Consider the following 112,616-nt stretch of genomic DNA (forward strand, 5'->3'; position numbering starts at 1 on the left):
GCGCCAGGTCGAGCAGCCGCCTCCGCTCCACCTCGGCGATCCGCAGCCGGGGGTCCTCGCCAAGCACGGCTCGGACCAGCGCCGGGGAGCCGCGGTCCACGGCGTGCAGGAGTGGTGTCGTCCCGTCCGGCAGCACACGGTCCGGGTCGGCGCCGCCTTCCGTCAGGGCCTCGGCGGTCTCGTGGTCGAATCCGGCCACAGCCGCGCAGAGCACCGGCAGGCCGTCGGGGCCGGGTGCGTTCGGGTCTGCGCCCTCGTTCAGGCACGCGCGTACCGCGTCGACGTCGCCCGTAGCCACGGCCACCACAAGCCGCCGGTCCGCGTCCTGCGCCGCCACCGCCATCCGTTCCCCACCCTCCGCTCCTCCGCCGGACTGCACGGTATCGGACTCACCTGCCGCCGGGTGGGCGCTGCTGCTGCGACTCCGATCGTCGCGATCACCACGGAGGTGACCTGAGAGTCGCGTGTCCCCGGCGGCATGGGGGGCGCCGGTGCCTACCCTGGGCGCGGAGGTGGAGATCCGACGTGGATGAGAAAGCCGACGTGGTCCCGCTGCGGACGCCGGTGCGCGCACCGGCCCGCGCGCCGCTGCGGGTGCTGCCGCTGCCCGACCACGACCGGGTCGGCATCGTGCTGGTCTGCCGCAGCCGCACCCTCGCCCAGGCGACGCTGGACTTCAGCGTCCGGCTGCTGCCCACCGGCGACCCCGCCCCCGTGGCGGCGGTCGGCCCGGCGGCGGAGGGGGTGGTCGCCGCCGCGCGCCAGGTGGACCAGGGAGTCGGGGTCGCGGTGCTCTGCGACCTCCCCGACACGGCACGTTCCGTGCTCGCCCTCCTGGACCGGGCCGAGGAGTTGACGCTTCCCTTTCCGATCCGGTTCTGCGACGCCCCGATCGTGGAGGGCGCGGTCCCCGCCGTGGCCACCGCCGCCGCGGGCGGTGACCTGGCCGCCGTGGTCGAGGCCGCCGAGGACGCCTACCGGGTCCGCAAGCGCCCCGACCACCCCCACCCGCACGGCTCACCCCTCAGCTGAGCCCCCGTCCGCTCCGCCGGTCACGTCGCCCGCCGAGAGCGCGAACCAGGTCCGTTCCTCGTCCGTCAGCGCCTGCTCCAGCCGTTCCAGCTCGAACGGACGCAGGCCGGCGGGCAGGTGCTCCGGTGGGAACCAACCCACCTCCAGCGACTCGTCGTCGTTGACCCTGGCCTCGCCGCCGGTCAGGCGGCAGCGGAAGGTCAGGGCCAGGTACTGCGCGTGGTCGCCGTTGGCGTGGACGATCGGGGGGTCGACGGAGACGCTGACCAGTCGTTCGGGGACGACATGGACGCCCGCCTCCTCCCAGGCCTCCCGCACCACGGTGTCGGCCGGTTCCTCCCCCGGTTCGACGATGCCGCCGAGCAGGGCCCAACGGCCGCTGTCGGCGCGGCGGGTGAGCAGGACGCGGCCGTCGTCGTCGAGGATCACCGCGTTGATCCCGCTCATCCAGAGGGGGCGGGTCCCGATGTGGCTGCGCAGGTCGCGGACGAAGTCAGGGATGGGCATGGGGACCACACTATGCGGGGTCCCGACCGGTGACATCCGGCCAAGTCCGGGTCTACGGTGGACCGGACCGGCAGGTGGGGGACGGGCGAGCGGGGGACGCCGATGTCGGACGACACCGCCGTGCCCTCCCGGGACGGCGCGCGCTGCGACATGGTCGGCCTGCTGCTGCTGGCCGCCTGCGCCGCCTGGACCGTCCTCAGCGCCGAGGGGCGCCAGGCCCGCCCCGAAGGCGTGCTGCTCGGGCTGCTGGCCGTCACCACCGGCTACGCCATGGGCCGCATCGCCGGGGCCTCGCTGCCGGTGACCGGTCTGCTGGCGCCCGCCGTCGGCGTCGCCGTGTTCGTGCCGGCCTTCGGACGACCCGTGCTGGGCGAGGACGCGCAGGCCGCGCTGCTCGCGCTCTCCGTCGGCGCGGCCTGCTGTGCGGGCTACTCGGCGACCGGCCGGGTGCTGCCGCGGGCCTGCGGGGCGCTGGCGCTGGTCCTGGCCGCCGAGTCGCTGCTCACGTACTCCCTCGTGGGCGCGCTGGCCTGCGGGGGCACCCTGCTGGTGGCCGGATCCGTGCACCGGACGCACGGACGGGCCCGCGCCTCGGCGCTGCTGGCGATCTGCGCCCTGGCGGCCGTCGGGACGACGGTGGTGCTGGCCCGCACCGGCGCGGGCGGCGCCCCCGTACCCGCTGACCGGCTGACGCTGTGGCGGGAGGCCCTGACCGACCTCGGCGAGCAGCCGCTGCGCGGCGTCGGACCGGGCGACTTCGGGAGCGGCAACGCGTCTTCGGCGGCGCTGCAGGCGGCCGCCGAGCAGGGCTGGCCCGGGGTGGCGCTGCTGGGCTGCGCCTTCGCCTGGACGCTGTGGGCCCTGGCTCGCTCCCCCCGGCCGACCCCCGCCGCGCTCAGCGCGGCGGGCGCGCTCACCTCGCTGGCCGTCCTCGCCTCGGTCACTCCCGTGCTCGGCGCACCCGCTGTCGCCGTCGGCGCAGGCCTGCTGCTCGGCCTGGGCGCGGCGCGCCCGTAGGGCCGGCCGGGCCTAGTACTCCAGCAGGACTTTGCTATCTGACCTGGGGCGATGCAGGCGGAGTGGAGTGTAGTCAGGGTGCCAGGCGTCAGGGGCGGCTTCGTGTGGGCTGCCCCTCGATCGTGTGACTGCGCCGTCGGTAGTGGCTGCGGCGGGCGACGGCCTGGCGTCGTCGACGCCAGGCGGACCAGCTCAGCGCGTGAGTGCGGGGCGAGCGCCGTGGCGGACACGGGCCACCGCCGCCGCCAACTGCCAGGAGCCTGCGGATCTCCGCCACGGTGAGGTCGACCAGGGTGCCGGAACCGTTTCTGCAGCCCCTTTTGACGCCGCGGCGGCCGCCATCGCGGCCAAGAACGCGTGCGCGAGCATGGCGAGCGTGATGTGCCGCATCCAGCCGGTGTAACGGCGGACTTCGTACTGATCCAGACCGCATTCGTTCTTCGCGGCCTGGAAGCACTCCTCGATCGCCCACCGCATCCCCGCGATCCGCACCAACTCCGTCACGGTGGTCTCCGGCGGCGCGTAGGCGAGGTAGTAGGCGATCTCGTCCGGCTTGGCGATGCTGCGGCGGGCCATCGCCCAGCGTGCTCGGACCAGGACCTCGCCCTGGTAGTCGTACTCCGCCACGGCCCGCAGCCGGATCGCCGCCCAGTCGTAGACGCGCGGGCCCTTGGCGCCGTCACCGCACGACATCCGCTCCCAGGCCTCGTCCGGGGCCTGCGCGAACAGCCAGTCGATGCGGGGACCGCCCAGGCTGAACTGGGACTTGGGCACCGCCAGGACGTAGCCGACACCGGATTCCTCCAGCAGCCGGCGGAAGCGTCCCTCCTGCCCATAGGCCGAGTCCGCGGTGACCCAGGCGATGGGCAGATCGGAGCCCAGCGCCCGCAGCACCAGCCGCTTCGCCAGCTCGCCCTTGGTGCAGAACTCCCGCTCGTCGGGGATCCTCGCCGCACGGCAGCGATCGCGGTCTTCGGTCCATGACTTGGGCAGGTAGAGCTCACGGTCGACCAGGGCCCGGCCCCGGACGGAGGCATAGGCGGCGAACACTCCGATCTGGCAGTTCTCGGTCCGGCCGGCGGTGCCGGAGTACTGGCGCTGCACCCCGGCGGAGGTGGTGCCCTTCTTCACGAAGCCGGTGTCGTCGAGGATCAGTACCCCGTCAGGCTCGCCCAACCGCTCGGCGACAAATGCCTGCAGGTCATCGCGGATCTCGTCCGGGTCCCACGCGGCCCCGGCGAGCAGATGCTGCAAGCCGTCGGGGGTGCGGTGACCGGCCTGCTCGGCCAGCTGCCAGCTGTTCTTCCTGGCGACTGGAGCCAGCAGGCCGCGCACGTAGTCCCGCATCCGGCGCCGCGCTTCGACGCGACGGAAGCGGTGTCCCACGGTCAAGAAGAGTTCGTCCAGTTCGCGGTCCCACGTCTCGGCGACGGTCTCGGTGATCACATCGAGAGGCTGCCCCGCCGCAGCCACTACCGACGGCGCAGTCACACGATCGAGGGGCAGCCCACACGAAGCCGCCCCTGACGCCTGGCACCCTGACTACACTCCACTCCGCCTGCATCGCCCCAGGTCAGATAGCAAAGTCCTGCTGGAGTACTAGGGCCTGTCTGGAGTTGTGATCAGTCTTGCCCGGTTCGCCCTCGCGAGCTGGGCCGGGCTGGTAGAACGCTCCTGTGACGCGACGCGAACTGAGCGACAGCGAGTGGGAGTTGGTCGAGCCGTTCCTGCCCATCGGCCGGTTCGGCCCGTATCCGCAGCGGCTTCGTGACCAGTTCGAGGGCGTCATCTGGAAGTTCCGCAGCGGTGGCCAGTGGCGGGAGATGCCGACTGAGTTCGGTGCTTGGCAGACGGTCTACGACCGCTTCGCCCAGTGGCGTGACGCGGGTGTGTTCGCCGCGCTGATGGAGGCGATGATCACGGAGGCCGCTCGGCGCGGTCAGGCGGACATGTCGCTGGTCAGCGTGGATTCGACCGTGGCTCGCGCGCATCACGACGCGGCGGGGATGGTGGTCGACCCCGAGGTGCTGGCGGCGTTGGAAGAGGCCGCAGCGGAGGAAAAGGGGCATCGGAAACCGGGCAAACCGCCCCGGTGACCACGACATCAGCAGAGCTGGAGACGAAGCGGGCTGAGCGCCGGAAGTTACGTCGGCGCCGCCGTGCCCGACTCAAGGCAGCGGCGCTCGGGCGTTCTCGTGGCGGACTGACCAGCAAGGTTCATCTTGCGGCAGACCTGCGCTGTCGCCCGTTGGCCTTCGTGCTGACGCCCGGGCAGGCCGCTGACAGCCCTCGGTTCGTTGCCGTTTTGGAGGGGATCAGGGTGTGCGGGCCCGTCGGTCGTCCGCGGACCAGACCCGATGCGGTGGCCGCCGATAAGGCGTATTCGTCGCGGGCCAACCGGGCCTACCTGCGCAGACGCGGTATCAAGGCAGTGATCCCGGAAAAGGCTGACCAGGCGGCGAACCGCAAGAAGCGCGGAAGCGCCGGCGGGCGACCGGTCTCGCACGACGCCGACCAGTACAAGGACCGCAACACGGTGGAGCGCTGCATCAACAAGATCCGGGCTTGGCGAGGCTTGGCAACCCGCTACGACAAGACGCCCGAGAGCTACATGGCGGGGCTTCAACTCCGCGGATCCATCATCTGGATGCGCAGTCTCGACCCCGCCACGTGATCACGACTCCAAACAGGCCCTAGTCCGAGGCGCCGGGGCCCAGGCCGCGCATGCGGCCGTAGGCGTAGACGCATCCGGCGAGGGCGAGGTCGGAGAGGAGCATGAAGCCGATGGCGTAGGACTGCTTGGCGTTGTAGACCGCGCCCATCACCAGCGGCGGGACGAAGCCGCCGAGGCCGCCCATCGCGCCGACGATGCCGGTGACGCTGCCGATCTGGGCCTGCGGTGTCACCCGGGACACCAGGGTGAACACCGAGCCGCTGGCCGCACCGAGGCCGGCCGCGGTCAGCAGCAGGCAGATCGTCGCGCCCGGGGTCAGCGGCGGCTCGAAGGCCTGGACGACCGCGAGCAGCGCGACGGCGCCGAGCGCCCAGGCGGTGACGACGGCGGGGTGGATCCGGTCCGCCAGCCATCCGCCGATGGGGCGGAAGATGACGGTGACGACCGCGAAGCCCGCCGCTTTGGTGCCCGCGTCGGTGGCGCTGAGCCCGTACCAGGTCTTCAGGTAGGTGGGCAGATAGACGCCGAACGCGACGACCCCGCCGAAGGCGAGGGCGTAGAGCGCGGACAGCTCCCAGGTGACCCGGAGCCGCGCGGCCTTGCCGAGGCGGGCGGTCAGCGGGGCCGAGGGCACCGGCCGGTCGGGCCGGTCCCGCAGCAGGGCGGCGGCGAGCAGGGCGTAGGCGCCGAGGGCGATCGCGAGGAGGACGAAGGGCAGGCTCTGCCCGTGGTGGTAGAGCCTGGGCGTGAAGTAGCCGGAGAGCGCGACGCCGCCGGTGCCCATGCCGAAGACGCCCAGCGCCGCGCCCCGACGGGCGGGCGCGAACCAGGAGTTGACGAGCGGGACGCCGATGGCGAAGGTCGTGCCGCCCAGGCCCAGGAAGAACCCGACGGCGATCAGCGCCGGATAGGACCCCTTGGCCGGGATCAGCAGCAGCACCGGCACGATGGTCAACGCGCTCACCAACGGGAACATCAGCCGCGCGCCGTAACGGTCGGTCAGCGCCCCCACCGGCACCCGCCCGATCGAGCCGACCAGCACCGGCACCGCGACCAGCACGGACTGCGCGAACGAGGTCATGTGCAGCTTGCTGTCGAAGCTGCCGGCTAGCGGGGCGATCAGGTTCCAGGCCCAGAAGTTCAGGGCGAAGCCGAGCGTGGCCACGGCGAGGTTGAGCCACGCGGTGCCCGAGGGTGCGGCGTTGCCCGTCGACGTGCCGTTGCGTCGCTCGACGTTCCGGTCGGACCCGGTCAGAGGCTCAGTCACATTCCCGATGATCAGCTGGGGGTCGGGTCACCGCATCCCGGGGTGCGGCGCGCTACGCCATCCCGAGCGCGTCGGCCATCTCCTCCACGGTGTGCGCGAAGAACTCGTCCGCCGGTTCGAGGGTGCCGACCAGGTGACCGAACAGCTCGAAGCTGATCATTCCGAAGAGCTGGGCCCAGGCCGCCAGGCCGCGGGTCAGCAGACCGGCGCCGACCTCGGGCGCCCAGGCCGAGACCACGGCGGCGATCTGCTCGGCCAGCACGCCGCGCAGCGGGCGGACCGGGGCGGTGGGTCGCGCCTCGCCGGCGCCGGAGCGGAGCACGGAGATCAGCGCGAGCGCCACCCTGGCCGCCGGCCCGACCGTCTCCGCGGGGGCGGCGTAGCCGGGGACCGGGGTGCCATAGAGCAGGGCGTACTCGTGCGGGTGCTCCTTGGCCCAGGTCCGGACGCTGGAGCACAGGGCGCGCCAGCGGTCGCGGGTGGCGTCGGCCGGGCAGGCGGCGACAGCCTGTTCGGCGCGCTCGCCGACCGCGTTGTAGGCGTCGACGATCAACGCCGTGAGCAGGTCGTCACGGCTCGGGAAGTAGCGGTACAGCGCGGAGGAGGCCATGCCGAGCTCGCGGGCGACGGCGCGCAGGGAGAGGCGCTGGGCGCCCTCCTCGGCGAGCTGGCGGCGGGCCTCCTTCTTGATCTCGAGAGTCAGCTCCTCACGGGCTCGCTCCCGGGCGGTTCGGATCACAGGTGGCATGGCCCAAGCATGCCACAAACGAGAGCATCGCCCCCATAGTGGGGCGCCGCACCAAAACGAGAGCACTGCTCTTGACAGCGCACAGCGCACGCGCCATAGTCGTACCAGGCAAACGAGAGCACTGCTCTCGAAGCAGAACTCCGATCTCTCACTCCGAGGAGTCCACCATGAGCGCCACCACCGCCGCCGCGGCCGCTGCCGTCCCCGCCACCGCCCCCCGCCTCGTCAAGCCGCAGGGCCGCATGATGATCGCGATCGACCGCCTCACCCGCCGCGCCATGATCTGGCTGACCTACCGCGGCATCAGCGTGCTCGACTCCCGCGTCCTGGCCGTCCGCGGCCGCAAGAGCGGCGAGTGGCGCACCACCCCGGTCAACCTGCTCACCGTCGACGGCGAGCGCTACCTGGTCGCACCGCGCGGCCACACCCAGTGGGTCCGCAACATGCGCGCCGTCGGCGGCGGCGAACTCCGGCTCGGCCGGAAGGCGGAGAGCTTCACCGCCGTCGAGCTCGCCGACACCGACAAGCCGCTGATCCTGCGCGCCTACCTGCGCCGCTGGGCCTGGGAGGTCGGCTACTTCTTCGGCGACCTCACCGCCGACTCCCCCGCCGAGGAACTGGACCGCGTGGCCCCCGGCTTCCCCGTCTTCCGCATCACCCCGGCGTGACGCGCGACGCGTGACGCGTCAGAGGTTCTCGCGCACCCAGCGCGCCAGCTCCACCGCGCAGCCGTCGACCGACTCGCGCCAGGCCTGCGCCGCCCCCTCGCCCGCGTCGTCGCTGACATGCTTCACCAGCCGTACCGGCAGCCCCGTCTGACGCACCGCCTGGGCCACCGCGTAGCCCTCCATGTCCACCAGGTCCGCCTGTTCGGCGAGACGCGCCCTGGCCGACTCCTCCGCCACGAAGAGGTCGCCGGTGGCGAGCACGGGCCCGCGCCCGGTCAGACCGATCGGCGCACCGTAGGTGACGCCGGTCAGCGAGGCCAGGACCTCGGAGGCCAGATCGTGCTGGATGACCGCGCTCACCTCGTGCGTCGTCCCCGCGAAACCGGACTTGAGCGCCCCCGCCGTGCCCAGGTTCACCACCGCGGTCGGACGCGGACCCCGCGCCAGGACCGTCGCGACCGCGGTCGCCGCGTTCACCTTGCCCATGCCGGTGAGCAGCACCGGCAGGTCGGTGGTCAGGTGGGCCGCCTCCTCGGCGACGGCGAGGACGAGCAGCGGACGGGTGGGGTCGATCTCTCCGATGAGGCGCATGGAGCCATGCTAACCAGCGCGGCGACCGCCCCGGCGAGCACCGAAATGCCCTCGTCCGCAGCCTCCGAGCGGTTAGGTTGGCAGTCATGAGCACCCAAGAGACCTGGACAGCTGTCGACGACTACCTGACCGCCACACTGGGCCTGCGGGACCCGGCACTCGAGAACGCGCTCAAGGCCAGCGAGGCCGCCGGACTCCCGAAGATCGAGGTGTCCCAGCCCGCCGGCCGGCTGCTGAACCTGCTCGCCCAGATCCAGGGCGCGCGCCGGATCCTGGAGATCGGCACCCTGGGCGGCTACTCGACGATCTGCCTCGCCCGCGGCCTCGCCGAGGGCGGACGGGTGGTCACCCTGGAGTACGACCCCCGCCACGCCGAGGTGGCCGCCGCCAACATCGCCGCCGCGGGCCTCGCCGACCTGGTCGAGATCCGCATCGGCAAGGCCCTGGACACGCTGCCGCAACTGGAGTTGGAGGGCCGCGAGCCCTTCGACCTGGTGTTCGTCGACGCTGACAAGGAGAACAACCCGCAGTACGTCCGCTGGGCGCTGCGGCTGGCCCGGCCCGGTGCGCTGATCGTCGTGGACAACGTGGTCCGCGACGGCGCCGTGCTCGACCCGAACGGCAACGAGGCCATCCAGGGCACCCGCGGGGCGCTGGAACTGATCGCCAGTGAGCCGCGTCTGTCGGGCACCGCGATCCAGACCGTCAGCACCAAGGGCTACGACGGCTTCGCCCTCGCGCGCGTGCTCTCCTGAGCCGCGGCGGCGCCAGGCCGCTCAGACCGCGAACGCGCCGTCCGGCGGCGGCGGGGAGGGGACGGCCGTCGCGTCGGTGACCGGGTCCGCGCCCGAGGCGAAGGCCGTCAGCCGTTCCCCCGCCACCACCCGGGCGGGGAACGGGTCCCCGGCGGTCCGCCGGGTGAGCGCCTCGAGCGGCAGCGGAGCCGCCGAGGCGACCAGCACCAGATTCCCGTAGCGCCGCCCGCGCAGCACCGACGCCTCGGCCACCAGGGCCCGCTCGGGGAAGACCGCGCCGACGGTGGCCAGCTGTCCGCGGACGAAGTCGAGCGGCGCGCCGTCGGCCAGGTTCGCGGCGTAGAGCCCGCCGGGACGCAGCGCCCGGCGGACCGCGTGGACGAACTCGAACGAGGTCAGCGCCGCGGGGATGGTGTGTCCGCCGAAGACGTCGGCGACGACGAGATCGGCCCCGGCCGCGGGCGCGCGCCCCAGTGCCTCGCGCGCGTCGGCCGCCTCCACCTCCAGCGCGAGGCCGGCGTCCCAGGGCAGCCGCTCCCGCACCAGGTCGATCAGTGCCGCGTCCAGCTCGGCGACCCGCTGCCGCGAGCCGGGACGGGTCGCGGCGAGATAGCGGGGCAGGGTGAGCGCGCCGCCGCCGAGGTGCAGCGCGTCCACCGGAACGCCGGGTTCCGCGCACAGGTCCACCACATGGGCCAGCCGCTGCGTGTACTCGAACTCCAGGTGGAGCGGGTCGTCCAGGTCGACGTAGGACTGCGGTGTGCCGTCCATGGTGAGCAGCCAGCCGCGCGGCCGGTCCAGGTCGGGGAGCAGACGGGCGGTGCCCAGGTCGACCTTCCTGACGATGGGGGTACTGTTCGACTCGTCGTCCGGACGATCGGTCCACTGCTCGCTCATGCGGACATTCTGGGCCGTCCCGACACCTCACGGAAAACTGTCCGCAAAAAACTCGGACCGCGTACAACCTTCACGTCGAGGCGGGTGTCTTCCTTGTGTCCGGTGCCGCGACCGAAAGGAAGCCCGTGCGACAGCCGACCCTCGCCACCACGGTGCCGCTGCTGCGTGCCCGCACCTCCCGCAGGCTCGCGGTGCTGACCTTCCGCGACATCCCCGACCGAACGGTCTTCGCCGCGCAGCTCGAACGGCTGCAGCGCACGGCCAACCCGGTCTCGGTGGCCCAGGTCGAGCGGGCGATGACGGGCGGCGCGCCGCTCCCCCCGCACAGCGTGCTGATCACCTTCGAGCACGGACACCGCGACGTCGTCGCCAAGGCCCTGCCGCTGCTGGCCGAGCGCGCGGTGCCGGCGCTGGTCTTCGTCGTCGCGGGCCTGGTCGACACGGACCAGCCCTACTGGTGGGACGAGGCCGAGTACCTGGTCGGCGAGGGCGGCTGGGCACGCTGCCTGTCCGGCCGCGCCGGCGGTTCGGTCGCGGCGGCGCTGGCCGCCATGCCGGATCCCGACCGCCGCCGCACCCTGGCCGAGCTCAGAGTCACCGCACGCCACCGCGCGCCGTCCGCCCCGCAGCCGACCAGCGCCGATCTGGCGTCCCTGCTGGACGCGGGCATGGCCATCGGCAGCCACGGTCTCGACCACGCCCGCCTGGACCGCTGCGACGACTACGCGCTGCGCGAGGAGATCTCCGGCGCGCACGACCGCCTCACCAAGCTGACGGGCGGCCCCGTCAGCTCCTTCGCCTACCCGGACGACGTGCACGACCTGCGCGCGGTCGCCCTGCTGCGCGAGCTGGGCTACCGCAGCGCCTTCCTCAACGACGGCCTGCTGGTCGATCCGCGCGGCGGTCTGCCGGACCTGCTCTGCGTCAGCCGCCTCCGGGTCGACGCCCGCACCACCCGCACCCGCCTGGACGCGGCCCTGGCCGCCTGGTCCCCCTCCGGCGCCCGCGCCGGACGCCGCCTGCCCGCGCTCAGCCGCTGAGGCCGAGCAGCCCCCGGCCCTCGGGGTAGGCCAGCGCCGCCGCGGGCAGCGCCTCCTCGCGCCCGCTGCGCAGCACCGTGAGGCTGCCCTCGCCCCGCTCGCGCAGCGGCCGGGCCCGGCGCAGCGCCTGCTCGGCGACGGCCCGGGCGGAGCCGAAGAAGACCAGGTCCGGGCAGGCGTCCGCCAGCGCGGCGCGGATCTCGGCGGCGACCAGTTCGTAGTGGGTGCAGCCGAGGACCAGCGCGCGGGTCCCCTCCGGGGTGAGCGCGGCGGCCGCGGCGACGCTGGTGGCGATCTCGTCCGGCCTGGCGTACTCGACGGCGTCGGCCAGTCCGGGGCAGGGGATCTCGGTGACCTCCGCGCCGCCAGCGAAGTCGCGGATCAGGCCGCGCTGGTAGGCGCTGCCGGTGGTCGCCGGGGTGGCCCAGATCGCGACGCTGCCGCCGGACGCCGCGGCGGGCTTGATCGCCGGCACCGTGCCGATCACCGGGATGTCCGGCTCCAGCTCCGCGCGGATCGCCTCCAGCGCGTGCACGGAGGCGGTGTTGCAGGCGACGACCAGCGCGTCCGGCTTCTGCTCCGCCGCCGCCCTGGCGACCGCGAGCGCGTGCGCCGTGATGTCCTCGGGCGTCCGCGGGCCCCACGGCATGCCGTCGGGGTCCTGCGAGACCACGAGGTCGGCGTCGGGGCGCAGCGCCCGCAGCGCGGCGGCCGCGGGGAGCAGGCCGATCCCGGAATCCATCAGTGCGATCTTCACGGGGCGCAGTCTACGTGTGGCCGAACACATGGCCCACGGATCTGTCGCCCGCGCGCCCGGATCCGTATCGTGCCGCCATGACGCCCGACTCACCCTGGTTGCGGCTGGAGCAGGTCACGGCCGCGAACGTGGACGCCGCCTGCGGTCTGACGGTGCGCCCCGAACAGAGCGCCTTCGTCGCCCCGGTGGCACGCTCGCTCGCCGAGGCGTACGCCCACGGTTCCCACGCCTGGCCCCGGCTGGTCTTCGACCGCGATCTGCTGGTCGGCTTCGTGATGGGCAGCTTCGATCCCCGCAGCCCCGTGGAGGCGTTCCGCTGCGGCGTCTGGCGGCTGAACATCGCCGCCGAGTACCAGGGCCGCGGCTACGGCCGCTTCGCGGTCGCCGCGATATGCGCCGAGGCCCGCAGCCGGGGCGAGCGACGGGTCAGCGTGCTGTGGCTCCCCGGCCGGCACGGCCCGGAGTACTTCTACCAGCGCCTGGGCTTCCGCCCGACCGGCGAGCTGTTCTACGGCCAGGTGGCCGCCGAACTGCGCCTCGCCTGACAGACCGGCGCGGCCTGGAGGCGCCGAGGCGCCTGACGCGCCGAGGCGGCAGATCACGGAGACGCTGTGGAGCTCGCGCGAAGCTGTTCGGTTCCGTCGGTCGGCCTGACCCCGCCTCGGGGCCGGGTGCGGCATACTCGCGCGGGTGACCGTGCTGAGCTTGATCGCCTGCGTGTCCCTGCTGGCCTGGCTGTGGCTGACCTTCTGCCAGGGCGACTTCTGGCGCACCGACCTGCGGCTGCCGCCGCGCGGCGCGGACGAAGGGACCCCGCGGCCTTCGGTGGCGATCGTGGTGCCGGCCCGCGACGAGGCCGAGGTGCTGCCGGAGAGCCTCCCCTCGCTGCTGGCCCAGCGCTACGCGGGCGACGCCCGGGTGATCCTGGTCGACGACGGCAGCACCGACGGGACCGGCGACCTGGCCAGGGAGCTCGGCGGGCGGCCGGACGCGCTGCTGCCGCTGACGGTGACCTCGCCGGGCGAGCCGCCCGCGGGGTGGACCGGCAAGCTGTGGGCGCTGCGCCACGGCGTGGAGATCGCCGGGGACGTGGAGTACCTGCTGCTCACCGACGCGGACATCGCGCACACCCCGGACTCGCTCGACGCGCTGGTGGCCTCCGCAGAGGGCGGCTCCGACGGGGGCTACGACCTGGTCTCGCAGATGGCCAGGCTCAGCGTGCGGACCCGCTGGGAACAGCTGATCGTCCCGGCCTTCGTCTACTTCTTCGCCCAGCTCTACCCCTTCCGCTGGAGCAACAAGCCGGGTTCGCGGACCGCCGCCGCGGCCGGCGGCTGCACGCTGGTGCGCCGCGAGGCGCTGGCCCGGGTGGGCGGCGTGGCCGCGATCAGGGGCGCGGTGATCGACGACGTGAACCTGGCCCGGCTGGTGAAGCGCGGCGGCGGACGCACCTGGCTGGGCCTCGCCGACCGCGTGGACAGCGTCCGCCCCTATCCGGAGCTGGCGCAGCTGTGGCGGATGGTCTCCCGCAGCGCCTACGCGCAGCTGCGGCACAACGTGCTGTTGCTGATCGGCACGGTGCTCGGGCTGACGCTGGTGTACCTGGTGCCGCCGGTCCTGCTGCTGACCGGCCTGGTCCTGGCCACGCCCGGCGTCGCCGCGCCCGCGTTCGCCGCCTGGCTGCTGATGGCCGCGACCTTCCGGCCGATGCTGGCCTACTACGGCCGTCCGGCCTGGGAGGCGCTGCTGCTGCCGTTCACCGCCGCGCTCTACCTGCTGATGACGGTGGACTCCGCCGTCCAGCACTGGCGCGGCCGCGGCGCGGCCTGGAAGGGCCGCACCTACCCCGCGCCGGACCGGCAGCAGTCCCGGAACGGGCGGAGGCCGGATCTGTCACGGAATCCGTGACAGATCCGGCCTCCGCCGGGCCTGTGGGCCGGTGTGGCTACAGCGCGACGCCCATCAGGGCGTCGACCGTGCGGGAGACGAGGCCCGGGGCGCCGGTGTCCTCGCCGCCCTCGGCCTCCTGCCGGGCCGCCCAGGCGTCGACCGCCGCGAGCGCGCTCGGCGTGTCGAGGTCCTCGGCGAGCGCCGCCCGCACCTGGGCGAGCAGCTCGGCCGCGTCGGGGCCGTCGGGCCGGGAGACCGCGGCACGCCAGCGGGCCAGGCGCTGCTGCGCGGTGTGCAGGTCGGCCTCGGTCCACTCCCAGTCGCTGCGGTAGTGGTGGGCGAGCAGCGCCAGCCGGATGGCCGCCGGGTCCACGCCCTCGCGCCGCAGCGCGGAGACGAAGACGAGGTTGCCGCGGGACTTGGACATCTTCTCGCCGTTGAGCGCGACCATGCCGGCGTGCATGTAGTGGCGGGCGTAGGGGTGGCTGTCGGTGGCGACGTGGGCGTGCGAGGCGCCCATCTCGTGGTGCGGGAAGACGAGGTCGCTGCCGCCGCCCTGGAGGTCGAAGCTCATGCCCAGGTACTGCAGCGCGATGGCGACGCACTCGATGTGCCAGCCGGGCCGGCCGTGGCCGAGCTCGGTGTCCCAGGCGGGTTCGCCGGGGCGGGCCGCGAGCCAGAGCACCGGGTCGAGCCGGTTCTTCTTGCCCGGACGCTCCGGGTCACCGCCGCGCTCGCCGAAGAAGCGCAGCATCTGCTCGGCGTCGTAGCCGGAGACCTCGCCGAAGTGCGGGTCGGAGGCGACCGAGAAGTAGATGTCACCGTCGAGCTCGTAGGCGGCGCCCTTGGCCAGCAGGTCCTGGACCAGCGGGACGATCAGCGGGATCGACTCGACCGCGCCGATGTAGTGGGCGGGCGGCAGCATCCGAAGTGCCGTCATGTCCTCGCGGAACAGCGCGGTCTCGCGCTCGGCCAGCGCCACCCAGTCCTCGCCGGTGGCCACGGCGCGTTCGAGCAGCGGGTCGTCGACATCGGTGACGTTCTGCACGTAGACAACCTGGTGGCCCGCGTCCAACCAGATGCGCTGCACCAGGTCGAAGGCGTTGTAGGTGGCGGCGTGGCCGAGGTGGGTGGCGTCGTACGGCGTGATCCCGCAGACGTAGAGCCGGGCGGTCGGCCCGGGGTGCGTCGTCTGCAGACCGCCGCTCGCGGTGTCGTGAATGCGCAGGGGGTGCCCCGTGCCGGGAAGCAGGGGAACCTCGGAGGCGGGCCAAGCATGCATAGCCCGACTCTAACCGGCTGATCATTCGATCCGCTAACGACATTGTGCCCGGAGCGTCGTCCCGGCGGGGGCGGACGCGCGGGCGCCCGAAACGCTTGGGACGGTCTCCGCCAGGGAAATGGCCCACCAGCGCGCCCTCCCGCGGCGGATCGTACGGATCTTTGAGGCGGTCGCCCGTGACGGACACCATCCTGGTCGTGCAGCACGAGGACGGCACCGGCCCTGGCCTGGTCGGCGCGGCGCTGGCGGCGGACGGCTTCGGGCTCGACCTGCGCCACGCCTGGGCGGGCGAGGCCCTGCCCGCCTCACTGGCCGCCCACGCGGGCCTGCTGGTCCTCGGCGGCGCGCCGAACTGCGAGGACGACGTCGCCGCGCCCTGGCTGCCGGCGGTGCGCACGCTGGTGCGCGAGGCGGTGGCGGACGAGGTCCCGCTGCTGGGGATCTGTCTGGGCGGGCAGATCGTCGCGGCCGCCCTGGGCGGGAAGGTCGCCCCGCGCACCGCCGCCCCCGAGGTCGGCGCGGTCCCGCTGCGGCGGTTGCCCGGCGCCTGGGGCGATCCGCTGTTCGACGCGGTGCCCGAGGGCGCGCGCGCCGCGCAGTGGCACTGGGACGACATCGTCGCCCTGCCGGCTGGCGGGGTGCCGCTGCTGACCGGCGACGACTGCCTGCACCAGGCGTTCAGGCTGGGCAGGGCGGCGTGGGGCGTGCAGTTCCATCCGGAGGTGCTCTCGGCCCAGGTCTCCGACTGGTCGCTCTCGGACGGCCCCGCCGTCCGCGCGGCGGGCGGCGATCCCGACGCGGCGGTCACCACGGTCCGGGCCGCCGAGGCGCAGCTGCGCACGGTCTGGTCGGCGATGGCCCACGCCTGGGGCAGGGTGGTGACAACCAGGGGTTGACAGCGTCAATCAGGGGTTGTCGAATGGGAGCCATGACAGCCGAGAGCGACGTACCCGGGTACCGGTCGACCATCGAGCAGATCAGGGAGGCGCGGGCCCAGGCGATCCACCACACCCGCCTGGCCCGCCAGTTCGCCGTCCAGCGGCGCGACCTGATGCAGAGCCTGCTGGCCCGGGGCGTCTCCCAGGCCGACATCGCCCGCGAGTTGGGCGTCTCCCGCCAGGCGATCCAGAAGATGCTGGCCTGCTGAGCCCCGCGCGCTCAGCTGCCGCCGATCGCCTGCCCGACCCCGACCGCCACGCCGACGGCCAGCACCGCCAGCGCCACCACGGCCGTGCTGCGTCGCATCCTCGCGAAGTACTTCATGATCCCCCCTCAGGAACGGTGTGCGGAACCAGTCTTCACCGCCCGACCCGCCGGAGGAAACGGCTCCGCGTAGCCGCTGGGAGGCTGCGCGGACAGCGGCGGAACCCCAGGAAGCTTGCGCGGTGCTTTCTCACAGTTCAGGACCGGCTTTCGGGAGCGGCCTGAGTCTTGGCCGCGGCACCGGCCCGGGAGACCCCGTCCACCGCGACGCAGATGCCGAAGACGCGGTCGTGGCTCGTCCAGCCGTTGACCCGGCCCCGGTTGTTGCTGATCTGCACCCGTCTCCTGGTCGGGTCAAGGGACGACACCAGGTGCAGGTACACGGATCCGGCGACGCGGGCGAGGACGATGTCGCCGAGCTCGAGCTTCGACGGGTCGACCGGGGCGACGACCACCAGCTGCCTACTGCGTATCAGCGGGACCATCGAAGACCCGCTCGGCCGGAATTCGACCACGGCTCCACCGGCGACCCTGGCCGCCACCCCGTCCAACGCACCCATCCGGTGATGGTCGCAGATGCGCCTCGGCCGGCCCACGGATTATGCCGCTCCCCACGCCACCGATCTGGCGCACGTCGCCTGATGCGGCGCCAGGCCCTGTCCGGGGAATCGCTCCTGTCCTGCCCCCACGGCCGGGCACGCATCGTCGGAGTCTTCGTCCGCCCCGAGGCCCGTGGAGGCGGCGTGATCGACGACCTCTTCGAGGCGGCGTAGTCGAACGCGTCTACCGGCGGCACGGATTCGCGCCCTCCGGGGAGGCAGCCCCGATGGAGGGAGACGGCTCAAAGGTGGAGCGAGAGACGTTGGCGCACTAGATCGGCGGCCAGGGCACCGAGGGCCACTCCTGGGAGGGAAGCGGGTGGTGGCCCTCCTTGAGGAGGAGGTACACGCGGGTGCGGGTCGCGGCGATCTCCCGCGGCGTCAGGAGCGGGGCCAGGGAGGCGCCGAGGGAGCCAGGGGCGTCGTCGAGGTCGGCGCGGAGACGGGTGAGGACGGCCGTGGCCTCCTCGTCCAGGGGCTCGCCGGCCCAGCCCCACAGGAGGGTGCGCAGCTTCCCCTGGACGGCGAAGGTCACCCCGTGGTCGATGCCGTAGAGGCGGCCGTCCGCGGCGGAGAGGAAGTGGCCGCCCTTGCGGTCGGCGTTGTTCAGGACGGCGTCCAGGACGGCGAGGCGGCGCAGGCGCGGGTCGTCGGCGTGGACGAAGAGCGCGGTACGGCCAGGACCGACCTCGGCCAGCCCGATGGCGTGCCAGCCGGGCTCGGGCGTGTCGCCGGGCTGCAGGCTGAGCAGCTCGGGCGCGTCCGGGTCCTCCTCGATCCATATCTGGCACATGCCCTGGCCGAACGGCCCCTCACGCAGCACCGTCGGCGGGATCAGGTGCCAGCCGCTGGCCGCGGAGACCAGGTAGGCGGCGGTCTCCCGGCCGGCCAGGGTGCCGTCGGGGAAGTCCCACAGCGGGCGCTCGCCCCGCACCGGCTTGTAGACGCAGACGGCACTGCGGCCGTCCGCCTCGACCGTGCAGTAGAAGGCCGCGTTGGAGGCTTCCGTCAGCCGGCCGTGGACGGTCAGCTCGCCGTCCCGCAGCAGCGGGAGCGCGGTCGCGGGGTCGGCGGCGAGCGCCGCGCTCGCGGCGGCGTCGGCCTCGGGGACCGGCACGGGCGCGCTCAGCGCCGGTAACCGTTCTGGCGCGGGCACACGTGGCCCTCCGGGTCCAGCGGCAGGCTGCAGAACGGGCACGGCGGGCGGCCGGCCGAGACCAGGTCGAGCGCGCGCTTGGCGAAGACGCGGGCCATCGCGCCGCTGAGGCGGACCCGCAGCAGCGAGGGGCCGTTCTCCTCGTCCTCGAAGAGCTCGGTCTCCTCGCCCTCCTCCTCGCCCTCGACCACGGCCTGCGCCTCGACCACCAGCAGCTGCACCGATTCGTCCCAGGCCAGAGCCATGGTGCCGACGCGGAACTCCTCCTCGACCGGCTGGTCGAGCGGCGCGCTGTCCATCATCTCCGGGGGCGCGAGCGCGGGCACCGTGGTGCTGCCGCCGCTGCGCCGCACGACCTCGTCGAGCAGCTCGTCGACCCGCTCGGCGAGCGCGGCGACCTGACCCTTCTCCAGCAGCACGGTGGTGATCCGGCCGCGGGCGCTGGCCTGCAGGTAGAAGGCGCGCTGGCCCGGCTCGCCGACCGTACCGGCCACGAAGCGCTCGGGAGGGTCGTAGAAGAACACCTGGCGGGGCACGATGCTGGCTCCACGGGATCGAGAGGCTGACGCGGGCTTGACGGGCTGACTGTCGTGGTGTTCCACCCTACCTACAGGTCAGCGGGTTCCGGTGTCGCCCCCGACCACGGCGTCGTCGCCCTCCTTGCGCGGATGCGGGGCGAAACCGCCGAGGTCGCCCGTGTCGCCGAGCCGGAGCAGGTAGGGGCGGGTCGGGGTGTAGCGGATGGCGGTGACCGAGGCCGGCTCGACCGAGATGCGCTGGAAGAGGTCCAGGTGCAGCCCGAGCGCGTCGGCCACGATCGCCTTGATCACGTCGCCGTGGCTGCAGGCCAGCCAGAGCGCGTCATGGCCGTGCTCGCGCTCGACCTCGGCGTCCCACTCGCGGATGCTGTCCACCGCGCGGTGGCTGAGTTCGCGCATCGACTCGCCCTCGGGGCCGGGGAAGGTCACCGCGGAGGGCTGTGCCTGCACCGTCGCCCAGAGCGGCTCCTTCGCGAGCTCGGCCAGCGGGCGGCCGGTCCAGTCGCCGTAGCGGCACTCGCCGAGCCGCTCGTCGAGCCGCAGCGCCTGGCCGGGGCGGGCGGCGAGCAGCGGCGCGACGGTCTGCCGGCAGCGGTCCAGCGGGCTGGAGAGCACGACGCTCAGCGGCAGTCCGGCCAGCCGCTCGGCCAGGTCCTTGGCCTGTTGCTCCCCGTGCTCGTCCAGCGACACGCCGGGGCTCCAGCCCGCCAGGATCCCCGAGGAGTTGGCGGTGGAACGGCCATGGCGGACGAGCAGCAGGGTGGGCATGGATCCCAGCGTAGATCAGGGCCCGATCGGGCGCGGGCTGTCGGTGGCCGCTGCTACGTTCGGCCCATGACGACGACGCCGAACGTCCCGCACACGCATGTCGCCCCCCGCGACGAGAAGGCCATCCTGCTGCGCAGCATGGAGCGCCACCGCGACGCGGTGCTGTGGAAGCTGGAGGGTCTGGACGACGAGGCGCTGCGCCGCCCCATGGTGCCCTCGGGCACGAACCTGCTGGGGCTGGTCAAGCACCTGGCCGCGGTGGAGTACGGCTGGTTCTGCCAGACCTTCGGGGTCGAGACGGAGGAGCTCCCCTTCGACGAGGAGGACGAGAACGCGGATCTGCGGGCGGCGGAGGGCGAGTCCACCGCGGACGTGATCGCCTTCTACGACCGCGCCCGCGCGGCCTCCAACGCGGTGATCGAGACGACCGAGCTGGACGCCATGGGCACCTCCTGGGCCGGATCCCCGGTCTCGCTGCGGTGGGTCCTGGTCCACATGATCGAGGAGACCGCGCGCCACGCCGGACACGCGGACATCCTGCGGGAACTGCTCGACGGCAGCACCGGCGACCACAACCGTGGGACGCTTCCCTCATGACGGAGCGAACGGGCGAGGCCTTCGAGCTGGACGAGCACCTGACGGTCCTCGGCGACCGGCTGAAGGTGGGGGACGCCGCGCCGGCGTTCCTGCTGGACCTGATGGACGCGTCGGACGGCGCGATCCGCGGGGTCAGCCTGGCGGACTCGGCCGGTACCACCCGGCTGCTGAACGTGATCAACTCGATCGACACACCGGTCTGCCAGGTGGAGACCAGATCCTGGGAGCGCTCGCTGCCGGTCGACGACGGCCGGGTGCGGGTCTACACCGTGAGCATGGACCTGCCCTTCGCCCTGGACCGCTGGCGGCAGGCGGAGGACGCCGGTCACGTGCTGCTCTCCGCGCACCGGGACGAGGCCTTCGGCCGCGACTACGGGGTGCTCATCAAGGAGTGGCGCCTCCTCCAACGCGCCGTCTTCGTCATCGGCCCCGACGACAGGCTCCGCCACGTCGAGTACGTCGCCGACCAGATGCGCGAGCCGGACTACGCCGCGGCGCTGGCAGCGCTGCGGTAGTCGCAACTGTCAGGGGCGCGAGGTTCTGCCCGCGAGACCAGGCAGTGCCTGAGGGCGCGAGGAACTGCGCGAGAACCCACCCGTGCGGATGGCCCTGCGCGTCGAGGACTATCTGCTCATCGATGGCTTGTCGCGCACGCAGTTGATCAAGCAGAGCCTCGCGCCCCTGGACAGTGCAATCCGCCCTTTGCTCAAAGGCTCGCGTCCGCCGCAGCAGAGGCGCACCTCAGCAAAGCCGCGCGCGGCCTGCCGGCTACGCCGGCGGAGCCGCGGGTGGGGCGCCGCCGCGGAGGGCGGCGAGGCGGCGGTGGTAGTCGTCGACTTCGATCTCACCGCGGGCCAGCCGCTCCGCGAGCAGCTGTTCCGCGCTGGGCGGAGCCTGCGGCGGTGGCATCGCGCCGCCCGCCTTGGCCGCCCAGCGGCCCCGCGTGCGGCCGGTCACCACGCGCCAGAGCAACACGATCACGATGACCAGCAGCACCCAGAAGAGAATCATCGTGATGCCCGGGAAGATCCAGAACCAGCCGCCGTGATGGCCGGCTCCGCCGTGTCCGTACGGTCGCATCGTCATTCGCCTCGTCCAGAGGGCCGGGCTCGCCGCCCGGGTCTGCCCGGGTGATACCCACGCCGGGCGGGACCCCTATCTGAACGTCCGATGAGAATCAGGCCTGCGCGCGGCGCGGCAGCTTCCATCCGGGGCGGATGAAGTGGCAGGTGTAGCCGTTGGGGTAGCGCTCCAGGTAGTCCTGGTGCTCCGGCTCGGCCTCCCAGAAGGGCCCGGCCGGGGCGACCTCGGTGACGACCTTGCCAGGCCAGAGGCCTGAGGCATCCACGTCGGCGATGGTGTCCTCGGCGATCCGCTTCTGCTCGTCGTCCTGGTAGAAGATCGCGGAGCGGTAGCTCGTGCCGACGTCGTTGCCCTGGCGGTTCCTGGTGCTCGGGTCGTGGATCTGGAAGAAGAACTCCAGCACCGTGCGGAAGTCGGTCACCGCCGGGTCGAAGGTGATCTCGATCGACTCCGCGTGCGTCCCGTGGTTGCGGTACGTCGCGTTCGGCACGTCGCCACCCGCATAGCCGACCCGGGTGCTCACCACGCCGGGCTGCCGGCGGATGAGGTCCTGCATCCCCCAGAAGCAACCGCCCGCGAGTACGGCTGTCTGCGTCTCTCCGGCCACCAGATCCTCCTCGTTCCGTGTCATCCGACGTGACATGGGGTGCAACGCGAAACCACCCGACGCTCATTCCGCGGGCAGTGGACAGCGGCGCCCCGCTCCTGCAAGATCTTTCCGAAACTTGCAGGAGAGAGCGAGGGAGGGGCAGCGTGACCACCGGTCAGGAGATTCTCGTGCTCGGCGGCTCGGGCGTCGACACCATCGTCCGGGTCGACGAACTCACCGTCCCGGCAGGCGACTCCGTCGCCGTACCGGCCATCAGGGACTACGTCGCCCACACCGGGACCGGGGTGGCCCTCGGGTTCCACGTGCTGGGGCGGTCGACCGCCTTCCTCGACCTGATCGGCGAGGACGAGCAGGGCGAGCTGGTCCGGGCCCGCTACCGTGCCGCAGGGCTGGACTTCGCCTGGCTCCCCGCGCCCGCAGGGACCCCGCGCAGCGTCAACCTCGTGGACCGCCAGGGCCGTCGCTTCTCCTTCTACGACGGCCGCCATCCGGAGGACGTCCGGCTGCCCGCCGACTTCTGCCGTCCGCGGCTGGCCCGCGCCGCCCATGTCCACGTCTCCGGCCTGGGAATCTGCCGGGACCTGCTCGGCGAGATCCAGCGGTCGCCGGCCACGCTGTCCACCGACGTCCACGCCTGGGACGGCCACGCCGCCTGGGCCGAGAACTACGCCTACGGCTCGGACCTGGTCTTCATGAGCGCCGCCACGGTCGGCGACCGCGCCCCCGACGTGCTGCGGCGGATCCTGACCCGGGGCCGGGCCCGCGTCGCCGTGGCCACCGACGGCGCGAACGGCTGCTGGACGGCCACCCGCGAGCGGCCCGAGGCCGTGCACCGTCCGGCGGTCGCCCCGCCCGGTCCGGTCGTCGACAGCAACGGCGCGGGCGACGCCTTCGTCACCGCCTTCGTCGACGTCTGGCTGCGCGGCGGCGATGTCGAGGCGGCGGTCCTGGCCGGCTCCGCGTCGGGGGCCTTCGCCTGCACCCGGGCAGGGACCCACGAACGGCTGATCACCCGGGCCGAGCTCGACGAGGCGGTCGCCGCGCTGCGCTGAACGGGTCGCGTGTCATCGCCGTCGTTCCGGCTCCCGGGCGGCCGAGGCGGTAGTCAGGTAGGTGCCCCACCGACCAGGCGCCGTCCACGCCGCCCAGGAAGCCACGGAGAACCATGCCCGACGCCGCACCCCAGGCCCGCGCGACGGCGCTGCTGCGCAGCCCCAAGCTGTGGCTGATGCCCACGATCCTGACCGGTCTGCTCGCCCTGCTGCTGTCGCTCCTCTACATGGGCGGCATCGTGAACCCCAACCACGACCTGCACGCCCTGCCCATCGCGATCGTCGACGGCGACCAGGGACGTCCGCTCCCCGGACAGCAGCAGAACCTGGGCGCGCAGATCACCGCGGCCGTCACCGCCGACACCAGCGGCAAGGCCGAATGGCGCACGCTGACCCGGGCCGAGGCCCAGGACCAGCTCGACTCGGGCAAGGTCTACGGCGCCCTGGTCATCCCGGCCGACTTCACCGCATCCGTGGCCGCGCTGACCACCGCCCGCGCCACGGTCCGCCCCACGCTGACGGTGCTGACCAACCCCGGCAAGGGCAGCCTCGGCTCCTCGCTGGCCTCCCAGATCACCACCCTGGCCGCGCACCAGGCCTCGCAGACCATCGGCCGGCGGCTCACCGCGGCCGCCGGACAGGCCGACTCCACGACGAGACTGCTGCTCGCCGACCCGGTGAACGTGGTCACCCAGGTGGGACACCCGATCGGCGCCCACAGCGGACTCGGCCTGAGCGCCTTCTACTACACGCTGCTGCTCGTACTGGCGGGCTTTCTCGGCGGCAACATCATCAGTACCGGTGTGGACACCGCGCTCGGCTACGCGGACAGCGAGATCGGCCCCTGGCACACCCGGTTTCCCACCGTGCCGATCGACCGCACCCAGACCCTGCTGCTGAAGATGGTGATGACCGCGGCCATCACCGTGCTCAGCGTCAGCCTGGTGATGGCTGCGACCATCGGCATCCTGGACATGGACGCCTCGCACCTGCCGCTGCTGTGGCTCTACTCCTACTGCGCCTCGCTCGCGGTCGGCCTGGGCGTCCAGGCGATCAACGCCGCCTTCGGCGGGATCGGCCAGCTGGTGTCCATGTTCGTCTTCATCGTGCTGGGGCTGCCCTCCTCCGGCGCGACGGTGCCGCTGCAGGCCGTCCCCGGCTTCTACCGCTTCCTGTCGGTCTTCGAGCCGATGCGGCAGCTCAGCGACGGGGTCCGGGCCATCCTCTACTTCGACGCCCGCGCGGACGCGGGTCTGTCCCGCGCCTGGATCATGATCGCCGTCGGCACCGCCCTCGCCCTGCTGTTCGGCTTCGGGATGACCCGCTACTACGACCGCAAGGGCCTCGAGCGCCTGGCCCCGCAGCCGGTGCAGGCCTGATCGGCGGCTGTCACACGACCAGCGCGAGGCGGCGGTCCGCCGCGCCGATGCGGACGGTCTGGCCCCACTCCAGGGCCAGGCAGTCCGCCTCGATGCCGTCGCCGAACACCACCAGGCCCTCGCTCTCGACCCGCAGTTCGAGCCCGGCTCCGGAGTCCAGCAACCCCGCCGTCAGGTCCGCGCCGGTGACCGGGGAGGGCCAGGCCTCGCGGACGAACCAGCTGAGTGCGGGGTCGGTCGGGCCCGGCAGGGTCGGCGGCGCGACGCGCTGGCGGGCGGCGGACAGGCACCAGCCGGTCGCGCCGGTGCCGGTGCCGACCAGCAGGCCGGAGGAGGACTGGCGTTCCGAGCGGCCGTCGGGGAGCGAGAGCCGGTAGCGGGCCGACTGGTGGCTGCGGTGGCCCAGGTACACCTCGTTGAGCGCGATGAGCCGGTCGCCCTCCCCCGTCGCCGCGGACACCATGGTGCGCTGCTCGGTGCGGGCGCGCCCCTCGGCCACCGCGGGCAGCAGCGCGGCCAGGTCGCGCGCGGCGTGCCGGACCAGCACGCCCCAGCCCGCCCGTGGATCGGGGTTGACCCCGATCACCGGCTGCCCGTCCAGGTACTTGGCGGTGTTGGCGACCAGCCCGTCCTGACCGATGACCACGACCACGTCGTCCGGCTCGAAGAGGAACCGGTCGAGGTCGTCGCGGAGCACGCTGCCGCGCCGCCAGTGCTTCGGCACGGCCGCCGAGGCGAGGTGCATCGCCTCGGTGAACCGGTCGTGCCGCTGCTGCACCTCGTCCAGGGAGACCCCGCGCATCCCCTGGACGAACTCCGCCTGGCCCCAGGTGCCCTGCTCGGCGACGATCGTCTCGCGTTCGGTCCGCCGGTGGACCAGGACCGCCCGGGGGGCCGTCGCCATCTCAGCCCCCGTTCGGCCCGGCCAGGCGCGCCAGCGCGCTCGTCACCAGGTCAGGGGTGAGGTTGACGGTGCCGATCTCCGGCAGTTGGCCGGCCAGTTCGCGCAGGGCCAGGGCCAGCAGCAGACGCGGTTCGACGCCGGCGTAGGTGGCGAACCTGGCCGCCTCCGTCTCGGCCTCCGCCGCGCCGACCGCGCGGATGCCCGCCGCCTCGGCGTCACGCGTGGTCCGGGTGCGCTCCGCCTCGGCCTCGGTGGCGATCCTCGCGGCCTCCGCCGCCTCCTGGGCGCGACGCCGCTCGTTGGCGCCCTGCTGGGTGACCAACTGCTCCTCGCGGATGGCCAGTTCGATGCGGCTCTGCAGCTCGTTCTCGCTGATGGCGCGCTCCCGCTCGACGGCCAGGGCGCGGCGCTCGAAGCCGGCCCGGTCCGCCTCCTGGGCGATGAGCTCCCTCGCGGGGGTGCGCAATGCCCGCTCGACCTCGGCCTCGGGCTTGACCGCGACGACCCGGACGCCGACGACGCCGATGCCGGTCTCCGCCAGCCTGCTGTCGGCGGCCAGGCCCTCGCTGATCCTGGCCTGGATCGCGGCGGTTCCGGTGGCCAGGGCGGCGTTCAGGTCGAGGGTCGCCACCAGCCCGATCGCCTGCTGCTGGGCCAGCTCTGTCAGCAGCGTCGCCACCTGCTCCAGCGGCGCGCCGCGCCAACGGCCGCTGGCCGGGTCGATGGCGAAGTCCAGTCGGGTGGTCGCCAGCCCCGGGTCGGTGAACCGGTAGGTGACGCTGGCCTGGACGGTGACGTCCTGGAAGTCCGAGGTGCGGGTGTGGAAGAGCAGCGGCAGTTCGCGGTCGTCGATCGGCACCTCGGCGAGCACCGCGGTGAGCGGCCGGAACCAGAAGGCCTGACCAGGCCCCTGATGCACCATCCGGCCGCGCCGCAGGTGCACCACGTGGTCGGTCGGGCTGCCACGGAAGTGGCTGACGAACGGTCGTCTGACGATGTCGGCCATGGCGGCCCCCCTGGTCTCGGCCCTGCTGTCGGCGCTCGGCGGTGCGCGCGCGCAGTGGCACCGTAGAGCCCCGGGGCAGATATCGTCAATATGACGAGATGGTCAGCCCTCGCGCTGATGCCCGCGCCTGGCGTCACGGTCGAAGATGCCGAGGATCTCGCAGGGGCCGCCCTCGGCGCCGACGGCGTGGGGCAGCATCGTGGGGAACTCGGCGGCCTGGTCGGTCTCCACGCGGTACCGCCGGTTGCCCAGCAGCAGGATCGCGGTGCCGGACAGCACGACGAGCCACTCACGGCCAGGATGCGCCCGCAGGCGCGCGGGGTTGTCCGGCGGAGGTTCGGTGAAGCGCTGCCGCACCACCGTCACCCCCGGGTCGCTCCTGACGGACCAGCGCTTCATCCGGTGCACGGCGTCGATCACCGGGCTGCTGACCACGTCGTCGGAGGCGGTCTCCACCAGCTGGTCCAGCGAGGTGTCCAAGGCGCGGGCGAGGGTGACCAACTGGTCCAGTGCGAGACGACGCTGCCCGTTCTCGATCCGGGAGAGCGTCGACTGGCTGAGCCTGGCGCGCGTGGCCAGTTCCTCCAGTGACCAGCCCTGGGCGACCCGCAGGGCACGGACGCGCTTGCGCACCAGGCTGTCCAGATCGGCGTCTTCTTGCTCCATACGCAAGATGGTATGCGCTTCTCGCAAGGCGCGGTTAGCGTCGGGAGCATGAACGCTTCGAACGATCGGGGTCACGGCATGGCTGCCGGTATCGGAACCTACGCGAGCGACGAGCTGCCCGGCGGGACCGTCGACGCCGTGGTGATCGGCGGCGGCGCCGCCGGTCTCAACGGTGCGCTGATGCTCGCGCGCTCGCGGCGCAGTGTCGTCGTCATCGACAGCGGGACTCCCCGCAACGCGCCCGCCGCGGCGATGCACGGACTCATCGGCCTGGACGGCACCCCGCCCGCGGAGATCCTGGCGCGCGGCCGGGCGCAGGTGCGCGGCTACGGCGGCTTGGTCGTCCGCGGCGAGGTCGCCGCGAGCGCGCCGGCCGCGCCGGCCGCCGACGGGGACCTGCGATTCACCGTGGCCCTGGCCGACGGCCGGGCGGTCTCCGCGCGCCGGGTGCTGGTGGCCACCGGGCTGCGGGACGTGCTCCCCGACATCCCCGGCCTGGCCCGGCACTGGGGCCGCAGTGTGGTCCACTGCCCGTACTGCCACGGCTGGGAGGTGCGGGACCAGCCCATCGGCGTCCTCGCCGTCGGCCCCGCCTCGGTCCACCACGCCCTGTTGTTCCGCCAGCTCTCCGACGACCTGGTCTACTTCAGCTGCGGCACCGAGCCCGACCGGGAGACCAGGGCGCGCTTCGCGGCCCGCGGCGTCCGCGTCGTCGACACGCCGGTCGAGGAGGTCGTCCCCGCCGCGGACGGCGGCGTCGCGGGCGTGCGGCTGACGGACGGGCGGGTCGTGGCACGCCGCGTGCTGGCGGTGGCCACCCGGATGCGGGCCCGCACCGAGGGCCTCGAGGGGCTGGGGCTGCCGATGGAGAACCTGCCCGACGGCATGGGCCGCCGCTTCGTCTCCGGCACGGCCGGCAGCACCGAGGTGCCCGGCGTGTGGGTGGCCGGCAACGCCACCGATCCGACCGCCCAGGTCGGCGCCTCGGCCGCGGCGGGGGCCCTGGCCGGCGCCCACATCAACGCCGTGCTGGTCGCGGCCGGGCCCCCGCTCGCATGAGACGGCGCGTCAGAGCGGGCCGTGCTCCTTGATGACCCGCCGGGTCTGCGCGAACAGCATGCCGACGTTCACGGTCTTGCGGCAGACCACGACCGACACCAGGTCGTCCTCGCTCTGCATCCGGATGAACAGGTGGGCCAGGTTGTCGCTGTTGACCAGGATCTCCTGGAAGTAGTGCCGGTCGGTGCTGACCCCGCGCCGCTCCTTGAAGATGTTCTCGATCATCACCACGTTGCGGCCCTGGAACAGTTCGAAGGTCGCGGCGGCCAGCAGGTCGAGCACCTCCGCCGGGTGCGTGTCGACGGTCTCGACGGTGATCAGCATTCCGGTCGACAGGTCGATCACACCGGCCGCGAGGCAGTCGGGGACATCCTCGCGCAGGTGCTTCACGAGTTCGTTGACACGGTCGGACATGCTGGACGAAGCATTCATGACTTTCCCCATGGGTCGGTTTCCTTCGGTCATTTCCCGGAGCCGTGCAGGACCTGCTCCATCCGCGCGATCAGCGCGCCGCTCTCCAGATGCAGCCGTTCGAGGTCGAGACCCTCGTCGCCCAGCACCAGCAACAGCGCGGTGTCGCCGATCGCGTAGACGACGGCGCACCCGCCGCTGCAGTGGATGACGGCGCGGCGCAGCGCGCCGCGTCCGGTCATCGCCGCGGTGCGTCGGGCCAGGCCCAGGGTGGTGGCTCCCAGCGCGGCCAGCGTCTCCAGGTCCCGCTCGGGGACGGCGTCGGCGGCCACCAGCAGCCCGTCGACGGCCGCGACGGCGGTGTCGGTCACCCCGGCCGTCCGCTCCCGCAGCAGCCTCAGTTCGCCGGCCATCGCTTCCCTGCCCGCCGCGTCCCTGCTCAGCGTGTCCCTGCTCACTGCATCCCCGCTCACTGCCGCTCCCTTGCGGTGAAGGCCCGCCCTCATGTCCCGCTCGCACGGGCGTGGCGGCGCGGCAGGCGCAGCGGCCCGTCGGGGGCCGGCGCGTTGGGCGCCGAGCGGCGGGGCGCCAGCAGGGCGCGGACGCCGGAGTGCTCCTGGGCGGGCGGTTCGATGCGGAGCATCCCCTGGGCGAGCAGCCTGACCGCCTCCACCATGACCGGGTAGACCCCGCGGCCGACCTGGAAGGCGATGTCACGGGCGGTGCGCCGACCGTCGGCGAGGCGGAGGATGTCCGCTCTCAGTCCGTCGGGGCGGCGGACCTGCGGCTGTCCGTAGTCCACCGCAGAGAGCCGGTCGCGCCCCGGACTGAGGGGGGCGGACGAGCGGGCGAAGGCGGCGAGCCGCCGTTCCGCCTCCATGCGCAGCACCTCGGCGTCGACCGCGGTCACGGTCCGGGTCCAGCAGCGCGGCGGCGGGCCTCCCGGGGCCCAGGCGCACTGCTCCACCTCGCCCGCGGCGATGGCGTAGGTCGCGTCGTAGAGCGCCAGCAGGCAGACCGCCTGCAACTCGACGGCCCCGACCAGCCCGCGCCGGACCAGTTCGAACGCGATGTCGCCGTGCGCCGCACCGGCCTGCTGCGCGGCCACCCAGGAGGTTTCGAGCACCCGGCCCGAGCGCAGCAGCAGCCCCTCGACGCTGGGCGCTCCCGGGCTCTCCACCCCGACGACTCTGCCGCCCTCCAGATGCACCGCACCGCCCGGATCCCCGGCCACCAACAGGGAGCCGTTGACCCCGAGTTGACTCTGCCGGCTGAGCGCGACGGCGACGCCGCCGGGTAATTCGCAGATCACTCGATCTCGCTCGGACATCTACCTATCATTTTCGATCAGATTTACCCTGACGGGAATGAGGATGCAGAAAAACTGGCACGCCGAAGAGGCCTGCCGCATGCAGAGGACTGGCCGGGTGAATATGCCCGCCTATTCCGGCGGCCCAATTTCACCCTTGTGGGGGATCACGCGTCAAGTGCTTCGTGACGATTGGTGATTCCTGCGTGACGACCCGCCACTGACCAGGACGGATGACAGAGAGTGTCGATCAGAAACGGGCAGGTTCCGTCGGATTCGACGGATAATCAGCAAACAGGCATATGTCGTTCCGCTGCCTGCTCAAATGACAGGTCCTCGGGCGGGAGCGGGAGCGACTAAGGCGGCGGCGAGTGCGAACAACACGCGAGAAGACCTTTCGGGCACTGCTGGAGGCGGCGCCCGACGCCATGGTCATCTGCGACCGGGAGGGAGTCATCGTCCTGGTCAACGCGCAGACCGAGGCGCTCTTCGGCTATCGGCGCGCGGAACTTCTGGGCCAGTCCGTGGAGTTGCTGGTGCCGCAGCGATTCCGCCACGCACATGTGGGCCATCGCAGCGCCTACGTCGCCGACCGCAGGGTCCGGCCCATGGGGGCCGGACTCGATCTATTCGGGCTGCGCAAGGACGGCGTCGAGTTCCCCGTCGAGATCAGCCTCAGCCCGCTGGAGACCAGCGAGGGCACGCTGCTGTCCGCCGCCATCCGCGACGTGAGCGAGCGGAAGGCCGAACAGGCGGTGCTGGCCCGCCTGTACGAGGAGCAGCGCGAGGTCGCCCTGACCCTGCAGCGCTCGCTGATGGGCTCGCCGCCGCCGGTGCCCGAGGTGCTGACCGCCGCCCGCTGGCTGCCGGGCGGACGCGGCACCGGGGTCGGCGGCGACTGGTTCGACCTGGTGCCGCTCGGCGTCGGCCGCGTGGGCGTGCTGATCGGCGACGTGATGGGCCGCGGCCTGGAGGCCGCCGCCGTGATGGGCCAACTGCGCAGCGCCGCCCACGCGCTGGCCAAGACCGGGATGCCACCCTGGCAGCTGATGCAGGCGCTCGACGCGGTCGTGGAGGAGCTCCCCGACCAGCTGGTCACCTGCTGCTACCTGGTCCTGGACACCGACGCGCAGGAGCTGACGCTCTGTTCGGCCGGCCACCTGCCGGTGCTGCTGCTGGAGCCCGGCGGTCGCGCCCAGGTCCTGCCGGTGCCCGTCAGCGTTCCCCTCGGGGTCGGCGAGGTGCCGCATCAGCAGACCACGCTGCCGGTCGCCGCGGGCTCGGTGCTGGCCCTCTACACCGACGGCCTGGTCGAGACCCCGGACGGCGACCTGCAGGCGGAGATCGACGGCCTCGCGCTGACCCTGGAGAAGTTCCTGCCGTCGGCGCGGGACCTGGAACAGGTCGCCGACGACATCCTCGCCACCATGCTCCCCGCGCCGGGCGACAACGACGACGACGTCACCCTGCTGCTGGCCCGCGTCCCCGGACCGGCCCGCACCGCCGTCTCCTCCGACCTCCCCGCCGACGTGGGCGCCCCGGCGGCGGCCCGGCGGTTCCTGCGCACGGTGCTCGCCGACCTGCCGTGCACCGGCGACCAGGCGGACCAGGTGACCCTGCTCGCCTCCGAGCTGGTCACCAACGCCGTCAGGCACGCCTGCGGGCCGATCAGGCTCAGACTGCGGGTGGCCGACGGCGAGCTCGGCCTGGAGGTCACCGACGGCAGCCCGGTCCCGCCCCGGGCGCGCCGCGCCCGCAGCGACGAGGGCTCCGGGCGCGGCCTGCGCCTGGTCGACGCGCTCGCCACCTCATGGGGCTCCCGCGCCAACCAGGACGGCAAGACCGTCTGGCTCACCCTCCCCCACGCCTGAGCCCACGCCTGAGCCGCGGCGTCAGCCGCGGCGGCACCGCTCGCGCAGCTCGGCGATGACGGCCTTCTCGGCCGCGCTGACGGCTCCGTCCACGGCGGCGACCCGGCCGGCCGCGTCGAGGAGGTCGCTCAGATCGCCCGGCTCGGCGTCCAGGCGTCGCCACACCTCGGCGGGGTCGATGTCGACGAGCTGGGCGAGTTCGGCGTCGACCACCTGGTGATCGCTCCGGACCAGCCTCACCAGGTGCCGCATCAACAGCGCCTCCTCGTCCGCGATCCCGTCGTCCGCCCTGATCACCAGCCAGGCGACCCAGAGCATCGACCGGGGGTGCAGGCTCGCCCTGCTCAGTCCCTCCGCGAGCTCGATCACCCGCGCCTCGTTCCGGAAGACGGCCTGCGCGTGCCGTCCGGCGAGCAGCGTCGTGTAGCGGTTCAGCACCACCGCGAGGGGGACGCCGACCAACGGGATACCGATCTTGATGACATTGCGCTGGAGGAGGAACTTCCCGACGAACGGAAGACCCTTGGCGGCGTTCAGCACCGCCTTGGAGTAGAAGCGCTTGATCAACGGCCGGACCAGCGCAGGGACCGCCTTGACCACGCCCTCCCTGACCATCTCGCCGCTCTTGATCGTGAAGGCCACCCGGATGAGCTTCCACATGTCGTCCGGGTCGGAGAGGTCCAGCGGGACCCGGTAGAGGACCGCGATGTCGTAGGCCAGGCGCAGCTGGAGCCGGGTGACGAAGGCGACGTCGACCATCATCGTGACGATCGCGGCCGGGACGGTCGCCGGCGAGGCGCCGCCGAGGCTGCCGAGGGTGGCGACGACGGCCGCCGTGTAGGCCCCGGCGGAGAGGCCGCCCTCCAGCGCGGCGTACCGGGACGCCATCCTGATCCGCTGCTCGACCACGGCGTCCGCGGGAACGCCCTCGTACCGCTCCTGGAAGTACTGCCAGTCGACCTTCTTCGTGTAGGAGTTCAGCGCGTGCGCGAGGAGCTCCGTGAACCAGTTCCCCGACTTGATGTCGTCGGCGCTCAACCCCTGGATGAACTCCCGCAGTTCGGCCCGCTCGCGTTCCACGGCCTCCCGGTCGGCCGCACCGTCGGCGTCGCCGTCGGCAGGGACGTCGACGGGGACGGCGTCGGTCGGAGCTTCGGTCATGTCTGGTTCCCCCCAGGCGGTTCGACGCACGGTCAGGGCTGGCACCCTAGCGGGTCAGCAGGCCGGTGACGGCGTCGACCAGACAGGTGGTGTACGGCTCGGGGTCGCCCGGGGCGGTCTGCTGCTCGGCCTCCAGGTCGGCGAGGGCGGAGATGATCAGTCGCCCGGCCCATCGGGCGCGGGCGGCGGCCAGAGGCCCGGTCAGCCGCGGCAGGCGTTCCACGACGATCCTGGCGGTGGCGAAGGCCTGTTCGAAGCCGCCGATCCGGGCCAGGGCGGTCACCTCGTGGTCCAGATGGGCGAAGAGGCGGTCCAGGAACCGGACGTAGTGGCTGCCGGGCTCGACGGCCTGCGCGGCGAGGGGCAGCACCAGGGCCTCCACCAGCGGCCGCACGTCGTCGCCCGGCTCCGCGGGCACCGCCGCCAGCAGTTCACGGCGTCGCGCGTCGACGGTGTCGAGGCGAGCGCGCAGGACCTCCCGCAGCAGGGTCTGCTTGTCGCCGAAGTGGTAGTGCGCGGCGGCGGTGTTGCGCTGCCCCGCGTCCGCGCCGATCTGCCGCAGCGAGACCTCGGCGATGCCGTGCACGGCGAACAACCGCTCGGCACTGCGCAGAAGTTGGAGGCGAGTGGACATGGACCCATCGTAAAGCACGTGCTTTACTCGCCCCCATGTCGCGCCCTGCCACCCCTCGTGAGCTGACCGAGGCCGTCCGCAGCCACCCGGACGATCCGCGCCCCGCCGCCGACGCCCCCAACGTGGTCGTGATCCTGCTCGACGATCTCGGCTTCGCCCAGTCCGGCGCCTTCGGCTCGGACATCGCCACCCCACACATCGACCGGCTCGCCGCCGACGGCCTGCGCTTCAACCGCTTCCACGTGACCGCGATGTGCTCGCCCAGCCGCGCGAGCCTGCTGACCGGCCGCAACCACCACGCCGTCGGCATGGGCTTCCTGGTCGACCTGCCGCTCGCGTTCCCCGGCTACAACGCCCGGGTCCCCCGCTCGGCGGCGCCGCTGCCCCGGATCCTGCGCGACGCCGGGTACTCCACGATGGCCGTCGGCAAATGGCATCTGACGCCGCGCTGGGAGCGGTCGGCCGCCGGCCCCTTCGACCGCTGGCCGCTCGGCTACGGCTTCGAGCGCTTCTACGGCTTCCTCCAGGGCGACGCCAACCACTGGGCGCCCTCGCTGGTCCGCGACAACCACCACACCGAGCCGCCGCGCGGCCCGGACGAGGGCTACCACCTCAGCGAGGACCTGGTGGACACCGCGCGGCGGATGATCCTGGACCAGACCCAGGCCGCCCCCGGCAAGCCGTTCTTCCTCTACCTGCCCTTCGGCGCGATGCACTCGCCGCACCACGTCGCCCCGGAGTGGGTCGCTCCCTACCGCGGCCGTTTCGACCAGGGCTGGGAGCGCTGGCGCGAGGAGGTGTTCGCCCGTCAGATCGCTTCCGGCGTGGTGCCGGAGGGCACCGAGCTGCCGCCGCGGCCGCCGTGGATCCCCGACTGGCGCGCCCTCTCCGCCGACGAGCGCCGCGTCTTCGCCCGGATGCAGGAGGTGTACGCGGGCTTCCTCACCCACACCGACGCCCAGATCGGGCGGCTGCTGGACTTCCTGCGCGAGATCGGCCGCCTGGACGACACGCTGGTGCTGTTCCTCTCCGACAACGGCGCCAGCGCCGAGGGAGGGCAGCTCGGCACGCCCAACGAGCACCGGTTCTCCTCCCGCATGGAGGACACCACCGAGCGCAATCTCGCCGAGCTCGACGGGTGGGGCGGACCCGACACCTATCCCCACTACGCCTGGGGCTGGGCCTGGGCCGGCAACACCCCGCTACGGCTGTGGAAGCGCTACACCTGGCTCGGCGGCACCCGCGCGCCGCTGATCGTCCACTGGCCCCGCCGCATCACCGCGCGCGGCGGGATCCGGCAGCAGCTGACCCATGTGGTCGACCTGATGCCGACCGTGCTCGAGGCCTGCGGCGTCCCGGTGCCCGAGGTCGTGGACGGCGTGGTCCAGCAGCCGATGGACGGCCGCAGTCTGCTCCCCGTGTTCGACGACCCCGACGCGCCGGACCCGCGCCGAACCCAGTACTTCGAGATGCTCGGCTCCCGCTCGATCATCCACGACGGCTGGAAGGCCACCACCGACCACGTCTCCCGGGGCGTCCAGGACGAGGAGCGCCTGCTGCTGGGCAGCAGGGACTTCGCCACCGACCACTGGTCGCTGTTCCTGCTGGACGAGGACTTCGCCGAGGCCCGCGACGTCTCGGCCGAACACCCCGACGTCATCGCCGAGTTGGAAGGCCTCTGGTTCGACGAGGCACGCCGCAACCAGGTACTGCCGCTGGACGACACGCTGCAGAACCGCGTCGCCGCGCTCCTCATGCCCGCGTACGGGATCCCCCGGCGTGCCGTCTACCGCCGCGGCGGGGGCCCGGTCCACGACGAGTCGCTGCCACTGCTGTTCGGCGGCTTCACCCTCACCGCCGACGTGGAGGTCCCGCCCGGCGGCGCGGACGGCGTGGTGTGCGCGCTGGGCGACCTGATCGGCGGCTTCGTCCTGCGCGTGGCCGACGGACGCCTGGTCTTCGCCTGTTCCCGCGCCGGGGACCTGGACCGGGTCCAGGCGCCGGAACCGCTGCCGCCGGGGCCTGCCACGGTCGGGGTGCGCTTCGACGCCGGGGCGCGGACCTTTGCGCTGCTGCACGACGGCGCGGTGGTCGCGACCACGTCACTGGGTGGCGACTTCCCGATCGCCTTCCAGCACGGCGGCACCGGGCTCTGCGTCGGCCACGACCGCGGCCTGCCGGTCGAGGCGGGCTACCGGCCCCCGCACCCGTTCACCGGCACGATCCACCGGCTCGTCGTCGACACCGACCCGGGGCCCGCCCCCGACCTCGCGGACGAGGTCCGCACCGCCCTGCACAGCGACTGAGCGCCCGTCAGGCCAGCGGCGATTCCATGGCCGCGGTGCGTTCCAGCCAGGCCGCCGCCGCGGCGCTGCGCCGTTCGACGACCTCCTCCGGCTCGTCGTTGAGCAGCGCGAACGGGACCTGCTCCAGGCCGAAGGTCCGGTACCAGGTCCAGGCGCGGTGCAGCGTGGTCCTGTCCACGGCCGCGGCGACCTGGTGCCAGCCGTGCCAGCTCAGACAGGCGGCGTCGACGGCGGGGTCGAAGGGCTGGGCCAGGTCCCAGTCCAGCACGCCGAGCAGACGGCCGTCCTCGCCCCAGTGCACGTTGGCGCCGGCCAGGTCGCCGTGGACGAGGGAGGGCGGGACGGCGGGGAGGTCCAGCGCGTCCTGGACGCGGCGGCGGGCCTCCGCCTGCCAGGCTGCGGGCAGCCGGGGCACGACCTGCTGCTCCATCAACTCGGCCCAGCGCTCGCCGCCCGCGTACTCGTGCGGCGCGCCGAGCAGGCCCTGAAGGTCCCGGCAGTCCACCTCCCGCAGCGCGTCCAGCAGCTTGGCCAGTTCCTTCGGCTCGCCGCCCTCGCGCCGTCCGGCGGGCCGGCCCTCCAGCCAGGAGAGCGCGACGGCGGTGCGTCCCTCGGCCTGCACCACCTCGGTCAGCGGGACCGGCACGGCGAACGGGAGATCCGCCTCGGCCAGGCGGCGCAGCAGCTCGGTCCGGCGGGGCAGCGCGGCGACCGCGGTCGGGTTCCTGGCGACGCGCACGACCGCGACACCGGGCAACAGCACCACGTGGTGGGAGCCGCCGCCCTCCAGCGCGGCACGGCGCAGGTCCTCCCCGGGCAGCACGGCTGCGGCCACGGCGAGCAGTTCCTCGGGCACGGCGGCGTTCGTCACCTCGTCTCCTGACGCCGGCCGGACGCGAGCAGCGCCAGGGCGGGAATGTCGATCAGGCCGTCCCCGGCCACGCGCTCGGCGGCCAGGCGGTCGTAGGCGGACTTGATCCGGGCGACCGTCGCGGGGGGCTGCCCGGTGACCGTCATGCCGATGCCGGCCACCCCGCCGGCCGGTCCCGACCACCAGACCTCGGGGTGCTCGCGGTGGGTCCAGGCGAGCTCGCGGCCGACCGCCTCGGCCCATCCGGCCTGCTCCAGCAGACCGCGCAGGCCCTCGGCGGTGCGCGCGAAGTCCACCGGGAGCGTCGGGCGGGCGGGGCGCCGCACGCCGGCTTCGTCCAGGGCCAGGCCGAACAGCGACATCGCCGAGTTCTCCGTGCCGTGCCAGATCGTCACCGCGACCCGGCCCCCTGGGCGGACCACCCGGCGCAGCTCCCTCAGCGCCGCCCGCGGGTCCTCCACGTGGTTGACCACGAAGTTGGCCACCGCGGCGTCGAACGCGTCGTCGGGGAACGGCAGCGCGGGGAGCACCGCGTGCCGGACCTGCGCGCCGGGGGCGTTGGCGGCGGCCAGGGCCACCATGCCCGGTTCGGCGTCCACCGCGACGACCTCGGCCCCGAGGGCCAGCGCGGCCGCGGCGACCGTGCCCGGTCCGGTGCCGACGTCCAGCACCCGCGTCCCGGCCCGTACCTCGGCCGCGTCCAGCAGCGCCCCGGCCGTCGCCCCGCACAGGGCCGCGAAGCTCCCCGCGTACGCGTCGGCCGCCCCGGCCCACATCCGCCGCTCGTGCCCGTCGAACTCGCCGGCCGTCGTCTGCTCCCCCATGGCCTACAGGCCCAGGTCGGACAGCGACGGGTGGTCGTCGGGCCGGCGGCCCGGCGGCCAGTGGTAGAGGCGCTCGGAGGCGTCGATCGGCAGGTCGTTGATGGACGCGTGGCGGGTGCGCATCAGTCCGCGCTCGTCGAACTCCCAGTTCTCGTTGCCGTAGGAGCGGAACCAGGTGCCGGAGTCGTCGTGCCACTCGTAGGCGAACCTGACGGCGATGCGGTTGTCCTCGAACGCCCACAGTTCCTTGATCAGCCGGTAGTCCAGCTCCCGCGCCCACTTGCGGGTCAGGAACCCGACGATCTCCTGGCGGCCGGTGACGAACTCGGCGCGATTGCGCCAGCGCGAGTCCGCCGTGTAGGCGAGGGCGACCTTCTCCGGGTCGCGGCTGTTCCAGCCGTCCTCGGCCCGGCGCACCTTCTCGATCGCGGTCTCCCTGGTGAAGGGCGGGAACGGCGGGCGCTCATCGGACATCGTGGCTCCTTGCCGGGAGGGGGGAACGCCGCGCGAAGCGGCCGGGGCTGACGCCGACGATCCGGCGGAAGTGGCGGGTCAGGTGCGACTGATCGTAGAAGCCGGCCTCGGTGGAGACGGAGCCCGCGGGGAGGCCGTCCAGCAGCAGCGCGCGGGCCAGGTCCACCCGGCGTGAGGTCAGGTACTGGTGCGGGGCCATGCCGAACTCCCGGGTGAAGGCCCGGACCAGGTGCGCGGGGCCGGCGTACAGCTCCGCCGCCGCCTGCTCCAGGGACACGCCCTCGACGACGCGGGCGTCGATCAGCTCCCGCAGCCGGTGGGCGACGCCGCGGTCACGCGGCGGCGTCGGCTCGGGGCCCGTGCGGCGCAGCAGATGCCCACGCAGCCGGCCGCAGATCAGCGCCAGCCGGCTCTCGGCCTCCAACTCCTCCCCGGGGAACCGCAGCGCGTGGTGCAGCCGGTGCACCCGGCGGCGCAGCAGCGGGTCGTCCAGCGTGGGGGTGTCCACGGCGGCGCCGATCAGATCCGCGCCCAGCGCCTCCGGCTCCAGGTACAGCACCCGCTTGCGGAAGCCGAGCGCGGTCGCGGCCCGGCCGTTGTGCGGCACCTGGGGCGGCAGCAGGCTGACGCGGTCGCTCGGCGCACCGCGTTCGTGGCGGTCCAGGTCGTAGCGGACCGCGCCGTCGTCGACGATCAGCAGCGTCCAGGTGGCGTGGGCGTGCATCGGGTAGCGGTGCTGGACGAAGTGCGCGTGGAAGACCTCGGCGATGCCCGGCACCTCGGGATGCCAGGCGGTGACCTCCTCGGCGGCGACCATGCAAAGAACGTACAAGACCGTTGCCCCGGTCCGCGAACAGACTTCGGAGTATGGACTTCGACACCAAGATCGCTGTGCTGCTCCGCGACGACCTGCTGCCCTGGCAGCGCCTCAACGTGACCGCCTTCCTGGTCAGCGGGATCGCGGCGGCGCTGCCCGAGCTGATCGGCGGGCCGTACGCGGACGCCGACGGAACGCCCTACCTGCCGATGTTCCGTCAGCCGGTGCTGGTCCTCGAGGGCTCCAAGGAGACGATGACCGCCGCCCACGGGCGCATCCTCGGTCGCGACCTGCCCCGGGCGGTCTTCACCGCGGACCTGTTCGCGACCGGCAACGACGACGACAACCGCGCCGCGGTGCGCGCGGTGCCGCGCGACCGACTGGACATCGTCGGACTGGCCGTGCACGGCCCGAGGAACGTGGTCGACCGGGTGCTCAAGGGCGCCAGGATGCATCCCTGACGCCGCCCCGGCGGCGGCTCAGGTCGCGCGTCCCGGTTCGATCAGCAGGTAACGGGATCGGCCCGCCCGGTAGAGCAGGGCGTCCCACCCGGCGCGTCCGGCGGCCTCGGCGGCCTCCCCGAGCCGGGCCTCGCCGGCGTCGGCCGGGCGCTCGCCGCGCCGGCTCACCCACTCCGCCCGGACGACCCCCTGACGCTCCTCGCTGAGCCGGACCCCGCTCGCCACCACCGTGCCCTGGCCGTCGACCCCGGCGAAGTCGACGCCCATCGCCTCCAGGGCGAGACCCACCGCCTGGACGGGGCGGTTCCGCTCCCAGGGCGCGGGCAGCTCGGGCTCCTCCGCCTGCGTGATCCGGCGGATCTGCCGCAGCGACTCCCAGGCCTGCGCGACCTGGGCCGGCCGGTCGGCGGTCAGCTCCTCGGGCCGCTCGTGGCCGGTCCGCGCGGCGAATCCGGAGACGCCCGTCACCCCGACCTCCCGACCTCGGACCTCGCTCCCTGGGGACGATCGTCGCAGACCCCACTGTCAGGGGCGCTGCGGCGGGCCGGCGAGCGGGGTCCGCACCGGCGCCGCGGCCCCGACCAGGACCACCAGCTCGTGGCCGCCGGGATTGGTCTGCACCGGGACGGTGCGCCAGTTGTTGGCCAGCCACACGTTGCCGGACGGGTCGATCTGCAGGCCGGTGTTCCTGACCAGGCCGTCGCTGGTGTAGCCGGTGGCGGCCGGGGAGATCGGCTGCCCGGTCCGGTAGCCGGGCGGGCAGGCGCCGACCCGGACGCCGCAGAGCTCGGCGAGTCGGTGGCCGCCGAAGTTCGCGACCCAGACGTGGTCGTCCCCGTCGATCGCGACGCCCCACGGGAGCACCAGCCCTCCGTTGGTGAAGGGGGCGGGCAGGGCCGTGCCGTCGGGGCGGATCATCACCATCCCGGGACGCGCTCCGGCCGGCGGGGCGGCGTTCAGCGCCGCCGCGAAGTCCGCCGTGGTGCCGCCCTCGCAGGGCACCGGCAGGACCTGGTCGTCCGCGACCCAGAGGTCGCCCTCCTGATCGGCGGCGATGCCCAGGGGCCGGTGCAGGCCGGGCGGGGTGACGGTGCGCAGCGGTCGGCCGTCGGGGGCCAGTTCGACCACGTTGTCGCTGCCGTTGCCGGTGACCCAGGCCCGTCCCTTCGGGTCGACGGCGATGTCGAAGGGCTTGACCAGCCCGGTGCCGCCGAGGGCGAGGTTGCGGGCCGAGGCGGCGTGCCCGTCGGGAACGCGGGTGACGCTGCGGTTGCCGCAGTTCGCGATCCAGATGTTCCCCGAGCGGTCGGCGACGGTGCCCTGCGGCTGGCTGATCCCGCCGAACCGCCATCCGGTCGCCGGGGACAGTGCCCTTCCGTCCGGGGCGAACTCGGACACGGAGTGGTAGTGCGGGCTCGGGTCGACGGTGCAGCCACGGCCCTGGAAGCCGAAGTTGGAGACCCAGGCGTGTCCGCTCCGGTCCACCGCGATGCCGAATCCGGCCCCGTAGAGGCCGCCGCCGCGGTAGGGCGCGCCCGGCAGGTCGCCCCCGGTCGGGGTGAGCGCGAGCACGGTACGGCCGCCGCAGACAGGGGTGAGGGGGTCGAGCACGAAGGGGTAGTTGTTGCTGACCCAGGCGTTCCCCGCGGCGTCGAAGGCGATGTTGCCCGGCCCGTTGATCTCGTGGCCGTTCCCGGCGTAGCGCAGGGCCAGCGTCCAGGCGTCGGGGGCCGCGTCGAGTGCGGGCCGGTAGACGGGCGCGGTGCGGGCCAGGGCGAAGAGCGCGGCGACCCGGTTCCACGGTGCGCGGGCGATGTCGGCGGCGGCCTGGAAGCTGTCGCCCGGCTTCGGCTGTCCGGGCGGCCGGGCGAGCCGCAGCAGTGCGTCGCAACCGCGGCCGCGGGCGCAGGACGCGAGCAGGTCGGCGAGGGTGTCGAAGGCGGCCAGGGTCGAGGTCTGCCGCCCGTTGGGCGGGGCGGCCAGCAGCGGCGCGATCCCGCCGGTGCGGACGTCGGCCAGGTTGTGGGAGATCGCGGCGGCGTTCGGCAGTCCTGGGCTGCTTCCGGCGACCTCGCCGCCGCGGGTGAACTGCGCGAAGGCGTACGCGGCCGCGACGGTGGTGCGCTCGTTCACCACGACGTCGGTGCCGGCCGGACCGCCGAGCGCGGCGGCGAGGCGCAGCCCCGGCCGCCCGTCGGCGGTCAGGTACAGCACCGCGGCCGGGTCGCGGGGCTGACGGTAGACCAGGTGGAAGCGGCCTTGCGGTCCGCTGCAGGCGTGCGCCAGCTCCTTCGGGCGCTCCCCGGAGCGCGTGCCCGCCTCGAGGAGCGTGACCCGCGTGTCCCGCAGCGGCGTCGCACCGCTGCGGACGGCGCCGTCCTGGGAGACCTCCGCACCGGCGGGGACGGCACCGGCGGGGTGCCACCGCCCGCGGCGCCCGCTCCCGCCCCCAGGCAGGCGAGCAGGGTGGCGACCAGCAGGGTCCGACGACGTCGACGCATGAGGGTACTGTCACCCGGGCCCCGCCCGTCCGGCCGGGGGCACGCGCGCGGCACGTCACCGAATCAGCCGGTTGCCCCACCAGGCGGCAGGCAGGCCAGGGCCTTGCTGAGCCGGGCGGCCGCCTCGACCACGGGCTGCGCGAAGTGCGCGCCGGGGTGCCGGGTGAGCCGCTCGATCGGCCCGGAGACGGTGACGGCGGCCACGACCCGGTTGGCCGGGCCGCGGACCGGTGCGGAGACGGAGGCGACCTGGGGCTCGCGTTCGCCGACCGACTGGGCCCAGCCGCGCCGCCGCACCCCGCTCAGCGCGGTGGCGGTGAACCGTGCGCCGCGCAGACCGCGGTGGAGACGCTCGGGTTCCTCCCAGGCGAGCAGGATCTGGGCCGCGGAGCCGACCTGCATGGGCAGGGTGACCCCGACCGGGACGGTGTCGCGGAGACCGGACAGCCGTTCCGCTGCGGCGACGCAGATGCGGGCCTCGCCCTGCCGCCGGTAGAGCTGGGCGCTCTCGCCGGTGACGTCGCGCAGCCGGGTCAGCACCCCACCGGCGGCGGCCAGCAGGCCGTCCTCACCGGCGGCTGCCGACAGCTCGCCGAGCCGCGGGCCGAGCACGAACCGGCCCTCGAGGTCCCTGGCGACCAGGCGGTGGCGTTCGAGCGCGACGGCCAGACGGTGGGCGGTGGGCCGCGCCAGGCCGGTCGCCGCGACCAGTCCGGCCAGGCTGTTCGGGCCCGACTCCAGGGCGCCGAGGATCAGGCTGAGCTTGTCGAGCACGCCGACGCCGCTCGTGTTCTCCATGGGTGGGGTACTCCAGTCTCAAATCCGGTGAGCGGCAGATCTGTTGCCTGCGCCGGCCCGAGAACGGGTACGCGGGTGCACCGGGCGGGGAAGCGCCCGGGCGAAGGACAGCACTGGAAGCACCGTGTCTCCTCATCTTTCCCGCGCCACGTTGGCGACAGGCCGGAGTTGGCACTGATCCCTGACGTCCCCGCGCGCGGTTCGCGCGCGGGATCGACCGGGGAGTTGCCGGGGCTTCGTAGGGCCGGTCCCTCCACCCCTCTGGATGATTCGGGAGGAACCCTACAAGATGCCACCGGCCGCTCACCAAACGACCCCTGCGCGCATCGCTCCGTCACGACACGTTCGCCGTCCCGAGGTCCGCCGACCACCGGCGCGACATCGCGAAGTTGTCCAGACAAGTTGTCCTGGTCCGCAACCCGAAAGCCCCCGCCCCCGACGTGTGAGGCCCGCCCATGACCGAGCTCAGCCGCCGCCGTTTCCTCCAGCTGTCCGGCGCCACCGTGGCCTTCTCCGCGCTCTCGCAGAGCATCGCGCGGGCCGCCGCCATCGCCCCGCAGGGCACCACCGGCAGCATCCAGGACGTGCAGCACATCGTCGTGCTGATGCAGGAGAACCGCTCCTTCGACCACTACTTCGGCTCGATGAAGGGCGTCCGCGGCTTCGGCGACCCCCGGCCGGTCACGCTGCCCAGCGGCAAGTCGGTGTGGCACCAGACCAACAGCAGCAACAAGGAGACCCTGCCGTTCCGGCCGCAGGTCGACAACCTCGGCCTGCAGTTCGTCCAGGACCTCAACCACGACTGGGCCGGCACCCACCAGGCCTTCGACAACGGCAAGTACGACAAGTGGATCCCCGCCAAGACGGCCACCAGCATGGCCTACCTGACCCGCCAGGACATCCCCTTCCACTACGCGCTCGCCGACGCCTTCACCCTGTGCGACGCCTACCACTGCTCGCTGATGACCTCGACCGACCCCAACCGCTACTACATGTGGACCGGCTACACCGGCAACGACGGGACCGGCGGCGGCCCGGTCCTCGGCAACCAGGAGGCCGGGTACAGCTGGACCACCTACCCCGAGCGGCTGGAGTCCGCGGGCGTCAGCTGGAAGATCTACCAGGACATCGGCGACGGCCTGGACGCCGCCGGCTCCTGGGGCTGGATCAGCGACGCCTACCGCGGCAACTACGGCGACAACTCGCTGCTCTACTTCGACAACTACCGCAACGCCCAGCCGGGCAGCGCGCTCTACGAGAAGGCCCGCACCGGCACGAACGCCGCCGCGGGCGACGGTCTGTTCGACCGGCTGGGGGCCGACGTCGCGGCGGGCACGCTGCCGCAGGTCTCCTGGATCGTCGCCCCCGAGGCCTACACCGAGCACCCCAACTGGCCCGCCAACTACGGCGCCTGGTACATCTCGCAGGTGCTGGACGCGCTCACCTCGAACCCCGCGGTCTGGGCCAACACGGCACTGTTCATCACCTACGACGAGAACGACGGCTTCTTCGACCACGTCGTCCCGCCGTTCCCGCCCTCCGGCGCCGCGCAGGGCCTGTCCACCGTCTCCACCACCGCCGACTGGTTCGCCGGCAACAGCAGCTACGCCGCGGGCCCCTACGGGCTCGGACCCCGCGTCCCGATGCTGGTCGTCTCCCCCTGGAGCACCGGCGGCTACACCTGCTCGGAGACCTTCGACCACACCTCGATCATCCGCTTCATCGAGCAGCGCTTCGGCGTGGCCGAGCCGCACATCTCCCCCTGGCGGCGCGCCGTCTGCGGCGACCTCACCTCCGCCTTCGACTTCACCGCCGCCAACCCCGCCCCGGCGACGCTGCCCTCCACCACCGGCTACCTGCCGCCGGACCACAACCGTCACGCCGACTACGTGCCCACGCCGCCGGCCACCGGCACGATGCCGGTCCAGGAGACGGGCGCCAAGCCCACCCGGCCGCTGCGCTACGCGCCCTTCGTCGACGGCGCGGCGAACACCTCGGCGGCCACCTTCGCGCTCACCTTCAGCGGCGGCGCGAACGCGGGCGCACAGTTCCTGGTCACCGCGGCGAACCGGACCGACGGCCCGTGGAGCTACACCGCAGAGGCGGGCAAGAGCATCGGCGACACCTGGAACACCAAGTACTCCAAGGGCGTCACCGACCTGACCGTCCACGGCCCCAACGGGTTCCTGCGCCGCTTCCGCAACCCCGGCAGGACGGCCGGACCCGAGGTCACCGCGCGCCACAACGCCGCCACCGGCAACCTCGACCTGACGTTCACCAACGCGGGCACGGCGAGCGCGGTCCTCACCGTGACCAACGCCTACGCCGGTTCCCCGGTGACCGTCACCGTGGCCAAGGGCGCGACGGTGACCCGGTCGCTGGACCTCGGCGGCTGCCGCAACTGGTACGACGTCACCGTCACCCAGTCCGGGCAGGCGGACTTCGTCCGCCGCCTGGCCGGTCACGTCGAGACCGGCGCACCCGGCCTCTCCGACCCCGGCCTGATCACCGCCTGACGCGGCGCCGCGGCCCCGGAGCCACCACGCTCCGGGGCCGCGGCGTGCCGCCGGTCCGCGCGCGGCGCATCCCCATGTTCGCCGCGATCGCATGCCGTCCGTGTACTGTCAGATCGGGAGGACGTTGGCCGGACACTCCCCGGACGCTTCGCCGCCGGGGCTGGCCCTGCACGGAACAGCACGACCAGACTGCCCGGGGCGGCCGGACGAGTCTCGTTTCCCGTACGAGTCCGTACACCGCCTGCACCACAGTCCAGCAGGAACACGACTTCATGGGGGGCGTCGTGGGTGAGCAGCACGGAACGGTTCCGGATCCGGACCGAGCCGCGGATCTGGCCGAGTTCATCGGCGCGTTGGGGGAACTGCGTGTGTCGGCGGGGATGCCGTCCTACCGGGCGCTGGCCAAAAGGGTCGGGCCACGGATGCGGCCGCCGCGGGTGATGTCGCCCAACACGCTCGTGGACGCGTTCAGGCCCGAGCGGCGGCGTCTCGACCTGGATCTGGTGGTCGCGATCGTCGGGGCCCTCGGCGAGGACGAAGCCGCGGTCGACCGCTGGCGGGAGAGCTGCCTCCGGGTGCACCGCGACGCCAGGACGCAGGCCCCGGCGGGAGCCGAGCGGAGGAGGCGCGCCGTGGACGGGGCGCCGGCCGAACTGTCGGCGGATCTCACCGACTTCACCGGACGCGTGAGCGAGGCGGAAGAACTGGTCGCCGCCCTCGGGACGCCCCCGTCCGGGCCGGCCGCCCCGGTGGTCCTCTCGGCGATCAGCGGCGCGGGCGGGATGGGCAAGACCACGCTTGCCGTTCATGTCGCCCATCGGGTGCTCCGGGGGTTTCCCGACGGACAGCTCCAGGCCGACTTCCACGGCACCGAAGCCGTGCCGACGGCTCCCCACGACGTCCTCGCCCGCTTCCTCCGGTCGCTCGGCGTCGCACCGGCTCGCATCCCCGTCGATCCCGACGAGCGCGCGGCCCTGTACCGCAGCCTGCTCGCCCAGCGGCGGGTGCTGATCCTCCTGGACAACGTCAGGGACGCGGCGCAGGTGCGCCCGCTGCTTCCCGGCGCGGGACCGAGCCGGGTCCTGGTGACCAGCCGAAGCGCCCTCCCCGGCCTGGACGGCGCGCTCCGGATCACTCTCGGCGCCCTCGGCCCTGACGAGTCGTCGGAGCTGTTCACGAACATCGTCGGCCACCCTGTCGTCTCCGCGGAACCGGACGCCGTGCAGTCCCTGCTGGAGATCTGCGCGGGCCTGCCGCTGGCCGTCAGGATCGCCGCGAGCCGACTGGCGACCGGGCTCCACCCCAGCGTAGGCGAGCTGGCCCGACGCCTGGCCGACGAGCGGTCACGGCTGGACGAGCTCACGGTCGAGGACCGGGCGATCCGGACGACCTTCTCGGTCAGCTACCGGGGACTGCCCGAGGACCAGGCCCGGGCGTTCCGGCTGCTGACGGTCAGCGACTGCCCGTCGTTCACGGTCCCGGCTGCGGCCGCGCTGCTCGCCCTGCCCGCGGACGTCACGCGGCGGCTCCTGGACGCGCTGGTCGACATCCATCTCCTGCAGTCCTCGACGCCGGGACGGTACGTGTTCCACGACCTTCTCCGGCTCTTCGCGGCCGAGTGCGCCCAGAGAGACGAGACTCCGGCCGCACGGGACGCGGCCATGCACCGGCAGCTGCGCTGGCACCTGCACACCAGCGCGGCGGCGTCCCGGCGCATGAACCCGTCGCGCCGTCATGTCATCGTGGAGGAGCCGGGTCCTGGGTGGCGCCCACTGGACTTCGACGACTTCGACGCGGCACTGGCCTGGTTCGAGGCGGAGCGCACGAACCTGGGCTTCGCGGTCGCGCAGGCGGCACGGACCGGTTGTTACGAGATCGCCTGGAAACTGCCGATCACCATGTGGGACCTGTTCCACAAGCGGCTGTGGCAGCAGGACGGTATCCGGTGCTACGAGAGCGCACTGGCCGGCGCGGAAGCGCTGCAGGACCGCGCGGCCGAAGCCTGGGTGCTCGTCAGCCTCTCCAGCGCCTACCGGGAGGCGCTGCGGCTCGGCGAGGCGGCGGACTGCCTGGACCGCGCGCTGACGATCCGCAGCGGGCTGGGCGACCTTCAGGGGCAGGGCTCCTGTCTGATCAACCTCGGGTACGTGTACACGGAGATGGGCAGGGCGGCGGAAGCCGCCGACGTGCTGGAACGAGCCGTGCGCATCTTCCAGGGCCTCGGCCACCCGGCGGGTGAGGCCGCGGCGCACACCAACCTCGGCCTGGCGCTTCAGCAGCTGGGCGACCACCCCGCCGCTGTCGGGCACCATCGGCGGGCGCTCGCGATCAACCTGCGGACCCCCGACCGCTTCGCCGTCGGCAAGACGCTCACCAATCTCTCGGTCGCCCTGTTCCAGCTCGGCAGCCTCGACGAGGCGGCCGACCAGGCACGACGCGCCGTCGAGGTGACCCGTGACACCGGCAACTCGACCGACGAGGGCCACGCCCTGGACGCCCTGGGCCAGGTCCACGCCGCGCGGGGGCAAGGGCCGCTGGCCCACCGGTACTGGCGTGAGGCATACGTGATCCTCGACTCCATCGGCCACCCCCACGCCGCGGACGTCCACCACCGGCTCACCTCCCCGACCGGGTAGCCGTACGGGTTCGTACGGGAACCGGGACTCCGTCCTCTCCCCGGCACAGCCTGGACGTGTCGCTTCGTACCGGACCGGTCGAGCGGCACGTCCAGCGCCGACGCTCATGCTTCGGCCACACGGAACAGGGAGAGAGCCTTGTACGGAACGAAGGCAACCACGACGCGCCGCACCGTCGCCACGGCGGTCGCAGCGCTCGCGCTCGCCGGCGGCACGGCCCTCGGCGCCGCGAACACCGCGACCGCCGCCACCACCCACGCCACGCCGCACATCGCCTCGGCGCAGGCGTCCATGCCCGCGGGCGGGCTCACGGCGGGTCAGCTGGCCGACGGCGCCCACACCGAGCTCCTCCGCGGCGCGACGAGCGCCGTGACGCCGTCGGCGGTGCTCCAGGGCGTCGTCGTGATCGACAGCCTCTACACGGTGACGCACGGGCAGTGCCTCGACGCGGACGCCACCAACGGCGGCAACGGCACCAGGGTCCAGGCCTGGGCCTGCAACGGCTCCACGCAGCAGGAGTGGTACTCCTACAGCGACGGCAGCCTCGAGAGCGTCAGGTTCCCGGGAATGTGCCTGGACGCGGACACCAACGGCGCCGGCAACAACGGCACCAAGGTCCAGCTGTGGCAGTGCAACGGCTCCACGCAGCAGGACTGGTTCTTCCGCTCCGGCGACCTCGCCATGTACAACCTGCGGTTCAACAACAACCTCAACACCGTGCTGGACCGCAACGCCACCATCCCCGGCAACGGAGCACCGGCGCAGCTGTGGCAGAAGAACTTCCAGTCCCAGCAGTGGTGGAAGCCCGTCCTCGCCTGACCCACCCCTGACGCGCCACCAGTCCCCCCGGCACCGGCCGCCTTGGCGGCCGGTGCCGGGGGGACAGGGCTGTGGCCATCCGGGGTCAGGGGGTGACTCCCTTGTCCAGCACCATGCAGGTGCCGTCGTCCGAGACGGCGTAGGTGACCGAGACGAGCCGGAGGTCGGGCGTCGGGCTGGTCACCGTGGGGCAGGTGGTGCCGACGCCGCGCACGGTGACCGTGTAGGTCACCGGCCAGGTGCGCGTTTCGGTCCAGCCGACGGAGGCGCCCGCGCCCGGGCTGCTCGGCGTGTTGTCGGGGTTCGCGACGACGCCCAGCCCCTGGCTGGTGCACGCCGCGCAGCCGAACACGTGGATGAGGACGGCCGTGTCGTTGCTCACCGTCACCGATACGCCCGTGACGGCTCCCTGGTCGTCGGCTCCGCAGCCGGCGAGCAGAGTCGCCCCGCCCAGGCCGAAGAGCGACCACGCCGCCGCACAGCCGATCGCCCGTCCGAGACTCGCCACCACCGACACCCGACCTGATTCGCCCGCACACGTCACCCGAACGAGCGTGGATGCTCGCACGCCCGGGAGTCCGATGACAAGTGGGATCACGGCCCTGGTCTGCGAAAACACCGAGGCGCCCGGGCCGGTGATCTCCAACGGGTCCCGCCCGGCCCATCCGGCCTTCGGCCGGCTTCGGGACGCTCGAGCTGCGGGGCCGCAACATCCGCGCCGGGCGCGTTTCGTTTCGCGGACAGGCCGACGCTTCGCTCACGGGGCTGTCCAAGATCCTCTCGTGGCGCAGCCTTGGACGACGACTCCCGACCCGGGAGCCGAACGTGACAGGCGGTCCCCTCCATGCCTTCCCAGCTTTCCCCGGCACCCTTCGGGGAGACCTCGGCCATCGCCACCGCCCGCGCCGCGCTCCGCCGGGCCGAACTGGAACTGGCGGCGGGCTGCTGGCACATGTACCCCAGCGGTGTCGAGGCCGCCCAGCAGATCCTGCGCCCGCTCGACGCCCTGGCCCGGCTCACGCCCGAGCAGCGCGGCAGCGGAGCGGGGCAGCCGGAGGCCCTGATGCGCGAAGCGCTCGGGGAGATCGCCACCGCCGCGCTGCGGACCGAGGGCGGGCTGCGTCAGCTGGTCGCCGCCGTCTGCGCCGCTCTGGACCCGCTGGTCCAGCCGCACCCCGCCCTCCCCTGCGGCACCGTGCCGACCGTCGCCGACGACGCCGCGCGGCTCGCCGCGGCCGAGCAGATCCTGGAGCCCCTGCAGCGCCTGCTGCGCACCGCGCTGGCGCAGCACGGCGGGATCGACGAGGCCCAGGGCCGCCCGCTGCCGTGATCAGCACGGCCTTTCCCCGACGGGAGGGCGCGGGATCTGATGAGATGTGGTGATGGAGCAGTCGTTGTTCGAGAGCAGCAGTCTGGAGGCCACCGAGGCCTTCCTCTCGTCGGCGTACACCACGATGCGGATCAGCGGCCGGGAGACGGACGACACCCGGGCCAGGGTGAGCCGGCAGGCGCTGCCCACCGTGAGTGTGGACCAGCTCTCCCTCGGCTACGACATGGGCTACGACGCGGGCTGTCTGGGGAAGGTGGCCCTGGTCACCGTCGAGTCCGGCTCCCTGGTCGACCGCTCCGAGGGCCGGGAGGAGGTGTTCGGACCGGGCGAGACCTTCCTGGTGGCCCCGCCCGACCGGCCCTACCGGGGCGTGGTCCGCTCCGCGCGCTACACCGTGACCATGCTCGACCCGGCCCTGTTGGACCGGGTCGCCCGCGGCGGATCCCACGGGGCCCGGGTCGACCTCACCGACGCCCGCGCGGTGACGCCCGCCGCCGGCCGGCGGCTCACCTCCGCCGTCGGCTACCTCAGGGACCAGGTGCTGACCGACTTCGACGCGTCCGCGTCGGAGCTGGTGGTGTCCACCGCGCTCCAGCACCTGGCCGCGGTCGTGCTCACGACCCTGCCGAACACCTCGCAGACCCCGCCGACCAGGACCGACTCCCTGGACGCCGGGTACGGCACGCTGCGCCGCGCCGAGGCCTTCATCGACGACAACGCGCACCGCGACATCTCCCTCGCCGACATCGCGGCGGCGGCCTGCGTGACGCCCCGGGCCCTCCAGTACGCCTTCCGCCGCCACGCCGACACCACGCCGCTGGCCTACCTGCGCCGGGTCCGGCTGGCCCGCGCCCACGAGGAACTCGCCTCGTCGAACCCCCAGCGGACGACGGTGACCGCCGTCGCCCTGCGCTGGGGCTTCCTCCACCAGGGCCGCTTCGCCGCCGCGTACCGGCAGGCCTACGGCGTGGCCCCCTCGCTGACCCTGCGGGACCGGTAGGCGCCGAGGCGAGCCGCGGGAGCGACCGGATCCGACCTCAGGCGTTGAACCTGGTCAACGCCCACAGGATCAGCACGTCCAGCACCATCACGCTGATCGCCCACGCCGGGTAGTGGGGCAGGTACATGAACTGGGTGCCCAGACTGATGGCGGCCATCGTCACACCCATCAGGCGGCCCCAGCTCCGGCCCCCCAGCACTCCCACGCCGGCGACGACCAGGATGACGCCGACCACCAGGTGGATCCAGCCCCAGGAGGTCAGGCTGAAGCTGTAGGCGTACCCGGCCACGGAGAACAGGTGGTCGCGCGCGATCCCGGTCACGCCCACCAGAATGCTCAGCGGCCCGCTCACCAGCAGGACGATCCCGGCGAAGAGGGAGGGTCCGGGGATGGTTCCGTTGCTGCCGCGCGACTGCTCCTGCCGCGCCTCGGGCATCGTGGTCATGACTGCCACCTTCCTGACAGCGTGCTCTCCTGCAAGCGTGACCGCGATCGACGGCGCCCGCGACCGCGCGCCGTCCGGGTGGCCCGAATTCCCCGCGGCACGGGCCTTGGCTGTTCGCCCCCGAGTACTTACTGTCGAGTAGCTTGATCCGGACACCTCAACCCAGGAGGGCACATGCGGGGCGCTCGCACCTTACGCAGCGCGGTCGTGGTCACGGCCGGCGCGATCCTGCTCGGCGCGGCACTGACCGGGCCGCCGGCCGGGGCCGCACCCGCCGCCACGGCGGTGGCGGACGGGCTGCGGGACGTGATCGTCGTGGGCAACAGCCAGGCGGGCACCGTCAGCTTCGTCGACGCCCACACCTTCGCCGTTCTGGGCTCACTGAACGTCACGGCCGACGCGCAGCAGCGCATCGCCGCGATGGACCCGATCCAGTGGGCCGGATTCCAGACCGTCACCTCGGTCGAGGGCGGCAACCGTTGGGTGGACGACGCGCAACTGTCCCCCGACGGACGCCGGTTGTACGTCTCCCGGGGCAACCTCGACGACGTGGCCGGGTACGACCTCGCGACCGGCGCGCAACTGTGGCGCACCAGGCTCGACGGCTTCAAGGCCGACCACGCCGCGCTCTCCCCGGACGGCACCCGCTACGTCGTCTCCGCCACCACCGCGCAGAAGGCGGAGGTGCTGGACACGGCGAACGGCTCCGTCGTCGGCTCGTTCCCGACCGGCACCTACCCGCACCAGAACGACTACAGCGCGGACGGCCGCTACATCTACAACTCCAGCATCGGCGTGACCTCGCTGCCGAAGTCCCTGGAGTGGGCCAAGGGCACGTTCCAGCTCACCAAGGTCGACGCGCGCACCCTCCAGGTGGTGCAGACCTGGCTGTTCCCGCACGGCATCCGCCCCAACATCATCGAGCCGGACGGCCGCACGATGTTCACCGACCTGTCCTACCTCAACGGCTTCGCCCAGTTCGACCTGGCGACCGGCCGCCAGGTGCGGACGGTCCAGATGCCCTACAGCGCCGCGGGCTCGGCGCTGAGCCCCGACTCCTACCCGCAGAACTCGGCGCACCACGGGCTCGCCCTCTCCGGTGACGCCTCACGCGTGTGCGACGCGGGCACCATCGACGACTACACGGCGATCGTCGCCGCCGGCGACGGATCGACGGTGGGCACCGTCGACTACCCGACCGGCAGCCTGCCCTACTGGGCCACCAGCAGCGCCGACGGCACCCTGTGCTTCGTCTCCCTGAGCAAGGCGGGCGAGGTCTCCGTGGTCGACTTCGCCACGGCGAAGGAGCTCGCGCGAGTACCCGTGGGGGCGTTCCCGCAACGCGAGCGCACCGGCGCGATCGACCCCGCCGTGATCCCCGACCTGTCCCCCGCGGCGGGCTGAGTCCGCACCGGCGCCGTTGACATTTGTCATCAGGCGCCGGTGACGGGGCATCACTACCCGCGAGGGCGCTCACGAGGGGAGGGTGGCGACCATGGGGACGACACAGGCGGTGCTGACCGCCGAAGGGCTGCGGTACCGGTACGGGGAGACGCTCGCGCTGGACGGGGTCGGCCTGCGGGGCGACCCCGGGGAGTGCGTCGCGCTGCTCGGGCCGAACGGCGCGGGCAAGTCGACGCTGGTGGCGCTGAGCGTCGGGCTGCTGGCCCCGCAGCAGGGCACGGTGCGGGTGCTCGGCGGTGACCCGCGCCGCGCGGCGACCCGGCGACGGCTGGGCGTGGCGCAGCAGACGCTCGGTTTCCCCAACACGCTGACCGTCGGCGAGCTGGTGACCGGCGCCGCGGTACGCGGCGGCCTGCGGGCCTCGGCGGCCGCCCCGGTGCTGGCCGAGCTCGGCCTGGCCGAGCTGCGCGGCCGCCGGGTGCCGAAGCTGTCCGGCGGCCAGAAGCAACGCGTGCAGCTGGCCATGGCGCTGGTCACCGAGCCGGCCCTGCTGGTGCTCGACGAGCCGACCGTGGGCCTGGACACCTCGGCCAGGCGGCACTTCTGGAAGATCCTGGAGCGGCGCAGGGCACAGGGCGCCGCGGTGCTGGTGACCACCCACCTGATCGAGGAGTCGGCCGCGGTCGCGGACCGCGTGGTCGTGCTCGACCGCGGCCGGATCCTGGCCGACGCGCCGCCCGAGGAGCTGGTGTCCCGCCTGCCCGACCGGACGGTCACCGTCAGCACCCGCCTGGACCGGCGGGAGCTGGAGAGCCTGCCGGGGGTGCTCTCGGTCACCGCCGAGCACGGGCTGACGCGGATTCAGACCCGCTCGCCCGAGGACCTGCTGCGGGCGCTGCTGGCCAGGGACGAGCAGGTGTCGGAACTGCGGGTGCAGGACGCGGGCCTGGAGGAAGCCGTGCTCGCGCTGACGGACGAGGCGGAGGCGGCACTGTGAGCGGGCTGACGGCACGGGTCTTCGGAGTGGAGCTCAGGGACGAGCTGCGGGCGATCGTGCGCGAGCCCACCTCGCTGTTCTTCAGCATCCTGATGCCGGTCGGCTTCTTCGTGCTGTTCAACCTGCTCTACGGGCAGAAGACCACCCAGGGCATCTCGGCCGGCACGGCCATGGTGGCGACCTTCGGCACCTACGGCGTGATCACGGTGGCGGCGCTGCAACCGGGGATCGGCGTCGCGCAGGACCGCGACCTCGGCTGGCTGCGGATGAAGCGGGTCTCCGCGGTGCCGATCGGCGTCAGCCTGGCGGCCAAGGCCACGGCCGCGCTGCTCTACGCCGTGGGCGTGCTGGTGCTGATGGGCGTGACGGCCGCGGCCTTCGGCACGCTGCACGCCTCGGCCTGGCAGCTGGCGCGCGTGGCGGTGGTACTTCTGCTCGGCACCGTGCCGTTCACGCTCGCAAGCGTGGCGGTGGGACTGCGGTTCCGCACCAACGCGACGATCGCACTGCTCAACGCGATGCTCTTCCCACTGGCGGTACTGTCGGGCCTGTGGATCCCGCTCCAGTTCCTGCCCAGGACGGTCCGTCAGATCGCCAGGTTCCTGCCCACCTACCACCTGGCCCAGCTCGGTCTCGCGCAGCTGAGCTCCGGCAGTGTGCTGATCCACGTCTTCGCCCTGCTGGTGACGACGGCGGCGGCGCTCGGGCTGGCGATGCTGGCCTACCGGCACGCCCGGATATGAGCCGCCTGGCCGCCAGACTGCGGACCTGGGACTGGGTCTACCTCGGCTATCTGCTGTTCGTGCCCGCGCAGCCGTACTTCTCCCCCCGTCCGGCGTGGTGGGAGTGGCCGCTGGCCGTGGGGGTGTGCGCCGCCACGGCGGTGCTGTACGCGGTGAAGCTGCTGCGCGGTCCCGACGCGCGGCATCTGTGGACGGCGATCGTGCCGATGGCGGCCGTCGGCACGGCGGCCACCCCGTTCAACACCAACGCGAGCGTGCTCTTCGTCTACGCGGCGGCCGTGGTGGGCGACACCCTTTCCTGGCGCGAGGCGCGGCTGTGGTTCGCGGCGCTGACGGTCCTGGACAGCGCCGCGGCCGCGGTCTCACGGGTGCCGATGCCCTACCGACTGTGGGGTTTCGCGTCGGCGACCGTGCTGATCTGGGTGATCGGGCTGCTCGAACTGCGGCAGCGCGACCGGCGGCAGGAGTGGGAGAACCAGCGGCTGCGCACCGCCCAGGTGGAGCTGCTGGCCACCCTCGCCGAGCGCGAGCGGATCGCGCGCGACCTGCACGACCTGCTCGGGCACTCGCTGACCGCCGTGGTGATGCGCGCCCAGCTGACCAAGGAGCTGGTGCCGGTCGACGCGGAGCGCGCCAGGGCCGAGGCCGAGGAGATCGAACGCAACGCCCGCGACGCGCTCGCGGCGGTGCGCAGCACCGTCACCGGCTGGCGACGCACCACCGTCCGCGACGAACTGGAAGCGGCGCGGCGGGCGTTGGCGGGGACGGGGGTGACCCTGCGGGTGGACCTCGACGCCGACCCGCCGCTGGTCGCCTCGGTCGAGCACGCGCTGGGCCTGGCGATGCGCGAGGCCGTGACCAACGTGGCCCGGCACGCCCGGGCCACCCACTGCCGGATCGGACTGGACGCGGACGGCGGGCGGGTGCGCTTGGTGGTCGCGGACGACGGGATCGGCGGCACGGCCCCCGAGGGCACCGGGCTGACCGGGATGCGCGAGCGGATCGCCAAGCTCGGCGGCGCGGTCCAGCGCACCGGCGCGGCCGGCACGACGCTGACGATCACCGTGCCGATCCGGGCGGTGGCCGGGTGATCCGCGTGGTGCTGGCCGAGGACCAGGGCATGGTGCTGGGCGCGTTCGCCGCCCTGCTGGACCTGCAGCCCGACATCACGGTGGTGGCGACGGCGACCAACGGCGACGACGCGCTGACGGCGGTGCGCGCGCACCGCCCCGACGTGCTGGTGACCGACATCGAGATGCCCGGCCGCACCGGTCTCGACCTGGCCGCCGAACTGAGCCGCACCGGCGACCCGGCCCGGGTGCTGATCGTGACCACCTTCGCCCGCAGCGGCTACCTGCGCCGCGCGGTCGACGCCGGCGTGGCGGGCTACGTCCTCAAGGACGCCCCGATCGGCGAACTGGCCGCGGCCCTGCGCCGGGTGCACGCGGGCGAGCGGGTGGTCGCGCCGGAACTCGCGGTGGCCGCCTGGGACTCGGCCGACCCGCTCACCGACAGGGAACGCGAACTGCTGCGCGCGGTCGCCGACGGGGCCAGCAACACGGAGATCGCAGCCCGCCTCTTCCTGGCCGAGGGCACCGTCCGCAACTACCTCTCCACCGCGATGGCCAAACTGGGCGCCCGCAACCGCACCGAGGCGGCCCGCACGGCGCTGTCGCGCGGCTGGCTGTAACGCTGCGGCCTGGCGTACTCGACCGGGCCCGCGGCGCGGCGAACCCCCGGCGCAGCCCGTACCTGGCCCGACCGTCAGGCGGACGCATGGTGACGTCCTCGGTCCGGTCACGGCGCCCGGCCGGACCACGGCGAGGATCGGCCCCAGGCGCTCGGCCCAGAGCCTCGCCTCCGTCTACCAGGGCCAGGGGCGCGCGGGCATCGACTCGGTCCCTGGTGACCGGCCCGGGGGCGGGGCGAGGTGCGCGACGGCGGGTCAGGACAGCGCGAAGAGCAGGTCGTGGAGCGGGCGGCCGGTGCCGTGCCAGATGGAGAGGGAGTAGACGCTGATCGGGTAGTGGACCCAGCGCGGCGGGGCCCAGACCGTGCCGCGCACGGTGGCGCCCCGGCCGTCGGCGTCCAGGCTGGAGGGGACGTCGCCGGCGTCGACCAGCAGGTCCCAGGCCCGCCGGGGCACGGCGAACTCCGCCTCGTGCAGCTCGCCGCGCATGCTGGCGCGGAGAATCGTCGTCGCCGCGAGGTCCAGGCTGAGGGCGCCGTCGACCAGCGCGCGGTCGATCTCGTGGCCGGCGGCGGTCAGCCGGGCGCAGAGCCGGTCGACGGCGTCGGTGAGCAGGTTCCTCGCGGCGCGTTCGGTGCCCGCGGCCCGGCACAGCAGGGCCTGGAAGTGCACCTCCTCCGGCACCACGACCCGGTCGCCGATCACGGTCCGCAGCAGCGCCATGTCCACGTCCCCCGGCTCCCGGTAGCCGGCGGCGACGTTGCGGGCCACCGCGCGCAGGAACGGGTCGGCGCAGTCCTCCAGCAGGAACGACCAGAGCTGGTCGCAGAGTTCGACCATGCGCACACCGGTGGTCATGTGCAGCACGCGGAGCGCGCAGCGGAGCAGGATCTTCTGGAACAGTGTCATGGAGACGCGGAACGCCATGCCGTCGACCCACTCCTCGGTCGTCATGGTGTCGTGCGCGACGACGACCTCGGCGACGAGTTCGGGGTTGGTGATGTCGGCCGGCATCCACCGGGTGGTCAGTTTGTGCTTGTCCTGGAAGGACTCGCGCGAGTACTCGGTGTTGTTGAGCAGCAGCAGCGGATAGATCACCGGCGAGCCGCCCGCCGTCAGCACCTCCTCGGCCCCGGCCAGATAGGACTCGTGGGTCTCCCCCGGCAGGCCCCAGATCAGGTCGGTGTAGGTGGGCACGTCCAGCGCGCGGAAGCGGGAGAGCAGCCGCCGGTAGTGGTCGGTGCGGATGTTGGCCCGGTTGGCGATCTTCAGCACGTCCGGGTCGAAGGACTGCGCGGACAGCGTGATCGCGCCGGTGAGTTCGGCGGCGTGGAGCATGCCGGCGATCTCCACGATGCGGTCGTTGCCGTTCTTCGCCCAGTTGGTGCTGATGATCAGCCGCTTGTCGTGGCGCCGGGTGAGCTCCACGATGTGCTCGGCGATCTGCCGGTCCCTGGCGATGATCCCGAAGTTCGCGTCCGCGATGAAGAGGGTGGCGTCGGTCGGCATCAGCCGTACCAGCCGGTCGAGTTCGGCGAAGATCCGGTCCAGGTCGAACTGGCGCACCTTGGAGTTGGTGGCGCCGCCCCAGTAGCAGAAGGCGCACTTGTAGGGGCAGCCGCGGTTGGTCTCGTAGACGATCATCGACGAGCCGGTGATCTCCGCGTCGGAGTAGACCGGGGAGAGGATCGGCGAGACGACCTGCTCGAGGTCGGTGATCCGGTCCGCGTCCGCGTTGGTGACGACGGCGCCCTCGGACCAGTAGCTGATGCCGGGGATCGCGGCGAGGTCGCCCTCGGCCAGGAAGCAACCGATCAGGTCGCGGAACCGCAGTTCGCCCTCGCCGTGGACCAGCACGTCCACCCAGGGAGCCTCGGCGAACAGCGGATCCTGCTGGTAGCTCACGTCGTTGCCGCCGAGGACGACGCGGCAGTCGGGCCAGCGCAGCTTCACCCGGCGGGCCAGCTCCAGGGACTGGGCCCGGTTCCAGAAGAACACGGTAAGCGCGACGGCGAACGGCTCGTCGTCCCAGGAGTCGAGCAGCTCGTCCATGGCCTGCTCGCCGCCGCTCTGCTCGCGCACGCTGATGCGGAAGTCGCAGGCTTCGTCGAGCTCCGGGTCGGCGACCGCGGTGGCCTTGAGATAGCCGAGGGTGACGCTGTAGCGGACACCGTGCATCGCGGTGAACTCGACGAGCTGAACCGTTTTCTTCTTCACTGCGGCCACGGCCGGCCAGGTGGAGGTCATGGCTCCCAATCCGTGCAGTCGGCAACAGGCACACACGGTCGCAGCGCGGGCCGACGCAGTCAATAACGCTTCCTTCGAACCGTAAGTATCCCCGGTGATACCGACCGCCGAATTGAATACTTTGCCCCGGGAGCGGCCCGCCTGTCGGATATTGACGACTTCGGTGGCCCCCTGTAGCGTCGGCCAGGAAAGACCCCCCGGCTCCGCGCTCACAGAGGCCTCGGACCGTGTGGATGACCACCGCAGACGTCGATCTCGCGGATATCCCGGATATCCGGTTCAAGGAGTGGTATCGGTGCGCTTCGGGCTTTCTCTTCTTCCTGACTGCACGCCGGAGACCAAATCTCCGCAGGACTATTTCAGCGACGCGCTGGAATTGTCGGTGCAAGCGGAACTCGGTGGTCTTGATTCCGTCAAGATGACCGAGCACTATCTGCATTACTACGGCGGGTACTGCCCGAGCCCGCTGGGATTCCTCTCCGCCGTGGCCGCCAGGACGAGCTCGGTGCGGCTGATGACCGGCTGTGTGCTGCCGGTCTTCCACCATCCGATCCAACTGGCCGCCGAGGCCGCGCAGGTGGACGCGATCAGCGGCGGCCGGCTCGACGTCGGCTTCGCCCGGGCCTATCTGCCCGACGAGTTCGACGCGCTGGGCCTCGCGATGGAGGAGAGCACCGACCGCTTCAGGGAGACCATCCGCGCGGTGCTGCGCATCTGGACCGAGGAGAAGGTCACCGAGGACACGCCGTTCTTCTCCTACCGCGACGTCACCGGACTGCCGCGGCCCACCCAGCAGCCGCATCCGCCGGTCTGGGGGGCGGCGGTCCGCACCCCGGAGAGCTTCTCCTGGCTGGGCACCGAGGGCATGGGGCTGCTGATCACACCCCTGATCTCGCCGCACGAGTTCCGCGGCCACCTCACCCTCTACCGGGAGGCGTTCGAGGCCGCGCACGGCGGCACCGCACTGCGTCCCCGGGTCACGGCCAGCCTGCCGCTGGTGGTCGCCGACACCGACGCGCAGGCCGAGGAGATCGCCGAGACCTACCTGCGGCGCTACCTGGACGTGTGGGCGCTGGCGGTGAACGCCTGGGACCGCAGGGAGTCCTCGGCCTATCAGGGTTACTCCGGCTTCGGCTGGATGCTGCGCGGCCTCCAGCCGGCCAAGCTCTACCGCGAGGGCGGCGCGATCGTCGGCTCCCCGGCCACCGTCATCGACCGGATCCGCGCCTTCAACGACCACATCGGCGGCGTCGACCAGATCCTCTGGCAGATCGACTTCGGCGCGATGCCGCTCACCGAGGCTGGGCAGACCTTGGAGCTCTTCTGCAACAAGGTGCTGCCCGAAGTGAAATCACTGTGACGACTCGTCACCCGGAACGCGAGAGGGGGTGTGAAGACATGGAGGGATTCGAGGACCTGGTGCTGGACGACGGCGCCTTCGAGCTCGTCGACCTGGGCGAGGTGGTTCCCGCGTCGGTGACGGCCGGCTACGGCCTGACCGAGCTGTCGGCTTCCGGCGGCCAGAGCAGCTGTTGCTGCTGCTGCCCGTGCTGCTCCTGCACCTGATTCAGGGTGCCGGTGTTCCCACCGCACGTCACAGCGAGAAGGGGAGGAGGTGTAGAGACATGGAGGGATTCGAGGACCTGGTGCTGGACGACGGCGCCTTCGAGCTCGTCGACCTGGGCGAGGTGGTTCCCGCGTCGGTGACGGCCGGTTACGGCCTCACGGAGCTGTCCGCTTCCGGCGGCGCCAGCAGCTGCTGCTGCTGCTGCCCGTGCTGCTCCTGCACCTGATCAGGGTGCTGAACTTTCCGGCGCCTGTGCTCTAGCCGGTGCGTGCGATCGAACGAGGACCGGGTGGCTCTTGGTCCTCCTCCTGACCGGTCATCAGTCATGCCTGAAGAAGCGGTGGTCATGGAAGTAAATGTCGAGCGGATCCGGCCGCGCCTGCGTGGGGACGTCTACGTCATGCGCGTGCCCGAGGGCGCGTACATCCGCAGCAATCTGGGCGGGTCGATGCTCAAGGGCGCCTCGACCTACGAGTGGATCCAGCGGATCGCGCCGATGCTCGACGGCACCAGGACGCTCGGCGAACTGTGCGCCGGCGTGCCGGAGCAGAACCGCGCCGCGCTGGCCAAGCTGACCCTGCTGCTGCTCGGCAAGGGCTACGTCAAGAACGTGCTGGAGGACCGCCCGCACACGCTGACCGCCGAACTGGCCACGACCTACGCGGCCAACATCGCCTTCGTCGAGTACTTCGTCGACTCGCCGGAGCTGCGCTTCGAGCACTACCGCGAGGCCGCCGTGGTGCTGGCCGGCGCGGGACCGCTGCTCCAGGCGCTGACCAACGCGCAGCTGCGCGCCGGCGTGCGCACCGCACCTGTCGCGCCGTTCGCCGAGTCGCCCTTCGACCGCGAGCGCGTGGCCGAGCACCTGACCGCGGCCCGTGCCAGGGACCCGCAGCAGGAGCTCACCTGGGTCGAGACCGCCGACGACCGGCTGGTGGCCGGCGGCGACATGCTGCTGCACGTCGCCGACCGGCCGATGATCGGGCGCGCCCTGCGGCTGCCCGGGGTCGCCCGCGCCGCGGGCGCCGCCTTCGCCCAGGCCGTGGCGGTCGGCGACGAGGCGTGGATCGGCCCGGTGATCGCCAAGGACGGCGACGCCACGGCCTGGGAGTCGGCCTGGCGCCGGCTGCGCGCGCTGGCGCCCGAGCTCGCGGGCGCGGACCTGCGCGACCACCCCGAGCAGGCGCCGAGCGAGTTCCTGCGCGGCCCGACGGTCGCCCTGGTCGCCAACCAGCTCTGCTTCGCCGCCTTCCGGCACCTGACCGGCATCGACCAGGGTCAGGCGGCCGACCGCCTGGTCAGGTTCGACCTGGAGACCCTGGAGACGGCGACCCACGCCTTCCTGCCGCACCCGCTGGCGCTGCCCGCGCTCCCCGACGACCCGGCCCGACTGGCCCGGCTCGCCGCCGCGCCGCCCGTCGACGACGAGGAGCTCGGCCGCCGCGCCGTGGACTGCGTCGACGTCAGGACCGGCGTGTTCGCGGAGATCACCGAGCGCGACTACGAGCAACTGCCGCTGTTCGTCAGCGAGGTCGTGGTCTCCGACCCGGTCGGGCTGGCCGGCGGACCGTTCCCCGTGCACGGCTGCGGCGAGAGCGTCGTCGAGTCGCGTCAGCGCGCGGTGCGGCGAGCGTTCGAACGCTATGCGGCCGTGACGGCCGACCCCCGCAGGGGCGACCGACTGCACGGCGCGGACGTGCTGACCGGTGAGCCGGTCGAGGTCGAGGCCGCGGCGGTCCTCCCGGCGCGGAGCCCCGCGTCCGGCGGCGACTGGGCCGAGGCCGTGAGCGCCGCGGTCGTCGCCGCGGCCGGCGCGGGCGTCGGCCCGGCCCTCGCCGCCGCGACCGAGCCGCTCCCCCGGCTGGACCTGGACGGCGCCGAGCTGACCGGCCGCGGCGAGCGCTACCGCAAACTGCTGGAGATCGTCGACGAGCGGTTCGAGGTCTACGACCTGTCCGGGTTGCTCGGCCTGCCCACCTTCGCGTTCACCACCGCGCACGGCACCGTCGCCTGCGCGAGCGGACTCGAACCCGGGACGGCGCTGGAACGGGGTCTCGAGCAGACGCTGCTCGCCTACCAGTCCCGCAGCGCCGACCAGCCCGGCTACGCGCCGGAGCCGGTGCCCCAGCTGCCCGCGGAGCTGCGCGGCGAGCCGCGTGGGGCGGGCGCGTGGCCGACCCCGGTGTCCCTGGACGAGGTCGTGGCGCGGCTGACCCGCGACGGCGGCCGCGTGGTCGCGGTGCCGCTGGACCACGATCCGGCCGTCGCCGCGCTGTGTCCGTTCGTGGCGCAGGCCGCGGTCGTCCATGGCTGACCAGCCCCAGGTGCTGCTCGAACCCCATCAGGTGATCGTCGGACCGTGGCCGCCCGGCTGCCCGGACTGCCTGCGCACCAGGCGTACCGCGGCGGCGGGCGACGACCCCGCCGCCGGGCCGGTCGCCGAACCGTCGGCGGCGCCACGCCACGGACTGCCGAGCTTCCTCGCGGACACGGTGGCCCAACTGACCGCGACCGAGCCGCAGGAGCAGCGCTACCGGATCGTCGACGCCGCCACGCTCGCGCTGTCGCGGCACTCCTACCTCACCGACCCGCACTGCCGGACCTGTTCGACCGTCCTCCCCGACACCGAGCAGGGCGCACGGATCAGCCGGCAGGCCAGGACCAAGCTGTCCGACGGGTCGAGCCGCATCCGGGCGCTGGACCGGGCCGCTCTCGAAGCGGTCTACGTGGACCGGCGAAGCGGCCTGATCCCCTCCGTCACCTCCTACACCCATCACGCGTTCCCCTTCACCGAGGCCGTGCTGGCGGTGCCCGGCGTCGCCACCGAGGCGTCCGGTTACGGCCGCACCCGCGACTTCGCGTCCGCGCGGGCCGTCGCGGTGGCCGAGTCGCTGGAGCGCCTCGCGGCCTACACGCCGACGAGGCGCACCGGTGTGCGCGCGTCGTGGTCGGAGCTCGCCGCCGACGCGGTCGACCCCCGCACCCTCGGCCTGTACCCGGCCGAGCGGTACCGCGCGCCCGGCTTCCCCTACCGGGAGTTCACCGAGGACGCGATGGCGAACTGGGTGTGGGGCTGGTCGTTCGGCCGGGGGCGTCCGGTGCTGGTCCCGGAGAGCTTCGTCTACTACCGGCTTCCGAGGCACGGCGGGGAGGCCTCCTTCGCCTGCGAGATCTCCAGCGGCTGCGCGCTGGGCGGCTGTTACGAGGAGGCGGTGCTGCACGGCGTCCTCGAGGTCGCCGAACGCGACGCGTTCCTCCGGACCTGGTACGGCGGCGCCCCGCTGCCCGTGCTCTATCCGGCCTCCGTGCCCGATCGCAGGATCCCGCTGGTGGCCGAGAGGATCGAGCGGCAGGGCTACCGGGTGCGGATCTTCGACAGCACCCAGGAGCACGGCATCCCCTCCTTCTGGACGTTCGCCGAGGACGTCACCGGCACCGGGCGGCCCAGGGCCGTCTCGACCGGCGGCAGCGGGCTGCAGCCGGCCGAGGCGATCCTGGCCGCGCTGCACGAGCTCAGCCAGACCGTCGAGTACGTGACCCTGTTGGCGCTCGACCCCGGCTGGCGCGACCGGGCCCGGCATCTGGCCGGGCATCCGGACGAGGTGGTCTCGATGGCGGACCACCTGCTGTGCGCGGCCGATCCCGACAGCTTCGACCGGTACGGGTTCCTGCTGGACGACCCGCCCGCCTCGACCTGGGAACAGGGGCTCGCGCGGTGGCACTGGCCGCGCAACGCCGAGATCGGCGCGGACCTGGACGAGGCGGTACGCCGCTTCGCGGCCGCGGGCATGGACGTCGTCGCCGTCGACACCACCTCAACGGAACAGGCTTCGGGAGGCTTCACATGCGTCAAGGTGATCGCACCGGGCTCGGTGCCGATGACCTTCGGCCACACGGCCCGGCGGGTGACCGGTCTGCCCCGGCTGGAGCGGGTGCGCAATCCGCATCCGCACCCGTTCCCGTGACCGGGCGCGGCGGCGGCCTCGGCGGCGGCGCCGGCAGGGACTTCTGGCGGGTCAGCCTGGAGGACCTCGCCGAGGCGATGGAGACCAGGCAGTCCGAGTACGGCAACCCTGACGAGCCGCTGAAGTTCAAGATCTACCGGGGGCGGCCGCGCCGTCCGCTGACGACCAGGATCCCGTCCGGCCTCGACCCGGTCGACGCCCTGGACGAGCGGGCGCTGTCGACGCTGCTCCACTACGGCTACGGCATCTCCCGGCAGGAGTTCGACACCAACGGGACCTGGCCCTACCACCGGATGGTCGCCTCGGCCCGCTGCCTGTTCGGGGTCCAGCTCTACCTCTGCCTGCCCGAGGGCGTGTACCACTACGACGCCCCGCACCACGCGCTGGTGCAGCTGCGGGAGGGCGACCACCGCGAACTCCTCACGCGGGCGACGGGGACGGCCGGTCCGACGCCCGAGGCCGTGTTCGTGCTGTCCGGTCTCTTCGCCAAGACCGCCTACATCTACCGGGACTACGCCTACCGGCTGTGCACGCAGGAGGCCGGGCTGCTGGCCGGGAACCTGGACCTGGTGGCCGGCGCCATGGGCCTGCGGGTGCGGACGCACCATCAGTTCCTGGACGAGCCGGTCGGCAGGCTGCTCGGACTCGACGGCGACGAGGAGCCCCCGCTGCTGGTGCTGCCGCTGCACCTCTCCGGGGCCCCGACCGACGCCGACGCCTGGCCCTCGCGTCGGCCGGTCGCGGAGACGGCGACGGCGCTGGCGGCGACCATCGAGGCGATCGAGCCGCAGGTCGTCCCGAGCGGGCTGCGCGTCGCGCAGGCCTGCCCCACGCTGACCGAGGTCAACCGGGCCTCCCTGCGCACCGACACCGCGACTTTCGCGACGGCCGAACCGGCCGTGCCCGCCGACTCCGGCGCGGCCGCGCGTCCGCTGCCCGCGACCGAGCTCCGCGGGCCGGGCCTGGCCGAGGTGCTGCGGGCCAGAGACTCCGGGCCGGGGATCTTCCGTCCGCTGGCCTCGGAGGTCGACGGCGTCGACCTGTGGACACGGCTGGCCGGGATCAGGGCCGGGGTCGTCACCGACTCGGTCCCGCCCGGGGCGCCCGCCCCGCTGGAGGTCTACCTGACCGTCGGCGAGCTCACCGGCATCCCGGCCGGGGCCTACCGGCTCGACCACGCGAGCGGCGCGCTGCACCCGGTGGTGCGCGCGGACGGCGTCGAGCAGGACCCCGTCACCGCGATCGAGCGCGTCACCATCCCCGGGCCGGTCTTCACGCACCTGAACGCGATCGTCCACCTGGTCGCGGACCGCGACTGGGCCTTCGACACCTTCGGCGACCGCGGCTACCGCGTGATCAACCAGGAGGCCGGGCTGCTCGCGCACCGCGTCTGCGTGGCCGCGGCGGCCCAGGGCATGTCCGGCCGCGTCGTCAACGCGTACCACGCCGAGGGGGTCCGCGCGGCCCTCGGTCTGACCGAGCGGCGCCACACCCCGGTCTTCCAGATCCTGCTGGCCAGGACGGGACCGGGCGGACGAGTGATCGTGCCCGTCGAGCCGGAGGCGGTGGAGTGATGGAGAGTCTGCGAGAGGCAGAGCCGGGAGCGGCGCTGTACGGGCTGGGGCCGGCGGCCGTGGTCAGGTTCGCCGGAAGCCCGGTCGCCGTGCTCGAAGGCCTGCGCTGTGCGCGGAGCTGGGACCTCGCCGGGCGACTGGTGCGGCTCACGGGGGAGATCGCCGCGGCGAGCGGCGCGCTGTCGGACCTGCTGCACTCGGCGATCGGCGCCGCGGGCGACGGCGAACCGAAGGCCGGGCTGGTCGCGGTGCGCCGGGCCGTGCACCGAGGCCGTCGGGTCGATCCCGCCAGGCTGGCGGACCTGCCCGCCGAGCTCGCCGCCCCGTTGCGGCAGTGGTCCGCGCTGCTCGCCGAACGCGACCGGCTGCAGACGGAGTTGCCGCAGCAGCTGGAACAGGACTGGACGGCGAGCTGCCTCGCGCTGCGCGACGCGGCGCGGCTGCCCGACTTCCAGCTGGGGCTGGTGCACGCGAATCCCGACATGTTCCTGGCGCTGCACAAGTGGCTGGCCGCCGGACGCGCGCCGCAACGCCAGAACATCCTGCGGCTGGCCCAGTACCTGGCCCGCTCCGCCGCGAAGACCAGCCCCTACTCGACCTTCACCAGCAGCGGACTGGCCGCCTGGAGCCGGTCGGGGGAGCTCGTCGAGCTGTCCGGCCGACCGGCCGAGGGCCGGTTCGCCGCGGCGACAGGGACGGAGGTCAGCATCGGCTCGCTGCACCGGATCGCCCGCGCGGTGAGCGAGCGGCCCGAGGTCGTCGGCGGCTGTCTGATCCGGATCAATCCGAGCGTCACGGTGTCCGACGACACCCTGGTCTTCCTCGGCCGCCGCCCGGTCGAGCACGTCCACAGCCTCGCGCTGTCTCCGACGCTGCGCCGGGTGCTGGAGGTGACCACGGAAGGGACCACGCTGGACGACCTGCGCGGCGCCCTGCAGGCGCAGGCCACCGACGCCCGCCAGGCCGACGTGTTCCTGCGCCGTCTGGTGACGCTGGGCGTGCTGGAGCTGGTTCCGCCGCTGGCCGACCAGACCGCCGACCCGGTCGCCGAACTGCGGTCCTGGCTGCGCCAGTTGGGGCAGCCCGGGCTGGAGCGGCTGGACCGGACGCTGCACGGGGTGCAGGAGGCGCTGTCGGAGTACCCCACCATCGCCTCCCCGGGCGACCGGGTCGCCGTCCGCGACGCCGTGGTCCGCGGCCTGGACACGGCGCTGCGCGAGGCGGGCGACCACGCCCATCTGACCAGTCCCGGGCTGGCCAAGGAGTTCGCCCGGTACAGCTTCTACGAGAACGCGGTCCACCCCGGCACCGCCGCGGTACTGGGGTCGGAGCGGTGGCGGCCACTGCTGGACGACCTGGACGCGGTCCGCACCCTGCTCGGGCTGGTCGGACCCGACCTGCCCGCCAAGCTGACCCTGAGCCGGCTCTTCCAGGACCGCTATCCGGCTCGTGCCGAGGTGCCGCTGCTGGTGTTCTACCGTGACGTCCTCGCCCGGCAGCAGAGCCCCGCGGACGCCGGGCCGGACGCCGGACCGGACGACGCCGAGGACCCGCTGCGCGAGCTGCGGCGGCTGCGCGCCGAGGCCAAACGGCTGCTGGGCGAGCGCGCGCCGGACCGGGACGGGGTGGTCAGGGTCGACCCCGAGGAGGTGCGCAGGCTGGCCAAGGGCTGGCCGAGCTGGGTGCGCACCCCCACCTCCGTCGCCGTCTACTGTCAGCTCGCCGACGCCGAGCAGGGCCCAGAGCTGGTGGTCAACACCGTCACCTGCGGTTTCGGGCGCGGTCGCAACCGGGTGCGGCAGATCCTCGACGGCCTCGACCTGCGCGCCGACGCGCCCGCCGAGCCCGGACTGGCCGCGGGCCGCGACGATCTGCTGTTCGCCGAGTTCGAGGCCGTGGCGAGGTCCGCGGTCAACGTCAGGAAGCCGGGCGTCGGCCTGGTCGTCGACTACCCGGGCGTCCGCAGCCTGCGCGAGCCCGGCGAGCTGCTGCCGGTCAACGACCTGTACGTGCGGCACGGCGGCGACGGCCTGCTGCACCTGGTCTCGCGGCGGCTCGGCCGACGGATCTGCCCGGTCCACCCCGGTCTCGGCGACCGGCTGCTGCCACCCACGGCACGGTTCATGGTCGAGGCCTTCGGCGAGTCCAACACCTGGTTCGGCGCCCACACCGAACTGCGGATGACCTCGGACCCGCGCGCCGACGACGGCGTGCGCCATCTGCCCCGGCTGATGGTGGGGAAGGTGGTGCTGCGCCGCGCCATGTGGCTGACCCGCGCGGACCGGCTGCCCCGCCGCGCCGACGCCGCCACCGACGCGGCATGGATGCTGCGGACCGCCGCATGGCTGGCCGAGCACGGCATTCCGGAGCGGTGCTTCGTCACCGTGCTCGACCCGGCCACCCTGGCCCAGGGCGGCAAGGGGCAGGGGCCCGGCAACGACATCAAGCCCAACTACGTGGACTTCGCGAGCATGCTGCTGCTGCTCGGGTTGGAACGCCGGCTCGCCGAGCCGAACGCGATCGTGCAGATCAGCGAGATGGCGCCGGACCCCGGCCGGATCCGCGGCGAGCGCGTCGCCGAGTACATCGTGGAACTCAACGAGCCCGGAGTCACCTATGTCTGACATCTCTGCCGCGCCCGCCGCTCCCGGCGCACCGGCCATGGCCGCCATGCCGGAGAAGCCCGAGGCGCCCGCCCGGACCTGGGTCAGCGCCCACCTCTTCTTCCACGGCGACCAGGACGCCGTCGTCGTCGGGGTGGTCCGGCCTGCCGTGGAGCGGCTGCGCCTGGCCGGCCAGGCCGAGGGCTTCTTCTTCCTGCGCTACTGGGAGGGCGGTCCGCACGTCCGGCTGCGGGTGCTCACCGCCCCCGAACAGGCGGACCGGGTCCGGGCCGTGATCGAGGAGACGGCCGCGGAGTTCTTCCGCACCTCGCCGTCGGAGTCCTCGATGACACCGCAGGAGTACGCCGACACCGCCCCCGGCCTGGCCGCGCTGGAGCGGATGGCCGAATACGACCCGGAGCTGCACCCGGACAACTCGCTCGCGTTCGTCGACTACGTGCCGGAGACCGAGGTGTTCGGCTCGGGCCGCTCGCTCGAGGCGGTCGAACGGCAACTGATGGCGACCAGCGCGCTGGCGGTGGAGCTGATCGCGCGCGGCCGCAAGCCGGGACAGCGCGCCATGGACGCCTTCGCCGTGCTGGCCTCCAACCGCACGCTGTTCACCGGCATCCTTCCCGAACTCGCCTACCAGGCGCGGTTCATGGTGGAGAGCGGCGGTCAGGCGGGGCAGTTGATCGGCACGCCGGAGTTCGAGCGGCACTTCGACGCCAACAAGGCCCAGCTGCGCTCCACCCTGGAGTCGGTGTGGGCCTCCACCCGGGGCGTGGCGCTGCCCGACGGCTCGGTGGCGAGCAGTTGGCTGGCGAGCACCAGGGACCTCAACGACACCCTGGTCGAGCTGGAACTGCTGGGGCGGCTCGACGCCTATCCGGGCTTCGAGGCCCCGGCGGAGGTGCTCGACCACATCAACCACCTGGTGCCGCAGCTGATCGTGGAGCGCTGCGCGCACCTGATGTGCAACCGCCTCGGCATCAGCCTGGCCCAGGAGTCCCACCTGCGGCTGCTGCTGACCAGGACCGCGTTCGACCTGTGTGCGGTGTGACCGTGAGCGACCAGGTCACGCGCTACCAGGAGGACGTCCACACCCCCACCGAGGTGGCCGACCCGAAGGCGTTCCCGCCCCGCGTGGTCAAGAGCTACCCCGGTGCGCCGCGGCATCCGCTGCCCTGGCCGCCGGAGCGGGCCGGGCACCGGCTCGGCCGGCTGCTCGCCGAGCTCGGCGGCATCACCCGGGCACAGTGGCTGACCCCGCTGGACATGCTGCCCTTCACCGACAGCTTCGAGGCCATCCCTGACGACGACCCGCTGCAGTGGCTGGTGACCAGGCGTCCGACGCCGTCGGGCGGCGCCCGCTACAGCGCCGAGTGGTACGTGATCGCCGGGCCGGACTCCGGTGTGCCGACCGGGGTCCACTACTACGACCCGGCCCGGCACGACCTGGTGCGGCTGCGCTCGGGCGACTACCTCGCCCAGGTGTCCGCGCGGCCCGCCGCCACGGTGCTCGTGCACACCAACGTGTTCTGGCGGCTGGCCGCGAAGTACGGCGAGATGCACTACCGGCTCGCCTGCCTGGAGGCCGGGATCCAGGTGGCGCAGGCGCTCGCGGTCACGGACGGGCAGGGGGCCACCGCCAGGCTCTGCTTCCCCGACGCCGACCTCACCGAACTGCTGGGCCTCGACCCGCGCGAGGAGGGCGTGCACGCCCTGGTCGAGTTGGTCCCGCCGACGCCTCGTGCCGTCCGCGGCCCCTCGCTCGCGGCCTTCCCGAAGGCCCACGGCGCGCACGCGGCCGTGCTGGAGCAGAGCCGTCCCCGTCCCGAGCCGCTGCCGGCCCCCGCGGGGGACGGCAAGCGGATCAGTCTGCCGCTCGCCACGCCCGACCTGCGGGCCGGGACCCAGACCCGGCACGCCGCCATGCGCGGCTTCAACGGCGACCCGATGTCGCCCGGCGCGCTGGCCGCCGTCCTCACCGCCTACGGGCAGCAGGCGCGTTGGGACCTTCCGGAGAACCTGGTCGAGTTCTACTGCGTCGTCGCGGACGTCACCGGCGTGCCGTCCGGGGCCTACCGCTACCTCCCCGAGGAGCACCAGCTGGAGCTGGTGGCCGAGGGCGATCCCCGGCAGCGGCTGCGCGAGGCGGCCCTGGCCGCGCTCACCCAGCAGGGCGCGCGCACCGGGAACCTCTGGCTGCTGCCGGTCGGCGACGCGGAGGCCGCCGAGGCGAGGTTCGGCGCCCGCTGGTACCGGCTCCAGCAGGCCGCCGCGGGCGCCGCGCTGCACCGCGCCTGCCTGGCCGCCGCCGCGGTCGACGTGGCGAGCCGGATCCACAACGACGTGCTGACCCACCTGCTGGACCAGTGGTTCGGCCTGGAGGGACGCCGGCGCACGCTGCTGATGGCCCAGCTGGGCACCGAACACCCGGCCGGGCCGCGCCCCGAGTTCCGGCTGACGTGGTGAGGGGGAGCCGCGCGTGAGCGAGACGGTACTCGGCGACGGCCTGCTGGCCGACGCCATCGCACTGCGCCCGCCGCCGCTGCTGGTGGTGGCGCACGACGGGTGGCGCACCGACGACTGGGCCGACGCCCACGGCCGGGGCGAGCCGTGGCTGCCGGTGTGGACCGAGCTCGACCGGGTGGTGGTCGGCCCGGTCGTCCGGCCGGGCGAGCCGGGCTGCGCCTGGTGCCTGTCGACCTGGCGGGCCGCCGCACCGCGCCGTGACCGCTGGACCGCCGACCTGCGCAAGGACGAGCGGATCGCCGGGCGGCCCTCGCTCTGGCTCTCCTCCTTCGCCGCCGACGCCGTGGGCGAACTGCTGCACACCGGCGCGGCCGCCGACTGCTGCTGGTACCTGGGGCTGCGCGACCTCTCGCTGGCCCGGCACACCTTTCTGCCCGACCCGCTGTGCCGGGTCTGCGGCTCGCTGCCGCGCGACAGCGCCGCGCTCGCCGCGTTCGCGCCGCGCTCGCGGCCCAAGCCGAGGCCGGGGGCCACCCGGGTCGGCGCGCTGTCCGAGGTCGAGCTGACGCGTCGTTACGTCGACGCGGAGACCGGCGTGGTCGCCCCGCCCAACGGCATGCGGGACGCCAGGTTCCCGCTGGCCGAGGCGGTCCTGGCGGAGTACGGCTACCGGGGCGAGGCCGGCTGGGGACGCGGCTCCGACTACGCCTCCTGCCGGACCACCTCGATCGCGGAGGCGCTGGAACGCCTCGGCGGCCAGTGGCCCTGGGGGCGGCGGACCGCCGTGCGCGGCAGCTACGCCGAACTCGGGGACGACGCCGTCGACCCGCGGTCCTTCGGCCTGTTCCCGCCCGAGCGCCACCCCGACCCCGACGGCGTCCACCAGCCCTTCACCGAGGACGCGGTGGTCTCCTGGGTCTGGGGGTGGTCGTTCGGCCGGTCCCGCCCGGTGCTGGTGCCGGAGAGCCACGCCTACTACCGGACCCGTTGGCAGCCGGGGGCGAAGGCGGACAAGCCCTTCACCTTCGAGATCTCCAACGGCTGCGCGCTCGGCGGCTGCCTGGAGGAGGCGATCCTGCACGGCATCCTGGAGATCGTCGAAAGGGACGCGTTCCTGCTGACCTGGTACGCCCGGATGCCGGTGCCCGAGCTCGACCTGACCCGCGCGCCGGATCCGCGGATCGGGCTGGTCGTCGAACGCCTGGAGCGCACCGGCTACCGGGTGCGGGTCTTCGACACGACGCTGACCGAGGAGATCCCCGCCTTCTGGGTGCTGGCCCAGGACCTCGCCGGCGACGCGGCGCGGCCCCGGGTCGTCTGCACCAGCGGATCTGGCCTTGCCCCGGCGGCGGCCGTGCTCAGCGCGCTGGGCGAGCTCGCGCCGATCGTCGAGCAGGAGATCGCCCGCTACCCGGGCGAGGCCGAGCGGGCCCGGCGGATGGCGGCCGACCCCGAACTGGTGCGGGTGATGACCGACCACTCGCTGTGCAGCGCCACCCCGGAGGCCTTCGACCGCTTCGCCTTCCTGCTCTCCGGCCCCGACCGCACCGTCGGCTGGGACCGCGCGGGCCGCAGCCCCTGGCCGGTCCACACCGACCTGCGCGACGACCTGACCGAGGCGGTCGACCGGATGCTCGCCGGCGGCATGGACGTGGTGGTCGTCGACCAGACCTCGGCACTGCACCGGGCCGCAGGGCTGCACTGCGTCAAGGTGATCGCGCCAGGGGCGCTGCCGATGACCTTCGGTCACCGTAACCGGCGGACCACCGGCCTGCCCCGGCTGCGGGAGGTGCCGTACCGGCTCGGCCACGCGCCGCGCCCGCTCACCGAGGCCGACCTCAACCCGCACCCCCACCCGTTCCCATGAGCGGCCGCCACCCCACCGTCGCCGCCACCTTCGGAGTCAGGGTCGCGGGCCTGCCGGCCACCGTGATCGAGCGACTGGCCGACAAGCGGCTGCGCGACGCCCTGCTGGCCGGGGCCCGCGGCGACGCCGAACTGACGGCCCGCGCCGCCGACCTGTCCGACCGCTGCCACACGGTGATCGGGGTGCTCGGCGACCCGGCCGCCAAGCCGAAGCTGGTGGCGCTGCGCCGCGCGGTGCACCAACTGCGGGACCCGGCCAGGCTGCTGGCCGATCCGCTGGTCGCCGCCGCCCTCGGCGACGAACTGGCGGCCGAGCTGGCCGCGTTCGGGAGCGGGGTGGGCCGGCGCCGGGCCGAGCGGGCGGAGCTGCCCGCGCTGCTGGCCGAGGCGGAACAGGCCGCGGCCGCGGCACTGCGGGAGATCGCCGCCCTCCCCCGCTTCGACCAGGGCCTCGCCCATGCCAGCCCGACCCTCCGGGAGGCGGTGCGGCGCAGGCCCGGCCGTTCGGAGCTGACCCGGCTCGCCGTCTACGTCACCCGGGCCGCCGTCAAGACCAGCCCGTTCAGCACCTTCACCGCCAGCGGCCTGGGCCGCTTCGTCCCCGAGGGCCCGGCGCTGCGCTGGACCGCGACCGCACCGGCCCGCTCGGTCGTCGAGCTCGACCTCGCCGCCCTCGCGCCGCAGGCCGAGCAGCTGACCGGGGCCGCCGGGATCCGGATCCGGGTCAACCCGAGCGCGCGGGTGGAGTCCGACGCCGTCCGGTTCCTCGGCCCGCCGCCGCGGGAGGAGCTGCTCAGCCTGCCGCTGACGCCGGCGCTGCGGCACTGCCTGCGGGCCGCGGCCGCCTCGCCGACCCTCGCCGGGCTCACCGCGAGCCTGCCCGCGCCGCCGGACCGGGCCGAAGGCTACCTGCGGTCACTGCTGACCGCGGGCGTGCTGCTGGCCACGACCGGCCTCGACGAGCACGGTCCCGACCCGCTCGGACAGCTGGCGCGCCACGCGCCCGCGCTGGCGCCGGTCGGGGAGGCGCTGCGCGCGTACGCGGACGCCGACGGGGCCGGGCGGATCGCGCTCGGTCCCGCGCTGGCGGACCGCCTCGCACCGTTCGGCGTCACCGGCCGGCTGCGGGACGTGGTGACCGAGCAGTCGGTCGTCCCCGGCGTGGTCGTCGAGGCGGGTCTTCCGTTCTGGCAGGACGCCCTGGACGATCTCGCCCTCGCCTGCCGGACACTGGCCGTCTTCGACCACACGCTGCCGTTCAGGCTGGCGGTCGCCGCCTTCGTCGCCGAGCGCTTCGGAGCCGGGGCGCGGGTGCCGTTCGACCGCTTCTACGCCGAACTGGTCCGCGACGGCGGCGAGGCGACGCGGCTGCACCCGGCCGCCGTCGCCTTCGCCCCGACCGGGCTGACCGAGGTCCTGGCCGCGAGCCCGGTCCCCGCGGTGCGCCGACTGGTCGGCCTGATCGCGGACGTCCGCGGCGCGCTGTCCGACCGGCGGCGACTCGCCCGGGTCCTGGACGAGCTCCCTCCCTGGATCCGCCCGGCGGGCTCGGTCGCGGTCTACGCCCAGGGGGACGGCGACCGGCTGGTCGTCAACGCGGTCAACTCCGGTTTCGGCCGCGGCCGGTCCCAGCTGCGCCGGTTGCTGCGCGCCGCGGGCGAGGAGCCGCTCCCGGTCGAGGCGGTGCGTCCGGCCGGCGCCGGGTACGCCGAGTTCGCCCAGACGCTCGCGACCTCGCTGAACCAGCGCGAGCTCGTCCTGCCCGACCGCCTGGACTACCCGCCGCCCGCCCGGCTGCGGGTCGGCGTCGGCGCGGACGGGCTGCCGGTCCTGCTCGACGAGGAGGCGGTCCTCCGCCCGGTCCACGGCGGGCTCTCCTTCGAGCGTCAACTCCCGCCCGTGATGGCGCTGCTGGTGGAGGCCTTCGGCGAGAACCCGCTGCTGCTCCGGCCGGACCAGCCGCTGCGGCACGACGCGGCCGCGGGCCGGGACGACGGCCCCGCCAGGGTCCTGCACGCGCCGCGCCTCGCCGTCGGGCGGGTGGTGCTCCGGCGGGCGGCCTGGGTGGCCCGGCCGGGGGCAGTGCCGCGCCGCCCGGCCGGCGGGTCCGACGCGGACTTCCTGCTGCGGCTCACCGCCTGGCTCGCCGAACACGGCGTCCCGCCCCGGTTCTTCGCCTCGGTCCTGCCCGCGGGAATCGGCCCGGCCGCCTCGCTCGCGCGCGACCGCGCCAGGAAACCGCTGCTCGTGGACATCGGTTCGCCGCACCTGGTACTGGCCTTCGAAAGGCTGGCGGCCGATCCTGCCGGGGCGGCGGTGCTCACCGAGGTCCTGCCGGAGCCCGAGACCGCGCTCACCGACCAGGAGGGCCTGCCCCGCGTGACCGAATACCTGATCGAGCTGGACTGCCTGACGGACTGTCGAGGAGACGGACGATGACGACCGAGCCCACCTGGCGCAGCGTGAACGTCCACCACCACGACAGCGACCGGACGGACCTGCTGCTCGACGCGGTGCGCCCGTTCCTGCACGCGGTCTCCCCCGCGGTCCCGCGCGTCTGGTTCCAGCCGCACTGGCGGCGCGGGCCGCACGTGCGGATCCCGGTCCAGGCGAGCGCGGAGACCTTCGACGCGCTGGTGGCCCCGGCGGCCGCGGACATCCTCGGCGGATACCTGCGGGCGCACCCCTCCACGACGGTCCTCGACGAGCGGGCCGCACTGGAGGAGCACCGGCGGCTTGCCGTGATCGAGCGCGAGCAGGGCCCGTTGACCCCGTGGGCGGCGGACAACTCGCTCGAGTTCGAGCCCTTCGACCGGCGCCTGGCCGTCCTCGGCGGCACGGCGGCGGCCGACCTGCTGGCCGACTACTACGTGGACACCAACGACACCGTCTTCGCGATCCTGGACTGGATCCGCGGCGGCGGTTCCCGGATGGCGCTCGCGGTGGACCTGTTCCTCGCGGCGGCGCACCGCTTCCTGCCGCCGGTGACCTACGGCTACCTCTCCTACCGGGGGCACGCGGACGCCTTCCTGGCCAAGAACCCGGACGCGCTGCGCGAACGCTTCGACCGGGTCTACGAGGCCAACGCGGAGCGGTTCAGGCAGCGGGTGGTCACCGTGACCGGGGCCGCCGACCACCACGAGGTGCTGCGCTTCGGCGGTCTGCTGGACATCCTGCTGCGCTACCGCAACCGGGCCGCGAAGCTGATCGCCGCCGGCGGGCTGGCACTGAACTCGGACGCGAACGGCGAGCCCGAGGCCTGGGGCTCGAGCTGGAGCGCCTGGTCCGAGCGGAGCGCCTTCCACCGGACGCTCGGCGGCCACCGGGGGGCGGCCGACCAGCTCGGCGGCTGGGACGCCTTCCAGCAGTACCGGATCGTCCTCAACTGGCTGTACCTGAACATGTACCGGATCGGCCTCGGTGAGCTGGAACGCAACCTGGTCTGCCACGTGGTCTCCCGCGCCGTCGAGGACGTGAACGGAGTGACCGCGCTGGACCGGATCCAGGACCTGATCGGTTTCGTCGACAGCGGCGGTCGTCTCTAGTCCCGCACCGCCGCCCAGCCGGACCGCAGGAGAGGGGAGCACACGATGCACGACGCCGTCACCGTCACCGACCTGGTCAAGCACTACCACCCGCAGGCGCCGCCCGCCGTCGACGGTCTGAGCTTCACCGTCGCCAGGGGCGAGGTCTTCGGCCTGCTCGGCCCGAACGGGGCCGGGAAGTCCACCACCGTGGGCGTGCTGACCACACGGATCCTGCCGACCTCGGGCCGCTGCCTGGTCCTCGGCACGGACGTGGTGGCCCGCCCGGCCGAGGCGAAACGCCTGCTCGCCGTCGTCCCGCAGCGGCAGAACCTGGACCGGTCGCTGGACGTGCGGCAGAACCTGCTCTTCCACGCCCGCTACCACGGTGTGGGCCGCGAGGAGCGGACACGGCGCGCGGCGGAGCTGCTGGACCTGATGGGGCTGGCCGACGCCGCGGGCCGGCGGGTCGAGCGGCTCTCCGGCGGCCAGGCCCAACGGGTGGTGATCGCACGGGCGTTGATGCACGCGCCGGAGGTCCTGTTCCTGGACGAGCCGTCGACCGGTCTCGACCCGCAGTCACGGCTCTTCCTGCACGAGCGGATCAGGGAGCTGCGGGACCGAGGGGTCACCGTGGTGCTCACCACGCACGACATGGACGAGGCCGAGAGCCTGTCCGACCGGATCGGCATCGTCGACCACGGCCGGCTGCTGGCCCTGGACACGCCGCGCGCGCTCACCGGGGCGCTGCCCGGCGGCGCGACGATCCTCGCGCAGGCACACGTCGCATCCGACGCGGCCACGGCCGTGGTGGCCGCGCTGGCGGAGCTGCCCGGCGTCGAGGCCGTCGAGCACGACGCGGCCGCGGGCCGCTTCCGGGTGCGCACCGAGAAGGACCCCTCCGCGCTCCTGCCCGACGTGCTGCGGACCGTCGTGGACCGGGGGGCGGGCGCGGAGCTCGTCGACCTGTCGGTGGCCAGGCCCAGCCTGCGGGACGTCTTCATCTCGCTGACCGGAAGGGAGCTGCGGTGACCGTGACCACCCTGGCCGAAACCGCCCCACGACCGCGCCACGACCTCGGCTCCGTCCTGCGGACCTTCCTCGCGGTGCTGTGGCGCGACGTGTTCACCACGACGCGGCGGCCCACCGCGTTCCTGGTGCAGGTCGTGGTCCAACCGCTGCTGCTCTTCTTCGTCTTCGGCAAGGTCCTGGGCGAAGCCGGCTACACCAGGGGCGACTTCGGCGCCACGCTACTGCCCGGGGTGATGGCACTCAACGCCCTGCTGGTCTCGCTGCAGAACACCGCGATGCCGCTGATCATGGACTTCTCCTGGTCCGGCGAGATCGAGGACCGGCTGCTCGCACCGCTGCCGGGCCCGCTGGTGGCCGTGGCCAAGCTGGTCTTCGGAACGCTGTGCGGTCTCTTCGCCGGGTTGGTCATGGCCCCCATCGGCTTTCTCGTGCTGGGCACCTCGGGCTGGGCGCCCGACGCGTGGCCCGCGGTGCTGCTCGTCCTCGCGCTCGGCTCGGCCACCGGTGCGGGCATCGGACTGGTCCTGGGCACGGTCATCGCGCCCGACCGGATCAGCGTCACCTTCGCGCTGGTGCTCGCTCCGGTGACGTTCACCGGGTCCGTCCAGTACCCGTGGTCCTCGCTGGGCCGCGTCGGCTGGTTCCAGGTCGTCTCCGCGGTCAACCCGCTGACATATGTGAGCGAGGGGCTGCGGGCCGCGACGCTGCCGGGCCAGGCGGCGATCGCCCTGTGGATCGACGTCCTGGTGCTGCTCCTGGCGCTGCTGCTGGCCGCGCTCGTCGGCGTCAGGGGGTTCATGTCACGGGCGCTCGGCTGATCGGCCATCGATCAACCATGAAAGGAGATTTACCAAGATTGACACAATATGTCGCTATGTTTCACGCCAATGTGTCATGCTCATGTTTCGGGTGTACGCGCCACCGTGCACCCCGAACGTGAGGGGGGACACTATGGCCGCTTTCGAGGCCGGCGCCACCGTCCACGGCGCCCAGAAGTGCAACGAGGACCCGAGCCGCCCGATCCTGGACCAGATCGCCGACAAGTGGTCGATGCCCGTCCTGGGCTTTCTGGACGAACCCAAGCGCTTCAACGAAATCAGACGTCACCTGGACGGGGTTACCCAGCGGGTGCTGACCCAGACCCTGCGCCGTCTGGAACGCAACGGAATGATCGTGCGCCGGGTGCTGCCCACCTCCCCCGTCGGCGTCGAGTACTCCCTCACCCGGCTCGGGGAGTCACTGCGGGAGCCGTTCGGCCGCTTACAGGCCTGGGCGGTGGACAACACGGACGCGATCAGGGAACACCAGCGCGCGTACGACCAGCGGATGCTCGACTACGGAACCTCCCCGCTCCCGGTCCCCGCCTCGGCCTCGGCCTCGGCTCCGGTGGCCGGATCCCACTGAGGGCGGCCCCGCCGAGGGCCGCCCCCCGCGGTCAGCGCGTGGCACGGCCGCCCTTGGACACGAGGGTGGTGACGTTCATGCGCCTGCTCAGCCGGTAGGTCAGCAGCGGGCTGCCGCTGACCGTCTCCTTGTAGGCGACGGCGATCCGGCCGGCGAGGTGCAGCCGACGCGGCGTCTCGTCGGCCCGGGTGAACTGGATCACCGCGTCCCGGCGGCCGAGGCTGACCGGCTGGTGGTAGTAGCCGAAGCGGAAGGGCTTCACCGCCTTGCCACGCACGAGCGCGGCGATGGCGTCGGCGGTGTACTGGGCGGTGGGCAGACCGCTCTGGCAGGTGCCGTGCAGCCGCCCCCAGCCCAGCCGGACGGCCGCGGCGTCGCCGATGGCGTGGACGTCCGGGTGGGACACCGACCGCAGCGTGGCGTCGACCTCGACGAGCCCGCGCTCGTCCGTCGCGATCCCGGCCTCGGCGGCCAGCGGCGACACCCTGACCCCGGCGGTCCACAGGCACAGGTCGGAGGCGACGAGCCGACCGTCGGCGAGCTCGACCGCGTCCGGCAGCACCTTGCTGACGCGGGCTCCGGTCTCCACCCGCACCCCGAGCCGGTCCAGCGCGCGGTGGAGGTACGCGCGCGCCCTGGCGCCCATCATGGCGCCGGGCTCCTCCGTGCTGATCAGGGTGACCCTCGCTCCGGGGTGGCTCTCGGCGATCTCCGTGACCGCCTCGATCCCGGTCAGCCCACCCCCGCAGACGGTCACCGCCCCGCCGGCCGCGGCGACCTCCCGGAGCCGCGCGGCGAACCGGCCCGCGATCTCCGGGCTGTTGAGCGTGTACGCGTGGGCCTCGGCCCCGGGCACCTGCCCGGTGTCGGTCGAGCTCCCGAGCGCGTAGACCAGCGTGTCGTAACCGAGTGCCGCCCCGGCGCCCTCGACGGTGACGCTCCTTGCCTCCGGGTCGATGCCGGTGACGCTTCCCTGGACGAACGCGACGCCGGTCCCTGCGAGCAGCTCGGGAATCCGGTGCTCGGCCAACTCCTGCCCGACGGCGAGCTGATGCATCCGCAGCCGCTCCACGAACCGGCCCGAAGGGTTCACCAACGTGATCTCCACCCCGGTCCCCCGCGTGCGCCGCGCCAGCCGGATCGCGCAGAACATCCCCGTGTACCCGGCGCCGATGACGACGATGCGCTGTCCCTTGCCCATCTCGATCTCCCCAGTCCGGCACCGGCTTCCGTACCGGTGACGCCCATGGGACAACCGACCCGCGGCGGACGTGACAGGCAGCCGATGTGAACCAGGTCACACCTGCTACGGGATGCTGTGGCCCTCCTGGACCGGTCGGCAAGCTCGCCTTCGCCACCGACCCCCGACTCCGGGCCGACAAGCCTGACCCGCCTCCCCGGTGGCTGGACGCCCTCCGGCGCTCGTCCTGGCACTCGTCCGAGCGACCCGGTCACATTTCCGGGTCGGGCTTCGTCATGGCTGTGTCGGCAGGAAAACGGCCGGCACAGCCGAAAGCCATCAGAAAGACGAATCGCCATGACTCAGCAGGTCAGCACCATCACCCTCGGAGTTTCGGACATCACCGAGGCGAAGCGCTTCTACGTCGAGGGGCTCGGCTGCCCGGTCCTCAACGACGCGGGCGAGTTCGTCGCCCTAGGTCTGGGCGAGGGATCGTCCACCCTGGCGCTCTACCGGCGGGAGGCGCTCGCGGAGGACGCGGGCGTGAGCGCGGACGGTGACGGCTTCCCCGGGCTCATGCTCTCGTACATCGTCGAGACCGCCGACGACGTCGACGCGGTCATCGCGGGGGCGGTGCGCGCCGGCGCCAAGGTCGCCAAGCCGGCGAAGCGCGCCGTCTGGGGCGGGTACACCGGGCACTTCACCGACCCCGACGGCTTCCTCTGGAAGGTCAGCTCCAACAACGGCCCGGCACTGCTGCGCCGCCGGACGGCGCCCCCGGCGGACGAGGCGGTGACGATGCGCGCGAAGGAGACCGCGGTCACCCTCGGCGCCCAGGACGTCAAGCAGACCCAGCAGTTCTACGCCGAGGGCCTCGGCTTCCCGGTCAACAAGGCCTACGGCAAGTTCGTGAGCTTCACCTCGGACGGCGCCTCCTCGTTCCTGTCCCTGTACCGCTGGGACGCCCTCGCGGACGACGGCGCGCTCTCCCCCGACACCCGCGGCTTCCGCGGCTTCACCCTCTCGCGCGTCGTCGCCTCCGCCGACGAGGTCGACGCGGCCCTCGCGGAGGCCGCCCGCTCCGGCGGCACCGTGAGCAAGCCGGCGGCGGAGGCCGCCTGGGGCGGATACAGCGGCTATTTCACGGACCCGGACGGCGTCCTGTGGAAGGTCGCCGCCAGGGGCTGACCGGCACGGCAACGGGCCCCGGGTCGATCACGACCCGGGGCCCGCGGCATGCCGTCAGCGCGTGTCGCCGTGCGTGGTGCCCGCGTAGTCGGACACGTAGGGGGTCACGTAGACGTTCGGGCCGTCGTAGGTCGAGTACTGGCTGTGCCCCAGCGTCCCGACCGAGGTCCTGCCCACGACGCCCTTGTCGCTGGTGTTGAACCACGCGGTGCAGCCGCCGTTGCTCTTCTCACCGCTGGTCTCGCGGAGGGTGTACTCCTGCTCCCACCCGTTGTTGTAGTACCAGCTGATGTCCATCTCGCAGTGCCCGGACGCTGAGGAGAACGAGTACGCCGTGGTGTTGAGGGCGTGGGCCGAGCCGGTGCCGAACACGGCGGCGAGCGCCGCCGTGGCGGCGATGACGCCCATGCGCTTCCGGATCATGTGTACCCCTTCGTGAACCGTGAGTTCGCCTCCCCCGACGGGTGGAGGCGTTCACCGGCGCGGTCGCTGGCTGCGCCGGGGCCGGACCCGGCTGGACCGGGTCGGCCTGTCGGCGCTCATTCATCCGTAGCCAGGGGGCGTCCGAAAGGCCCTCCGGCGTCCACCGGACGCCGGAGGACGGATCCGGACGCCGACGCCCCCGGCAGCGCGGTCGCGGCAGGCCCTTGAGCTGCGGCGCAGTGCGCGCGGCGACTTGAGGCGTTCGGGCACGCCGACCCATGTCCTTCCTGTACAACCTGACAGGCATGGACACGACAGGGCGGGGTGGGCTTCCCCGTCCGCGTGCGTCGAACGGGGTGGGCCATGAAGCAGGGTGATGTCGTCGCGGACTTCCTCCACCGGCTGCGGCAGCTGCGGGTGGAGGCCGGCAGCCCGTCCTATCGGACGATGGCCAGGGCGTCGGGCGCGGTGTCGCATTCCGCCCTGCACGAGGCGGTGACCGGCCGACGGCTGCCCAGCTGGCCCGTGGTCCGCGAGTTCGTCAAGGCCTGCGGGGGCGAGGAGGCCGACTGGCGTCGGTCGTGGGCGGCGGCGAGCAGTCACACGCACGAGGAGGCACACCGGGTCGACCAAGCCGTTGAGCCAGTCGTTGAGCACCCTGTCGAGCAACCGGTCGAGCTGCCCGCACCCGGACCCTTCGCACCGCCGGCGGTCGCCGGCCACCGCCGTTCCTGGCCGGCCGCCCGGTTGGCGACCCACGGCGCGGCCCTGCTGGCCGGTGTCCTCATCGGAGCCTTCGCCGTCGGCTACGCCACCGGCGGCCCCGCCTCCGCCGCCAGGACCTCCGGCGGACCGATCCGCACCGCCGCGGACTGCCGGAACGCGATCAGCGACGACGGCGTCCAGATGGCGCCCGCCGCCTACACCCTCCAGGCCACGACGCCCGCCGCCGCGCCCGCACCCGCGGCCGGAGCCGACAGGCCGTCGCCCTCGCCGGCCTGGGTGGGCCGCGCCGCCTCGGAGGCACAGATCATCACCGGCACCGACACCACCGTCCCGATCACGCAGAACGTGACCGCGGGCGACGCGCTCATCGTGTCGATCATGCTGACCTCCACCTGCCCGGCACCCCTGACCGTCACGGACAGCCGCGGCAACCAGTACAAGCCCGTGGCGGACGTGTTCGACACGCGCCACCACCGCGTCGTCGTCCTCGCCGCCTTCGACGTCGCCGCCCTCTCCACCGACCACCATCTCCTGGTCACCTACATCACCGCGAGCAAGTACCACGTCACCGTCGACGAGTACCGCGACGTTCACGACGCCGTCGCCCACGTCACCGGCCACGGCGAGTCCGGCGGCACCGCCTTCGGTCTCACCGCGCCACCCGCCTGCCGTCCCGGACAGCTGCTCGTCGGCGCGGTCGGCTCCAACAGCGGCAACACCCCGGTGCTTCACCCGGGCTGGACGGCCCTTCCCCTCGTCAAGTTGTCCTCGTACAAGCTCACCACCGGATACCAGCTCGTCCGGGCCCCCGGACCCTGCACCCTCGTCGGCAGCACGACCGCCCAGTGGGGTGCCGCGCTCGTCGTCCTGCAGTGAGATGCCGCGGCGGCCTCCTCACGAAGTGGCGGAGGTGGGGGCGTCGGGCTGAGGCGGGTGGGTGCCCTGGCCCCGGATCTCCGCGGCGGCGCGGTGCAGTTCGGCCAGGACGGTGCGGACGGCCCGGCGTGCGGTGCGTTCCGGGCGGTGGAGGACGTCGATGTGGCGCCGGGCGTGGACCGACGCCAGCGGCCGCAGGACGAGGTTCGGATGCGCGCGGGTCGTCCAGCGCGGCATCAGCGCCAGGCCGCCGCCCGCGGCCACGACCTCCGCGACCACGGCGAACTCGTTGATGCGGTGGGCGATGTGGAGACGGCGGTTGGCGACACTGGCGACGGCCTCGATGCTGGACATGAGCGGGAAGCCGTCGTGGACGGTGATCCACGGCTGGTCGGCCACGTCCTGCGGCAGCAGCACCGGCTTGGAGGCCAGCGGGTGGCCGGTCGGCAGGGCGACGTCGAGCGGCTCCCGCAGCAGCGTGCTTGCGGTGACGGTACCCGGCCAGGGCGGGCCGTGGTCGAGGCGATGGGCGAGCACGAGGTCGTAGTCCCGGGTGAGGGAGGGAAAACGGTCCTGGGCGACGTCCTCGTCGGCGAGGGCCAGTCGCGGGAGACCGGGCCCGGACAGACCGCGCAGCAGCAGCGGGAAGAACGCCGAGGCCGCGCTGTGGAACGCCGACAGCGAGACGTCGCCCTCGGGCTGCTCGGCGAAGTCGGAGACCGCGTGCCGTGCCCGGGCCAGCGCCGTCTCCACCTCGATGGCCGCGCGAGCCAGGACCTGCCCGGCTTCGGTCAGCACGACCCGACGCCCGGCGCGCTCGGTGATCGGAACGGGGATCGAGCGCTGCAGCAGTCGCAACTGCTGGGAGATCGCGGAGGGCGTCACGTGCAGGGCGTCGGCGACGGCACTGACACTGCCCAGCTCTCCGAGCTCCCGCAGGATCTGAAGTTGCCGCTCGTCCATGCGCACAGTGTAGGACTGCTACAGCTTTGCTTAAGTAGTTGGTGGTGGTCTTCAACGTGCTGGTGGTGCAGCGTAAGGGCATGCCCGTTGCCCGCCGTACCGATGCCGTGCTCTTCCTGATCGCACTGGTCTGGGGTTCCAGCTACCTGGCCGCCAAGACCGCCACCGGCACACTGCCGGTGACCGCCGTGCTGTTCGCCCGGTACGCGATCTCAGCGCTCGCATGCGGAGCCCTGGTCGCCTTCCGCTCCCGCACCCGAGGCGGCTGGACCCGGGCGGAGGTCCGCGCCGGATCGCTGCTGGGGGTCACCCAGGCGGCCGTTCTGGCGCTGGAGACCTACGGGGTCGCGCACACCAGCGCCGCGAACGCCGGGCTGATCATCAGTCTGACCATCGTGCTGACACCCCTGCTGGACCGGACCGCGGGCAGCCGCAGACTCCCAGGGACGTTCTTCCTCGCCGCCGGCGTGTGCGTCCTGGCCGTGGGGCTGCTCACCGCCGGCACCGGTCTGCACGCGCTCCGGCTCGGAGACGCCCTGATGCTCGCCGCCGCGGTCGTCCGGGCCGGACACGTGGCGCTCGTCGGACGGGTCACCGCCCGCCGGCCCATGGACCCGCTCCACCTGACCACCGCCCAGACCGTCGTCGGCTCGGCCCTGTTCCTTGCACCCGCGCTCACCCACGGGCCCGACCTGGTCCACAGCGGCGCCGCCACATGGTCGCAGCTGATCTATCTCGCGCTGTTCTGCAGCGTGTTCGCCTTCCTGGCCCAGACCTGGGCCGTGCAGCGCACCTCCGCCAGCCGGGCCAGCCTGCTGCTGGGCACCGAACCGGTCTGGGCCGTCGCGATCGGGGTCAGCCTCGGCGGCGAACGGCTCACCGTGTGGGCGACCCTGGGCGCCGTGCTCATGATCGCCGGAACCTACTGGGGCCAGGCCATCGAACGCACCCACCGCACCACCGCGGCCACGACCGCGGCCCGGGTGGAGGACAGGACGCGCCCGACCGCGACACCCACCGCCGTCTGATCGCGCTGCTCAGCCGCCGGCTGACGCCGAGGCCGCGAGATGTGACAACCTCGACCATGCCGAACACCGTCACGTCCGTGCCCGCGCCCGGCCGGCCCCCCGCGCCCCGGGCGCGCGGGACGCTGTTCCACACCGCGGTCGAGCACCCCCGCGGGGCCGAGCTGCTGCCGCTCTCCGCCCTGAAGGACCGCCATCCCGACCTGTACGCACGGCAGTTGCTCAAGTACCGGGGCCGGGAGCACCGTCTGGACGAGCACGTGCCGCCCCTGGACTGCGCCTGGCGGGACGTCGTCTTCCTCTCCCCGGTCGACTCGGCCCTGCTCTTCGAGGCGATGCGCGCTTCCGGCCGCGCGGTCTCGCCGGTGCCGATGTGGACGCTCGACGCGTCCCGACTGGACCCGGAGCAGTGCTGCGTGCGACTGATGCGGGTGACCCGCGGCGCGCGCACGGCGGACCCCGGCGAGCCGGACGACTACCTCCCCCTGACCACGGCCACCCTGCGCGCCGTCTCCGAGGTGACCGCCCGGGCCCTCACCCGGCTGCGCACCCTCGCTCCCGACGAGCCCGCGCTCCCCTGGGGAGACGTGCCGCACATCCTGCACCGCGGCCCGGTCCCATGGCGCCTGTTCACCCGCTGAGCGGTGGCATGGCCGCGCGCCGGACCGCCTCGGCTCAGCCCGGCGCGTCCATCAGGGAGGTGACATGGGCGTTCAGTCGCTCCTCCACCCACCGAGCCACCTCACCATCCTGACGGCGGCACCCGCGAACCGGTTCCGTGGTCTCCTGCGTCCGCGATCACCGTGGTGATTGCGGACGCAGCGTCAGACGTACCCGGATTCGCCGCTCGCGCTCAGGCCAGGCCGGCCAGTTCCACGGCCTCGGCCGCCGTGCGCAGGGCGAGGATGCGCTCGTCCAGGGTGAAGCCGCCCGGGGCGAGGTTGACCGTGGTGACGCCGGCCTCGGCGTAGGCGGTCAGGCGGTCGGCGATGCGGGCGCGGGTGCCGACGAGGGTGGTGGAGTCGATGAGCTGCTGCGGGATCGCAGCGGCGGCGCCCATCTTGTCGCCGGAGAGGTAGAGCTTCTGGACCTCCTCCGCCTCGGCCTCGTAACCCATGCGGCAGGCGATGCGGTTGTAGAAGTTCTGCTCCTTGCTGCCCATGCCGCCGACGTACAACGCCGTGTAGTGGCGGAAGATGTCCGCCGCCGCGGCCAGGTCCGTCTCGCTGTCGCTCGCGGCGACGGCGATCGGGACGTTGGGGGCCACGTCGAAGCCGTCCATGGTCAGGCCCACCTTCTCGCGGCCGGTGCGGACGGGGGCGAGGGAGAGCTCGGCCTGCTCGGGGGCGAAGAAGATGCCCAGCCAGCCGTCGGCGATCTCGCCGGTCAGTTCGAGGTTCTTCGGGCCGATGGCGGCGATGTAGAGCGGGATGTGCTCGCGGACCGGGTGGATGGTCAGCTTCAGCGCCTTGCCGGGGCCGCCGGGCAGCGGGAGGGTCCAGTTCGCGCCGTCGTGGGTGACCCGCTCGCGGGACATGGCCTTGCGGATGATGTCCACGTACTCGCGGGTGCGGGCCAGCGGCTTGTCGAACTTGACGCCGTACCAGCCCTCGGAGACCTGCGGTCCCGAGACGCCGAGGCCGAGCCGGAAGCGGCCGCCGGAGAGGGTGTCCAGGGTGGCCGCCGTCATCGCCGTCATGGTCGGCGTACGGGCGGGGATCTGGAAGATCGCCGAACCGACGTCGATGCGCTCGGTCTTCGCCGCCACGTAGGCGAGGACCGTCGCCGCGTCGGAGCCGTAGGCCTCCGCCGCCCAGCAGACCGCGTAGCCGAGGCGGTCGGCCTCCTGCGCGACGGCGATGTTGTCGGCGTCGTTGCCGAGCCCCCAGTAGCCGAGGTTGATCCCGAGTCGCACGGTGGTGCCTCCTTGGTGAAAGTCTGGCCCGACTCTAGCCCTCGCGCCCACCCGATGCTACTAGCCAGTAGCACCTGTGCGGCCGCACGGACACGCGGCCGTACGGGTGGTCCCCGATGCCCCCCGGGCCACCCCGATCCGCGTAGGCTCACCCCGCCGCCACCAAGGCGTTCCCGACCACCACGGAAGGCTGCCGCCCGTGCAACAGCGTCATCTGGGCCGCACCGGTCTGCGCGTGTCCCGCATCGGCCTGGGCACCATGACCTGGGGCAGGGACGTGGACGAGCACGACGCCGCCGACCAGCTCAAGGCCTTCGTCGACGCCGGCGGCACCCTGGTCGACACCGCCGACGTCTACGCCGACGGCGGCGCGGAGTACCTCCTCTCCCAGCTGATGGACACGCTCGTACCGCGCAGCGAGCTGGTCATCGCGACCAAGGCGGGCAGCGTGCCCGACCGGGACCGCCGCTTCGACGGCTCGCGCGGCCACCTGCTGCGTGCCCTGGACGCGTCGCTGAGCCGGCTCGGCACGGACTACGTCGACCTGTGGCAGGTGCACGCGTACGACCCGGACACCCCCCTGGAGGAGACCCTGCACGCGCTGGACCTCGCGGTCAGCAGCGGCCGGGCCAGGTACGCGGGCGTCAGCAACTACTGCGGCTGGCAGCTGGCCAAGGCCGCCACCTGGCAGCACGCCGTGCCCGGGCGGACGCCGCTGGCCGGGACGCAGATGGAGTACTCCCTGCTCCAGCGCGGCATAGAGCGCGAGGTGCTGCCCGCCGCGCTGGACGCGGGGATCGGGGTGCTGGCCTCCTCGCCGCTCGGGCGCGGCGTGCTGACGGCCAAGTACCGGCACGGGCTGCCGCCGGACTCGCGCGGGGCCTCGCCCTCCTTCGGCGCGTTCGTCCACCCCTACCTGGACGAGCGGGGCCGCCGCATCGTCGACGCGGTCGCCACCGCGGCCGACGGGCTCGCCAGCACGCCGCTGCAGGTGGCGCTGGCGTGGGTGCGCGACCGGCCGGGCGTCACCGCGCCCGTGGTCGGGGCGCGGACCGCCTCCCAGCTCCAGGCCGCGCTCGCGGTGGAGTCGCTGAGCCTGCCGGAGGAGATCCGGGCGGCGCTCGACGACATCTCCGCGCCGGTGCACGTGTACCCGGACCAGAACTGGACCGCCCTGTACTGAGCCGCGGGCCGCGTACTGGCCTCGGGCCGCGCCGGGGCGAAGCGCTGCGGGTTCTGTCGGTGGCGACCGATAGCGTTCGGGGGACAGACAGGGATCCGTCCCGATCCACCCCGTTCCACCCGAAGGGCCGCGACCGATGAGTGAGACCGCGAGCGAGGTCACCGCGAGCACCGTCACCGCGCAGCTCGCCGAGGCGATCCGCCTGGCTGACGGCCAGGCGCAGGACGTCGACGCGCAGGCGCGCGACGCGGTCGCCGACGCGGCGGCCGTGCTGACCGAAGGAGGCGCGCCCGCGCAGCTCGCGGGCCCGCTCGTCGCCGCGCTCGGCGAGCGCGCGGCCGAGGGCCTGCGGGCGGACCCGTGGGCCGTGCTGGCCCTGCCGGGCGTGCAGCCGGCCAACGCGGACGCGTTCGCCCGCGGCCTGCTCGGCCAGGAGGCCGCCCCCGGCGACGCCCGACGGGCCAACGCCCTGGTCCAGTGGCTGCTGGAGCGCGCGGCGCTGCACGGGCACACGGCGGTCGAGCTGAGCGAGATCCGCGCCGGTCTCGGCCGGGAGGGCGTGCCCGATCCGGACGAGGCGCTGGTCGCGGTGCTCACCGAAGGCCGGGTGATGACCTTCCAGGAGGAGGGGGACGACGAGGACGAGTCCGAGGAGGCCGCGGCCGGCCGGGTGCTGCTGGCGCTGGACCGGCTGGCCCTGGCGGAGGAGAGCGCGGCCGACGGCTTCATGCGCCTGACCGCCACCTTCCCCGGCCGGGACGCGGCGGCGGGCGGCCCGGACGCCGACGCCGACGTCGAGGTCGAGGCGGACGAGGCGGAGGACGCGCCCGTCGTCGAGCGGCCGAGCTGGGACGAGGTCGCCGAGGCGGCCCCCAACTCCTCCGCCGCCGCGCTGATCCGCGCCGTCGCCGACGCGCCGCTGGTCCTGCACACCGGCGGCGAGACCGCCCGCAGCGAGCCGGTCGCGCTGCTCGACGCCGCGCGTCGGCTCGGCCTGCGCGCCGCGCTGGCCGCCGCACACGCGGACAGCGCGCGGCGGCTCGGCGCCGAAGCGCAGCCGCTCGCCGCGCTGCTGGCCGGTGCCCCGCGCCAGGAGGACGGCACACTCGCCCTGGATCTGCTGATCGTCTGCGACGCCCCGGTGCTCGACGTCGAGCTCGCGGCGACGTTGGTCGAGTCGCTGGCCGACGGCGCACGGCTGGTGCTGAGCGGCGATCCGGGCGAGCTGTGGTCGCCGGGCCCCGGCCGGGTCTTCGCCGACCTGCTGGCGGCCAAGCCGGGTCCGGTCGTGGCCTCCCGCCAGCCCGACTTCGGCCCGATCGGCGAGCTGGTCTCCGGCATCGGGATCGGCGAGTTCGAGCCCGTCGACGCGCCGGAGAAGGAGGTCGTGCTGGTCCAGGCCCGCGACGCGGCCGAGGCGGTGCACCGCGCCGTCCAGCTGGTGGGCGACTCCATCCCCCGCGCGCTGGGCATCCCGTCCGGGCAGGTCCGCGTGCTGGTCCCCGGCCACGCCGGTCCGACGGGCACGCGCGCGGTCAACGCGGCGCTCAAGCAGCGGCTCAACCCCGGTCCCGGCCAGTTCGGCGGCTTCGACGCGGGGGACGCGGTCGTCCACGCCGCGACGCCGGGGTCCCTGCGCGAGGGCGTGGTGCGGGCCGCGGTCCCCGAGGGCCTGGAGATCGCCTTCGGCGAGAAGCAGGAGACCTCGGTCGTCCCCCGCGAGTCGATCGGCGAACTGCGCCACGGCTGGGCCTTGACGGCCCACCAGGCGGCGGGGCGGCGCTGGCCCGGAATCGTGGTGCTCGTCCCCGCCGAGGCGGGCGCGGAGCTGAGCCGCCAGTGGCTCTACACCGCCTGCGGCCGCGGCGAACGCCACCTCTCCCTGGTCAACGCCCTCGGCCCGGCCCTCCCCCAACTCCTCACCACCCACCCCGCCCGCCCCCGCACGACGCGCCTGCGCGCGATCCTGATGGGCGAGTAGGAGACCGCGGGCGAGCCTGCCGCGAACTCCCGCCGCCGCGCGCACGCCACGGGCTGGAGCCCGGCCCGCGAAACGTGGCACCTCGGACCGCCTGCGTGCTCCTGGCTTTCGGGCGGCGGCCGGCCACATCGCCGCCCGCACGCCGCCCGCACGCCGCGGCACGCGGGTCAGGCGCGGGCGGGGCCGCGCGCGGCGCGGCGGTAGGCGTCGAGGATGTCCTGGCGGAGGAGGTGGCCGAAGCCGGCCGCCTCAAGGCGCAGGCCCAGGGCCGCCTCGCTGACGCCCAGCTCGGCGGCGGTGTCGGAGATGCGCCAGCCGTGGGCGGCGAGCCTGCTCAGCAGGTGGCCGCGGCGGATCTGGTTCTCCGAGAGGCGGAAGGTCTTCAGGTACACGACGCGGCCGTTCTCGTCGGTGATCGTCTCTCCGATGTGGTTCTCCTCCCCGCGGCGGAAGCCGGGGAGGAAGCGGGAGAGCGTGAACCGGCCCATCCGGTGGACGCGCTGCCAGGTGTAGTGCTGCTCGGCCAGCAGCCCGCGCGCCATCACCGTGTCGTGGAAGTCGGCCCAGCCCCGCTCCTGCTCGGCCGCCGCCCGGCGCAGGTCCGCGAGGGTGCGGACACCCGCGTCCGCGATGCTCGCGCGGAAGTCCGCGACCGGCGGCATCAGCGTCGCGTAGTGGTGGATGACGTCGCCGTAGAGGTCCTCCACCAGGGTCTGGTGCAGGGCCCGGTAGTCGGCCGGGTGCGGCAGCACGAAGGCCGCGGCGAGCGCGTCGGCGAGGTAGACCATGACCCCGCACTGGCCGGGGTGGATCTCGAAGACCCGCAGCGCGTCGGCGAGGCCGGCGACCTCCGCGCCCGCGTAGGCCTGCTCGACGCGCGGCGACAGCCCCTGCCGCAGTGCCCGCTCCGACCACTCCGCCCAGGCGATCGTCGGACCGCCGAAGTGCAGCGCGAGGTACCCCTCCAGAGCGAGGTGCAACGGCAGGAACCGGAGCCGGTCCCTGGCCTCGCGCCGCACCATCCGCCGGTGGACCCGCAGACGCATCGCCGCGACGGGCCTGACCTGCTCGCCCGGCGACGCGGCCGCGCCCGGCCCGCCCGCGGCCAACTGCGTGCCGTACGCGACCGCCTGGCCGCCGTCCTCGGTCCACCGCGCCACGAAGCCGTGCGGGATGTAGGAGACGTACGCGTGCCCGCCACCGAGCTCCGCCACGGCCGGCCTCGCCTCCGGATAGATCTGCCGGTGCAACCGCAGGTCCACGACGGGCTCGCGGCGCACCAGCGGCACCAGCCGCACCGCGCCCCAGACCTGGGCCGGACGGGTCTCCAGGCCGGTCAGGTCGAGCGTCCTCACGTCTGCTCCCTTCCGAGGTCGGCCGCCCGGCCGTCGAGGTAGGCGGTGAGTTCCGCGAGTCCGGTGCGGCCCTCGGCGAACTGGGCCAGCTCGACCAGGGCCGGCAGGTCCTCGGCGTCGCGGATGCCCGCCGTGGGGACGCCCGCGGCGAGGCGTCGGACGTCGAAGTCGACGGCGTCGTAGACCGGGTTGAGGTGCACCACGGCGGTCCGCCGGTCAGGGTCGAGCCTGGTGCGCCAGAGCCGCAGCACCTCGGCCGCGAGGCCGGGCGGGGCGTTGTCCCAGCCGTCGGAGACGATCACCAGGCGGGAGGGGCCCCACTCCAGGGCGTCCATGATCCGGTGCCCCAGCGGCGTGACGCCGTAGGGGTGGGCGAGCAGCGGGTCGGTCCGCCCCGAGGTCCACAGGCCGGTGTACTCCCCCGCCAGCGCGCCGAGCAGGTAGTGGGAGGCCAGGGCGACCGCCAGCGGGCGGCGGCGCTTCTCGCCCGAGCCGTACGCGGAGAAGCTGTCGTCGAGCACGGCCGCGACCCTGCCCCAGCTCCCCCTGCGACGGCCGACCGCCCGCGCGGCGGCGGCGCGCAGGGCCGCCGTGAGTTCGGCCCGGCGCTCGGACCGCTGGTCCAACGGCAGCGACAGCACGTAGGCGGCGAGCCGGGTCAGCGGCATGCCGGTCAGGTCGGCGGGCGCGCCGCCCGCCGACTGCAGGCGCAGGGTCTCCAGGCGGGTCATCCGGGGCGCGATGCGCGTCAGGAAGACCCCGCGCGGGATCCCGTGCTTGGCCGCGAAGCCCTCGGCGACCGTGTACGGGAGCTCGTAGAGGGCGCCCTGCTCGTAGTGGGCACGCCGCCAGGCGTCCAGCAGCGGCGCGTCGTAGCCGCGACGGCTGTGCGGGGCGAACAGGAAGTCGCCCAACTCCTCCTCGCCGACCGACAGGTGCGCGTGCCGCAGGGCCTGCTTGAGCCCGCTGCGGTACTTGACCGCGTCCAGGGCCAGGTCGGGGCGGGCAGCGAGCCAGTCGCGCAGAACGGCGCGGGTGCGGCGGTTGTTCACCCCGGCGCGGCGCAGCGCCCGGAACAGCCCGTAGACGCGCTGCGGCGGGAGCAGCGCCAACCGGCCCGCGATCAGCCGTCCCTCGTCGCGCCGCTGCGCGGGGGTGGCCTCGGCGGCGGTCTCCAGCAGCCGACGGATGATCAGGGCGGCATTGTGGTCGTTGATGTCGAGCGCCAGCACACGCGCGTACAGCTCGCGGTAGTTGCCGAGCATGTACGCGTGCAGGAAGTCAAGGGAGAAACGCTGCTCGGCCGAGGTGCTGCGGAACTCCCGCTGGCCCGTCCCGGTGATCGCCGCGTTGACGAAGAGCAGCACGTCCTCGGCCGCGATCAGATCGCCGTACGTCTCCATGACCGCCGCCCCCGCGCCGAATAGCCCCCGAACCCTGGTTGCCGGCCGGGGAATGGGGGCACGAGCTGCGAATCATTGCTTCAGAGGCAGGTTCCGGAAGTCGCACCGGAGTCCCGCGGCCGGCAGCAGGACGGTAACAGAGCGCCGAAGCGGCGTTCCATCGACTTTCGAACGGGCACCCCTGGTCATCAGCTCGGGTCCAGGACCCCGACCTCGGCCTCGTCGACGTCCTCGGTCTCGTCGTCCTCCTCGTACTCCTCGACGACGTCGAAGCGGGCGATCAGCAGCTCGGGCTCCGCGGCGTCGAACGGCTCGCCCAGCCAGGAGCCGGGCTCGCCCTGGTCCGCGGCGACGACCCAGAGCGTGGAGTCGCCCTCCTCCAGGCCGAAGTCGGCCGCGTGGCGGGCGATCCGGTCGGGCTCGTAGTCGCCGAAGAGCGCGCGCAGGGCCGCGGCGACGGTGGGGCCGCCGACGGACTCGCGCAGCCGGCGGGCGTCGGCGACGGCGTAGTCACGGCGGACCAGCACGCTGACGGCCTCGGGCTCGACGGTGTCGGGCAGCCCGCCGTCGCCCGGGTGGGGCACCTCGAAGGGGGTGAACTCGTCGTAGATCTCGTCGAGGAGCTCGTCGTAGACCTCCGCGGCGTCGGCCAGCGCCTCGTAGGACTCGGCGACCGACGGATCACCCGCACCGGCTCTCGCTTCGACGGCGGCAAGATGCGCGTCGATCGCGGCCTTCACCGCGTCAGCGGCGCTGCGTACCTGGGCGACCTGGGTTTCCGTGGGGCGCACGACATCAGACATGCGTCGAACGCTATCCGCTCGTGGGCACCCCGCGCACGGGTGTTATCGGGCTGGTAGCAAATCGATCACGTGAGCAGGACGGTCCGGTTGCCGTGGCCAACGTCTGGGCAGCCTTTCTGCGCGGCCCGGCGCGGCCGTAGGCTTACCTGTGTTCATCCGCGGGAGGAGAGTCTTGACCCCACCCTCTGGCAAGATCGTTCGCCAGTCCGAGTACGAGTTCCGCTCGCTGCTGCTGCCGCGCACCGTCTCCCGGAACGAGGCGCGCGCCCTGCTCACCGAGCAGGCGGAGTACGGTCACTGGGAACTGGACCGACTCCGCCTCTACCCGGACGGACGGCGCAAGATCACGCTCAAGCGACGGATCATCCGTCAGGTGCGCAGTCCGCTGAGCGCCTACCTGGACAGCTGACGGCCGGCCGACCTGCTGACCGGCCGACCTGCCGGCTACTTGGCCGGTCGACGCGTCCGGCGATAGAGCAGCACGCCACCGGCGGTGACGAGCGCGCCGACCGGTGCCAGCACCAGCGCCTCGTTGCCGCCACCGGTCTCGGCGAGCACCTGGCCCCCGGAGCTCCCGCCCGTCGAACCGTTCGGCGGCGGGCTGTGGTGTCCGCCGGTCGGCGACACCGACGGCGACTGGGACGGCGTGGTCTGCGGCGGCGGGGGCTGCTCGCCGCCCGTGCCGCCGTGGCAGCCGCAGGTGTGGGACGGCCTCGGCGTCGGGATGCCGCCGCCCGTCGTGCCCCCCGAGACCGAGCCGGACCCGCTGTGGTTCGCGCACCCGTTGCCGAAGGCGGGGTTCACCGCGCCGGGAGCGTTCACCGAGTTGCCGCAGAGGTTCACCGGCACGTCGACCGGGACCTGCACCGCATTGCCCGAGCCGACGCCCGGGGAGTCGTGCGCACCGCCCTGGGCGGTGCCGCCGCCCCCGCCGCTGCGGCGGGAGTCGTTGCCGCAGTGGTTCCCGTAGGCGGGGTTCAGCACCCCGACCACGTTGACCGTGTTCCCGCAGGCGTTCACGGGCACCGAGACGGGCACCTGAACCGCATTGCCGGAGGCCACGCCGGGGGAATCGCTCGCGGTTCCGTCCGCCCCCGAATCGGCGTAGGCGAGCCCCGCCGCATACCCCGCTGTGGAAGCCAAGACGCTCCCGGTCGCCATGACCGTGAGCAAACCGCGTTTGGCAGCTTGTCGCATGGTTTTGCCCTGCCCTCAGTCTGTCATTCCTGCGTAGTGATCCTGTGTCCCCGTACACCACTCCAACGAGAGCGAGGAGCGTGAGGCACGGTTGAGTCGTGGAATGCCACGACCCCGGGAGGAAAGCTCTCCCGGGGCCGTGATTCGCTCAGTCGTCCGGACTCATCCGGGACAGGCTCAGTTGTTCTCGCAGTGGTTGCCGAACGCCGGGTTCAGCAGGCCGATGACGCTGATGGTGTTGCCGCAGACGTTCACCGGGACGTGCACCGGAACCTGGATCACGTTGCCGGACAGCACACCCGGGGAACCCCAGGCGGCGCCCTCGGCCTGCGCACCACTGTGGGCACTGGCGACACCCGCGCCGGCCAGGGCCAGACCACCGGCGGTGGCGACGACGGCGACGATCTTCTTGACCTGCATGGTCTCCTCCTTCATCCATGGAACAGCTCGTATGCCGAGCTGCATATGGGTGAACGAGGCTGCGGCAAATGGGGTACGACGCCGCAGAAACTCTCACCCTTTGGGGTGAGAAATACGCACGCCCATGCGAAGGTCAGGAATCAGCGCTGCTCGATGCAGCACGGGTGGATTCAGCACGGGTGGATTCAGCACTGATCGATGAAGCGGTCGAGCACCCGCACGCCGAACTTCAGCGCGTCGACCGGAACACGCTCGTCCACCCCGTGGAACATCCCGGCGAAATCCAGGTCGGCCGGCAGCTTCAGCGGTGCGAAGCCGAAGCAGCGGATGCCGAGCTCCGAGAAGGCCTTCGCGTCCGTGCCTCCGGACAGCGTGTACGGCACCGCCCGGGCGATCGGGTCCTCGGCCTTCAGGGCCGCCTGCATCGCGGCCACCAGCGGGCCGTCGAAGTCGGTCTCCAGCGCCTTGTCGGTGTGCACGTCCTCGCGCCGCACGCGCGGACCCAGCACGGAGTCCAGTTCGGCCAGGAACTCCTCCTCGTAGCCGGGCAGGAAGCGTCCGTCCACGTGCGCGGTGGCCTGGCCGGGGATGACGTTGACCTTGTAGCCGGCGCCGAGCATCGTCGGCTGCGCGGTGTTGCGCAGTGTGGCGCCGATCAGCTTGGCGATGCCGCCGAGCCGCTCCAGCGTGGTGTCCATGTCCTCCGGGTCCAGCTCGACGCCCAGGGCGTCGGAGAGCTCGTCGAGGAAGTGCCGCACGCTCTTGGTGATCCGCACCGGGAACTGGTGCCGGCCGAGCCTGGCCACCGCCTCGCACAGCTCGGTGATGGCGTTGTCCTTGTTGGTCATCGAGCCGTGGCCTGCGGTGCCGTCCACGGTGAGCCGCATCCAGTGCATGCCCTTCTCCGCGGTCTCCACCAGGTAGAGCCGCAGGTTCTCGTCCACGGTGAAGGAGAAGCCGCCGACCTCGCCGATGGCCTCGCTGACCCCGTCGAACAGCCCCCGGTGCCTGTCGACCAGGTGGTGCGCCCCGTAGACGCCGCCCGCCTCCTCGTCGGCGAGGAAGGCGAGCACGATGTCGCGCGGGGGCCTGCGCCCGCTGCGCAGCCGGTCGCGGACGACGGCGAGCGTCATCGCGTCCATGTCCTTCATGTCGACCGCGCCGCGCCCCCAGACCATCCCGTCGGCGATCTCGCCGGCGAAGGGATGGTGGGTCCAGTCGGCGGCGTTGGCCGGGACCACGTCCGTGTGGCCGTGGATCAGCAGCGCCGGGCGGGAGGAGTCCTCCCCGGCGATCCTGGCGATCGTGCTCGCGCGGCCCTTGTCCGACTCGATGATCTGCGGCTCCAGACCGAACTCGGCGAGCTTCTCGGCGACGTACTCGGCGGCGGCGCGCTCGCCGGGGCCCGAGCCGTCGCCGTAGTTGCTGGTGTCGATCCGGATCAGGTCCCGGCACAGGTCGGCGACCTCCGCCTCGCCGAAGCCCTCGCCGGAGCCCCCGGTCGGGTTGACGCCCACTGTCTCGCTCACGCTGCTCAGCCTCTCTCCCACGTCACGTCGGCCCGCCTCCGGCGACTCCCGGCCCGCGGCCCCGGCCCATCCTCCCCCGGCCGTGCGCCGCCGCCCAAGAGCGCCGCGCATCGGCGCAGGTCCCCGGCCCGAACGCGGTCGGCAGGGCTGCCGCAGTCGGCCGGGAAACGTGGTTCGGAACCCCCGCTGATCTTTGCTATGGTTTACCTCGTCAGCGAGGCCGACAGGCCAGAGCGGACAGAGTCCGATGCGCGGGTGGCGGAATGGCAGACGCGCTAGCTTGAGGTGCTAGTGCCCTTCGGGGCGTGGGGGTTCAAGTCCCCCCTCGCGCACGCATCGGAATCGCCGACCCGGTTTCATCCGGGTCGGCGTTTCTGCATTTTCGTGTCCAGCGGAAGGCAGCCGTGCCCGCCGGGTGGCATCGCCGCCCGGCGGGGCTGCGACGGGGATGGGACGATCTGCGTATGGGCGAGGCGAACTCGCGGCCGGGGCCGGTGGACGAAGCCGTCGCCGGACCCGCCGGCGATCTGCGGCTGCTGCGGCAGATCCTTGACCGGGCGATCGTGGGCGTCGCCGTGCTGGACACCGAGCTGCGCTACACCTACGTGAACGAGGCCCTGGCGCAGGTCAACGGCGTGGCCGCGGAGCTGCACGTCGGTCGCAGGATCGCCGAGGTGGTGCCCGGCATCAACGTCGAGGCGGCCGAGGCCGAGCTGCGGGCCGTCATGGCGGACGGGGTGCCGCGCCACCACACGGTCGAGGGCACCACCGCGGCCGACCCCTCCGGCGAGCTGCGCTGGTGGCACAACGCGTACAACCGGCTCGAGACCCCGGCCGGCGAGGTGCTGGGCGTCGTGGGCATGGTTCTGGAGATCACCGAGGACCGCCGGATCCGCCGCGCCCTGGACCGGGCCCGCACCAGGCTGGCGCTCCTGGACGAGGCCGCGACCCGGATCGGCACCACCCTGGACGTCCAGCTGACCTGCAAGGAGCTGACCCGGCTGTTGGTCCCGCGGCTGACCGACATCGCGGTGGTCGACATGGTCGAGGGCGGTGAGCGGCCGGAGCGGCCCGGCGACGGGCCGCGGCTGCGACGGCTGGCGATGAGCACGACGCCGACGCTGGTCAAGGCGGGCCGCGAGTTCGGCGCGACCGGTTCCACGCACAGCCCGCAGCCCTCCTCCGCCGCGGCGCGCTGCCTGGCCGAGCAGCGGCCCGTCGTCTCCAACCTGCCCGCCGACGACCAGCTGGCCGCGGACGCCCCGGACGCCGACCGGGTCGCCCGCTACCGCAGGCTGGGCATGCACTCGGCGCTGTGCGTGCCGCTGGCGGTGCGCGAGGGCGTGATCGGCGTGGTCAACCTGGTCCGGGCGGGCGGGTCGCCGCCGTTCTCGCAGGAGGACGTGGACCTGGTCGAGGAGCTGGCCAGGCGCGCGGCCAACAGCATCAACAACGCGCAGCGTTACGCGCACGAACACGAGACGGCGCTGGTGCTGCAGCGCGCCCTGCTGTCGGAGCGGACCCGTCCGCACGGCGACGTGGAGTGCGCGGGCCGGTACCTGCCCGCCGGCAAGACGGCCGAGGTCGGCGGTGACTGGTTCGACTCGATGGCGCTGCCGGGCGGCCGGACCCTGCTGGTCGTCGGCGACGTGATGGGCCACGGCCTGGAGGCGGCGGCCACGATGGGCGAATACCGCTCGCTGATGCGGGCGCTCGCGTTCCAGGGCTGGGGTCCGGAGAAGATCCTCAGCGAGGCCCAGCGCACGGTCGAGGCCCTGGGCCTGGACCGGGTCGCCACCTGCGTGGTCGCCGAGATCGACCCGACCGCGGGCACGCTGACCCTGGCGGGCGCGGGCCACCTGCCGCCGCTGCTGCTGCGGCGCGGCCTGGGCGCGCAGTTCGTCGAGCTTCCCGGCGATCCACCGCTCGGCGCGGGCGTCGGCCACTACCGCGGCACGACGCTGACGCTGTCGCCCGGCTCGGTCCTGCTGCTCTACACCGACGGCCTGGTGGAACGCCGCGGCGAGGACATCGAACTCTCCCTCGAATCCCTGGCCGCCCTCGACCTCGACCCCGACGCCCCGCTGGAGCGCCTCCTCGACACCGCCCTCACCGGCCTCGCCGCCGTCCGGGCCGAGGACGACGTCGCCCTCCTCGCCGCCCGCCTGCGGCGCTAGCCGTTCGCACTCGGCGGCCACCCGCGGGGCGCAGCGCCGGCAGCGCCAGGCCGGCCAGGGGTGTGAGGGCCGTTCCGGCGAGGACGCCGGACGAGCGGCGCAGCAGGGCGAAGCGGGCAGGCCGGACCGCGCCGGTCGGGCCTGCCGCCTGTCGGGCAGCCGAGTCCGCCTGACTGCCCTGCTCGGCCGACGACCGAGCGGCTCAGGTGCGCGGGCGAACCGGTGCTTGGATGGGCCCATGAGTGATCTTCATGTTCTCCGGGTCTTCTGCGGCCCTGGTGGCAGCGCAGGGAATCTGCTCGGGGTGGTGCTGGACGGGGCCGCGTATCGCGAGCGCAGCGAGCGGCAGGGGCTCGCCAGGGAGCTCGGCTTCTCGGAGACGGTGTTCGTCGACGACGCCGGGGAGGGAAGGGTCGACATCTACACGCCCGGCGCGCGCCTGCTCTTCGCCGGGCATCCCCTGGTCGGGACGGCGTGGCTGCTGCGCAGGGAGGGGTTCGCGGCGGAGACCCTGCGGCCGGAGGCCGGGGACGTCCCGGCGTGGCAGGAAGGGGAGTTCGGCTGGATCCGCGGCCGGGCGGCCTGGGCCGCCGGACGGCGGACCCAGCGGTACGGGAGCGTCGCGGACGTGGACGCCCTCACCGTGCCGCCGCTGGGTACCGGGTGGCTCTACGCGTGGGCCTGGGCGGACGAGGCCGCCGGCGAGGTGCGGACGCGCGGCTTCCCCGGGCGCGGGGACGGCGTCGAGGAGGACGAGGCGACCGGCGCGGCCGCGGTCGTGCTCACGGCCGAGCTGCAGCGCCCGCTGAGCATCCGTCAGGGGACCGGCTCGCAGATCCTGACCCGGCCGCGCCCCGACGGGGTCGTCGATGTCGGCGGGCGGGTGGTCGCGCACGAGGTGCGAACGGTGTAGGTCCACGACGGCCGGAGGCCGCGGGAGGCCCGGGCGGGGCCGGCACCCGCACGAGGCCTCCGGCCTTCGTCGGCCGGAGCCGTGCGAGCTCGGGGAGGGTCGAAGGCAACGTGCATCGGGTCGGGCCCTGAAGCCGACCTGGTCGATCGTCAGAACACCCGCCCAGGCGGCGGCGGGAGTCAGGGAAGCGCGCGCAGCCGGTCGAGGACTCTCTGGAGCAGGGACAGCGGCGCGCTCTCGGCCGAGGCGACGGCGGCCGTCACGTGGGCGCCGACGGGGCGGCGGGGGAGGCTGTCGGACGGTGGAAGACCCGGGAGGCGGTGGAGGATTCGCCGCAGGTCCCACTGGGCCAGCGCCGGATTGGCATGGCGGCGCTCAAGGGTGACCTGGGCGAAGACCAGGCCCGTGGGGGTGACCGTCGTTTGCATGAGTACACAGTGGGCCGCTCCGGTGATCATGATCTCGTGCGGCGCCTCGGAAGCCGTGTCGCTGCGACGGGCGTAGGCCAGGGCGGCCCCCGCGGTGGCGAGGGCGAAGCCGGCGGGAGCGGTGGACACCTGTCGCGTGGACAAAACCTCGTCCGGCAGTGTGCCCATGACGGTGCTCACCGCGCCGTTGAGGGCCAGGGCGCAGTCCAGAGCATCGCTGAGCGAGCGGATGGCGGCCGGCGTCGAACGGGGCCGCCACAGCTCTACAGAGGTTCCCATGGTTCGCGGTCTTCGGTCACAGCGACAGGTCGTCCTCCACCTGGCGCAGCCTCAGGCGGGCCATGGCCAGATTGGCGCGGCGGCGGTCCAGAGCCAGGTAGAGGAAGTGGCCCTCGCCGCCCTTCTTCGTGAGGAGCCGGATCAGGTGGTACTGGCCGGAGAGGGTGATCAAGATGTCCTCGATGGCCTCGTGATGCAGGTTGAGCATCTCCATGGTGCGCAGCTTCGACCGCACGACCTCGGTGTTACCCGCGGCCGCGACGTTCAGATCCATTTCGGGGCCGCCGCCCAGGGTGCCCAGGGCCAGGCCGCTGTTGTAGTCGACCAGAGCCACGCCGATGGCGCCCTCGATGGACATGGCGTTCTTAAGAGCGAGCTCTACGCTTGACATGGCCATGACTGTACTCATCTCACCCGACTTCCGGGCTGGTTGATGAAGATCGTCACGTCGCACACATTCCGATTGTCATGAGCACGCGTCATATGCTACTCGGGTGTCGGCAGTTCGTCCGGCGAACACCTGACACGCCCGGGGCAGCGTCACGAGGACACGATGCCCGCCAGGCGGGCGGCGCTGATCCAGGAGGGGAACTCCGTCAGCAGCCGGTCATAGAGGTCGGAGTCGGACATGCCCGCGATGTCGTCGACAGCGAAGAACCCGACGTTGTCGACTCTTCTCCCCGGCATCGTGTCGAGCTTCTGCAGGACGCCGTAGTCGGCGCGGCCAAGACCGATGAACTGCCAGAACAGCGGTTCCTCGACCGCCTCGCACAACTCCTTCCTGATCTCGGCATTGCGGTAGACGCCGCCGTCGGAGAAGAACAGTACGAAGGTGGGCTCTGGTACCGGATTGTCGCGCACGAACTCCCTCACCTCGGAGATGACCTTCTGCTCCTCGTTCTGGATGCCGACCGCCGCCATGTCGACCTGTCCGTCCGCAGCAAGGCGGCTGGACTTCTTCTTGCGGCGGAACAGGCTGATCTGGCCGACCCGCACATGTCGCCGGATCCACTGCGGCAGATCCCCGAGGGAGAGATCGGGCAGCCGGGCCGGGTTGCTGGCAAAGGTCCACGCCTGCATGGAACCGTCGACGTCGAGCTGCGCGGCCACGGCCGCCATCCGCTCCACCACATCCGCAACGACGCCCTTGCCGTAGAGCGGCGCCATCGATCCTGACGCGTCCAGGACCAGGATCACCCGTGCCTTCTGCTCGGCTGCGCCGCCATGCTTGCGCAGGCTGACGGTGATCTGCTCCTTCCGCAGCGACAGACGCTTGCGTATGTCCAGCGGCAGCCGTTCCTCCCCCGGGCTCTGGACGGGGCGCACCGCCGGGTCCGGGGTTGAAGGCCCCACCGCCGAACCGGTCACGACAGGCGGCTCCTGCCGGCGAGGGGGTTCGTCCTCGACGGTGATCCCGAAGTCGGTCGCAAGTCCCGCCAGTCCATTGGCGTAGCCCTGAGCCACGGCACGGAACTTCCACTGGCCCTGGCGGCGGTAGAGCTCACCGACCACCAACGCCGTCTCGGCCCCGGCCTCGACATCGAACGTCGCGACCTCCGTGCGGGACGCGGGCTCCACCAGGCGCAACTGCATCTGGCCGAACTGGCCGAAGGTGCCTCCGTCGACCGAGGCACACAAGGCCACCCGGTCCGCCTCCGGCTCCACACGGTCGAGATCGACCAGCACCACATCCGCGGCGACGGCCTCCTCCACCTGCTTCCCCAGGTGTACGACGGCACCGGAGGCGTGGCGCGGCTGGTTGTAGAAAACGAAGTCCGCATCGTCCCGGACCTTGCCGTTCGCGCCCAGGAGCAACGCCGACACGTCCGCGTCCACACCCTGCGGGTCGTGTCGCCGGCTCAGCTCCAGACGCAACCCCGCAACAACGACGGGCATGTTCTGGCCCTTGGTCAGACGCACGTCTCCCACTCCCATCCCACGGCAACCACATCCAGGCCACGCCCATCAGCGTGCGCCCCAATCAACCACAGCCAAGTCGACCAGCAGCGCCTCGTGAGGAAATCGGTGCAGGCCGGACCGCGGCAGGTCCAAGCTTTCTCGCTCGCCCAGGTCGGAAGGCACGGGCCGACACAGCGCCGCCCGGGGACCGGCTTCCGAGACCCTCGCAGAGATCCAGGCGCGCGGCTGGGGCCACCCGCTCCGCTGTGCCCTGGACTTGTGACCGTGCGTGCGCCTGACCGAGGTTCATGGAAGCCCGGCGCGAGCCGGGTTCGGCCGACCGCATCACCGGCTCACCACCCAGCGAAGACCTCGGCGAACGCCGCCCGGTTCGCCGAGGGTTGGGCGCGGTCCCACACCCCGAACACGACCCGGTCGAAGACCCCCGCGAAGGCGCCGCCCGGCGCGAGCCACGTCGCGAAAGCCGCCGCCACCTCGCGCGGGTCGTTGCGGAAGACCCCGCACCCCCACGCGCCCAGCACCAGCCGCCGGGCGCCCTGCTGCGCGGCGACGCCGAGAACGCGGCCCGCCCGGCGCGCCAGTGCCTCGCGGATGCGCGGACCGGCGTCGGGCTCGCGGCGCAGCAGCTGGCCCGCGTTCGGGGCGGGGCAGGTGAGGAAGGAGACCGGGAAGGGCTCCGCGAGCAGGTCGCCGCGCTCGTCGCGGTGGACAGGGACGTCCGGGGACCAGATCACCCGGTCGCTGTAGAGCAGGTCGTCGCCGGCGCGGTGCGCCGCGTAGTACTCGGGTGCGCGCAGCAGGCAGGGGTGGAGCAGGGACTGGCGGCACAGGTCCTCCTCCTGGGCGCGGGCCCCGCCGAGGTAGCCGCCGCCGGCGTTGCGCGCGGAGGCGAAGTTGAGCACCGCGACGGGGCCGCCGCCGGTCTCGACCAGCCGGCGCGCCGCGCCCAGGCTGCCCTCGCCGGTCACCTCGAAGGCCGTTCCACCGGCCGAACCCCCGGCCCCGGGCGGGGTCAGCGGCTCGTCGGGCCCGAACAGGCGGGTGCCCGCGAGCGCCGCCGCCAGCGGTGCGGCGACGGACACCCGGGTCCCGTCGGCCGTGCCGTACGCACCGGCTTCGGCGATGGACTGGTTCTGCTCGGCATAGGCGCGAAGTCGGCTGCTCACGCCCCGGACGCTAGGGCAGCAGGGCCCGCACGGGCGAGCGAATTGCGTGGCCCGCCGGGTAGCGTGGCGGCATGAGCGATCTGATCCTGGTGCGTCACGGCGAGACCGAGTGGAGCCTGTCCGGTCAGCACACCAGCTGGACCGAGAAGCCGCTGACCTCCGTCGGGGAGGCCCAGGCACGGGCGCTGGCCCCGCTGTTGGGCGAGCACAAGATCTGTCTCGCCCTGGTGAGCCCGATGGGCAGGGCCCAGGACACCGCCAAGCTGGCCGGACTGGACGCGCGGGTCGATCCCGATCTGCACGAGTGGGACTACGGCGCCTACGAGGGCGTCACCACCCGCGAGATCCACCGCACCCGGCCCGACTGGAACCTGTGGACCGACGGGGTGGCGCCGGGGCCCGAGGGGCATCCGGGCGAGACCCCTGAAGAGGTCGGCATCCGGGCCGACCGGGTGATCGCCAAGACCGAGGCCGCGCTGGCCAACGGCATGGGCGGCGACGTGGTGCTGGTCGCGCACGCGCACTTCCTGCGGGTGTTCACCGCGCGGCGGCTCGGGCTGCCGCCGTCGGGGGGCGCGCTCTTCCAGCTGGCGACGGGGACCATCAGCCGACTCAGCACCGAGCACGGCCGGCCGGTCGTCGCGAGCTGGAACGAGAGGCCCCGCGGCTGAACCCCGCCCGGGCGGCTGAACCCCGGGCGGGCGGCTGAGGCGGCGAGCGGCTGAAGGCGAGCCGAGCGGCTGAGCGCCCTCGCCTCGCCTATGCTCGTGCCAGCCGCCCATCCGGACATCTGCGCTCAAAGCATGACAGGACCACCGGGCGCGGCGAAGGGAGGCCGGTTTCCTTGGGCGCGAGCACCTCCGTGCCGGCACTCGGCGGGGCGCTGACGAAGGGTCGCTTTGTCGACACAGCCACCCGCGCCCCGGCACTGCTCCCCGTCCGCTAGGAGCCGCACCCGCCATGCGCCACCGCGAGGACCTGCCCTTCCGCACCACCGTCCAGGACACCTGGATCCCGCTGCCCGACGGCGTCCGCCTCCACGCCAGGATCTGGCGGCCGGTCACCGACGAACCCGTGCCCGCCCTGCTGGAGTACCTGCCCTACCGGCTCACCGACTGGACCGCGCCGCGCGACGCCGAGCGGCACCCCTGGTACGCCGGGCACGGCTACGCCTCGGTCCGCGTCGACATCCGCGGCCACGGCAACTCGGAGGGCCGGCCCGGCGACGAGTACGACGCGACCGAGCTGGCCGACGGGGTCGCCGTGGTCGAGTGGCTGGCCGGGCAGCCCTGGTGCAGCGGCCGGGTGGGCATGTTCGGGATCTCCTGGGGCGGCTTCAACGCCCTGCAGATCGCCGCGCTCGCGCCGCCCGCACTGCGCGCCGTGGTCACCGTCTGCTCCACCGACAACCGCTACGACAACGACGTCCACTACCTGGGCGGGTCGGTCCTCGCCGTCGACATGCACGCCTGGGCGGCGACCATGCTGGCCTTCGTCTGCAGGCCGCCCGACCCGGAGTTCGTCGGCGACCGCTGGCGGCAGATGTGGCGGGACCGGCTGGAGCGGGTCGAGCCGTTCGTCCACACCTGGCTCACCCACCAGGCCAGGGACGACTACTGGCGGCACGGCAGCGTCTGCGAGGACTACTCCGCGATCACGGCCCCGGTGCTGGCCGTCGGCGGCTGGGCCGACCCGTACCGCGACACCGTGCTGCGGCTGGTCGCGCACCTGGACGCCCCGGTGCGCGGCATCCTCGGCCCCTGGTCGCACCAGTACCCGGACCGCGGTCTGCCGCCAGGGCCGGCGATCGGCTTCCTGCAGGAGACGCTGCGCTGGTGGGACCACTGGCTCAGGGACGTCGACAACGACGTCATGGACGAGCCGCTGCTCCGGGCCTGGATCAACGAGTCCGCGCCGCCCGCGACCGGCTGCTCCGTCCGCGAGGGCCGCTGGGTCGCGGCGGACACCTGGCCCGCGCCCGAGATCGACATGACGAGATATCGACTCGACGGCACGATGAAGCATCCCGAACCGGGACCGGTCCGGGTGGTGTCGCCGCAGCACACCGGCGTCGACGCGGCCCGCTTCTTCCCCTTCGGCAACGACGCCGACCTGCCGCCGGACCAGCGTGAGGAGGACGGCCGCTCGGTCTGCTTCGACACCGCCGCCCTCGGGCACCGGGTAGAGATCCTGGGGCGCGCCAGGGTCAGGCTGCGGCTGACCTGCCCGGCCCGCCGCGGCCAGGTGATCGCCCGGCTCTGCGACGTCGCCCCCGACGGCTCCTCCACGCTGGTCACCCGCGGCGTGCTCAACCTGCTCAGCCGCCGGGGCCGCGCGCACACGGTGGAGTGGACCCCGGGCGCGACCGAGGACGTCGAGTTCGAGCTCTGGGGGGTCGGCCACGCGTTCCCGCCCGGCCACCGGATCCGGTTGGCGCTCTCCTCGGCCTACTGGCCCTGGGTCTGGCCGCACCCGGACGCCCGGGGCTTCACCGTCGACCCGGCGGCGAGCGAGCTGGAGCTGCCGGTCCGCGACGGCTCGGCCGACCGCGGCCGCCCGCCGATCCGCTTCGAGGAGCCGGAGCAGACCCCGCCGCTCGGCGTCGTCTTCGCCGACCCGGCGACGCTGGGCCCGGAGCGGGTGGTGCGCAGGGACGTCGGCGCGGGCGAGTGGGTGCTGGAGGTCGACCCCCGCTACGGGGGCCCGCGCACCTACCCGGACGGCCTGGTCGTCCGCGAGGCCGCGGTGGACCGCTACACGATCCGCGAGGACGACCCGATCAGCGCGCGGACACGGTCCGAGTGGGTTGTCGGCCTGGCCCGCCCGGAGCTCGGCTGGGAGGTCGAGGTGCGCACCCGCTCGGAGATCCGCACCGACGGCGCGGACTTCCTGACGGACGACCAGGTCACCGCGACCGAGCGGGGCGAGGTCGTGTTCGAGCGCTCCTGGCGGCGCCGCATCCCGCGCACACACGGCTGACGGCTCCGTCGGACGGGCCGGAGCACGTACGCTGACAGACGATGCCGCCCTCCCTGAAACCGCACCTGAACGGCTGGTACCGCTCGCTCAAGGCCACCTCCCGGTCCGGTCTGCGCGTGGAGCGGGCGACCAACCAGCCGCTGGCCGCGCTGCGCGGAGCGCTCGGCGTCGCGATCGCCCTGTTCGGCGCGCTCGCGCTGAGCGGTCCGGCGATGGCGACCTCCGCGGCGCTGGGCGCGCAGATGGCCGGGATGGCCACCTTCCAGCGCAGCTACCGACCCCGTCCCTGGCTGGCCCTGGCGACCGCGCTGGGGCTCGCGGTCAGCACCTTCGTCGGCTACGTCGCCTCGCCGTGGCCCGCGCTCTTCCTGTGCGTGGTCGCCCTCTGGTCCTTCGGCGCGGGGCTGGCCTGGGTCGGCGGCCAGACCGCGGGGATCCTGGCGAGCATGACGGTGGCCGTCATGCTGGTCGTGGTCAGTCTGACCGAGTCGGTCTCGCAGGCGGCGCAGCACGCGGGCGTCATCGCGGCCGGCGGCGTGATCCAGGCGCTGCTCGTGCTGGTCTGGCCGGTCAACCGCTGGGGCGCGCACCGCGAGGCGCTGGCCGAGGCCTGCGCCTCCATGGCCGACTACGCCCGCCGGCTGCGGCACGACCCCTTCGCGCCCTTCGACCCCGACCCGCTGATGGCGGCCCGCGAGGCCGCGGTGGTGACGCCCGGCCAGGCCCGCAGCAGGCCCGCCGAGCTCACCGGTGTCCGCCCGCTGGTGGAACGGATGCGCCCGGCGATGTCCGCGCTGGCCGATCCCCGTGTGGGCGCGGCGGAGGAGGGTCCCGAGCGCGACCGGGCCAGAGAACTGCTGGCCGCGGCGGCGGACATCCTGGACATGGCCGCCCACACGATCCGCAGCGGCGTGTCCCCGAAGATCCCCGAACGGGCCTACGCCGCGCTGGCGCTCCCGGACGACGGCCCCATCCTGCACGGCATCGCCCGGCACACCGCGCTGCGCCTGATCGGCCTGCTCGCCGAGGTCCACGACGCGCTGGAGACCCCTCCGGACGACGACTCCCCGCGCTACCTCCCCCGCCCCGGCGTCCGCGAGCTGCTGCCGCTGACCGTGGTGGCGATCCGCCGCAACTGGACCTGGCGGTCCGCGGTGCTGCGGCACGCGGTGCGGGTGGCGGTGGTGGTGACGCTGGCCGAGGGCATCGGTATGGCGCTGCCCTACGGCCACGGCTACTGGGCCGCGATGACGGCCATGATGGTGATGCGGCCCGACTTCTCGCAGACCTACAGCCGGGGCGTGGCCCGCCTGGCGGGCACGGTGGTGGGCGTCGGCGTCGCCTCGGCGGTGATGGTGGCCGCGCGGCCGGCGCCGTGGGTCTGCGGGGCGCTGGCGGTGGTCGCGGTGGGCGGCGCGTACCTGACGATGCGAGCCGGCTACATGGCGCTCAGCACGCTGGTGACCGTCTACGTCGTCTTCCTGCTGTCCATGGACGGGCTGACGCTGTCGCGGACGGCGGCGGAACGAGTGGGCATGACGCTACTGGGCGGGCTGCTGGCGTTCGCCGCGTACGCGGTCTGGCCGACCTGGCAGACCGTCAGGCTGCCGCACCGTCTGGCGGACCAGATCTCGGCGGCCGGACAGTACGCGGCGGCGACGCTGGAGGCTTTCGCCTCGCCGGGCCCCGTCACACGCCGCGCGATGCGGGACGCCCTGCTCGACTACCGCGCGGCGCGCGCGGCGTTGCGGGCGGCGGACGACTCGGCGGCGACCGAGCCGGTCCGCCATCGGGGCCTGCGCCCCTCGCAACTCTCCGACGCGCGGGCGGCGGTCGCGGCGATCGGCCGCACGTCGATGCTGATCGAGGCGCACGCCCCGACCGCGACCGCGCCCTCCCCCGGCGCAGCGGCGTTCGCGGGCGTGGTCCGCGACCAACTCACGATCGCGGCGGTCGCCGCCCGCACCGGCACCAAGGTCGACCTCACCCCGGTCCGCGACGCCTACCAACTCTGGTCCGACTCCGCCGACGGCACCCCGGACGAGATCCTCCGCGACGCCTCCATCCTCACCGAGGCCGTGACCGGCCTCGAGGAGTCCCTCAACTGAGTGCCTCAAGCAGGGGGCCGGTTGCACTCCCCCAGGGGCCCGCGGAACTGCCGATCCCCGGCTCCGCGGATGGGCGCGGAGCCTCACAGCAAAGGGTCAGTTGCACGACCTGGGAGTGCAACCTCCCATCGTTCGAACGTCAGGCGCTCTCGGGGACGCCGAGGCGGGGGAAGAGCGGGTGGGAGGGCGGCAGCACGCCGTCGACCGGGGTGCAGCGCTCCGTGATGCGCTCGGCCGCGTCCGGCAGGAACGGGCGGAGTTCGTCGCCCAGGGCGCGGCAGGCCGCGACCAGCGCGGCCAGCGCCGCGTCGAGTCGGGGTGAGGGCGCACCGCCCCGCTCCGACTTGGCGAGTTCCCAGGGGCGGGTGCGGTCGATGCAGCGGTTGGCCTCCTCCACGAGCGTCCAGACCGCGCCCGCCGCCGCGCGGTAGTCGAAGTCGTCCAGGGCCGCGTCCACCCGGCCCGCCGCGCGGGCGCAGACCGCGCGCAGCTCGGAGGTCGCCGTCGTGGAGACCGTGGGGGTCGGGACGACGCCGTCCCGGTAGCGGTGGACCATGGTGACCACCCGGTGCACCAGATTGCCGAAGCCGCCGGCCAGGTCCGCGTCCGCGCGGGCGATCAGGCGCTCCTCGGTGAAATCCGCGTCGCCGACCCGCGGGACCTCGCGCAGCAGCCACCAGCGGACCGCATCCGCGCCGAAGCGGGACACCAGGTCGGTGGGGTCGGCGACCGCGCCGCCGCCGGACTTGCTGATCTTGCGGCCGGACACCGTCAGGTAGTCGTGCACCAGGATCCGCGTCGGCAGCGGCAGGCCCGCCGAGAGCAGCATGGCGGGCCAGTAGACGGCGTGGAACCGGACCACGCCCTTGCCGACGAGGTGGACGCGTTCGCCCTCGCCCGCCCACCAGGTCGCGAAGTCGTCGCCCTCCCCGCCGAGCCCCAGGCTGGTGACGTAGTTGCCCAGCGCGTCCCACCACACGTAGACGACCTGGTCCTCGTCGCCCGGCACCGGGATGCCCCAGCCCCGGGCGCGGGCGCGGCTGCGGGAGACGGAGAAGTCCTGCAAACCGGAGTCGATCAGCGCCAGCACCTCGTTGCGCCGCGCCGCGGGCTCGACCCGCAGCCGGCCGTCGGTGATCAGCTCGCGCAGCCGCTGCTCGTAGCGGGACAGGCGGAAGAACCAGTTCTCCTCGCTGACCTGCTGCGGCTCCGTCCCGTGCTCGGGACAGCGGCCCTCGACGAGTTCGGTCTCCGCGTAGAAGGCCTCGCAGCCGACGCAGTAAAGGCCGACGTACTGCTTGCGGTAGAAGTCCCCCGCCGCGGCGCAGCGCTGCCACAGGTACTCGACGCCCACGCGGTGACGCGGGTCGCGGCTGGTGCGGATGAAGTCGTCGAAGGAGAGCGCCAGCGGTCCGGCGAGCTGCGCGAACGCGGCGGCGTTGCGGTCGACCAGCTCCTGCACGCCGACGCCCTCGGCCTCGGCGGCGAGGACGTTCTTCAGCGAGTTCTCGTCCGTGCCGCTCAGGAAGCGCACCGCGCCGCCCCTGGTCCGGCGGTGCCGGGCGAGCACGTCGGCCTGGACCAGCTCCAGGGCGAAGCCGAGGTGCGGGCGGGCGTTGACGTACGGGATGGTGGTCGTGACGTAGTAGCTCATCAGGCGCTCCTGCTCTCCCCCGACGGGAGGACTGTGGGCGGGAGGGGCCTGCGGCGCACATGCAGGAGGCCCCTGGTGACGGGGCCTCGGGTGTGCGGCGTGGTGCGCGCGTCCGTGTGTCAGCAGCCCCGGGAGGGGCGCATCATTCGCTGGTTCGGCGCACAGATCATGGACCGAGCGTAGCAGCACGGCCGCGGCGGATCGCCGCCGTTTCCTATGGGACAGAGCCTGCGGGGTGGCGCGGTCAGAGGTGCCCGCGGACGAAGCGGCCGAGCTCCGCGGCCCATGCCGCGTACTCGCTGCGCATCGACGCGTCGCCGCCGCTGAGCATCGCGATCTGGGCGTCGGTCATCCGGTCGGCGCCGTCCGAGGCCATCATCGCGGCCATCCGGTCCATGGTGTCCGCGAGGCGCTCGGCGTCGTGATGGCTCAGCATGACCAGCCGCTCCATGCGGCCGATAGTGGTGGAACCGGGCATGACTGCCTCCTCGGGTCGTCCTCCACGTGCTCCACCCCACGGTAGATCGGGTGAGTAGGGTGTGCACGCCGTGATCAAGGACGATCACGCGGGAGCGAGGGGACGCCGTGGGCATCGCGCTGTTCACACTGGGTGGCACCATCTCGATGGCCGGAGCGGCCCGGCTGGACGGGGCCGCGCTGACGGCCGCCGTCCCCGGCCTGGAGACCCTGGACGAGCCGCTGGACATACAGGACCTGGAGCCGGTGGGCAGCGGGAGCCTCACCTTCGCGCAGGTGCTCGCCGTCGCGGAGTCCGCCTCGGCGGCGGTGCGGGCCGGCGCACCGGGGGTGGTGATCACCCAGGGCACCGACACCCTGGAGGAGACGGCCTACCTGCTGGACCTGGTCTGGGCGCAGGACGCGCCGCTGGTGCTGACCGGCGCGATGCGCAATCCGACCCTCGCCGGGCCGGACGGTCCGGCGAACCTGCTGGCGGCCGCCCGGGTGGCCGCGGCGGCTCCGGCCCGCGGGCTCGGCGCGCTGGTCGTGTTCAACGACGAGATCCACGCGGCGCGCTGGGTCCGCAAGACCCACAGCACCAGCACCGCGACCTTCGTCTCGCCCGACACCGGCCCGCTGGGGCACGTGATCGAGGGCCGGGTCCGGGTGCTCACCGCCCCCGTGCGCTGCGCGCCGCTGCCGCCGCCCACCGCCGGCGCCCGCGTCGCGCTGTACACGGTGACCCTGGACGACGACCCGGACACCCTCACCGCGCTCGCCGCCGGTCAGGACGCCGTGGTGCTCGCCGGCTTCGGGGTCGGGCACGTCCCCGCCGTGCTGGTCCCCGCGCTGGCCGAACTGGCGGCGCGGATGCCCGTGGTGCTCACCTCCCGCACCGGGGCCGGCTCGGTCCTGCGCAGCACCTACCGCTCCCCCGGCTCGGAGACCGAGCTGCTCTCCCACGGCCTGATCGACGGCGGCCTGCTGCACCCCTACAAGGCGCGCGTGCTGCTGAGGCTGCTGCTCGGCTCCGGCGCGGACCGGGACGCGGTGGCGGCCGCCTTCGCGGAGCGGGGCTGAACGCGGCGGGGGCCGAACGGGGCGGAAGACCATTGCCCGGAGGCCTCCGCTTCGTTTACGGTGCAGCTCACGGGTACGAAATGCGTGCCCGCCTCCGTCCGATCCGACGGATACAGTTGCAGGAGAGTGCTCCCCATGTCGGAAATCGCAGTCACCGAGCGGACACGCCATCGGCGGATGCGGGAGAACGGCAGCACCCGCAAGGAGGAGCTCGACGCCGTGCTGGCGGCGGGCTTCGTCTGCCACCTCGCGGTGGTCGTGGACGGCACTCCGATGGCCGTGCCGACCTGCTACGGAGCGACCGCCGACACCCTCTACTTCCACGGCTCCGTCGCCAGCCGCAGCCTGGCCCAGGACCCGGCGGCCGAGGTCTGCGTCACGGTGACCCACGTGGACGGGCTCAGCCTGGCCAGGTCCGTCTTCGAGCACGGCGTGAACTACCGCAGCGTCATGGTCTTCGGCACCCCGCGGGTCGCCGACGGCGACGAGAAGCTGGAGGGTCTGCGGGTGCTGACCGAGCAGTGCGCTCCGGGACAGTGGGACTACGCCCGCCTGCCCAACCGCAAGGAGCTGGCCGCCACCACGCTGCTGGCCCTCGACCTCACCGAGGCCTCGGTCAAGATCGCGGCGGGCCCGCCGGAGGACGGCGAAGGGCCGGACGCGTCGCTCGGCCTGTGGGCGGGCAACGTCCCGATCCGGACGGTCTACGGCGCGCCGGTGCCCGCCCCGGACCTGGCTCCGGGCATCGCGCTGCCGCCGCACATCGCCGCGCTGCGGACCGAGGCCTGAGCGGTCAGCGCTCCCCTCGCAGCGGGAGTCCTGCGGCCCGGTAGACGTCGTCGAGCAGGCCCATCGTCGCCACGGCGTCACGCGCGGGGGTGAGCACGGGGCCGCCGTCCAGCACCGCCGCGGCGAAGGCCTCCAGTTGGCAGGCGTAGCTGGACGGACCGGCGACCCGCTCGACGCGGCGCGGGCCGCCCTTGGGCGGACGCACCGTCAGCCGGTGGAACACCTGCGGGGCGACGAAGTTGAACACGCTCATCGTGGCGTCGGAGCCCACCACCCGGGCGCGCATGGACAGCAGGCTGCGGGACCACATCGAGGCGCGCACCCGGCCGGTCGCGCCGCCGGGGTAGCTCAGCTCGGCGGTCATCGCCCGGTCGACGCGGGGGTCACGGCGCATGGTGAGCGCCCGTGCGGAGACCACGCGCGGCTCGCCGCCGAGCAGCCGGGCCGCGTGGACGGCGTAGCAGCCCGCGTCC

105 protein-coding genes, 1 tRNA gene, 2 pseudogenes and 1 riboswitch (2 of these 109 cut by a window edge) are annotated in these 112,616 nt (G+C 73.3%); of the genes and pseudogenes, 58 read left to right on the top strand and 50 right to left on the bottom strand.

All coding sequences use genetic code 11. The features are described 5' to 3' along the window. Positions 1-343 carry the 5' portion of a HEAT repeat domain-containing protein gene (locus tag BS83_RS15700; protein WP_037604441.1) on the bottom strand. 1,016 nt of this gene lie to the left of the window's left edge, so only the first 343 of its 1,359 coding nucleotides appear in the window; it begins with the start codon at positions 341-343; its stop codon lies beyond the left edge, outside the window. A gap of 182 nt (positions 344-525) precedes the next feature. Here BS83_RS15700 and BS83_RS15705 point away from each other — a divergent pair, with 182 nt between their 5' ends. Next, positions 526-1,032, top strand: coding sequence for a PTS sugar transporter subunit IIA domain-containing protein (locus tag BS83_RS15705; protein ID WP_332262335.1), 507 nt, complete (start codon positions 526-528; stop codon positions 1,030-1,032). On the opposite strand, the gene BS83_RS15710 is transcribed toward BS83_RS15705, so the two are convergent. After that, positions 1,018-1,539, bottom strand: coding sequence for an NUDIX hydrolase (locus BS83_RS15710; protein ID WP_037604443.1), 522 nt, complete (start codon positions 1,537-1,539; stop codon positions 1,018-1,020). The two genes, BS83_RS15705 and BS83_RS15710, sit on opposite strands and share 15 nt — an antisense overlap. A 102-nt stretch (positions 1,540-1,641) precedes the next feature. Between BS83_RS15710 and BS83_RS15715 the strand changes: the two genes are divergently transcribed. Further along, positions 1,642-2,556: an O-antigen ligase family protein gene (locus BS83_RS15715; RefSeq protein ID WP_051943100.1), complete on the top strand. Its 915-nt coding sequence runs from the start codon at positions 1,642-1,644 to the stop codon at positions 2,554-2,556. Positions 2,557-2,748: 192 nt separating this feature from the next. Here the strand turns inward: BS83_RS15715 and BS83_RS15720 are convergent, their stop codons facing one another. Continuing rightward, positions 2,749-4,002, bottom strand: a complete 1,254-nt coding sequence (locus BS83_RS15720; protein ID WP_051942678.1) for an IS701 family transposase — start codon at positions 4,000-4,002, stop codon at positions 2,749-2,751. Between the two features lie 230 nt (positions 4,003-4,232). Between BS83_RS15720 and BS83_RS43990 the strand changes: the two are divergent. Beyond that, positions 4,233-5,230: pseudogene (locus BS83_RS43990) on the top strand (IS5 family transposase). A 19-nt stretch (positions 5,231-5,249) separates the two neighbouring features. On the opposite strand, the gene BS83_RS15735 reads toward BS83_RS43990, so the two are convergent. Continuing rightward, complete coding sequence (locus tag BS83_RS15735) at positions 5,250-6,395, bottom strand: MFS transporter (RefSeq protein ID WP_232248707.1); 1,146 nt, start codon at positions 6,393-6,395, stop codon at positions 5,250-5,252. 154 nt (positions 6,396-6,549) lie between these two features. Beyond that, positions 6,550-7,245 (bottom strand): TetR/AcrR family transcriptional regulator, encoded by a 696-nt coding sequence (locus tag BS83_RS15740; RefSeq protein WP_037604446.1) that lies wholly within the window; start codon positions 7,243-7,245, stop codon positions 6,550-6,552. A gap of 242 nt (positions 7,246-7,487) precedes the next feature. Here BS83_RS15740 and BS83_RS15745 point away from each other — a divergent pair, with 242 nt between their 5' ends. After that, positions 7,488-7,913 (top strand): nitroreductase family deazaflavin-dependent oxidoreductase, encoded by a 426-nt coding sequence (locus BS83_RS15745; protein WP_037609101.1) that lies wholly within the window; start codon positions 7,488-7,490, stop codon positions 7,911-7,913. Positions 7,914-7,931: 18 nt separating this feature from the next. Here the strand turns inward: BS83_RS15745 and BS83_RS15750 are convergent, their stop codons facing one another. Continuing rightward, positions 7,932-8,504, bottom strand: a complete 573-nt coding sequence (locus tag BS83_RS15750; protein ID WP_037604447.1) for a nucleosidase — start codon at positions 8,502-8,504, stop codon at positions 7,932-7,934. An 86-nt stretch (positions 8,505-8,590) separates the two neighbouring features. Here BS83_RS15750 and BS83_RS15755 point away from each other — a divergent pair, with 86 nt between their 5' ends. Further along, a complete protein-coding gene (locus tag BS83_RS15755; RefSeq protein ID WP_037604450.1) occupies positions 8,591-9,259 on the top strand; it encodes an O-methyltransferase in 669 nt (222 codons plus the stop codon). Positions 9,260-9,280: 21 nt separating this feature from the next. Here BS83_RS15755 and BS83_RS15760 read toward each other — a convergent pair whose 3' ends face one another. After that, complete coding sequence (locus BS83_RS15760; protein WP_051943101.1) at positions 9,281-10,156, bottom strand: spermidine synthase; 876 nt, start codon at positions 10,154-10,156, stop codon at positions 9,281-9,283. 125 nt (positions 10,157-10,281) lie between these two features. Here BS83_RS15760 and BS83_RS15765 point away from each other — a divergent pair, with 125 nt between their 5' ends. Next, positions 10,282-11,196, top strand: coding sequence for a polysaccharide deacetylase family protein (locus BS83_RS15765; RefSeq protein WP_051943102.1), 915 nt, complete (start codon positions 10,282-10,284; stop codon positions 11,194-11,196). Here BS83_RS15765 and BS83_RS15770 read toward each other — a convergent pair. Then, positions 11,186-11,953 carry a glutamate racemase gene (locus tag BS83_RS15770; protein ID WP_037604452.1) on the bottom strand — a complete coding sequence of 256 codons (768 nt, stop codon included), beginning with the start codon at positions 11,951-11,953 and terminating at the stop codon, positions 11,186-11,188. The genes BS83_RS15765 and BS83_RS15770 overlap by 11 nt on opposite strands. Positions 11,954-12,030: 77 nt before the next feature. Between BS83_RS15770 and BS83_RS15775 the strand changes: the two genes are divergently transcribed. Beyond that, complete coding sequence (locus BS83_RS15775) at positions 12,031-12,498, top strand: GNAT family N-acetyltransferase (RefSeq protein ID WP_037604453.1); 468 nt, start codon at positions 12,031-12,033, stop codon at positions 12,496-12,498. 145 nt (positions 12,499-12,643) lie between these two features. Then, positions 12,644-13,861, top strand: coding sequence for a glycosyltransferase (locus BS83_RS15780; RefSeq protein WP_051943103.1), 1,218 nt, complete (start codon positions 12,644-12,646; stop codon positions 13,859-13,861). Positions 13,862-13,898: 37 nt separating this feature from the next. Here BS83_RS15780 and mshC read toward each other — a convergent pair whose 3' ends face one another. Next, the gene (mshC, locus tag BS83_RS15785; protein ID WP_037604454.1) at positions 13,899-15,125 is read right to left on the bottom strand and encodes a cysteine--1-D-myo-inosityl 2-amino-2-deoxy-alpha-D-glucopyranoside ligase; all 1,227 of its coding nucleotides are present in this window, start codon (positions 15,123-15,125) and stop codon (positions 13,899-13,901) included. Between the two features lie 176 nt (positions 15,126-15,301). Between mshC and BS83_RS15790 the strand changes: the two genes are divergently transcribed. Beyond that, entirely contained in the window at positions 15,302-16,021 is a 720-nt protein-coding gene (locus BS83_RS15790; protein WP_051943104.1) for a type 1 glutamine amidotransferase, read from the top strand. Between the two features lie 32 nt (positions 16,022-16,053). Beyond that, positions 16,054-16,272 (top strand): TrfB-related DNA-binding protein, encoded by a 219-nt coding sequence (locus BS83_RS15795; protein ID WP_037604455.1) that lies wholly within the window; start codon positions 16,054-16,056, stop codon positions 16,270-16,272. A gap of 253 nt (positions 16,273-16,525) precedes the next feature. On the opposite strand, the gene BS83_RS15800 is transcribed toward BS83_RS15795, so the two are convergent. The 4 genes from BS83_RS15800 to BS83_RS15815 form a co-directional block, all read right to left on the bottom strand. Beyond that, positions 16,526-16,888, bottom strand: coding sequence for a hypothetical protein (locus BS83_RS15800; RefSeq protein WP_037609111.1), 363 nt, complete (start codon positions 16,886-16,888; stop codon positions 16,526-16,528). A gap of 310 nt (positions 16,889-17,198) precedes the next feature. Further along, the gene (locus BS83_RS15805) at positions 17,199-18,044 is read right to left on the bottom strand and encodes an SCO1664 family protein (RefSeq protein ID WP_408641006.1); all 846 of its coding nucleotides are present in this window, start codon (positions 18,042-18,044) and stop codon (positions 17,199-17,201) included. A gap of 8 nt (positions 18,045-18,052) precedes the next feature. Next, complete coding sequence (locus BS83_RS15810) at positions 18,053-18,619, bottom strand: DUF3090 domain-containing protein (protein WP_037604456.1); 567 nt, start codon at positions 18,617-18,619, stop codon at positions 18,053-18,055. A 78-nt stretch (positions 18,620-18,697) separates the two neighbouring features. Beyond that, positions 18,698-19,390 carry a histidine phosphatase family protein gene (locus BS83_RS15815; protein WP_037604457.1) on the bottom strand — a complete coding sequence of 231 codons (693 nt, stop codon included), beginning with the start codon at positions 19,388-19,390 and terminating at the stop codon, positions 18,698-18,700. A gap of 66 nt (positions 19,391-19,456) precedes the next feature. Here BS83_RS15815 and BS83_RS15820 point away from each other — a divergent pair, with 66 nt between their 5' ends. Both BS83_RS15820 and tpx read left to right on the top strand, forming a co-directional pair. Then, a complete protein-coding gene (locus BS83_RS15820) occupies positions 19,457-19,987 on the top strand; it encodes a DinB family protein (protein ID WP_037604458.1) in 531 nt (176 codons plus the stop codon). Beyond that, on the top strand, positions 19,984-20,502 hold the full coding sequence (tpx, locus tag BS83_RS15825) for a thiol peroxidase (RefSeq protein ID WP_037604459.1): 519 nt from the start codon (positions 19,984-19,986) through the stop codon (positions 20,500-20,502). Before BS83_RS15820 ends, tpx begins: the two co-directional genes overlap by 4 nt. Before the next feature lie 253 nt (positions 20,503-20,755). On the opposite strand, the gene BS83_RS15830 is transcribed toward tpx, so the two are convergent. Next, positions 20,756-21,067: an SHOCT domain-containing protein gene (locus tag BS83_RS15830; protein ID WP_037609115.1), complete on the bottom strand. Its 312-nt coding sequence runs from the start codon at positions 21,065-21,067 to the stop codon at positions 20,756-20,758. A 97-nt stretch (positions 21,068-21,164) separates the two neighbouring features. Beyond that, the gene (gene msrA / locus BS83_RS15835; protein ID WP_037609117.1) at positions 21,165-21,677 is read right to left on the bottom strand and encodes a peptide-methionine (S)-S-oxide reductase MsrA; all 513 of its coding nucleotides are present in this window, start codon (positions 21,675-21,677) and stop codon (positions 21,165-21,167) included. A gap of 146 nt (positions 21,678-21,823) precedes the next feature. On the opposite strand from msrA, the gene BS83_RS15840 reads away from it, so the two are divergent. Both BS83_RS15840 and BS83_RS15845 read left to right on the top strand, forming a co-directional pair. Continuing rightward, entirely contained in the window at positions 21,824-22,732 is a 909-nt protein-coding gene (locus tag BS83_RS15840) for a carbohydrate kinase family protein (protein ID WP_037604460.1), read from the top strand. Between the two features lie 113 nt (positions 22,733-22,845). Beyond that, the gene (locus BS83_RS15845) at positions 22,846-24,111 is read left to right on the top strand and encodes a YhgE/Pip domain-containing protein (RefSeq protein ID WP_037604461.1); all 1,266 of its coding nucleotides are present in this window, start codon (positions 22,846-22,848) and stop codon (positions 24,109-24,111) included. Positions 24,112-24,121: 10 nt separating this feature from the next. Here BS83_RS15845 and BS83_RS15850 read toward each other — a convergent pair whose 3' ends face one another. The 3 genes from BS83_RS15850 to BS83_RS15860 form a co-directional block, all read right to left on the bottom strand. Then, entirely contained in the window at positions 24,122-25,015 is an 894-nt protein-coding gene (locus BS83_RS15850) for an NAD(+)/NADH kinase (protein ID WP_037604462.1), read from the bottom strand. A gap of 1 nt (position 25,016) precedes the next feature. After that, entirely contained in the window at positions 25,017-26,021 is a 1,005-nt protein-coding gene (locus BS83_RS15855) for an SPFH domain-containing protein (RefSeq protein WP_037604463.1), read from the bottom strand. Positions 26,022-26,123: 102 nt separating this feature from the next. Next, positions 26,124-26,687 (bottom strand): helix-turn-helix domain-containing protein, encoded by a 564-nt coding sequence (locus BS83_RS15860; protein WP_037604464.1) that lies wholly within the window; start codon positions 26,685-26,687, stop codon positions 26,124-26,126. Positions 26,688-26,735: 48 nt separating this feature from the next. On the opposite strand from BS83_RS15860, the gene BS83_RS15865 reads away from it, so the two are divergent. After that, positions 26,736-27,746: an NAD(P)/FAD-dependent oxidoreductase gene (locus tag BS83_RS15865; protein ID WP_408641007.1), complete on the top strand. Its 1,011-nt coding sequence runs from the start codon at positions 26,736-26,738 to the stop codon at positions 27,744-27,746. Positions 27,747-27,755: 9 nt separating this feature from the next. Here the strand turns inward: BS83_RS15865 and BS83_RS15870 are convergent, their stop codons facing one another. The 3 genes from BS83_RS15870 to BS83_RS15880 are packed head-to-tail and all read right to left on the bottom strand — an operon-like array spanning position 27,756 to position 29,487. Then, positions 27,756-28,160: a hypothetical protein gene (locus tag BS83_RS15870; RefSeq protein ID WP_232248354.1), complete on the bottom strand. Its 405-nt coding sequence runs from the start codon at positions 28,158-28,160 to the stop codon at positions 27,756-27,758. A 47-nt stretch (positions 28,161-28,207) separates the two neighbouring features. Beyond that, positions 28,208-28,630 carry a roadblock/LC7 domain-containing protein gene (locus tag BS83_RS15875; protein WP_332262336.1) on the bottom strand — a complete coding sequence of 141 codons (423 nt, stop codon included), beginning with the start codon at positions 28,628-28,630 and terminating at the stop codon, positions 28,208-28,210. Between the two features lie 29 nt (positions 28,631-28,659). After that, positions 28,660-29,487 (bottom strand): MarR family transcriptional regulator, encoded by an 828-nt coding sequence (locus tag BS83_RS15880; protein ID WP_157597194.1) that lies wholly within the window; start codon positions 29,485-29,487, stop codon positions 28,660-28,662. 350 nt (positions 29,488-29,837) lie between these two features. On the opposite strand from BS83_RS15880, the gene BS83_RS15885 reads away from it, so the two are divergent. Beyond that, positions 29,838-31,337: an ATP-binding SpoIIE family protein phosphatase gene (locus BS83_RS15885; RefSeq protein ID WP_269664857.1), complete on the top strand. Its 1,500-nt coding sequence runs from the start codon at positions 29,838-29,840 to the stop codon at positions 31,335-31,337. Between the two features lie 21 nt (positions 31,338-31,358). Here BS83_RS15885 and BS83_RS15890 read toward each other — a convergent pair whose 3' ends face one another. Together BS83_RS15890 and BS83_RS41850 are read right to left on the bottom strand one after the other, a co-directional pair. Further along, positions 31,359-32,498: a tellurite resistance TerB family protein gene (locus BS83_RS15890; RefSeq protein ID WP_037604467.1), complete on the bottom strand. Its 1,140-nt coding sequence runs from the start codon at positions 32,496-32,498 to the stop codon at positions 31,359-31,361. 46 nt (positions 32,499-32,544) lie between these two features. After that, positions 32,545-33,132: a TetR/AcrR family transcriptional regulator gene (locus BS83_RS41850; protein WP_084713554.1), complete on the bottom strand. Its 588-nt coding sequence runs from the start codon at positions 33,130-33,132 to the stop codon at positions 32,545-32,547. A 35-nt stretch (positions 33,133-33,167) separates the two neighbouring features. Between BS83_RS41850 and BS83_RS15900 the strand changes: the two genes are divergently transcribed. Beyond that, positions 33,168-35,438, top strand: coding sequence for an arylsulfatase (locus BS83_RS15900; RefSeq protein ID WP_037604468.1), 2,271 nt, complete (start codon positions 33,168-33,170; stop codon positions 35,436-35,438). 7 nt (positions 35,439-35,445) lie between these two features. Here BS83_RS15900 and BS83_RS15905 read toward each other — a convergent pair whose 3' ends face one another. The 4 genes from BS83_RS15905 to BS83_RS15920 are packed head-to-tail and all read right to left on the bottom strand — an operon-like array spanning position 35,446 to position 38,424. Further along, positions 35,446-36,309, bottom strand: coding sequence for a phosphotransferase (locus BS83_RS15905; protein WP_063774171.1), 864 nt, complete (start codon positions 36,307-36,309; stop codon positions 35,446-35,448). Continuing rightward, on the bottom strand, positions 36,306-37,133 hold the full coding sequence (locus BS83_RS15910; RefSeq protein ID WP_037604469.1) for a class I SAM-dependent methyltransferase: 828 nt from the start codon (positions 37,131-37,133) through the stop codon (positions 36,306-36,308). Before BS83_RS15910 ends, BS83_RS15905 begins: the two co-directional genes overlap by 4 nt. 3 nt (positions 37,134-37,136) lie before the next feature. Next, positions 37,137-37,607 carry a nuclear transport factor 2 family protein gene (locus tag BS83_RS15915; protein ID WP_037604470.1) on the bottom strand — a complete coding sequence of 157 codons (471 nt, stop codon included), beginning with the start codon at positions 37,605-37,607 and terminating at the stop codon, positions 37,137-37,139. Next, a complete protein-coding gene (locus BS83_RS15920) occupies positions 37,597-38,424 on the bottom strand; it encodes a helix-turn-helix transcriptional regulator (RefSeq protein ID WP_037604471.1) in 828 nt (275 codons plus the stop codon). The genes BS83_RS15915 and BS83_RS15920 overlap by 11 nt, the downstream gene beginning before the upstream one ends. 50 nt (positions 38,425-38,474) lie before the next feature. On the opposite strand from BS83_RS15920, the gene BS83_RS15925 reads away from it, so the two are divergent. Continuing rightward, positions 38,475-38,885 (top strand): DUF2000 domain-containing protein, encoded by a 411-nt coding sequence (locus BS83_RS15925; RefSeq protein ID WP_037604472.1) that lies wholly within the window; start codon positions 38,475-38,477, stop codon positions 38,883-38,885. 18 nt (positions 38,886-38,903) lie between these two features. On the opposite strand, the gene BS83_RS15930 is transcribed toward BS83_RS15925, so the two are convergent. The 3 genes from BS83_RS15930 to BS83_RS15940 all read right to left on the bottom strand — a co-directional run bounded on the left by BS83_RS15930 (position 38,904) and on the right by BS83_RS15940 (position 42,184). Next, complete coding sequence (locus BS83_RS15930; protein ID WP_037604473.1) at positions 38,904-39,353, bottom strand: hypothetical protein; 450 nt, start codon at positions 39,351-39,353, stop codon at positions 38,904-38,906. A 57-nt stretch (positions 39,354-39,410) separates the two neighbouring features. Further along, positions 39,411-41,099: an NHL repeat-containing protein gene (locus BS83_RS15935; RefSeq protein ID WP_232248356.1), complete on the bottom strand. Its 1,689-nt coding sequence runs from the start codon at positions 41,097-41,099 to the stop codon at positions 39,411-39,413. Between the two features lie 350 nt (positions 41,100-41,449). After that, the gene (locus tag BS83_RS15940; protein ID WP_037604474.1) at positions 41,450-42,184 is read right to left on the bottom strand and encodes an IclR family transcriptional regulator; all 735 of its coding nucleotides are present in this window, start codon (positions 42,182-42,184) and stop codon (positions 41,450-41,452) included. Between the two features lie 129 nt (positions 42,185-42,313). After that, positions 42,314-42,456, bottom strand: a riboswitch (SAM riboswitch). A 183-nt stretch (positions 42,457-42,639) separates the two neighbouring features. Here BS83_RS15940 and BS83_RS15945 point away from each other — a divergent pair. The 3 genes from BS83_RS15945 (at position 42,640) to BS83_RS15955 (ending at position 48,155) form a co-directional block, all read left to right on the top strand. Continuing rightward, positions 42,640-44,700 (top strand): phosphocholine-specific phospholipase C, encoded by a 2,061-nt coding sequence (locus BS83_RS15945; protein WP_037604475.1) that lies wholly within the window; start codon positions 42,640-42,642, stop codon positions 44,698-44,700. A 284-nt stretch (positions 44,701-44,984) separates the two neighbouring features. Then, a complete protein-coding gene (locus BS83_RS15950) occupies positions 44,985-47,336 on the top strand; it encodes an ATP-binding protein (protein ID WP_198035245.1) in 2,352 nt (783 codons plus the stop codon). A 138-nt stretch (positions 47,337-47,474) separates the two neighbouring features. Then, positions 47,475-48,155 (top strand): RICIN domain-containing protein, encoded by a 681-nt coding sequence (locus BS83_RS15955; RefSeq protein ID WP_037604476.1) that lies wholly within the window; start codon positions 47,475-47,477, stop codon positions 48,153-48,155. A gap of 85 nt (positions 48,156-48,240) precedes the next feature. On the opposite strand, the gene BS83_RS15960 is transcribed toward BS83_RS15955, so the two are convergent. After that, positions 48,241-48,663 carry a hypothetical protein gene (locus tag BS83_RS15960; protein ID WP_157597196.1) on the bottom strand — a complete coding sequence of 141 codons (423 nt, stop codon included), beginning with the start codon at positions 48,661-48,663 and terminating at the stop codon, positions 48,241-48,243. 336 nt (positions 48,664-48,999) lie between these two features. Between BS83_RS15960 and BS83_RS45450 the strand changes: the two genes are divergently transcribed. After that, a complete protein-coding gene (locus BS83_RS45450) occupies positions 49,000-49,485 on the top strand; it encodes a hypothetical protein (protein WP_037604478.1) in 486 nt (161 codons plus the stop codon). 52 nt (positions 49,486-49,537) lie between these two features. Beyond that, positions 49,538-50,485 carry a helix-turn-helix transcriptional regulator gene (locus tag BS83_RS15970; RefSeq protein WP_037604479.1) on the top strand — a complete coding sequence of 316 codons (948 nt, stop codon included), beginning with the start codon at positions 49,538-49,540 and terminating at the stop codon, positions 50,483-50,485. 37 nt (positions 50,486-50,522) lie between these two features. On the opposite strand, the gene BS83_RS15975 is transcribed toward BS83_RS15970, so the two are convergent. Further along, positions 50,523-50,930: a DUF7144 family membrane protein gene (locus BS83_RS15975; protein ID WP_232248357.1), complete on the bottom strand. Its 408-nt coding sequence runs from the start codon at positions 50,928-50,930 to the stop codon at positions 50,523-50,525. Between the two features lie 174 nt (positions 50,931-51,104). Here BS83_RS15975 and BS83_RS15980 point away from each other — a divergent pair, with 174 nt between their 5' ends. The 5 genes from BS83_RS15980 (at position 51,105) to BS83_RS16000 (ending at position 55,764) form a co-directional block, all read left to right on the top strand. Continuing rightward, positions 51,105-52,334 carry a YncE family protein gene (locus BS83_RS15980; protein ID WP_037604480.1) on the top strand — a complete coding sequence of 410 codons (1,230 nt, stop codon included), beginning with the start codon at positions 51,105-51,107 and terminating at the stop codon, positions 52,332-52,334. 91 nt (positions 52,335-52,425) lie between these two features. Then, a complete protein-coding gene (locus tag BS83_RS15985) occupies positions 52,426-53,331 on the top strand; it encodes an ABC transporter ATP-binding protein (protein ID WP_037609134.1) in 906 nt (301 codons plus the stop codon). Then, on the top strand, positions 53,328-54,074 hold the full coding sequence (locus BS83_RS15990; RefSeq protein ID WP_198035246.1) for an ABC transporter permease: 747 nt from the start codon (positions 53,328-53,330) through the stop codon (positions 54,072-54,074). The genes BS83_RS15985 and BS83_RS15990 overlap by 4 nt, the downstream gene beginning before the upstream one ends. Then, positions 54,071-55,165, top strand: a complete 1,095-nt coding sequence (locus BS83_RS15995) for a sensor histidine kinase (RefSeq protein ID WP_037604481.1) — start codon at positions 54,071-54,073, stop codon at positions 55,163-55,165. The genes BS83_RS15990 and BS83_RS15995 overlap by 4 nt, the downstream gene beginning before the upstream one ends. After that, on the top strand, positions 55,162-55,764 hold the full coding sequence (locus BS83_RS16000; protein WP_037604482.1) for a response regulator transcription factor: 603 nt from the start codon (positions 55,162-55,164) through the stop codon (positions 55,762-55,764). The genes BS83_RS15995 and BS83_RS16000 overlap by 4 nt, the downstream gene beginning before the upstream one ends. Before the next feature lie 255 nt (positions 55,765-56,019). Here BS83_RS16000 and BS83_RS16005 read toward each other — a convergent pair whose 3' ends face one another. Beyond that, complete coding sequence (locus BS83_RS16005) at positions 56,020-58,011, bottom strand: B12-binding domain-containing radical SAM protein (RefSeq protein ID WP_037604483.1); 1,992 nt, start codon at positions 58,009-58,011, stop codon at positions 56,020-56,022. A 295-nt stretch (positions 58,012-58,306) separates the two neighbouring features. Here BS83_RS16005 and BS83_RS16010 point away from each other — a divergent pair, with 295 nt between their 5' ends. The 15 genes from BS83_RS16010 to BS83_RS16070 all read left to right on the top strand — a co-directional run bounded on the left by BS83_RS16010 (position 58,307) and on the right by BS83_RS16070 (position 78,024). Next, on the top strand, positions 58,307-59,371 hold the full coding sequence (locus BS83_RS16010; protein ID WP_037604484.1) for an LLM class flavin-dependent oxidoreductase: 1,065 nt from the start codon (positions 58,307-58,309) through the stop codon (positions 59,369-59,371). A 38-nt stretch (positions 59,372-59,409) separates the two neighbouring features. Next, a complete protein-coding gene (locus BS83_RS45455) occupies positions 59,410-59,577 on the top strand; it encodes a thiomuracin/GE37468 family thiazolyl RiPP peptide (RefSeq protein ID WP_157597197.1) in 168 nt (55 codons plus the stop codon). 59 nt (positions 59,578-59,636) lie between these two features. Next, a complete protein-coding gene (locus tag BS83_RS45460) occupies positions 59,637-59,804 on the top strand; it encodes a thiomuracin/GE37468 family thiazolyl RiPP peptide (RefSeq protein ID WP_153464076.1) in 168 nt (55 codons plus the stop codon). A gap of 120 nt (positions 59,805-59,924) precedes the next feature. Next, positions 59,925-61,892, top strand: coding sequence for a hypothetical protein (locus BS83_RS16015; protein WP_157597198.1), 1,968 nt, complete (start codon positions 59,925-59,927; stop codon positions 61,890-61,892). Continuing rightward, on the top strand, positions 61,885-63,543 hold the full coding sequence (locus BS83_RS16020; protein ID WP_051943114.1) for a TOMM precursor leader peptide-binding protein: 1,659 nt from the start codon (positions 61,885-61,887) through the stop codon (positions 63,541-63,543). Before BS83_RS16015 ends, BS83_RS16020 begins: the two co-directional genes overlap by 8 nt. Continuing rightward, positions 63,540-65,117 (top strand): SagB family peptide dehydrogenase, encoded by a 1,578-nt coding sequence (locus BS83_RS16025; protein ID WP_037604486.1) that lies wholly within the window; start codon positions 63,540-63,542, stop codon positions 65,115-65,117. Before BS83_RS16020 ends, BS83_RS16025 begins: the two co-directional genes overlap by 4 nt. Then, positions 65,117-67,741, top strand: coding sequence for a lantibiotic dehydratase (locus tag BS83_RS16030; RefSeq protein WP_037604487.1), 2,625 nt, complete (start codon positions 65,117-65,119; stop codon positions 67,739-67,741). The genes BS83_RS16025 and BS83_RS16030 overlap by 1 nt, the downstream gene beginning before the upstream one ends. Further along, a complete protein-coding gene (locus tag BS83_RS16035; RefSeq protein ID WP_037604488.1) occupies positions 67,734-68,783 on the top strand; it encodes a lantibiotic dehydratase C-terminal domain-containing protein in 1,050 nt (349 codons plus the stop codon). The genes BS83_RS16030 and BS83_RS16035 overlap by 8 nt, the downstream gene beginning before the upstream one ends. 2 nt (positions 68,784-68,785) lie before the next feature. Beyond that, complete coding sequence (locus BS83_RS16040) at positions 68,786-70,198, top strand: nitroreductase family protein (protein ID WP_157597200.1); 1,413 nt, start codon at positions 68,786-68,788, stop codon at positions 70,196-70,198. 13 nt (positions 70,199-70,211) lie between these two features. Then, positions 70,212-72,065, top strand: a complete 1,854-nt coding sequence (locus BS83_RS16045; RefSeq protein ID WP_051943120.1) for a TOMM precursor leader peptide-binding protein — start codon at positions 70,212-70,214, stop codon at positions 72,063-72,065. Then, positions 72,062-74,503 carry a lantibiotic dehydratase gene (locus BS83_RS16050; RefSeq protein ID WP_037604490.1) on the top strand — a complete coding sequence of 814 codons (2,442 nt, stop codon included), beginning with the start codon at positions 72,062-72,064 and terminating at the stop codon, positions 74,501-74,503. The genes BS83_RS16045 and BS83_RS16050 overlap by 4 nt, the downstream gene beginning before the upstream one ends. Beyond that, on the top strand, positions 74,500-75,609 hold the full coding sequence (locus BS83_RS16055; RefSeq protein ID WP_037604491.1) for a thiopeptide maturation pyridine synthase: 1,110 nt from the start codon (positions 74,500-74,502) through the stop codon (positions 75,607-75,609). Before BS83_RS16050 ends, BS83_RS16055 begins: the two co-directional genes overlap by 4 nt. 45 nt (positions 75,610-75,654) lie before the next feature. After that, positions 75,655-76,620 (top strand): ABC transporter ATP-binding protein, encoded by a 966-nt coding sequence (locus BS83_RS16060; protein WP_037604492.1) that lies wholly within the window; start codon positions 75,655-75,657, stop codon positions 76,618-76,620. After that, entirely contained in the window at positions 76,617-77,438 is an 822-nt protein-coding gene (locus BS83_RS16065) for an ABC transporter permease (protein ID WP_084713560.1), read from the top strand. The genes BS83_RS16060 and BS83_RS16065 overlap by 4 nt, the downstream gene beginning before the upstream one ends. 133 nt (positions 77,439-77,571) lie before the next feature. Next, positions 77,572-78,024 (top strand): winged helix-turn-helix transcriptional regulator, encoded by a 453-nt coding sequence (locus BS83_RS16070; RefSeq protein WP_051943122.1) that lies wholly within the window; start codon positions 77,572-77,574, stop codon positions 78,022-78,024. Between the two features lie 34 nt (positions 78,025-78,058). Here the strand turns inward: BS83_RS16070 and BS83_RS16075 are convergent. Next, positions 78,059-79,225, bottom strand: a pseudogene (locus BS83_RS16075) (NAD(P)/FAD-dependent oxidoreductase); the annotation flags it as partial. Positions 79,226-79,561: 336 nt separating this feature from the next. Between BS83_RS16075 and BS83_RS46510 the strand changes: the two are divergent. Beyond that, on the top strand, positions 79,562-80,392 hold the full coding sequence (locus tag BS83_RS46510; RefSeq protein WP_084713562.1) for a VOC family protein: 831 nt from the start codon (positions 79,562-79,564) through the stop codon (positions 80,390-80,392). Positions 80,393-80,446: 54 nt separating this feature from the next. On the opposite strand, the gene BS83_RS16090 is transcribed toward BS83_RS46510, so the two are convergent. Next, on the bottom strand, positions 80,447-80,815 hold the full coding sequence (locus BS83_RS16090; RefSeq protein ID WP_037604494.1) for a hypothetical protein: 369 nt from the start codon (positions 80,813-80,815) through the stop codon (positions 80,447-80,449). A 363-nt stretch (positions 80,816-81,178) separates the two neighbouring features. On the opposite strand from BS83_RS16090, the gene BS83_RS48335 reads away from it, so the two are divergent. Continuing rightward, entirely contained in the window at positions 81,179-82,417 is a 1,239-nt protein-coding gene (locus BS83_RS48335) for a helix-turn-helix domain-containing protein (protein WP_037604495.1), read from the top strand. An 18-nt stretch (positions 82,418-82,435) separates the two neighbouring features. On the opposite strand, the gene BS83_RS16100 is transcribed toward BS83_RS48335, so the two are convergent. Next, positions 82,436-83,380 (bottom strand): LysR family transcriptional regulator, encoded by a 945-nt coding sequence (locus BS83_RS16100; RefSeq protein ID WP_037604496.1) that lies wholly within the window; start codon positions 83,378-83,380, stop codon positions 82,436-82,438. An 80-nt stretch (positions 83,381-83,460) separates the two neighbouring features. Here BS83_RS16100 and BS83_RS16105 point away from each other — a divergent pair, with 80 nt between their 5' ends. Both BS83_RS16105 and BS83_RS16110 read left to right on the top strand, forming a co-directional pair. Next, positions 83,461-84,408, top strand: coding sequence for a DMT family transporter (locus tag BS83_RS16105; RefSeq protein WP_037609150.1), 948 nt, complete (start codon positions 83,461-83,463; stop codon positions 84,406-84,408). Positions 84,409-84,464: 56 nt separating this feature from the next. Then, complete coding sequence (locus BS83_RS16110; RefSeq protein ID WP_037604497.1) at positions 84,465-85,046, top strand: hypothetical protein; 582 nt, start codon at positions 84,465-84,467, stop codon at positions 85,044-85,046. 212 nt (positions 85,047-85,258) lie between these two features. On the opposite strand, the gene BS83_RS16115 is transcribed toward BS83_RS16110, so the two are convergent. Beyond that, a complete protein-coding gene (locus BS83_RS16115) occupies positions 85,259-86,320 on the bottom strand; it encodes an LLM class F420-dependent oxidoreductase (RefSeq protein ID WP_037604498.1) in 1,062 nt (353 codons plus the stop codon). A gap of 199 nt (positions 86,321-86,519) precedes the next feature. On the opposite strand from BS83_RS16115, the gene BS83_RS16120 reads away from it, so the two are divergent. Together BS83_RS16120 and BS83_RS16125 are read left to right on the top strand one after the other, a co-directional pair. Beyond that, complete coding sequence (locus BS83_RS16120) at positions 86,520-87,503, top strand: aldo/keto reductase (RefSeq protein WP_037604499.1); 984 nt, start codon at positions 86,520-86,522, stop codon at positions 87,501-87,503. A gap of 136 nt (positions 87,504-87,639) precedes the next feature. Next, entirely contained in the window at positions 87,640-89,484 is a 1,845-nt protein-coding gene (locus BS83_RS16125; RefSeq protein WP_051943125.1) for a helix-hairpin-helix domain-containing protein, read from the top strand. Positions 89,485-89,651: 167 nt separating this feature from the next. Here BS83_RS16125 and BS83_RS16130 read toward each other — a convergent pair whose 3' ends face one another. The 3 genes from BS83_RS16130 to BS83_RS16140 all read right to left on the bottom strand — a co-directional run bounded on the left by BS83_RS16130 (position 89,652) and on the right by BS83_RS16140 (position 93,045). Further along, on the bottom strand, positions 89,652-90,839 hold the full coding sequence (locus BS83_RS16130; protein ID WP_037604500.1) for an ARPP-2 domain-containing protein: 1,188 nt from the start codon (positions 90,837-90,839) through the stop codon (positions 89,652-89,654). Then, the gene (locus BS83_RS16135) at positions 90,836-92,242 is read right to left on the bottom strand and encodes a hypothetical protein (protein WP_037604501.1); all 1,407 of its coding nucleotides are present in this window, start codon (positions 92,240-92,242) and stop codon (positions 90,836-90,838) included. Before BS83_RS16135 ends, BS83_RS16130 begins: the two co-directional genes overlap by 4 nt. 188 nt (positions 92,243-92,430) lie before the next feature. After that, positions 92,431-93,045, bottom strand: coding sequence for a hypothetical protein (locus BS83_RS16140; RefSeq protein WP_037604502.1), 615 nt, complete (start codon positions 93,043-93,045; stop codon positions 92,431-92,433). Positions 93,046-93,217: 172 nt separating this feature from the next. Between BS83_RS16140 and BS83_RS16145 the strand changes: the two genes are divergently transcribed. Beyond that, complete coding sequence (locus BS83_RS16145; RefSeq protein ID WP_232248358.1) at positions 93,218-93,454, top strand: DUF5703 family protein; 237 nt, start codon at positions 93,218-93,220, stop codon at positions 93,452-93,454. 35 nt (positions 93,455-93,489) lie between these two features. Here BS83_RS16145 and BS83_RS16150 read toward each other — a convergent pair whose 3' ends face one another. The 3 genes from BS83_RS16150 to BS83_RS16160 form a co-directional block, all read right to left on the bottom strand. Next, a complete protein-coding gene (locus BS83_RS16150; protein WP_037604503.1) occupies positions 93,490-94,242 on the bottom strand; it encodes a chaplin in 753 nt (250 codons plus the stop codon). Between the two features lie 177 nt (positions 94,243-94,419). Further along, complete coding sequence (locus BS83_RS16155) at positions 94,420-94,662, bottom strand: chaplin (protein ID WP_037609156.1); 243 nt, start codon at positions 94,660-94,662, stop codon at positions 94,420-94,422. Positions 94,663-94,847: 185 nt separating this feature from the next. Then, a complete protein-coding gene (locus tag BS83_RS16160; RefSeq protein ID WP_408641093.1) occupies positions 94,848-96,200 on the bottom strand; it encodes a M20/M25/M40 family metallo-hydrolase in 1,353 nt (450 codons plus the stop codon). Positions 96,201-96,440: 240 nt separating this feature from the next. Here BS83_RS16160 and BS83_RS16165 point away from each other — a divergent pair. From BS83_RS16165 to BS83_RS16175, 3 genes are all read left to right on the top strand, one after another. Then, positions 96,441-96,523, top strand: a tRNA-Leu gene (locus BS83_RS16165). A 132-nt stretch (positions 96,524-96,655) separates the two neighbouring features. Next, the gene (locus tag BS83_RS16170) at positions 96,656-98,368 is read left to right on the top strand and encodes a SpoIIE family protein phosphatase (protein WP_051943127.1); all 1,713 of its coding nucleotides are present in this window, start codon (positions 96,656-96,658) and stop codon (positions 98,366-98,368) included. A 238-nt stretch (positions 98,369-98,606) separates the two neighbouring features. Beyond that, on the top strand, positions 98,607-99,281 hold the full coding sequence (locus BS83_RS16175) for a PhzF family phenazine biosynthesis protein (protein WP_037604505.1): 675 nt from the start codon (positions 98,607-98,609) through the stop codon (positions 99,279-99,281). Between the two features lie 179 nt (positions 99,282-99,460). On the opposite strand, the gene BS83_RS16180 is transcribed toward BS83_RS16175, so the two are convergent. The 4 genes from BS83_RS16180 to BS83_RS16195 form a co-directional block, all read right to left on the bottom strand. Further along, positions 99,461-99,988 (bottom strand): hypothetical protein, encoded by a 528-nt coding sequence (locus BS83_RS16180; RefSeq protein ID WP_037604506.1) that lies wholly within the window; start codon positions 99,986-99,988, stop codon positions 99,461-99,463. Positions 99,989-100,004: 16 nt separating this feature from the next. After that, complete coding sequence (locus BS83_RS16185) at positions 100,005-100,379, bottom strand: hypothetical protein (RefSeq protein ID WP_037609160.1); 375 nt, start codon at positions 100,377-100,379, stop codon at positions 100,005-100,007. A gap of 149 nt (positions 100,380-100,528) precedes the next feature. Beyond that, complete coding sequence (locus tag BS83_RS16190) at positions 100,529-101,923, bottom strand: VWA domain-containing protein (protein ID WP_037604507.1); 1,395 nt, start codon at positions 101,921-101,923, stop codon at positions 100,529-100,531. A 317-nt stretch (positions 101,924-102,240) separates the two neighbouring features. Continuing rightward, on the bottom strand, positions 102,241-103,074 hold the full coding sequence (locus BS83_RS16195; protein WP_037604508.1) for a TIGR02452 family protein: 834 nt from the start codon (positions 103,072-103,074) through the stop codon (positions 102,241-102,243). A gap of 71 nt (positions 103,075-103,145) precedes the next feature. On the opposite strand from BS83_RS16195, the gene BS83_RS16200 reads away from it, so the two are divergent. The 3 genes from BS83_RS16200 to BS83_RS16210 all read left to right on the top strand — a co-directional run bounded on the left by BS83_RS16200 (position 103,146) and on the right by BS83_RS16210 (position 108,161). Continuing rightward, on the top strand, positions 103,146-103,745 hold the full coding sequence (locus BS83_RS16200; protein WP_037604509.1) for a histidine phosphatase family protein: 600 nt from the start codon (positions 103,146-103,148) through the stop codon (positions 103,743-103,745). A gap of 289 nt (positions 103,746-104,034) precedes the next feature. Beyond that, the gene (locus BS83_RS16205; protein WP_037604510.1) at positions 104,035-106,053 is read left to right on the top strand and encodes a CocE/NonD family hydrolase; all 2,019 of its coding nucleotides are present in this window, start codon (positions 104,035-104,037) and stop codon (positions 106,051-106,053) included. 41 nt (positions 106,054-106,094) lie between these two features. Further along, entirely contained in the window at positions 106,095-108,161 is a 2,067-nt protein-coding gene (locus BS83_RS16210) for an FUSC family protein (protein WP_037604511.1), read from the top strand. Between the two features lie 139 nt (positions 108,162-108,300). Here BS83_RS16210 and metG read toward each other — a convergent pair whose 3' ends face one another. Beyond that, positions 108,301-109,815: a methionine--tRNA ligase gene (metG, locus tag BS83_RS16215; protein ID WP_037604512.1), complete on the bottom strand. Its 1,515-nt coding sequence runs from the start codon at positions 109,813-109,815 to the stop codon at positions 108,301-108,303. A gap of 244 nt (positions 109,816-110,059) precedes the next feature. Beyond that, positions 110,060-110,293 (bottom strand): hypothetical protein, encoded by a 234-nt coding sequence (locus BS83_RS16220; RefSeq protein ID WP_037604513.1) that lies wholly within the window; start codon positions 110,291-110,293, stop codon positions 110,060-110,062. Between the two features lie 107 nt (positions 110,294-110,400). Between BS83_RS16220 and BS83_RS16225 the strand changes: the two genes are divergently transcribed. Together BS83_RS16225 and BS83_RS16230 are read left to right on the top strand one after the other, a co-directional pair. Continuing rightward, positions 110,401-111,354, top strand: a complete 954-nt coding sequence (locus tag BS83_RS16225; protein WP_037604514.1) for an asparaginase — start codon at positions 110,401-110,403, stop codon at positions 111,352-111,354. A 135-nt stretch (positions 111,355-111,489) separates the two neighbouring features. Continuing rightward, on the top strand, positions 111,490-112,143 hold the full coding sequence (locus tag BS83_RS16230) for a pyridoxamine 5'-phosphate oxidase family protein (RefSeq protein WP_037604515.1): 654 nt from the start codon (positions 111,490-111,492) through the stop codon (positions 112,141-112,143). Between the two features lie 4 nt (positions 112,144-112,147). Here the strand turns inward: BS83_RS16230 and BS83_RS16235 are convergent, their stop codons facing one another. Beyond that, on the bottom strand, positions 112,148-112,616 hold the final stretch of the coding sequence (locus tag BS83_RS16235) for a Gfo/Idh/MocA family protein (protein ID WP_037609162.1). Its footprint extends 542 nt past the window's final position; only the last 469 of its 1,011 coding nucleotides appear in the window; the start codon falls outside the window, past its right edge; its stop codon occupies positions 112,148-112,150.

Origin of the sequence: Streptacidiphilus rugosus AM-16 (genome assembly GCF_000744655.1) — a bacterium.
Taxonomy (GTDB): Bacteria; Actinomycetota; Actinomycetes; order Streptomycetales; family Streptomycetaceae; genus Streptacidiphilus; species Streptacidiphilus rugosus.

Excerpts from the sequence above, each read along its gene's own strand:
- BS83_RS15860 (WP_037604464.1), bottom strand. The coding sequence starts at position 26,687 with ATGGAGCAAGAAGACGCCGATCTGGACAGCCTGGTGCGCAAGCGCGTC.
- BS83_RS16140 (WP_037604502.1), bottom strand. The coding sequence starts at position 93,045 with ATGTCTGATGTCGTGCGCCCCACGGAAACCCAGGTCGCCCAGGTACGC.
- BS83_RS15820 (WP_037604458.1), top strand. The coding sequence starts at position 19,457 with ATGACGACGACGCCGAACGTCCCGCACACGCATGTCGCCCCCCGCGAC.
- BS83_RS15760 (WP_051943101.1), bottom strand. The coding sequence starts at position 10,156 with ATGAGCGAGCAGTGGACCGATCGTCCGGACGACGAGTCGAACAGTACC.
- BS83_RS16090 (WP_037604494.1), bottom strand. The coding sequence starts at position 80,815 with ATGATCCGGAAGCGCATGGGCGTCATCGCCGCCACGGCGGCGCTCGCC.
- BS83_RS16155 (WP_037609156.1), bottom strand. The coding sequence starts at position 94,662 with ATGCAGGTCAAGAAGATCGTCGCCGTCGTCGCCACCGCCGGTGGTCTG.
- BS83_RS15750 (WP_037604447.1), bottom strand. The coding sequence starts at position 8,504 with ATGCGCCTCATCGGAGAGATCGACCCCACCCGTCCGCTGCTCGTCCTC.
- BS83_RS16030 (WP_037604487.1), top strand. The coding sequence starts at position 65,117 with ATGGAGAGTCTGCGAGAGGCAGAGCCGGGAGCGGCGCTGTACGGGCTG.
- BS83_RS16200 (WP_037604509.1), top strand. The coding sequence starts at position 103,146 with ATGAGCGATCTGATCCTGGTGCGTCACGGCGAGACCGAGTGGAGCCTG.
- metG (WP_037604512.1), bottom strand. The coding sequence starts at position 109,815 with ATGAGCTACTACGTCACGACCACCATCCCGTACGTCAACGCCCGCCCG.
- BS83_RS16005 (WP_037604483.1), bottom strand. The coding sequence starts at position 58,011 with ATGACCTCCACCTGGCCGGCCGTGGCCGCAGTGAAGAAGAAAACGGTT.
- BS83_RS15795 (WP_037604455.1), top strand. The coding sequence starts at position 16,054 with ATGACAGCCGAGAGCGACGTACCCGGGTACCGGTCGACCATCGAGCAG.
- BS83_RS16020 (WP_051943114.1), top strand. The coding sequence starts at position 61,885 with ATGGCTGACCAGCCCCAGGTGCTGCTCGAACCCCATCAGGTGATCGTC.
- BS83_RS15800 (WP_037609111.1), bottom strand. The coding sequence starts at position 16,888 with ATGGGTGCGTTGGACGGGGTGGCGGCCAGGGTCGCCGGTGGAGCCGTG.
- BS83_RS16230 (WP_037604515.1), top strand. The coding sequence starts at position 111,490 with ATGTCGGAAATCGCAGTCACCGAGCGGACACGCCATCGGCGGATGCGG.
- BS83_RS15940 (WP_037604474.1), bottom strand. The coding sequence starts at position 42,184 with ATGGAGAACACGAGCGGCGTCGGCGTGCTCGACAAGCTCAGCCTGATC.
- BS83_RS15975 (WP_232248357.1), bottom strand. The coding sequence starts at position 50,930 with ATGACCACGATGCCCGAGGCGCGGCAGGAGCAGTCGCGCGGCAGCAAC.
- BS83_RS16150 (WP_037604503.1), bottom strand. The coding sequence starts at position 94,242 with ATGCGACAAGCTGCCAAACGCGGTTTGCTCACGGTCATGGCGACCGGG.
- BS83_RS15715 (WP_051943100.1), top strand. The coding sequence starts at position 1,642 with ATGTCGGACGACACCGCCGTGCCCTCCCGGGACGGCGCGCGCTGCGAC.
- BS83_RS15945 (WP_037604475.1), top strand. The coding sequence starts at position 42,640 with ATGACCGAGCTCAGCCGCCGCCGTTTCCTCCAGCTGTCCGGCGCCACC.
- BS83_RS15870 (WP_232248354.1), bottom strand. The coding sequence starts at position 28,160 with ATGTCCGACCGTGTCAACGAACTCGTGAAGCACCTGCGCGAGGATGTC.
- BS83_RS16220 (WP_037604513.1), bottom strand. The coding sequence starts at position 110,293 with ATGCCCGGTTCCACCACTATCGGCCGCATGGAGCGGCTGGTCATGCTG.
- BS83_RS15815 (WP_037604457.1), bottom strand. The coding sequence starts at position 19,390 with ATGCCCACCCTGCTGCTCGTCCGCCATGGCCGTTCCACCGCCAACTCC.
- BS83_RS16180 (WP_037604506.1), bottom strand. The coding sequence starts at position 99,988 with ATGGGAACCTCTGTAGAGCTGTGGCGGCCCCGTTCGACGCCGGCCGCC.
- BS83_RS16050 (WP_037604490.1), top strand. The coding sequence starts at position 72,062 with ATGAGCGGCCGCCACCCCACCGTCGCCGCCACCTTCGGAGTCAGGGTC.
- BS83_RS15985 (WP_037609134.1), top strand. The coding sequence starts at position 52,426 with ATGGGGACGACACAGGCGGTGCTGACCGCCGAAGGGCTGCGGTACCGG.
- BS83_RS16125 (WP_051943125.1), top strand. The coding sequence starts at position 87,640 with ATGAGTGAGACCGCGAGCGAGGTCACCGCGAGCACCGTCACCGCGCAG.
- BS83_RS15865 (WP_408641007.1), top strand. The coding sequence starts at position 26,736 with ATGAACGCTTCGAACGATCGGGGTCACGGCATGGCTGCCGGTATCGGA.
- BS83_RS16175 (WP_037604505.1), top strand. The coding sequence starts at position 98,607 with ATGAGTGATCTTCATGTTCTCCGGGTCTTCTGCGGCCCTGGTGGCAGC.
- BS83_RS16205 (WP_037604510.1), top strand. The coding sequence starts at position 104,035 with ATGCGCCACCGCGAGGACCTGCCCTTCCGCACCACCGTCCAGGACACC.
- BS83_RS15890 (WP_037604467.1), bottom strand. The coding sequence starts at position 32,498 with ATGACCGAAGCTCCGACCGACGCCGTCCCCGTCGACGTCCCTGCCGAC.
- BS83_RS15980 (WP_037604480.1), top strand. The coding sequence starts at position 51,105 with ATGCGGGGCGCTCGCACCTTACGCAGCGCGGTCGTGGTCACGGCCGGC.
- BS83_RS45455 (WP_157597197.1), top strand. The coding sequence starts at position 59,410 with ATGGAGGGATTCGAGGACCTGGTGCTGGACGACGGCGCCTTCGAGCTC.
- BS83_RS16035 (WP_037604488.1), top strand. The coding sequence starts at position 67,734 with ATGTCTGACATCTCTGCCGCGCCCGCCGCTCCCGGCGCACCGGCCATG.
- BS83_RS46510 (WP_084713562.1), top strand. The coding sequence starts at position 79,562 with ATGACTCAGCAGGTCAGCACCATCACCCTCGGAGTTTCGGACATCACC.
- BS83_RS15740 (WP_037604446.1), bottom strand. The coding sequence starts at position 7,245 with ATGCCACCTGTGATCCGAACCGCCCGGGAGCGAGCCCGTGAGGAGCTG.
- BS83_RS15915 (WP_037604470.1), bottom strand. The coding sequence starts at position 37,607 with ATGTCCGATGAGCGCCCGCCGTTCCCGCCCTTCACCAGGGAGACCGCG.
- BS83_RS15830 (WP_037609115.1), bottom strand. The coding sequence starts at position 21,067 with ATGCGACCGTACGGACACGGCGGAGCCGGCCATCACGGCGGCTGGTTC.
- BS83_RS15855 (WP_037604463.1), bottom strand. The coding sequence starts at position 26,021 with ATGGCCGACATCGTCAGACGACCGTTCGTCAGCCACTTCCGTGGCAGC.
- BS83_RS16185 (WP_037609160.1), bottom strand. The coding sequence starts at position 100,379 with ATGTCAAGCGTAGAGCTCGCTCTTAAGAACGCCATGTCCATCGAGGGC.
- BS83_RS41850 (WP_084713554.1), bottom strand. The coding sequence starts at position 33,132 with ATGTCCACTCGCCTCCAACTTCTGCGCAGTGCCGAGCGGTTGTTCGCC.
- BS83_RS16070 (WP_051943122.1), top strand. The coding sequence starts at position 77,572 with ATGGCCGCTTTCGAGGCCGGCGCCACCGTCCACGGCGCCCAGAAGTGC.
- BS83_RS15925 (WP_037604472.1), top strand. The coding sequence starts at position 38,475 with ATGGACTTCGACACCAAGATCGCTGTGCTGCTCCGCGACGACCTGCTG.
- BS83_RS16100 (WP_037604496.1), bottom strand. The coding sequence starts at position 83,380 with ATGGACGAGCGGCAACTTCAGATCCTGCGGGAGCTCGGAGAGCTGGGC.
- BS83_RS16190 (WP_037604507.1), bottom strand. The coding sequence starts at position 101,923 with ATGGGAGTGGGAGACGTGCGTCTGACCAAGGGCCAGAACATGCCCGTC.
- BS83_RS15900 (WP_037604468.1), top strand. The coding sequence starts at position 33,168 with ATGTCGCGCCCTGCCACCCCTCGTGAGCTGACCGAGGCCGTCCGCAGC.
- BS83_RS15745 (WP_037609101.1), top strand. The coding sequence starts at position 7,488 with ATGATGATCGCGATCGACCGCCTCACCCGCCGCGCCATGATCTGGCTG.
- mshC (WP_037604454.1), bottom strand. The coding sequence starts at position 15,125 with ATGCATGCTTGGCCCGCCTCCGAGGTTCCCCTGCTTCCCGGCACGGGG.
- BS83_RS15995 (WP_037604481.1), top strand. The coding sequence starts at position 54,071 with ATGAGCCGCCTGGCCGCCAGACTGCGGACCTGGGACTGGGTCTACCTC.
- BS83_RS15710 (WP_037604443.1), bottom strand. The coding sequence starts at position 1,539 with ATGCCCATCCCTGACTTCGTCCGCGACCTGCGCAGCCACATCGGGACC.
- BS83_RS16110 (WP_037604497.1), top strand. The coding sequence starts at position 84,465 with ATGCCGAACACCGTCACGTCCGTGCCCGCGCCCGGCCGGCCCCCCGCG.
- BS83_RS15845 (WP_037604461.1), top strand. The coding sequence starts at position 22,846 with ATGCCCGACGCCGCACCCCAGGCCCGCGCGACGGCGCTGCTGCGCAGC.
- BS83_RS48335 (WP_037604495.1), top strand. The coding sequence starts at position 81,179 with ATGAAGCAGGGTGATGTCGTCGCGGACTTCCTCCACCGGCTGCGGCAG.
- BS83_RS15970 (WP_037604479.1), top strand. The coding sequence starts at position 49,538 with ATGGAGCAGTCGTTGTTCGAGAGCAGCAGTCTGGAGGCCACCGAGGCC.
- BS83_RS15910 (WP_037604469.1), bottom strand. The coding sequence starts at position 37,133 with ATGGGGGAGCAGACGACGGCCGGCGAGTTCGACGGGCACGAGCGGCGG.
- BS83_RS15880 (WP_157597194.1), bottom strand. The coding sequence starts at position 29,487 with ATGTCCGAGCGAGATCGAGTGATCTGCGAATTACCCGGCGGCGTCGCC.
- BS83_RS45460 (WP_153464076.1), top strand. The coding sequence starts at position 59,637 with ATGGAGGGATTCGAGGACCTGGTGCTGGACGACGGCGCCTTCGAGCTC.
- BS83_RS15850 (WP_037604462.1), bottom strand. The coding sequence starts at position 25,015 with ATGGCGACGGCCCCCCGGGCGGTCCTGGTCCACCGGCGGACCGAACGC.
- BS83_RS16170 (WP_051943127.1), top strand. The coding sequence starts at position 96,656 with ATGGGCGAGGCGAACTCGCGGCCGGGGCCGGTGGACGAAGCCGTCGCC.
- BS83_RS16135 (WP_037604501.1), bottom strand. The coding sequence starts at position 92,242 with ATGGAGACGTACGGCGATCTGATCGCGGCCGAGGACGTGCTGCTCTTC.
- BS83_RS16015 (WP_157597198.1), top strand. The coding sequence starts at position 59,925 with ATGGAAGTAAATGTCGAGCGGATCCGGCCGCGCCTGCGTGGGGACGTC.
- BS83_RS15775 (WP_037604453.1), top strand. The coding sequence starts at position 12,031 with ATGACGCCCGACTCACCCTGGTTGCGGCTGGAGCAGGTCACGGCCGCG.
- BS83_RS16060 (WP_037604492.1), top strand. The coding sequence starts at position 75,655 with ATGCACGACGCCGTCACCGTCACCGACCTGGTCAAGCACTACCACCCG.
- BS83_RS15755 (WP_037604450.1), top strand. The coding sequence starts at position 8,591 with ATGAGCACCCAAGAGACCTGGACAGCTGTCGACGACTACCTGACCGCC.
- BS83_RS45450 (WP_037604478.1), top strand. The coding sequence starts at position 49,000 with ATGCCTTCCCAGCTTTCCCCGGCACCCTTCGGGGAGACCTCGGCCATC.
- tpx (WP_037604459.1), top strand. The coding sequence starts at position 19,984 with ATGACGGAGCGAACGGGCGAGGCCTTCGAGCTGGACGAGCACCTGACG.
- BS83_RS15920 (WP_037604471.1), bottom strand. The coding sequence starts at position 38,424 with ATGGTCGCCGCCGAGGAGGTCACCGCCTGGCATCCCGAGGTGCCGGGC.
- BS83_RS16210 (WP_037604511.1), top strand. The coding sequence starts at position 106,095 with ATGCCGCCCTCCCTGAAACCGCACCTGAACGGCTGGTACCGCTCGCTC.
- BS83_RS16055 (WP_037604491.1), top strand. The coding sequence starts at position 74,500 with ATGACGACCGAGCCCACCTGGCGCAGCGTGAACGTCCACCACCACGAC.
- BS83_RS16105 (WP_037609150.1), top strand. The coding sequence starts at position 83,461 with ATGCCCGTTGCCCGCCGTACCGATGCCGTGCTCTTCCTGATCGCACTG.